The following is an 81,009-nucleotide window of genomic DNA, read 5'->3' on the forward strand; positions in this document are numbered from 1 at the left end:
CCCCAGGTAACGCCGGCCCCGCAACCCAGTCCGGATAAAGAAAAAGAACTGCAGGACACCAAGACGAGCGCGGAATACGAGATGGACGCGATCAAGGCATTGAGCCAACCGACGCCAACAAGTGAGCAGGCGGCTGGCTAGCCGCCTGGAAGAACTCGCACCCATATTGCCTGGAACGGCGTATGCTGGCCCGATCCGTGCATTCCGCACAAGATAGTCATCAAGGGGATCATCATGGCCAAGGGTCAGCTACGCGGCAATAAAGAAGCAAAGAAGCCTAAACAGCCGCCCAAGCCGGCACCTGTCCCGGCAAGCAACGCCGGCGCGGCATCGTCGAAAGGCGCCGGCAAATCGGAATCGAAGCAAAAGTAGCGTGATCGCTGCCCTGGAACGATAAATGCCCTTGCAATGGTGCGTTTGTCACTCCTGGGAGAACCATCATGCAGCGAAACGCCATCTTTTCGATATACACCGCATTCAGTTATGCCCTCGTCGTCGGCCTGGCCACGATGGCGCCTGCGGGCGCGGTGATGGCGCAGGGCGCGGCGCAATCCATCACGGAAAAGCGCGTGGACGTGGTGCAGCTGGCTACGGGCTATCGCGCGTCCAAGCTTATCGGGTCCGAGGTTCAGAACAGCGATAAGGACGAGATAGGCAAGGTGGACGACATCATCGTCAGCCCGGGCGACCAGGAGCCCTACGCCATAATCTCGGTGGGCGGCTTCCTGGGCATGGGCAACCGCCTGGTCGCCGTGCCCTTCAAACAATTGACCGTGGCCGACAAACGGCTACGCATGGAAGGCGCGAGCAAGGACAGCCTGCGCGCGCTGCCCGAATTTCGCTACGCCAAGGATTGACCAGCCGCCGCCCTGATCGCCTTTACCCTGATGTTCCGTGGCCGGCGCAGCCGGCCGCGGTCATTTCTGGCCAGAGAAAAGCACCTTCTCAAGATAATCCAGGTCTTCGCGGACCAGCCGCAGCGACTCCCTGACATCGGCCGGGCTTCTGGATCGGCGCGCTTCGTCGCGCAACAAGCCATTGACCGCGATCTCCGTCATGGTGGCCGCGACCTCTTCCCGGCTCATACGGCCATTCGGCTTGTACCACCACGCCGCCCAATTGCACATGCCGATCAGTGAAAACGCCGCCACGTGCGGATCGACCATGCGGAATTGCCCGTCGCGTATCCCGCGCTCGATCACGCTGCTGAAGTTCTCCAGCACATTGCGCCGCGCATTCTGCACCGATGCCCGCTGCTTGGGCGTCATCTCCGCCTCCGTGCGGTCGGCGACGCGGAACTCCGCGGGACGGGAAAGAATCAGCTCGGCGTGGTGGGTCACCAGCTCTTTCAGCGCGGTCACGGCATCCAGATCGTCACGCGAGACGGTTTCGCCCGTCTGGCTGCGCGCCGCGCTCAGCACCTCTTCCGTCAAGGAACGCTGTATCGCCTGCTTGTTCTTGAAATAGTAGTAGACCGCGGTACGGCTCAAGCCCAGCGTCTCGGCGATGTCCTGCATGCTGGTGCCCGCGGTGCCCTTCTCGATGAACAGCTTGGCGGCGGCGTCCAGGATCGCGTTGCGCAGCGCATCCCCCTTCGAATTGGCCTTGTTCGAGGCGTCATTCCCCATCTGCTTGCCCTTTGACTTCAGGTCGCGACCAAGCGCCTTCGGCCGGTCGACGGCGGGCCTGCATTATTTCCCTAACTGACGCAGGCGTCAAATAACTCACATCAATTGACGTTGATGTCAGATTTTTGTCTAATACGTCGAAATTGACATCGATCAAATACCGAAGGAGACAGCCGTGGCAAACAACGCTTCCCCCGGTTCGGTCAACGCCGGATTCCTGAACACCGACTGGAACCCGCGCGACCTGCCCGCCGGCGCTTCGACCCGCAACGTCGTCCTGCGCACCGCCGACGGCGCGGCGACCAGCGGCGCGCTGTACCAACCACCCGGCAAGCGGCCGGACACCGTCGTCTGCGTCATGCATCCGCGGGAATTCATGGCCTGCCACTACCTGATTCCCGACATCGTGTCGGCGGGCCTCGCGGCATGGTCGCAGGGGGCACGATCGGTCGGTAACGACCTGCGTCTGGAACATGAAATCGCCCTGCATGACGTCGCGGCGGGACTGCAGTTTTTGCGCGGGCAAGGCTTTACCAATATCGTGCTGCTCGGCAATTCCGGCGGCGCGGGACTCTATGCGCTTTACGCCCAGCAGTCCGGGCTGCCCGGCGCCGAGCGCATCGCCCGCACCCCTGGCGGGAAGCCCACAGGATTAGCGGACCTGGACATGCCCACGGTCCAAGGCATGGTGCTGGTGGGCCCCCATCCCGGGCAAGGCGCTTTGCTGCTCAATTGCATCGACCCTTCGGTCGCGGATGAAAGCGATGCGCTCTCCGTGCATCCCGAACTCGATCCGCTGGATTCCGCCAATGGATACAAACCGGGCGGCCTGGCGCGCTACTCTCCCGAGTTCATCGCCCGCTACCGCGCCGCGCAACAGGCGCGCGTCGCCCGCATCGACGAGCTGGCCCGCGGCGCGATCCGCGGCCGCTTGAAGGCGCGCGAACTCGTCAAAACAGGCGCCGACACCTCCGCCGACCGTCGCCGCGCCGCCGCGCATACACCGGTGCTCACCGTTTGGCGCACGGATGCCGACCTGCGGTGCCTGGACCTGAGCCTGGATCCCTCCGACCGCCACCCCGGGTCCCTCTGGGGCAAGGATCCGTATGCATCGAATTACGGCGCCGTCGGATTCGCCCGTTTCTGCACACCGGAAAGCTGGCTCTCCACCTGGTCCGGACTGTCCTCCAAGGCCAGCCTGGCGAAGACCGCGCCGGCCATCCACCAGCCCACCCTGGTCATCGAATACACGGGCGACCAGGCCTGCTTTCCCGAAGACGTGCGCGCCATCCACGACGCCATAGGCTCAGGGGACAAGCAGCACCTGCGCATCCGTGGCGACCACCATGGCCGCGCGCTGAAGGAAGGCGAAGAGCTCGGCCGGTATATCGCCGGCCGCGAGCTGGCCGCCTGGCTGCGGGCGCGCTTCCTGTAAACCACGACTGACGAGGTTTTGGCATGAACTCCATCCCGAACGCGCCCCCAGGCTTGAGGCTGCACGGCGTTGACCACACGGCACGCCCTACCTGGCGGCTGCGCGAGACCGTCCATTTCTATCGTGATGTGCTGGGCCTGCCCCTGGTCCATGTAATTTCAGCACGCGGATGGGGCCCCGAGACCCACCCGGACTTCCTGCATTTCTTCTTCGACAGCGGCCAGGGCAGCACCATCGCTTTCTTCTACTACCTGGATTCGGCGGAACCCGAGTCCGTCGATGGCCGGCGCAACAGGCGTCCGGTGCCGGACGATCACGTCAACGACGCCACGCACACCGCCTGGCTCGTCGACAGCGAGGACGAGCTCAAGGCATGGAAGAAAAAACTGGAAGACGCAGGACTGGACGTTTCGGTGGAAACGCGCCATGAAGTCATCGAATCCATCTATGTGCGTGATCCCAACGGCTACTTCATCGAATTCACCCGCAAGCTGCGGCCATTGGGAGACATCGACTCGAAAGACGCGGAACTGACCATACAGGCCGCGCTTGAAGTCGAAGACCGGGCGTTCGCCGCCGGCGAGCGCGTGCGGCACATCGACCAGATCTGGGCCCGCAAGGCCGCATTGGTGGAGAATTCCCTGGCTGCCGGCAAGGGCGGCCAGCGCGGCGTGCGCATCTTCGTGCCGCGCGTCGAGGAGTTCTCTTCCCTGGTCAGGGACGCGGAGCAACGGGATGACTGCGCAGTACTGCGTGGCGATCAGTATGACTGCATCCAATGCGACGGCCCGCTGGAGTTCCAACGCAAGCGCCTGGGCCTGAAGCCCGCCGTCTGGTATGGCCTGTTCACCGGCGGCGTAAGCGGCAACATAGCCGTCCTGAACCGCGACCTGGTCAGGATAGAGCCCGTGGCCGCATGACGACAAAAGAATGAGGAGACAAGCATGCGGGACATCCGCTGCCCCTTGGAGGGCGTCGTATACCACCCCGAAGACCGGGCCGGGGCCTGGTTCGCCACCGGCGCCTGGCGCCCCATCACGGCCGGCCAGGCCTTGCGCGATACCGCTGGCCGCTGTGGTGACCGGGTCGCGATCATCACCGATGAGGGCAGCCTGAGCTTTGCCGAGCTCGACTCGCGCACCGAGCGGCTCGGTGCCGCATTGTTGGACGCCGGCCTGCGCCCAGGCGATCGCGCCCTCTTCCAGATGGGCACCACGTTGGAAACCGCGGTGGCCCTGTTGGCCTGCTACAAGGCCGGCATCGTTCCGGTGTGTTCCCTGCCGCAGCATCGTGAACTGGAGATCGGCCAGTTGGCCCGGCAATCCGGCGCGCGCGCTTATTTCGTGCAGGCGGACTTCAGCGCGTATGACCTGGTCGGCTTCGCCGCGCGGATGATGCAGTCGCATCCTTCGTTGCAGCTGCTGGTGGTCGCGCGCGGCGCGGCCGGCCCGGGAAAGTCGCTGGCCGGGTTGCTCGAAAGCATGCCTTTGGCCAGAGCCAGGACCATGCTCTCGGAACAAGGCCCCGGCTGCGAGGACGTACTCGCCTTCCAGCTCTCGGGCGGCACCACGGGCGTACCCAAGATCATCCCGCGATTCCATGCGGAGTATCTCGCCCATGCCCTGGCATGCGCGAACCACTACCGGATGCGCGAAGACGACCGCATCATCTGGTCGCTGCCCTTGCTGCACAACGCCGCGCAAGTGTATGTGTTGATGCCGCTGGTACTGCTGGGTCTGTCCGCGGTGCTCATGCCGCGCGTGGAGGTACCCCGCATGCTGAAGCTGATCGAGCAGCATCGCGTCACACGTGCGATCTCCATCGGGCCGATAGCACCGCAGCTGATGGCCTACCAGGACCTGGCGCGCCACGACCTTTCATCCCTGCGCCTGTTCACCACCATGAGTTCGGCCGACAGGCTGGAAGACCACCTGGGCGTGCCCTGTTCCAATCTGTTCGGCATCACCGAAGGCTTGCTGCTGGGATCGCCACCGGACGCTCCCGCCTACGTCCGCCATAAAACCCAGGGCCGCTCGGGATCGCCCGACGACGAGATCCGCCTGCTGGTGCCCGGCACCGAACGAGACGCGGCGCCCGGCGAGATGGGCGAGCTGTGCTTCCGCGGGCCGGCCACGCTGCCGGGCTTCTTCGACGCACCGGAAGCGAATGCCGCCGCCTATACCTCCGACGGCTTCTACCGCACCGGCGACATGATGACCACGCATGTGCATGATAGGCTGATGTACTACACCTTCGAAGGCCGCTTGCGCGACAACATCAACCGCGGTGGCGAAAAGATAGGGTGCGAGGAAGTCGAAGCCCTGGTGGCGGCCCACCCCGCCGTCTCCGAAGCGCGCCTGGTCGCCATGCCCGACCCCTTCTATGGCGAAAAAGGCTGCATCTACATCATCCCGAGACCCGGCCACGATGCGCCCACGGTGCAGGACCTGCTCGCATTCCTGGTCGCCCAGGGCCTGGCGAAATACAAGTGTCCCGAGCGGGTGGAAGCGATAGAGGCCTTCCCGGTCACCAAGGTCGGCAAGCTCGACAAGGCAGCCTTGCGCAGGATGATCGCCGAGAAACTCAACGAGGAAACGGCCAGCTCGACGGGGAGCCAGCGATGACCAGCACCGAACATGTGATCAGCGACACCCCCTTCGTCATCCGCCGCCGGGTCAAATGGGGCGAGTGCGATCCCGCCGGCGTCGTCTACACGCCTACGTTCGGCGAATATGTGATTTCCGCCGCCGAGCTGTTCTACGGGCGGCTGCTGAACGGCACGCCTCAGGCGCTGAAGAACCACCATTCCTTCGGCACGCCGACACGGGCCCTGGCCTTCGACTTCATGGCCTCGCTGTGGCCTGACGAAGAATTCGACATGGCGGTCCTCGTGGAACGCATAGGCGAGCATACCTACACCCTGCTGATCCGGGGCACGGTGCGGGGCGCACCGGCCTTCGACGCGCGGTTGACGCCGATCTGCGTGGCGCGCGGCGAACGGCGGGCCATCCCGGTCCCGGCCGTCATGCGCGATGCCCTGAGCGCATACCAGGCCGCATGCGGGCATGCGGCATCCTCCAGGAGTGGCGACCAATGAAAATCGCGGTGATAGGGGCCGGACCTGCCGGCCTGTACTTCTCTCTGCTGGCGAAGAAGCACGACGCCAGTCATGAGATCCATGTCTACGAGCAGAACCCGCGCGGCGCTACCTATGGGTGGGGCGTGGTCTTCTCCGACGTCGGCCTGAAGTTCCTGCGGGAAGCCGATCCCGTTTTCTACGAAGCCTTTGTCGCCCACCACGAGCGCTGCGACTACATGGAGATCGTCCATCGCGGCACGCGCGTACAGGTGCATGGCAATCATTTCTCGCGGACGGCGCGGCTGGACATGCTGAATGTCCTGGAAGAAGCGTGCCTGCAAGCAGGCGTCCACATCACCTACGAGCGCCGCATCGAGGACATCTCGCAACTCGCCGGGCAGATCGATATGGTCGTCGCCGCCGATGGTTCGAACAGCGCCGTGCGTAAGCAGTATGCGGATCACTTCCAGCCCAGCTTCGAGCGCCGGCGCAATAAGTTCGCCTGGTACGGGACGCGGCAGCGCTTTCACCCCGTGTCGCTGATCTTTCGGCAGACGGAGCACGGTATTTTCATCGCGCACAGCTACCAGTACAGCGCCGAGCTGAGCACCTTCCTGGTCGAGGTCGAGCCCGACACCTGGCGCCGTGCCGGCCTGGACACCGCCAGCGACGAGGAAAGCCGCCGCTACTGCGGCGAGGTTTTCCGTCCGGACCTGGGCGCGCATGAACTATTGGGCAACCGCTCCCTATGGTTCGAAGCCAACATCGTCCGCAACGAAAACTGGTCTCATCGCAACATCGTCCTGCTCGGCGATGCTCTGCGTACGGTGCACTTCTCGCTGGGCTCGGGCACCCGCATGGCCATGCAGGACGCCATCGCCTTGCAAGAAGGCCTGAAACAGCATCCTCGCGATGCACGCGCGGCCTTCTCGGTCTTCGAATCCCTGCGCCGCCAGCCCTCCACCAGTTTCCAGACCGCCGCCGCCCGCAGCCTGGACTGGTACGAGAACGTCGCCGACAAGATGGACCTGGATCCCGTGTCGTTCGCCTATGACTACATGCGTCGCACGGGACAGGTCAGCCACGAGGACCTGCGGCAACGCGATCCGGCGTTCACGGCCGCATACGAAGCCCGGACCCGGTGAACGACTGCAGTACCCGCACCAATCCAGCACACATACAGAATCAATGGATGGAGGAGACATGAAAACGACCCTGGCCGCGGCGACCATCGCCATATCCTGCCTTTCAGGCGCCGCATCGAGCATGGCGCACGCGCAGAGCGGCGCCTTCCCCAATCACAGCGTACGCGCCGTCCTTCCCTATTCCGTCGGCAGCGGCCCCGACGCCGTCAGCCGCATCATCGGCGAGCAGCTCACGGCGGCCTGGAAGCAGCCCTTCATCGTCGAGAACAAGCCCGGCGCCAACGGCTGGCTGGCCATCGGCGAAATCAAACGCTCGGCGCCCGACGGCTATTCCATGCTCGTCGTCGACAACACGCCGATGACGCTGCAGCCCCATCTGTACAGCAAGCTGCCCTTCGACCCGATGGCCGATTTCACGCCTGTCGCGCCGATCTACCGGACCAATTTCTTCATCGTCGTGTCGTCCAGGTCGCCATGGAACAGCGTATCCGACCTGATCGCCGCGGCTCGCCAGCGCAAAGGGGAAGTCACTTACGGAAGCTGGGGGATAGGCAGCGTCGCCCACATCGGTACGGCGGAGTTCGAACGCAAGACCGGTACGTCCATGACGCATGTTCCGTTCAAGGAATTGCCGCAGCTATACACCGCCGTCGCCAATGGCGAGGTCGACTGGGCCTTCGGCACCGCGGCCACCGTACAGAACCTTTACCAGGCCAAACGCGTCAAGCTCCTGGCCCTGGCCGCTCCCAGCCGTCTGGGCCTCTACCCCGAAGTCCCCACCGTCGCGGAATCCGGCGGACCCGCCGAATTCGAAGTGAAGACCTGGGTCGCGGCCTTCGCACCCAAAGGCACGCCGGACCAAGTGGTCCAACGCCTGAACGGCGCGATCGCTACCGCATTGGCGGCACCGTCGGTGCAGAAGAGCCTGCAAACCTTCGGCTTCGAGCCGTGGGTGGCGGCGCCGGGGGATGTCGCAAAAGCCCAGGCCCAGGACACAGCCAGCTTCGCCACCATCGTCAAGCAATCGAAGATCTCTCTCGATTGAGGCGCATAGGAAATGCCATGACCAAGCTCTACCGAATCGGCCAGATCGTCCCCAGCTCGAACACCACCATGGAGACGGAAATCCCGGCCATGCTGCGAGCACGGGAAACCGTCCGCCCGGACGAACGGTTCACCTTCCACAGCAGCCGCATGCGCATGCACAAGGTCACCAAGGAAGAACTGGAAGCCATGAACCGCGAAGGCCTGCGCTGCGCCGCGGAACTGGCCGACGCGCGCATGGACGTCATCAGCACCGCCTGCCTGGTCGCGATCATGGCCATGGGCCCCGGCTACCACCGCCAGACAGAAAAGGAACTCACCGAAGTCGCCCGCGCCAACCATTGCGACGCCCCCATCATGACATCCGCCGGCGCCCTGATCGAAGGCCTGCGCCACCTGGGCGCCAAGAGGATCTCCCTGATGGCGCCCTACATGCGCCCACTGACCGACAAAGTCGTCCAGTACATCGAACACGAAGGCATAGAAGTCGTGGACGCCCTCAGCTTCGAAATCCCCGACAACCTTGAAGTCGGCCGCCGGGATCCCATGCAGCTGGTAGAAGACGTAAACCGCCTGGACACCCGCAACGTCGACGCCGTCGTCCTGTCCGCCTGCGTCCAAATGCCATCGCTGCCGGCGCTGCAGGTCGTGCAGGACCGCATGGATGTGCCTGTGGTGTCGACGGCGGCTTGCACTGTATGGCGAATGCTGGGCAACCTCAACTTGACCCCGGCCGTGCCGGCCGCCGGCGCCCTCTTAGGGACAGGGTGCAGAGTTCCGCGCTGAAAGCCGTCCCCCTTCCTTCTGGCTGAAATAGCGACCTGCCGCTCGCATCCCGTGTCGTAGCCGTTAGACTACACTCGCCTTGCGTCGCTGTAGCCACTAGGCTACAATAAAATTCCATAACCCTATGACGGAGGAATGCTGTATGGCATTGAGTGCTCAAGTGAAGGCCAATGAAAGAAATTCGCAGCACCAGCGACTTCGATAAATTTGAGGCGAACCTGAAAGACGTTGTCGGCCGGGCGCGCATCCAAGCACGTATTCGACGTCTCTGCGAAGGAAACGCGGGCGATCATAGAGTACTTAAACATGGGGTTTGTGAAATGCGAGTCCACGTAGGCCCAGGCTATCGGGTCTACTACGTCTTGCGAGAGGACGGGACGATTGTTGTGCTCCTAGCAGGCGGAGACAAGTCCACTCAGCAAACAGATATCGAGAGGGCTTACGAGTTAGCCGCCCAACTGTGAGCGGGATGCAGATCGATCGAAGAAAAGCGCTCATACGCCAAGTGTTTTTCCTCCGCAACGCGAAAAAACGGAGCAATAAATGGGAAAGTTAGTCACTCGGAAGTATGACATCGCGGAGCGACTCCGCACCCCGGAAGAGATGGCGGCGTACCTTGATGCGTGCATCGTAGAAAGCGGCGGCGATGCCGCTTTTATCGCCAAGGCTTTGGGTGACATCGCTCGCGCGCAGGGCATGACGAAGATAGCGCGTCAAACAGGCCTCTCTCGTGAAAGCCTTTATAAGGCGCTCTCCGGCGAGCGCTCACCAGATTTCGCTACCGTACTGAAAGTAATTAGTGCTCTAGGCATCACGCTTCATGCAGAAGCTGAGCATCCTGCTTGAGGTACCAGACATAGCGGCGAACGCCTGCGGCGTGTTTGGAGCGAGGCTGTCCGCGTCATCACACGCAATACATGTTATGCAACCAAAGCCTTGGTTCGCGCAATGGGTCACAAAAAACGTCGGCTAGAGAACTTCCTTAGAACCCATCCGGCATGTTGCTATTGTGGCGGAGAGACCAGGGCGGAGACACAGGACCATTGGCCACCTCGAGCATTCTTTGAAGGGCGCAAGTGGCCTGCAGAGTTTGTGTTCCCCGCGTGCAGAGCCTGCAACGAGAGGACCTCACGGCTAGAAGGCATGTTTGCCCTACTCTGTCGGATGGGGACACCCATACATAATGTTCAAACGCAGCAGGACCTAAGACTGTTGTTCGAAGGTCAGCGGCAACGCCATCCCGCAGTCCTGCAGAGCCTTTCACTGACGGCAAACGAGAAACGAAGCCTGCTCCGGCAGTCTGGGCGCAGTGCACCTCGGGGCGTACCGTACCGAGACATTCCCATCACCAGAATAGCTGGTGATGAGGCACTGCACATCCTCGAAACCTGCCTCCAAAAGCTCCTACTAAGCCTTCACTATCGGCACAGCGGCGCCATCCTCCCCAAGACTGGCGTTGGCTTTATGGGCTGGATCGGGAATGCGATGCCAATTCCCGATGAAACTATCATTGATCTCCCAGTAAAACTTCCTAGACTTGAACTTCCAAAATTTCAAAGACACGACATTTCGCACCAATTCTCGTACCGGTATACGATTTCAAAAGATCGCTCTGCCACGGGCTTCTACATAAACCTTGGAAACACCTTCGGAGTGTTCGGCTTTCTCTGTTCGGATCCTAGCCAACTATCAGATCCGAGTGCGCATAGCATGACGAGATTTACTGCCTTCCAAGCGGCGCCAGCGCAAGGAAGCTGAACGACCGCCAGCCATTACCCTGCAACGCTTATTCGAGCTTGATATTGGCTTCCACAACCACCGTATGCCACTTATCGATTTCGGCCAGCAGCGCGCGGTTGAAGTCCTCCGGCGAACTGCCCACCGTCTCGATCCCATCTTCCGCCAGGCGCGCCTTCAGGGCCGGATCGGCCAGCACCTTGGCGATCGACGCCTGCAGGATGCGGATGACCGGCTCCGGCGTGCCGCGCGGCGCGAGCACGCCGTGCCAGGCGGTTGCCTCGTAGCCCGGCACGCCAGCCTCGGCCACCGTCGGCACATCGGGGATCAGCGGCGACCGTTTCGCACCCGTGACGGCCAGGGCCTTGACGTTCTTTGCGTGGGCCTGCTTGGATGCCGAAGCGGCGTCGCCGAACGTCATGTCAACGGTCCCGGCGACCACATCCAGCAAGGCCGGGCCGGCGCCTTTGTACGGCACGGGATTGATCGAGATGCCCGCCTGCCGCATGAACAGCTCGATGGCCAGGTGCGAAGAGCTCCCCTGCCCGGCGGTGGATACCGTCAGCGTCCCGGGCTGCCGCTTCGCAAGGGCGATCAGCTCCTTCAGGTTGTCGACCGGAAGCTGCTTCTTGACTGCGACGACGTAGGGATAGCGCGTGAGCTGGGTGATCGGGGCGAAGTCCTTGCGAGCATCGTAGGGCAGCTTGCTGTACACCGATGGGTTGATGGCGTTCGGTCCGCTCTGCCCGAGCAACAAGGTATAGCCGTCAGGGTCCGCCTTCGCCACGGCGTCCGTGCCGATGATCCCGCCCGCGCCCCCGCGGTTGTCGATAATGAACGCCTTGCCCAGTTGCTCGCTCACGCCCTTGAACACCAGCCGCGCCACAATGTCCGCGCCGCCCCCCGCCGCGAACGGGACGATCACCCTCACAGGCCGATCGGGATAAGTGCCCTCGGCACGCACGCCGGACACCATTGCGCAGGCGAACGAGAACACCGCCAGGGCCAGCGCCCCGCGTCGACGAACCGGAATCATTTTGTCTCCTGGCCGGGCCGCCCTCGCCCGGCTTACGGTTGTTTTTTATATGGCAGAGGAGACTTTAAGCGCTTTGATCAACCACGTCTGTGTAAACGTATTCCTGAACGTTGAGTTAATTTCAACATTCAGACCCGGCGATACCGACGCCCTCTTGGCGTTATTCCCAGGGTGCTGCGGATCCGTCCAAGATCCGTGCGCTGGACGAGAGACTTGCGATCGGCTGTCACGCTAGCTCGCCAGGCAATAGCGCGCCCGGACGGTGCGAGACCGATACACGTAAATGCTCCATAGCGTGGCGAACAGGAACGAACGGAGGATGGCATAGGGGGCGCTGCTGTCCCAGACCTTGGCGAACGGCAAGTTCAAGGCGACGGAAGTCGCCGCCAGGAGGGCCACACTCATCACAGGACCGCCTATCCATAGCGCGTAATGGATGACCTTGACTGTGGAAGGGCGCCGGCGCGCGAATAGCAAGATACCGGCGACGAAGCTGAGCAGGCACGACACCGCAATGGCCACGGCAACGAACCACTTGAACACAACCATGGAAGGCCGCAGTTCCGCGATAGCATGGACGAGCCGTACGCCCTCGCTGCCTTGAAATATAAGTTGCACCAACAGCTGTATGCCGAGCAACATCAGCCAGGCATTCAAAGCGCCGGGGTCCGTCTGCTCCCGTGTCGCGTCTATCGCGGGATCCGCCATCCCAGTATCTCCTTTGTCCAGGGTCACCAGGATGTTTACGATCGTTATGCCAGCTTCTTAAGGCTTGATAACGCGGGTCATACCAGCACAAAGCGATATGACTTTGTCTCTCTCCGAAGACAATCCGCTGGAGCCAGCCCCGACCTCACGCGATGCGGCGGACCTGAGCGGCATTCATCACGTCGGACGCGGGCGCCGGCGCCTGCAGTTCACGCGCCAACTCCTCGCGATAACGAGCCACGCTCGCAAGCTTGATGTACCCATAACCGCGGATCTTCTCGGGCAAGGCCGCGATCCTGACCGCGCGATCCATGCTCTCCGGATTGAGCGTGGCCAGCATCGACTCGATGACCTCGCAATACTGCTGAATCAATCCACGCTCCATTTTGCGCTCACATGTGTGGCCGAACGGATCCAACCAGGTGCCCCGCAGCCCTTTCAAACGCGCCAACAGCTTCATTGCAGATAGCGTGCGCGGCCCCAATGTCATCTTGCGCGGCAAGCCGGTACTGGGATCCTTCCGCGCGAATATCGGCGGAGCCATATGGAAGCGCAGCTGATAGTCCTTGCCCGCAGCACCTTCGAACTGGGCTTCCAACTGCCTGGCGAAGTCCCCATTGGTGTACAGGCGAGCAACCTCGTATTCGTCCTTGTACGCCATCAGCTTGAACAGGCTGCGTGCGACCGCCAACGCCAGCCGTGGCGAACCGCGCGTGCCGGATGCGCCAGCCAATTCACGCTCTCGCACAGCGACCCGATCCACGAACTGACGGTATTTCTCGGCATAAGCCGCGTTCTGGTACAAGGTCAGATCCGCGACGCGCCGCTTCACGGCGGCGTCCAGTGTTTCAGGCACGGTCAGCGGGATCACGGACGCGCGCGGCTCCGACACCTTGCTCAATGCCTGCGGTTGATGCGCGGCCAAACGGCCGGCATCGAAAGCCGCGCGATTGGACGCCACCGCGACGCCGTTCAATTCAATGGCCCGCACCAGCGCCGCATATGTCAGCGGCACATCGCCACGCTGCCACGCATAACCCAGCATGAACACGTTCGCCAGGATGCTATCGCCAAACAGCGCGGTCGCCGCCGCATGCGCGTCGATGGCGGCCGTTTTATCCTCGCCCGCGGCATGTCGCACCTTGGCAAGCAGGCCTTCGGGCCGCATGGCCGCATCCGGATTCCTCGTGAACTCGGACACGGGCGCGACATAGGTATTTACCGTCACACGCGTGCCATCCCGCCGCAACGCGCCCAAAGCATCGGGCGCGATGGATGCCACCAGGTCGCAGAGGATAGCCGCATCGGCCTGCCGCCAATCCAGACGCACGGGACCGGCGGGCGTGTGCAGCGGCGCAAGACGGATATGGCTGATCACGGTGCCGCCTTTTTGCGCCAGGCCGGTCAAGTCCAGCACCGACGCCGACAAGCCTTGCAGATGCGCCGCCATGGACACCAGCGCGCCTATGGTGATGACGCCCGTGCCCCCTATGCCGGCGACGAGCATGCGGTAAGGTCCGGCCACAGGCTGAATGACCGGCATGGGCAACGCGTCGATCAAGGCTTGCAGCCGGTCCCGGTCTTGCGCGGGCGCTGCACTTTTGCGCAGCTTGCCGTCCATGACCGACACGAAACTTGGACAGAAGCCTTCAACGCAGGAAAAGTCCTTGTTGCAGCTCGATTGATCGATCGCCCGCTTGCGACCATAGGGCGTTTCCACCGGCACCACCGCCAGGCAGTTCGACTTCGACCCGCAATCGCCGCAGCCTTCGCAGACCGCGCTATTGATCATCAACCGGCGTGGAGGATCGGGAAACGCCGCTTTCTTGCGACGGCGGCGTTTCTCGGCCGCGCAGGTCTGATCGTGTATCAACACGGTCACTCCCTGTATGTCGCGCAGCTCGCGTTGCACGGCATCCAGTTCGCGCCGATGGTGCACGGTGGCGCCCGCCACATCGACACCCTGGTACTTCGCGGGCTCGTCGGTGGTAATGACGATGCGTTCCACGCCTTCGCCGCGCAGTTGCCGGCAGATCCCCGGCACCGACAGCCGGCCATCCACCGGCTGTCCGCCCGTCATCGCGACGGCGTCATTGAACAGGATCTTGTACGTGATGTTGGCCTTGGCGGCTATCGCCTGGCGGATGGCAAGATACCCCGAATGAAAGTAAGTGCCCTCGCCCATGTTCTGGAAAATATGCGGGGCCTTGATATAACGGGACAGCCCGATCCAGTCCGCCCCTTCGCCACCCATCTGCGTCAGGCCGGCCGTGTCGCGGTCCATCCACGCGGCCATGTAATGGCAACCGACCCCCGCCAGCGCCTGGCTGCCCTCCGGCACCTTGGTGGAAGTGTTGTGCGGACAACCCGGGCAAAAGTACGGACGCCGGCGCATGCCGTCGGCTTCGTTGGCCAGCGCCTCCGGACAGGCGAACTCGGAGGCATCGATTCCCGTGCGCAGATCCGAGGTGCGCGCAAGCCAGGCCGCCAGCAGCGGCGCCAATACCGAAGGACGCAGTTGCCCGGCGGAGGGGATCAACGGTTCGCCATCCAGGCCGGTCCTGCCGGCCACGCTGGGACGGTCGGGCTGATTGAACAGTAAATCCTTGATCTGCCCCTCGACCACGGTGTTCTTCTCTTCGACCACCACAACGTGCCTGAGGCCCTGCAGGAAGTGCTGAAGCCGGCCCGCGTCCAGCGGCCAGGTAAGGCCGGGCTTGTAGACGCGCACGGGCGAATCGGAACCGTCGAGGTCTATGCCAAGCCGCTCCAGCGCTTCCATCGTATCCAGATGGGCCTTGCCAACCGTTACGATACCGACCCTCGCCTTGGGCGCGGCGCAAACCAGCTTGTCGATGGAATGCCGCGCCACGAAGGCACGCACGGCTTTCATGCGCGTGTCCATGCGCTTCTCTATGGCCAGCGACAGAAAGTCGCGCGCCGTGTATTCCAGCTCGCTCGCCGGCAGCGCCGGGTTTTCCGGCATGGGGTAGGAAGGCGCAGGCGCCGGCAGGAAAGACTGTCCGCTCTCTACGGTTTCCGACACGGCCTTGAACGCCACCCACGTACCGGCATGACGGGACAGCGCCCACCCGTAAAGCCCGAAGCTTTCGTATTCATCGACCGATGCCGGATGCACGATGGGCATCCGCCATGCGATCAGCGAAGCCTCGCTGGAATGCGGAATCGACGACGACGCCGCGGTGTGATCGTCCCCCACCACCACCAGCACGCCGCCGTGGCGCGACGCACCCGCGGCGGTGCCATGATGAAGCGCATCGCCGGCGCGATCCACGCCCGGCCCTTTGCCGTACCACATGGAGAACACGCCATCCACGTTGCGGTCCTGGCGCACGCCGGCCTGCTGCGTACCCATGATGACCGTGGCGGCCATGTCCTCATTGATCGCGGGCAGGAAGCTGATCTGGTTGGCGTCCAGCAGCGCTTTCGCCTTCCACATCGCCATGTCCACGCCACCCAGGGGCGATCCCCGATATCCCGACGCGAAACCCGCCGTGTTCAGGCCGCCTTCCCGGTCCAGCCTGCGCTGAGTCAGCAGCATGCGTATCAGCGCCTGCGTACCGGTCAGAAAGACGCGTCCGTCCGTGCGGGTGTAGTTGTCTTCCAGCCGATAGTCCTGGTCCAGGCCTAAGTCCACGTTCGGGGTGCCGTCCATGATCGCCCTCCTCCATGGAAACATGATAGTAGCGATGAACAGCGGGTTTATTGCGTTATTGGATCGTGCTTTCCCTATAATGCGAAATGAACATTTCGTTTTGGCGGGATTTCCGTAGCCGGCATACGCGAGGGCGACCATGGACAAAACCGATATCGCGATCCTGAAGGCCCTGCAAGAAGACGGCCGGGCGTCGGCCCAGCAGCTGTCGGACCAGGTCGGCCTATCGGCCGCCCCGGTGTGGCGGCGCGTCAAGGCGCTGGAGTCGGACGGCACCATCCAGGGCTACGCGGCGCAGGTCGATCGCACCAAGGTCGGCCTGCACGGCTGCATGTTCGCCCAGATCAGTCTGGAGCGGCATTCCTCGGACACCGTGGAAAACTTCGAACGCACGGTACGCAGCGCGCCGGAAATCCTCGAGTGCTATGCCGTCACGGGCGATTCGGATTATCTGCTCAAGATACTGGTCGAAAGCCCGGAAGACTACGACCGCTTCCTGCACCGTTTCCTGTTCAATCTGCCGGGCATACGGCAGACGCGAACCATCGTGGCGCTGCGCGAAATCAAGCACGAGCAGCGGCTGCCGCTCTAGGCCTGCGTGTCCACCCACCGCCGTATCGGCGTGGTCCAGCCGCCGGAGCCGGTCCCGGCGGCTGCCGTTCCGCCCCGGGAATGAAATTGGCTATGCCCGGGAATCGCGACGAGCCCGACCTTATCCCGCTGACCTCTTACCCAGGAGACACATGGCTACCGGCAGCAAGAAAGTCATATATGTGGCACTGGCTGGCAACCTGCTCATCGCCCTGACGAAGCTGTTCGCCGCCATGTACACCGGCAGTTCCGCCATGCTGTCCGAAGCCGTCCATTCGCTGGTGGACACGGGCAACGGCGGATTCCTGCTGTATGGCATGCGGCAGGCCCGGCGACCGCCCGACAGGCGCTTTCCCTTCGGCCACGGCAAGGAGATCTATTTCTGGAGCTTCATCGTGGCGCTGCTCATCTTCTCGCTCGGCGCCGGCATCTCGATCTATGAAGGCGTCCGGCACCTGCGTGAGCCAGTCCGGATCGAAGACCCTGTCGTCAACTACATCGTGCTCGGACTGAGCATGTTGTTCGAGGGCAGTGCGTGGCTGGTAGCGCTCAAGGAATTCCGGCGGCAAAAGGGCAAGCAGGGCTACCTGGAAGCAGTCGAAGCCGGGAAGGATCCCACGGCATTCGCGGTGCTCCTGGAAGACAGCGCCGCCATGTTGGGTTTGCTGTTCGCACTGACCGGCCTCACGTTGAGCGAAGTCACCGGCAACATGATGTATGACGGCGCCGCTTCCATCGTCATCGGGCTGATCCTCGCATCCGTGGCGATATTGCTGGCCCGCGAGACCAAGGGCCTGCTGATCGGCGAGAGCGCCGCTCCGGAGGTCGTGGACGGTGTCCGGGCGCTGATGGAAGAAACCCCCGGCGTAGATCGCGTCAACGAAATCCTCACCATGCATATGGGCCCGGACTACATACTGGTCAACATCAGTCTGATGCTCTCGCCGACCCTGGACCGTGCGCAGGCGCACGAGACATTCGACTTGATCGATGCGCGCATAAAGTCGCGCTACCGCCGCGTCAAGCGCGTCTTCATCGAATCGGAAACGCGGCTTCAGCAAACGAGCAGCGACCAGCCCTGGGAGTAGACGGCCTGAACAAAAAAAGCCCGCAAGGCATTCGTGCTTGCGGGCTTTCACTCCATGCGGTTACCACACCGTTCTGGCAGTGTGGTGGCTCAGACCTGACGCGCCAATCTCATTTGTCGATGAAGCCGGCTTGCTCCAGGAGCTTGCGGGTGCGCGGAATTTCCTTGGCGATCAATTCCTTGAAGGATTCCCGGCTTCCACCGTAAGGCTCCGCCCCGGCCTCCGCGAGCTTGGTCCGCAGCTCGCCGCTTTGCAGGGCCTTGTTGATCGCGGCATTCAGTTTGTCCAATATCGGTTCCGGCGTACCGGCCGGGGCCACGATCCCGTACCACGGCGCGATGTCGTAGCCAGGGTAGCCCTGTTCCGCGATGGTGGGAATGTCCGGCGCCTGATCGGAACGCTTGGCGGTGGACATACCCAGGGCGACCAGCTTGCCGGACCGTACCTGCGGCAGCCCCGTCATGATCGTGTCGAAGTACAGGCTTACCTGCCCGCCCAGCAGCGCGGGAATGGCTTCGCCGGCCCCTTTGTAGGGCACGTGAAGGATGTCGGTGCCGGTGGCTTGTTTCAGCAGTTCGCCGGCCAGGTGGGACGTGGTGCCCGTGCCGAAGGACGCGTAGGTCAGCTTGCCCGGGTGGGCACGCGCGTAGGCCACCATCTCCGGCAGGGTCTTGAACGGCTGCCCGGGCGTGGTCAAAAGGATATTCGGCGTGTAGGCCACCATGGAGACAAGCTCGAACTTGTCAGGATCGTAGCCCAGGTTTTTTTGCGTAAACCGGTTGGTGACGACCGCCGCCGGCCCCCCCATCAACAGCGTGTAGCCATCCGGCGCGGCCCGGGCGACGATGGAGCTCCCGATGGCGGCTGCGGCGCCCGGGTGCGCCTCCACCACGAATGGCTGACCGAAGTCGCGCGAAAGCACCACCGCGACTTGCCGCGTAATCAGGTCGGTGGCGGATCCCGCCTGGAATGGAACGATTATTTTGACCGGTCGCTCCGGCCAGGACGCGGGCTGACCCCATCCGGCACTCGGCAGGACTGACGCGATAGCGAGCATGAGGCCCGAGACGGCTTTCTTCATATGTAACCCCTTGTATGTTTGATTGGCGGTCTATGAACGGCGCCGCCTATACTAAGTAAAACTGCACTACTGTATAACTGTATCCAGTTTTGCCGTTTTTAGCACGAAAACCGCCAGGGTGCGAACACATGGAAAAACTACTGCTGCCCAGAAGCGCGTTGAACGCGGAAGAGGAGGCGTATCAGCACATACAACGCCAGATCGTGCAGGGAGCCGCGCGGCCCGGCAGCCGCCTCGTCCCGGAGATCATCGCTGGCGAAATCGGTATCAGCCGCACCCCCGTGCGCGTGGCGCTGCGACGCCTGGCGTCCGAAGGTCTGGTCACGATACGCACGAATCGCAGCGCGGTGGTGCGCCGGCTGAATCGCCGCGAAATGTTGGAGGTATTTCAGATCCGATCGGTGCTGGAGGGCCTCGCATTGCGCAATGCGATGGAAAATATTGGCCCCGTCCAACTGCACCGCCTTGACGCCATGCTGGATCAGCTCGACGGCACTGTGCCCGCGGCGGTGGACCAGACCAGCACCCATCGCGAATTCCACGAATACCTGTGCGGCTTCTGTCGGCAGCCCAGGCTGCAACAGCAGATCGCGGACCTGCACGCGGTGGTGGAGCCCTATATGCGCCTGTGGGCATCAGAGCCCGGTCGGGTCGCGGTTCGCATGCGAGAGGCGCACCAGGAACTGATCGACGCCATACGCGGTGGCGATCCGGAACACTGCGAAGCGACGATGCGCAAACACGTGATGGCTACGGTGTCGGCGCTCGCACCGTTTCTGCCGGATGACGATGAGCGGGCTGAGTAGCGCATCGATATCGGCGCCGCTTGGCTTGCGGAGGGCAGCCCTTGTATCGCCGCGCATTCATGCCGCGTCTACCACGTCGCGGAGCACCGCGAACGACGAAGGGATGCGGGCCTGCGGTACGCATGCATAGCCGAGGATGAGACCCTGGCGCGCTCCGCGCCGCGTAGCGTAATAGCCGCTGAGCGCGCGCACCATGATTCCCGCCGCCGCGGCGCGCCGCGCCACGTCGCTGTCATCACGTATCCCGGGGAGTGCCAGCACGAGGTGCAGGCCGGCGTCGTCGCCCAGAACCGGAAACCGGTCCCCGTAACTATCGCGGATCGCTGCAAGCAGGGTGTCACGGCGCTGCTGATACAGCCCGCGCATGCGACGAATATGCGAGGCCAGGTGGCCTTCATCGATGAATTCGCCCAACGTCGCCTGCGCCATCATCTGGCCTTCCCGGTATAGCTCGGCAATGCCTTTGGCGAACAGCTCGGCGATGGCTTCCGGGACGACCATGTACCCCACGCGCATGCCGGGAAAAAGCACCTTGCTGAAGCTGCTGACGTAGATGACTTGTCCGTCCTGGTCCAGTCCCTGCAAGGACGCCAGAGGGCCGATGCCGTAACGGAACTCGCTATCGTAGTCGTCCTCGATGATCCAGCAGCCGTGCATGCGGGCGTACTGCAATAGTGTGCGCCGGCGCTGCAGGCTCATCACGCAACCCAGCGGATACTGGTGTGACGGTGTACAGATGATGAGCCGTGGCGGACGGCCAAGCTGGCGAGCCGAGGGGTTCATCCCCTCGGCGTCGACGGCGATCGGCACGGGCTTCAATCCCGACGACAACAATAGGGTGCGCACACCCCAGTAGCAGGGGTCTTCGACCCAGACCTCATCGCCGACGTCGCACAGCAGACGGATCGCCAGGTCCACGGATTGGTGGATTCCCGTGGTGACGATGATCTGCTCCGGCGCGCAGGTCGCCGCCCGCGATACGCGCAGATAACTGGCGATCGCCCGCCGCAAGGGCGGATATCCGCCGCCCGGCGCGTAGGTCATCAGTTCCTGTCGGCCATGGCGCCAGATCCGGTTCTGCAGCCGGCTCCATGTGCGGCTCGGGAACTCCGTGACGTCCGGCACGCCAGGCATGAAGGCGCCCCACTGGGTGCGGGCCACGCTGGCCATTTCGATGGTACGGCGGCCCCGTTCCGATAGCCGCCGCATGCCGCTGGCCGGGCGACGCAACGGAGCCCTGGCCGCCGGCAGGGATCCAGGAGGCCTGGTGTCGGCGACGTAGGTGCCGCTGCCGGTTCGCGATTCCACATAGCCCTCCACCTGCAACTGCTCGTAGACCTGGATCGCGGTATTGCGCGCGATGGACAAGTCCGCGGCCAGTACACGGGAGGCCGGCAGCCGGAGCCCTGGCGCGAGCCGGCCTTCCAGGATGGCTGACTGCAGCAGCCGGGCCAGCCGGCGATAGGCCGGTTCGCTCGAAGGCTCCGCCAACTGCGCCTTCAACCATTCGCTCAGCATGGCGTCCAATCGGTGCTCCCTGGTGTCGGTAGGATCGCGGCAGTCGCTCCCTGACGCTGAAGTGGTTCCATGCCTTTTCCAGGAATGGCTCTATCGCCGGGGGCCAATTCGGATGATACTGCATGCCGCACGGCGGCCCACATGCCGCGGCTCATCGGCGCCAGCCCTGGCGCCGGCCAATGTCGTACAGGGAACAGAGATGAAGAACGAATCGTTGCAACAGCGGCGCCTGGCGGCGTCGCCACGTGGCATCGGCGTCGCGTGTCACTTCTACGCGGACAAGGCGCTGAATGCCGAACTGTGGGATGTGGAGGGTCGCCGATACATCGACTTCGCCGCCGGTATCGCCGTCCTGAACACCGGTCATCGCCATCCGCGCGTGACGCGGGCTGTCGCCACTCAGCTGGAGCGCTTCACGCATACCGCCTACCAGGTCGTGCCCTACGAGTCCTATGTCTCCCTGGCCGAACGCATCAATGCGCTGAGTCCTGGCGCGCACGCCAAGAAGACCGCTTTCTTTACGACGGGCGCCGAGGCCGTCGAAAACGCCGTCAAGATCGCGCGCGCCGCTACCGGCCGTCCGGCGGTGATCGCTTTCGGCGGCGCCTTTCATGGCCGGACGTTGCTGACGATGGCGCTGACGGGAAAGGTCGCGCCCTACAAAGTCGGTTTCGGGCCGTTTCCCGCGGATGTTTACCACGTGCCCTTCCCCAACGCCCTGCAGGGCGTCACGCCTAATGACTCGCTGCAAGCCCTGCAGCGCCTGTTCAAATTCGATGTGGAGCCCAGCCGCGTGGCCGCAATCATCATCGAGCCGGTGCAGGGAGAGGGCGGCTTCAATCCGGTGCCCGTGGCGCTCATGCAGGCGCTGCGCGCGCTCTGCGACGAGCACGGCATCCTCCTGATCGCGGATGAAGTTCAGACCGGTTTCGCTCGAACGGGGAAACTGTTCGCCATGGAGCATTTCGGGGTAGTGCCCGACATCATGACCTTCGCCAAGAGCCTGGCCGGCGGCTTGCCGCTATCCGGCGTGTGCGGTCGCGCCGAGATCATGGACGCGCCGGCGCCGGGCGGGTTGGGCGGCACCTATGCGGGTAATCCGCTGGCCGTCGCGGCGGCGCATGCCGTGTTGGACGTCATCGCCGAAGAAGACCTGGCCGCGCGTGCCCAGGCGCTGGGCGACCGGCTCAAGACGCGCCTATCCGCCTTGCGTCCGCGGGTCCCGCAGATCGCTGAAATACGAGGTTTGGGCGGCATGGTGGCTGTCGAGTTCAGCGACGCATCCGGCGCGCCGGATGCGGAATTCACAAGTGCAGTCCAGCAACGGGCGCTGCGCAACGGACTGCTGCTACTGACCTGCGGCGTGTATGGCAACGTCATACGCTTTCTTTTCCCGCTGACGATCGAAGACGCCATATTCGAAGAAGCGCTGGACATCCTGGAGGCGAGCCTGCTGGCCTGACCGAAGGCAACTGAGGCCGAGGCGCGGAGACAACACGGAACCTCCGGAGCAACAAAAAACCCGCAGAACCTGGTGTTCATGCGGGTTTCTGGACAATCCGGGACTTTCTGGAACTGTATCTTGGTGCCGACGGCGAGACTCGAACTCGCACAGCTTTCGCCACTACCCCCTCAAGATAGCGTGTCTACCAATTTCACCACGTCGGCTTGGCTTCGCAACGCACCGTGTACGACTGTGGAGCCTGAGCCCCAAGCCGCCCATCCGGGGCGTGGAAAGACCGAGATTCTAACACGCCCGGCGTCGTGTCGCCGCCGGGCGGAAACCACCAAACTTACTTCGCGGGCGTGGCCGGTTTAACGGGCGCGGCCGGGGCGGCGGGCGCTTGCGGCACGGACGCGTCGGGTTTGGCCGGGGCGGTCTGCGCGGGCGCGGCGCCGGTCGACGGGACGTTGCTGCCAGGCACCGACGCATCACCCTGCGGAGCCGGCACGGCCGCGCCACCCGGCGCCTGCGGCACGGACTTATCGGCCGGCGCCTGATAACCCGACATCACACCCGAATCCAGCGTCGCCGGCTGCTCGACGCCCTTGTGCGTGACATAAGCCAGACCAGCGGTCGTCGCGAAGAACACCACGGCGGCCCATTTCGTCGTGCGCGACAGGAAGTTGGCCGCGCCCGAGGCGCCGAACAGGCTGCCGGCTGAGCCGGTGCCAAAGGCCGAGCCCATATCGGCGCCCTTGCCTTGCTGCAGCAGGACCAGAATGATGATGGCCAGTGCGGACAGCACCTGCACGATCATCAGCGCGGAAAGCATCAAAGACATTACTTGCTCCAGACGGAAACTTAGATTGCGGCGATGCGCAGGAATTCATCGGCCACCAGCGACGCGCCGCCCACCAGGGCGCCGTCGATATCGGGCATGGCGAACAGCTCGGCGGCATTGGCCGCCTTGACGCTGCCGCCGTACAGGATGCGGACGCCCGGCACGCCCAGGCCGCGCAGGGCGACGCGGATGGCGCCGTGGACTTCCTGCGCCTGCTCCGGCGTGGCGGTGCGGCCGGTGCCGATGGCCCAGACGGGTTCGTAGGCCAGCACGGTATGGATAAGCGCCTGGGCGCCCAGCGCCAGGACGGGTTCCAGCTGGCGTTCGATGACGCCCAGCGTGTTGCCGCCTTCGCGCTCGGCCAGCGTTTCGCCGACGCAGACGACGGGGGTCAGGCCAGCGGCCAGGGCGGTCTTGGCCTTTTCGGCGACCAGCTCGTCCGTTTCGCCGTGCATGGCGCGGCGCTCGGAGTGGCCGGCAAGCACCCAGCGGCAGCCGAAGTCCTTCAGCATAGCGGCGGAGACCTCGCCGGTGTAGGCGCCCTTCTCGTGCACGCTGATGTCCTGCGCGCCCCACGAAACGGCGCTGCCGTCGAGCAGGGCCTGCGTCTGGGCCAGGTAGGGGAACGGCACGCAGACGCCGACCTGGCAGGTGCCGGCCCCGGCGCGGGCGCGCAGGGCGTCCAGCAACGCGGCGTTCTCCGCCAGGCTGCCGTGCATTTTCCAGTTGCCCAGGACGAGGCGCGCGCGGGCGGCGCCGGCGGGCGTCTGGCTGGCGGCATCGGCCGGCGTGTCACGGCGATCGTCTGTGCTCATCGTTATGGGCGTCCGTTATGGGCGGTCCGTTATCGGCGTCGCGGCAGGGTTGGCCGCGCGGGTGGTCCGCGCGGCGGGATTCAAGGTCAGGCCACCGGAAAAATCCGGGTCAAACCCGCGATTGTATCGTGTTTGGCGGCCATCGGTATACGGGATGACCGTGGACCGGGGCACGGGCTTGTCCCACGCCCCGGCGGTTGGGCGTCAGCCCTGCACGGTCAGGATGATTTTCCCGATCTGCTCGCCCGCTTCCATCATGGCGTGCGCCTGGGCCGCCTGCTCCAGCGGGAAGGTGGCGTGAATGATGGGCTTGATCTTGCCGCTCTCCAGCAAGGGCCAGACATGCTGGCGCAGGCGTGCGGCGATTTCACCCTTGAAGTCCACGGGGCGCGGCCGCAAGGTGGAACCCGTGATGGTCAGCCGGCGGCGCATGACCTGGCCGAAGTCCACATTGCCGTGGTTGCCGCCCAGCGTGGCGATGAGGACGATGCGGCCTTCGTCGGCCAGGCACTGGATGTCGCGGGCGATGTAGTCGCCGGCGACCATGTCCAGGATGACGTTGACGCCGGCGCCGCCGGTGGCATCGAGCACTTCCTTGACGAAGTCCTGGTCGCGGTAATTGATCCCCTTGGCGGCGCCGAGTTTCTCGATCGCGCGGGCGCGGTCGTCGCTGCCGGCGGTGCCGTAGACCTTGTGGCCCATGGCGCTGGCCAGCTGGATGGCCGTGGTGCCGATGCCGCTGGCGCCGCCATGGACCAGCAGGCTTTCGCCGGCGGCCAGGTGGCCGCGGTCGAAGACGTTGCTCCAGACGGTGAAGTAGGTTTCCGGCAGGCCGGCGGCCTCGATTTCCGACAGGCCCTTCGGAATCGGCAAGCATTGCTGGACCGGTGCAAGGCAGTACTCGGCATAGCCGCCGCCCGCGACCAGGGCGCAAACCTTGTCGCCGATGGCATAGCCACCCACGGCCGCGTCGCCGCCGACGATTTCACCGGCGATCTCAAGGCCGGGCAGGTCCGATGCGCCGCGCGGCGGCGGATAGGAGCCTTTGCGCTGGAAGGTGTCCGGTCGATTGACGCCGGCCGCGGAGACCTTGATCAATACTTCTCCAGGGCCGGGCTCGGGCGTGGGCCGCTGGACGGGTACGAGCACTTCGGGTCCACCGGGGCGGGAGATTTCAACGGCGAGCATGGGCGGGCTCCTTTGTTGTCCTGGACGAAAACCTCGATTATCGCGCCTTGGATCGCTGATGGTGAATGCTGAACGCGCACTCCGCCTCATGGACGGCAGCCGCTGCGCCGCGCCGTGCACAGGGCTCGTCCACACAGCCAGGCCCGGTCGATAGCGCGCGGCTGGGCGCTCGGCAGCCGCGGTGCCGGCCTTGGTCTATCATTCCGACCACCGTATCGGCTCCTTGTTCCCATGATCCGGCTCACGCGCGCGCCTGATTTGCTGATCGCCCAGCACTGGATGAACCTGCTGGCGCAGGCCCGCATCGCCTGCGAACTGCATAACCAATATCTCCTGGGCGCGATCGGCGAGATCCCCGCCGATCAGTGCGGACCTGAGATCTGGCTGAAACACGAACGTGATCTCGAGTTGGCCATGCGCATCATCGACGCCGGCTGGCGTGAGCCGGGCCAGTCCCAGGCCAACTGGTGCTGCGCATCCTGCGAGGAATGGTCGGAGCCGCAATTTACGCTCTGCTGGCAATGCGGAGCGCCGCGGGAAGATTAATTACCAGAGTCAAGTACCAGAGTTAAGTACCAAAGCGCCGGGGCGTGCCCTGGGCGAGACTCCCCTACGCCGTCCATACCGGTATTGCCGATCAGGCGGTAGCGGCCAAGTAGGTACAAGGCTTGCTGAACCGAACCTCCGATAACGATGCGTACGCCGCCACGAGCGGCCCCGCAATCGCAACATGACGCGGACGTACGGCCGATGCAGATCCCGGGCGTTCGCTTTCCCGGAGCAAGCCATGTCAGCCACTGTCGGAGACTTCATCGTCGAACGTCTGCACGCCTGGGGCGTGCGCCGCATCTACGGCTATCCCGGAGACGGCATCAACGGCGTATTCGGCGCCCTGAGCCGCGCCCAGGGAAAGATCGAATTCATCCAGGCGCGCCACGAGGAAATGGCCGCCTTCATGGCCTCGGCCCACGCCAAATTCACCGGTGAACTGGGCGTATGCATTGCCACGTCCGGCCCGGGTGCCTCGCACCTGATCACCGGCATGTATGACGCGCGCATGGACCATATGCCGATGCTGGCCATCGTCGGCCAACAGGCACGCGCGGCGCTGGGCGGCCATTACCAGCAGGAACTGGATCTGGTCTCCATGTTCAAGGACGTGGCGGCCGGCTTCGTGCAGCAGGCCAGCGTGCCCGCGCAAGTGCGCCATCTGGTCGACCGCGCGATACGCACCGCCATCGGCCAGAAGCTCGTAACGGCGCTGGTGCTGCCCAACGACCTGCAGGACCTGCCGTACGAAGAGCCCGCCCGCAAGCACGGCACCGTCCATTCCGGCGTCGGCTATCGCGAACCGCGCACGGTGCCCTACCCCGAGGACCTGCGCCGCGCGGCGGACGTGCTGAATGCCGGAAAGAAGGTGGCCATCCTGGTCGGCGCGGGCGCCCTGCACGCCACCGACGAAGTCATCGCCGTGGCCGACAAACTCGGCGCGGGCGTCGCCAAGGCACTGCTCGGCAAGGCCGCCTTGCCGGACGATCTGCCATGGGTCACGGGCTCCATCGGCCTGCTGGGCACGGAGCCCAGCTACAAGCTGATGACCGAGTGCGACACGCTGCTGATGATAGGCTCGGGCTTCCCGTACTCTGAATTCATGCCCAAGGAAGGCCAGGCGCGCGGCGTACAGATCGATATCAAGCCGGACATGCTCAGCCTGCGCTATCCGATGGAAGTCAACCTGGTCGGTGATAGCAGGGAAACCCTGCGCGAGCTGCTGTCGCTGCTGCAACCGCGTCCCGATACCAAATGGCGCGAGACCATCGAAGGCTGGACCGCCGATTGGTGGAAGAAGCTGGAACAACGCGCATTGGCCGATGCCGAAGGCGGCGTCAATCCGCAACGCACGATATGGGAGCTGTCGCCCCGCGTCCCCGCCGACGCGATCGTGACCAGCGACTCGGGCTCCGTCGCCAACTGGTATGCGCGCGACCTGAAGGTACAGCGCGGCATGATGTGTTCGCTGTCCGGCGGACTGGCATCCATGGGCGCCGCCGTGCCTTACGCCATCGCCGCCAAGTTCGCCTATCCGCAACGCCCGGTCATCGCGCTGGTGGGCGACGGCGCCATGCAAATGAACAACATGGCCGAACTGATCACCGTCGCCAAGTACTGGAAGCAATGGGGCGACCCGCGCTGGATCTGCATGGTCCTCAACAACGGCGACCTGAACCAGGTGACGTGGGAACAGCGTGTCATGGAAGGCGATCCCAAGTTCGAGGCCTCGCAGAACATTCCTTCCGTGCCCTATCACCAGTTCGCCGAGTCCATCGGCTTGCGTGGCATCTATGTCGATCGCGCGGACGCGATGGGGGCCGCGTGGGACCAGGCATTCGCCTCGGATCGCCCCGTGGTGATCGAAGTCAAGAGCGATCCCAATGTGCCGCCTCTGCCGCCACATATCACGATGGCCCAGGCCAAGGCCTTCGCCAGCACGCTGATGAAGGGCGATCCGGACCAGGGGCACGTGCTGCTGAATACGGCCAAGCAGGTGCTGGGCAGCGTGCTGCCCGGGAACAAAGACAAATAGTGCCTTGAGGTTGCCTATGATGTTTCGCCGCAAACATCCCATCAAAACAGTAGTGATCACCGGCGCGAGCGCCGGCGTGGGCCGCGCCGCGGCGCTGGCGTTCGCGCGCCAGGGCGCGGACGTCGCCCTGCTGGCGCGCGATGCCGATGCCCTGGCCGCGGCCGCCGGGGAAGTGCGCGAGCACGGCGTGCGCGCCCTGGCCATTCCGGTCGACGTCAGCGACGCCAAAGCCATCGACCGCGCGGCCGAGCAGGTGGAGAACGAACTGGGGCCGATCGATGTCTGGGTGAACAACGCCATGCTGACGGTGTTCTCACCGTTTTCCAAACTGACCCCGGAAGAGTTCGCGCGCGTGACGGAGGTCACCTACCTGGGCCAGGTCTACGGCACGATGGCCGCCCTGCGCCATATGCGGCGCCGCGATCGCGGCACCATCGTGCAGGTGGGTTCGGCCCTGGCCTATCGCGCTATTCCGCTGCAATCCGCCTATTGCGGCGCCAAGCACGGCGTGCGCGGGTTCACCGATTCGCTGCGCAGCGAACTGATGCACGACCGCAGCCGCATCCACGTGACGATGGTGCAGATGCCAGCCTTGAACACGCCGCAGTTCGATTGGGCGAAGTCACACGTACATTATGCGCCGCAGCCCGTGCCGCCGATCTTCCAGCCGGAAGTGGCGGCGCGCGCCATCGTCTGGGCAGCGCGCCATCGCCGGCGCGAGCTTTATGTCGGCATGCCTTCGATCAAGGCGATCGTTGCCAACAAGTTTTTTCCGGGATTGTTGGACTGGTATTTGGCGCGCACCAACTATGAGGCCCAGCGGCGCAAGCCATTGGCGCCAGCCACGCGGGTGGACAATCTGTGGCGACCGGTTTCCGGGCTGCATGAAACGCATGGGTCGTTCGATGACCGAGCCCAGGCGCACAGTGCGGCATTGTGGGCATCGACGCACCGCCCGATTGTGATCGGCGCGGGTATGGCGCTGGGTGCGTTGCTTTGGGCTGCGCTCAGGAAGCACTGAAGAGCTGGCGGAAGGTGTGAGATTCGAACTCACGAGGGCCGTGAAGCCCCGCCGGTTTTCCTTACCCCTATGGCTTTCGCCACCAGGTCCGGCCTGATCTGGCCGCACTGTTTGCGGGTCTGGACTTTGCCTTCACCATGGTCCCGCGCCGACGCGGGACTTTAGGTGGGAGCCGTCAAGTCTCTACACGTTATCGATGCGTTGAATCATCGACCTTCGCTCGGCGTTACCTCGGAAGCGTCCAGGGGCTTCGCCGAATTTGACTCCTTACATCCAACGGGTTTCCCCGCGGGCGCTCGATTGAACAAGACCGGTGCATTCAACCACTCTGCCAACCTTCCACGGGCGGCATTGTATCGGATTCGCCGGGCCGCCTCTAGGCGCTTGCGTGCAGGCCGTTCTCCCGGCCGATGCAGAGCAGCGGAAGCAGCGAATAAGCGGCATTGATGCGTATCAGCTGGCGTCGATCCATACGAAAAGGCAGGGATCGCCAAACGGTGGTGTGCCGGGATTGTGCTCTGTCAAGGATATCGCTCCGCCCAATGATTTCGCACACTGCCAAAATCTATTCCCGAAGTCACCGGAGATGACTTGGACGACCATCGCATAGCCAGCGGGAGGTTGATCGGTGGGAGCCAAGAGTTCGCCACTAAACGGAACGGATGTGTCGGACGCACCGGCATACAGCAATGGAATGCCAGGCTGATAGCCGAGATAGATAGCGGGATCGCTTTGCGACCGCAAGATTCCGTCGTTCTGCCATACGAAAACGCATGCGGGATCCTGTGGCGACGCCCCGTTCGCGATCACCTGTCCCTCACCATTCGGCAGCTTCAGGTACTTACCGTTCGCCGTCGCATAAATAGCGACCTTGTGGCCATCATCGGGAAACTGCGGTTTCATCGTGCCTCTCCTCTGCTGTTGCTGGTGCCGGTACTGGCAGCCCTCCGCGCAAATCCCCGCATCCGGTCGTTCCGAGGGCTGGCTGAGACGTACAGATGCAGATCCGGTAGAGGGATCGGCCGGTTCGCGAATCAACGGGATATTGCGGCTTTCCTGCTTCTGCTGTCCGATATCGTCACCGGCCACGGCGGTGTGCGCCTTTGCTTTGGCGAAATTGCTTTTGCTTTATGAGTCGATTGTTCCCACGGCCGGAAGCGGGTGAGCCTTCAATCGAACGCCTTTGGATGGCCGCGGGCCGGGGACAGGTACAATCCCGTTCCCGGCCCGCAGCCCACGCCGCGCGCCCTGCCCGAGTGGTGAAATTGGTAGACACAGAGGACTTAAAATCCTCCGGCTTTAATCGGCCGTACCGGTTCGATTCCGGTCTCGGGCACCAAATACGCGGGTTCCCAGCGTAGTTCCCACTCTCGAAGTCCCAAACGTTCCGCAAATATTCCGCGAGACGTTCCGCAATAAACTACGCTGGGAAACTTGTCGTCGAATCAAGCGGTTGCCGCACCCGCGAGGGTGCGTCATGTATGAGGCCCTTAAGGAGGGCAACGACGGTGACGTCGGCGGCAGCCTTAAGGGCCTTGTGAACGTCCGCGACGTGCGCAGCGTCATCAGGACGGCCCCCGCCGGCGAAGCCAGTGGAGATGGCCGCTACATCCCATACCACTCGTCCAACCCAAAGCAGCGGCCGCCCAAAAGGCGCCCGCTGCTTTGGATGCTTCCCGATGCTCGTTCTACGTGGGCACAGCCCCCTGGAGACGGGAACGATCCCATGAACATATGCCACTTCCGCTCTGGCCCTGGGCGGCATGCAAGCCAGGATCCAGGTGCCCCAGTTTCATAATGCAGAATCCCTCTGCATCAAACCGGTAGGTTAACCAGCTGGACGCTCGTAGTCCTCACCGACGGGATCCATCGGCCCCTCGAATTTGAGGACCGAACCGCGAAGGATCTCTATTGGCTCGGGTTCGACCGTCGTGCAGGTTCGGATTTCGATTGCCGGTGTGCCTTGATCTGCACCCTCGGCCACCTCCGGAACACTCAACGTGCGCTGCCCGCGCGGCGCTTCGGCCTTGAACACCCGCGCCGGTTGCACCTTGGAATCGTCGCAGCGAATGGCCGTCGCTTGTTTCAAGCTGGTGAGCAACCCATTAGATAGCGTGTCGTCTTTTCTCATGATGACAGGTCCCACTTCCAGTTGGCGCCATACTTGAGTAGAGCGCCTCCCCAAATCATATGCACAAAACAACCAAAATAGTTAGTTTTTGAATATAATCTGGGAATGGCCAAGCTTGAGCAATACATGGAGAAGTCACTCTCCCAAGGCCGCGCTTACTTCCTGCGGGAAGAAGCGCTGGAGGCGCTCGGTTCGTCGCCTGAAAGTCTGAACATGGCGCTGATGCGTCAAGCCAGGAAGGGCCGTTTGGCGAGCCCCCGGCAAGGCTTCTATCTGATCCTCCGCCCGGAGGATCGGGCCTTCGGCGCGCCCGACCCGGCACGCTGGATCGATCCGCTGATGAAGTTCCTCCAGGTCGATTATCGCATCGCATTGCTGCGTGCAGCCACGTTCCACGGTGCTTCGCATCAGGCGTCGATGGTGTTTCAGGTGATCGCGCCGAAGCAGATGCGCAGTGTCGAGATTGGCCGGCACCGTCTGGAGTTCGTCTATCAAAGTCCCTCGGCCTTCGCCAAGGTCAATCAGCCGGAATGGCTGGACTCCCTGAAAAGCGATGCGGGCTTTGCGAAGGTCGCCGGTATCGAATTGACGCTGCTCGATTGCATGCGCTATTTCCACAAGGCAGGAGGCATCAACGGCGTGGCCCAGATCGTGAAGGATCTGGGCGCGCAGGCGCGATCGGACAAACTGGCCAAGCTCGCCGCGCGCTACGAAAACTCATCCGTGCGCCGGCTCGGCTACTTGCTGGAATATATGCACCATATGCGGCAAGCCAATGCTTTGCGACCTTACGCCAAAAAGGCCAAGACGGCCATTTTGCTGGACCCTTCCGTGAAACCTTTGACCGAAGGACTGTCGGGGTTGTATGAGAAGGAACCGCAATGGCGGCTGATCCTCAATGAATCTGTAGAGGTTGATTTTTGATTCCCCAATCCTATCTCCAGGCATGGAGCGCAAAGGCGCCATGGCCTGACTTCCGCCAGGTCGAACAGGATCTCATCATCTGCCGTGCGCTATGCGATTTGTTCAATGCGCCCGCGCTGCGCGGCAAGATTGCATTTCGCGGTGGCACTGCGATCCACAAGCTTTTGTTTCCAACGCCGCTTCGCTATTCCGAAGACATCGATCTGGTACAGACGCAGCCCGAGCCCATAGGTTCAACGGTCGATGCTATTCGTGAAGCACTCTCATGGCTGGGCAAGTGCACCCGAGAGCAGGCGGGGCATTCCATGCACATGGTGTTCAAGTTCACGCCGGAAGCCGACGCGCAGTCCACCCTGAAGCTAAAAGTCGAGATCAATACTCGCGAACACGAAGACCTGTTCGGTATCCGTCGCTATCCCTTCGCGGTGGAGAATGACTGGTATCAAGGCAAGACCGAAATTGCGTCCTTCGAACCTGAAGAACTATTTGGCACGAAGCTGCGGGCACTCTTGCAACGGCGTAAGAACCGCGATCTGTTCGACCTCGGAGAAGGGCTGAAAGTACTGGCTTTGGATGCTGACAAATTGGTGGCCAGCTTCGACCATTACCTTGCGCTCGAAGGCAAGCCCATCACGCGCGCGATGGCCGAACAGCGCATGTTGGAGAAGCTGACGCGCAGCCTGACGGAAGACATCGCGCCGCTGTTGCCCGCCGGCGTGCGTTTTGGCGACGAAGACGCTTTAAATGTCTTTGAAGGTGTTTGGACCGGCTTGATCGTACGACTCAAGGGCGATGCATGGAAGTCAACGGAAAAGGTGGTCGCGGAGCTCCGTGAGAGGGGGTATCCGAGATTGCTGGTCGGCCACGATCAACGCTGATTCGTCCAACACCATTTGGTCCCAACCTCCCGGGGCCGGGGACTGACCCGCACGACCTGGTCGCCGGGCACGTACCGCGTGTGCTGCTCCATTTCCTTTTGGACTGCCTCCCAAGCCGCTGCGCTTTCCATTGCGGCATCGAAGCGCCGCAGGATGCGGACGGCCCCGGGCCGCCCCGCCTACGTTCCGACGCGCAACGGGCCGTTTAGCTTGCGCAGCACCGACAACACGCTCTGCGCGGTGATCCGGCCGGTTTTGGGATTTTCCGAAGGAATGTTCTGGATCTCCATCGAAAAAGATGCGGAATCCGAATCCACCTCGACGCGATGGATATTGCGTTCCAGCTTGGGATCGGCCCAGATTTCCAGGGTCGTGCGGTCCGGCCCGATACCAGCCAGCGAGACGCTGACGGCCACGTTCAGGTTGGCCGGAAAGCCGATCGCCGCCTCGCGCGGTGATCCGCGGAATACCCGTGTCGGCTCGGTGATGCCGGAAATGTCGATGCCGTGCGTTTCCAGGTAAGGCGCCCCCAGCAGACCGCGCACGGGCTTGCGGGTAATCATGGTGACAGAATGGATCCGGCCTTCCGCCGCGGCCGTCAGGGCGTCCAACCCCAGGATGGCGCCGGACGGAACGAGTATCTGGCCCTGGCTGGCACGCGCCAGCTCGATCAGGTCCGGGTGCGACAGCAGCGCGCCCGAACTGAGGACGACGACCTTCTTGCCGGCCTGCAGCATGGGACGCACGGCTTGTTCGAACACGGCTGCCGGGGCGCATTCGACCACCACGTCGCACAGGGGTTCCAGGCCGTCCAGCGTGGTGAACAACGGCGGTTGACCCTTCCATTCGAAGGCCGCGTGGCGGCGCGGATCGCGCACCGCGATCGCGGCCAGCGAAAGTCCGGGCACCGCACCGGCGTCCAGCGACCTGGCCACCGATTTGCCGATGGCGCCGAAACCGGCGATGCCGACACGAATTCCGTTCATATGCATTCCTGGTTCAAAGTTGGAAAAAGACGCCCGCGGAACCAGACCGGCCGATTCGATCCCGCGCGGCAATATGAAAAGGGGCGCGCGTCATGGGGCGCGCTCCGGCGCATCGGCGAGGGCGCGCTCGCCGGCCCCTTGCAGGGAGGCGCGCGCTTCGGCCAGCACCCAGGCGCGGAAAGTCTGGATGGCGGGCCGCTCCAGCGACACGTCCTGCGCCAGCAGGTAGTATTCGCCCGCGCTTTTGACGGGCCGCTCGGGACGGTATGGCACGACAAGTTCGCCGCGCCCGGGGTAGCCGTCGATCAGCACGTCGGGAACCAGCGCGACCCCCTTATGCTCCTGCGCGGCGCGCAATGCAATATAGAAGTGGCCGACGTCCAGGCCCGGCCGGCGCGCCGGCAGCGACTCGCCCTGCGCGCGCAACCAGTCGCGCCAGGCGTTCGGCCGGCTGGCGGTATGGATGAGTTGGAAGGTGGTCAGGTCGGCGAGCGATTCAACGGGGCCTCCCTGTTCGTACAGCCGCCGCGACATCACGGGCACCAGCACGTCGTCGAACAGGTAGTCGGCGCAAATGCCATCCCAGCGCTGCACCAGGGTCAGGTCTATTCCGGGCAGCCCGCGCGGATAATGGCGGCCGGCCAGGGGACCGACGCGGATGGCGATATCGACGCCGTCGGCCTGCATGTCCAGCGGACGGATATCGGAAACCACGCGGACTTCGATATGGCGATGGGTGGAGGTGAAGGACGCCAGCCGCGGCATGAGCCAGAGCTGTCCGATGGTCGGAATCGTGCTTACGATCAGCACCTCGTTGCGATCGCGATCCAGCATCTGCCGGGTTGCGTTCTCCAGGTCGGACAGCACGCGGCGGCACGCCTCGAAGTACTGGATGCCGTCGGCCGTGAGCTCCACCTTGCGCGACTGTCGCACGAACAGCTTCTTGCCCAGGTAGGCTTCCAGCTTGCGCACTTGCAGGCTGACCGCGCTTTGCGTCACCGCCAGCTCATCGGCCGCGAGGGTGAAGGAACCATGACGTGCCGCGGCCTCGAACGATCGGACGGAGGACAAGGAAGGCAGATTGCGCGTAAAGGCCATCGACAACCTGCTCCACGGCGTTATGGTGACCGGCGTTATTGCATTTCAATATGGGCGTCCTTGATGACCCCCGCCCAGGTAACGTTCTCTTCCTGCACGTAGCGGGTGAACGCCTGCCGGTCCATCGTCAGCGGATCGATGCCCCCCGCGCGGAACTTGGCCTGCAGCTCGGGGGATTTCATCGCGGCGGTCAGCGCGGCACTCAATTTGGCGACGATGGGTTCCGGCGTACCGGCGGCCACGAACAGGCCGAACCAGGTGCTGGCATTGTAGTCGACCCCCAGTTCCTTCAGGGTCGGCACATCGGGCAAGGCGGCCGAGCGCACGTCCGTCGTGATGGCCAAAGGCCGCACGCGACCGGCCTTGACGTTGGCTAGCGTGGTGGGCAGGGGATCCACGAGCAGGGCGATCTGGCCGCCGATCAGGTCGACCGTGGCCGGGGCGCCGCCCTTGTACGGGATATGGCGGAAATGCGTGCCCGCGCGGATGTTCAGCAACTCGGCCTGCATGTGGTGGCTGGTGCCGAAGCCGGCGGAGCCATAGTCCAGCGACCCCGGCTTGGCCTTGTCTGCCGCCACCAGGTCGGCGAACTTCTTGTAAGGAGAATTGGCCGACACGATGACGACGCTGGGCACGGAGGCGATGCCACCGACCGGAATCAGGTCCTTGGACGTGTAACCCGCGCTCTTGTACAGGTGCGGCGCCACCGCCATCGTGCTAGCCGCGCCCAGCAACAGGGTATAGCCGTCGGGCGGGCTGTTGAGCGCCGAAACGGTGCCTATCGTGCCGCCAGCGCCCGGCTTGTTCTCGATGACGATGTTGCCTTTCAGCGTCGCCGACAACGCATTGAACAACTCACGGCCGATGATGTCGTTGATGCCGCCCGCCGGAAAAGGCACGACGGCGCGAACGGGTCGGGACGGATAATCGTCCTGCGCCCTGGCCGCGCCGGGCAGGACCAGGGCGGCAAGCGCGGCACACAATCCGACGCCAAGGCCGAGCAATCGCTGGGTGATACGCATGTTGGAACTCCGCGGTTGGGCTGGCGCCGGACGGCGGCCAGTGAGCAACGGCGAGTCTAGAAGCCTCGGCGGCGCGTGACAAACGACTAAAAGACGGCCGAGCGCGAGAAAATCTTATGCACCAGCCTGGCCGTCCGCACCATACCGGGGCCCCCGATTACCGTCGGGCTCAGCCGCCCGGACCGCTTCTCCAGGCAGCATCCGGGATCTCGGCTGGTGACGAGGTTTGCTTGCCGGCCGGCAACGCCGGAATCCATGGCCCGTGCGCCATTTGTAACGTTCGTAGCCATTCCAAATGGCGGCGTGTGTTGCAAATTTGTCTCCATGAAGAGACATTCACGTAAATTTCCCCTTCCCCATCAAATAGTTAACGTAGAATCGAAATCGCATGTCGCATGATTATTTGTAATATTTCCATGCTGGAAGCGACATATTTGTATTTTTTTGAAATATATCTGCCTAGGCTGGGAGAGGCCTACCATGGACTTCCTATCGAATATCAGAATCGGCACCCGCCTGGCGATCGGCTTCGTGCTAGTGCTCGCGCTTTCCATCGGCTCCACCGCATTCGCCCTGATCGAGGCACGCCATAACGCCGCGGAAACGCGGCTGATGATGGAGAAGCCGTTGACAAAGGAGCGCATCACGGCCGACTGGTATGTCTTCATCTATTCCGCGATCGCGCGCACGGCGTTGATCGCGAAAAGCACCGATGGCACCTTGTCCGATGTTTTCGCCGACGTCATCGCCGACAGCGTCAAACAAGGGGGCGCCTTGCTGAAGAGCCTGGAGGAGCTGATCTCCAACGACGAGGAGCGGAAGCTCTACCAAACGTCGGTGGATCGCCGCAACGCCTACCAGAAAGTGAAGAACGAGGTCATGGCCGCCAAGATGTCCGGCGACGCGGCGAAAGCGGACCGCGTGTACACGCAGTCGTTCCTCCCCACGGCCAAGGCCTATCAGGAAAGTGTGCAAGCCTTCCTTGCCTATCAGCGCAAGCAGATCAATGCGATCTCGACCGACATCGCCGCCGCCAACGAACGCAGCATGGAGTTGCTGATACTGCTCAGCGTCCTGCTGGTCGTGTTGGGCGCGGCCTGCGCCGTGGTCATCACGCGCAGCATCACGCGCCCATTGCGATCGGCGATCGCCGTGGCGAACCGCGCCGCCGAAGGAGACTTGACCGCGCGGATCGCCCCGGCTTCGAAGGACGAGATCGGCGACCTGATACGCGCCATGGAAACGATGAGCCGTGGCTTGAAACAGATCGTCCGTGACGTCAAGTCCGGTACCGAGCTGATCAACAACGCCTCGGCCGAGATCGCCAGCGGCAATCTCGATCTGTCCTCACGCACCGAGCAGCAAGCCGCGTCGCTGGAGGAAACCGCCGCCTCGATGGAAGAACTGACCGCGACCGTCAAGCAGAACGCGGAAAACGCCCGGCAGGCCAACCAGCTGGCCGTGTCGGCTTCCCAGGTCGCCGCCCGCGGCGGCGCGGTCGTCAAGAACATGATCTCGACGATGGGCGCGATCGACGGGTCGTCACGCAAGATCGTGGACATCATCGGCGTCATCGACGGCATCGCGTTCCAGACGAACATCCTGGCGCTGAACGCGGCGGTCGAAGCGGCACGCGCGGGCGAACAGGGGCGCGGCTTCGCCGTTGTCGCCAGCGAGGTGCGCAATCTGGCACAGCGTTCGGCATCGGCCGCGAAAGAGATCAAGTCCCTGATCGACGACTCCGTCAGCAATGTGGTCGCGGGCAACAAGCTGGTCGCGGAAACCGGCGGCACAATGGATGAAGTCGTCGGCAACATCCGGCAGCTGGCCGAGATGATGAACGAGATCGTGGCGGCCAGCCAGGAACAAAGTACCGGCATTGAACAGGTCAATATCGCGATCAGCCAGATGGACCAGGCCACGCAGCAGAACGCCGCATTGGTCGAACAGGCGGCGGCGGCCTCGCAATCCCTGCGCGACCAGGCGGATACGCTGGGACGCGTCGTCAGCGTATTCAGGATCGATGCAGCGGATACCGCCGACGCCTCCGCCTTGGGAACGCCAAGGCTTGCGCACACGCTGCTTCCGCGATCGGGGGATGCCTACACAGCGGCTGCCTGAGCCGCGCCGGCGGCGACACGCAAGGGCGGGGGCGGCGGCGCCACCGGCGCCACGATGCCGAACTGTTTCGGCTCCCGGGCCGAAAGCTTCCGACCAGCCTTCGATGGCGAACTTCGACACGAAGTCGTTGAGCGGACGACCTTGCGTGGACCAAGCCTAGTCGATCGCACGCATCGCCATCAGAACGAACCAGGCCGCCAGCAGGCCCCCGCATGCCCAGCGCCACTTGCCCATGCCGCCCCACGCAGCCGCCCAGAATGACGACTGCCTGGCGGCAGCGCCCGTCCGCCTGAACGCCGCGCGTGCTGCTTCGGTGGCACGTATTCCATAGAGATAGGCGCCCGTCAGCGAAAGGCCGGTCAACATCAGCCCGAAAACAAACCATAGCCAGCGCACGGGCCACCCGCCGAACGTCCCGAAATGCAGTGGGTCAGCCATCTCACCGACGCGCTGGTGCAGGCTCATGTCCGTGCCGGCATTGCGGCCAGCGATCTCGCCGGTGGAGATATCCACGGCGACCGCATTGGCACGTTCACGCAGCAGCCAGCCTTCCGCCTGGCCTTCGATCAACAGCGTTTTCCCGTCCGGCGTCAGGCGAATGTTCGTTACTTGCAGCGCGGGCCAGGCGTCCCGCGCGGCGGATACCGCACGGTCGACGTTGCCAGCGGTGAGCCTCGCGTGTTTCGCCTGTCCCTTGATCTGCGCGATTGCGGGAGGAAGCGGGGCCCGGCCACCCAACGATTCGATCAGGTACCACGCGCCCGTCGCGCCTATCACTGCCATGAAGCCCAGGCTCCAGACTCCGATCAACCGATGTACGTCTCCCCAGGTCAGGCGAGGCTTGCCCTTGCGGGGCCACACGAAAAAACCTCGCCACCATCGCTTGTAGATAAAGAGGCTGCTCACCAGCATCAGCAGCAGAGGGACCGACAGCGAGGCCACCAGCGTCAGGCCATACGAAATGGGCAGCATCAATCTGCGGTGGGTGTCGCGCAGCCAGCGCTGGGCGCTCCACCAAGTCGACTCGCCCGTCACCTGCCCCGTATAGGGGTTCACCCAGACACGCAGGAGTTCGCCATCCGGCTTGCGCATGAGCGCCTGCGCGGCGAAGCGCTCCGCGTGCGGCGCGCTCAGGCTGCGCAGGCGCAAATCAGGATGGGCCTGTTGCGCGGCGGCGATCATCTCGCCCCAGCTGGCCTGCCCTTCCCGCGGGGTCACGCGCATCGCCGGTTCGATCACCCAATCGATCTCGGCGGCGATCACAGCCAGGGTACCCGTACAGAAAATAAAGCTCAGCAGGATGCAGAGCTTGAGCCCGATCCAGCTGTGCAGCTCGAACCAAAGGCGGCGCCCAGCCGGGCGCGCCCGCGTTGCGGGCATACGCACGGCAGGCGATTCGATCGATCGTAAAGGAGAGGTCATGAGCGTGAACAGGTTCGCTTGAGCACCAGCAACGCCACTCGCGGGCCCGACGCGGCCGTCTCAAGCAAATTCCAATTTAAAACACAAATGTTAATTATTATCATTTAGAATGCCGCTGCTCTGCAATTTTCGAGTCGCCCGGCTCCTCTTTCCTACCTGCTTCCGATGCACCGCTTCTCCCTACCGCCGGTCGTGGCCGGCCTCGTCCTGTTGAACCCCTTCCCCGTCTTTGCGCAGCCCAACGATGGGGTCGCCACCGAGCTGCCCGCGGTGCGCGTCACGGGAGACGCCGAGGACGATTACGAAGCGCCGTTCAATCCGGTCAACCCGCCGCAGGTCAACAAGTCCTCGGTACCTTTGTCCAAGACCCCGCAGTCGATCACCGTCGTGCCTCGCTCGGTGCTGGATGCGCAGCAGGCGCAGACGCTGGCGGACGCGCTGCACAACGTGCCGGGCGTCGTCAGCAACACCTTCGGACGGCGCGGTTGGGACGACCTGATCATCCGCGGCCAGGTGGCATCCGATTCGCTTTTCCTGGACGGACTGCGCACCGCACAGTCCAACCGCGTCGCGGAGCAGTTGTTCGGCGTGGAGCAGGTGGAAGTACTCAAGGGCCCCGCGTCGCTGCTCTATGGGCAGGTACTCCCCGGCGGTCTGGTCAACATGGTCAGCAAGCGGCCGCAACCCGAGGCATTCGCCAATGCCGAGGTGACGACCGGCAGCCATGATTTCTACCAAGGGACGCTGGACATGGGTACGCCGCTGTCCGAAAACGGCAAGGCGGCATTTCGCATCAACGCCCTGGCGATGAACTCGCACGACGCGACCGACGATGTGTGGTTCAAGAACCGCTACATCGCGCCGTCGTTGTCGCTCGACCTGGGACCTCGCACGGATTTCACCATCCTGACCAGTTATCAGGAGCGCCGCTACATCCGCCAGCAGGGCCTGCCGCTGGCCGGCTCTGTGTTCTCGAATCCCAACGGCGGCATCCCGCGCCGCCGCTTCATCGGCGAACCGGACCAGGACCCGTACCGGGGCTTCCAGACGCGCGCCGGATATATGCTCACGCACCGCTTCGATAGCGGCTGGACCTTGAACAACAACCTGCGCTGGCAGGAGTTCACGCTGGATGGGGATTTGGTGGCAGCGGGCCAGTTCCGCAAAGACAACACGACCCTGAACCGCACGGCCACCGATCAGCACTGGGACGGCGACACGTTGACGATGGACACCAACATCCAGCGCACCTTCGCCACGGGCTTCGGGGAACATGGCATCACACTGGGCGTGGACTACATGCGCAGCCGCGAGGACAGCCTGTCGTACCGCTGCGCGGTCGGCGCGTTGAACGTGTACAGTCCGGTCTACGGCAGTCCTATCACCTGCCCCGCCAATCCACGCACCGACAGCACCAATACGGTCCGCTCCACCGGGATCTACGTACGCGATCAGATCGCCCTGGGCGAACGCTGGAACGCCGTGCTGGGGTTGCGTCACGACCGCGCGTCCACCGACACCACGGACAATCTGGGCGACACGCGCCAGGACGACAGCGACAACGCCATCACCGGACTGGCCGGCCTGATGTACGAAATCGCGCCAGGCGTGCGGCCCTACGTCAGCTACGCGACCTCGTTCTATCCCAACAGCGGCACCGACGTCAACGGCAATCCCTTCGACCCGGAGCGCGGCCGCCAGTGGGAAGTGGGCGTGAAGTTCGACCTGGACGACGGCAACACGAGCGTAACCGTTGCCGCCTTCGACCTGGAGCGCAAGAACGTGCTGGAAGCCGATCCGTCCAACGACGGCTACAGCATCGCCGTGGGCAAGCAACGCACGCGGGGCGCTGAAATCGGATTCGCGTCGGACCTGGGCAGCGGCCTGAGCCTGATGGGCGGCTACGCCTATACCGCGGCGGTCATCCTGGACGATGGCGGCCAGACGCCTTCATCGAACAACACGCCCTTGGACAACGTTCCGCGCCACAGCTTCACCTTGACGGCACGCTACAACGCGCACGGCGATTGGGCCGGATGGGAGCTGACAGGCGGCGTGCGCGGCGAAGGCCGCCGCGATACCTATGGCTATGAACTGCCGGGCTATGTCGTGGCCGATGCCGGCATCGCTTACAACGCCGCGCACTGGCGCGCCGCGCTGACCGTGAAGAACGTATTCGACAAAGACTATTATTCCGGCGGCCTGCGCGAGGCCGTCGCGCTCGGCGATGGCCGCATCACGATGCTGACCCTGGGTTACCGCTATTGACGACCAGCCGCAAACCAGCAAACCCGAGCACGCCGGCAAGCAGCGAAGCCAGCAGAATCGCCATCTTGGATGCGTTGACGATCTCGGGGTTTCCAGGAAATGCGAGATTGGCGATGAAGATCGACATCGTGAATCCGATGCCGCCGAGCACGCCGGCGCCCGCCACGTGACGCCACGCGATATCGGGCGGCAGGCGGCACAGGCCCAAGGAAACCGCCGCGAAACTGAAGAGAAAGATGCCGAGAGGCTTGCCGAGCACCAGCCCCAGGATGATTCCCAGGCTGTTCGAATTCAGCAGTTCTGAACCCCAGTCGGCGCCGATCACGATACCCGTATTCGCCAGCGCGAAGATCGGCAGAATCAGGAAGGTAACCGGCTTGTGCAAGGCATGCTCGAGGCGGTGTGAAGGGGATTCAGCATCGTCCTGCCTGGCCGAATACGGAATGGCGAAAGCCAGCAGGACCCCGGCGATGGTCGCGTGCACGCCCGACTTGAGCATCAGGAACCACATCAGCGCGCCACCGGCCAGATACGGCAGCAATGCCATTACCCGCATCAAGCGGTTCATGGCAAGCAGCCCGGCGAACACGGCAAGGGCGCCGAGCAGGTACGGCACCGATAGATTCGCCGTATAGAACACCCCTATCACAATGATGGCGCAGAGGTCGTCGATAACCGCGAGCGCGGTCAGGAAGATCTTCAGCGATGTGGGTACGCGGTTGCCAAGCAGCGCCAGCACGCCGAGCGCGAAGGCAATGTCCGTGGCCATGGGGATGCCGGCGCCGGCCTGCGTCGACGTGCCGCTGTTGAACGCCAGATGGATCAATGCCGGAACGGCGATGCCTCCAATGGCGGCCAGCATGGGCAACAACGCATTCCGAAGGTCTGACAGCTCGCCGTTATAGAGCTCGCGTTCCAGCTCGAGCCCGATGAGCAGAAAAAAGACCGCCATCAAGGCATCGTTAATCCAGTGCTCCATGCTCAGGCCCGCCAACTGGAAATGCCACATTTCCAGGTATGCGGCGCCCATGGCCGAGTTCGCGATGGCTAGCGACGTGATCGTGCACAGGATCAGCACGACGCCACCGGCCTTGCCCGATGCGATGAACTCTTTGAAAGTGTCGGAGATGCGTCGCTCGAGAGGCATTACGCGTCTCCCTGGACGGATTGATCGGAGAAAGCGGAGATACCGGTGATGGCAAGGGTGCGGTTCATCTGTGGCCGTGACTAAGCCGCGTGGCGGCCCGACCAGCGCGAATCCTGTCCTGCCGCGGCGGCAGGATCACCCTTTGCGGCATTGTAGAACAAGCCGCGCGGTTCGATGGCACTGCCCTCCCGCGCGTCGGTCGAAGGTCGCTTGCCGTCGCATGGGCGAAACGTGATCCCGAGCGACTGAGAAGCCGGATGACGCACCATAGTGCATAGGCCGGTGCATTTCGCACCGCCCGCGTGCATGCCCGGATCTGGCTCTAACGCCGCCGCAAACTGGCTCTATGGCCGCGCGGGCCTTACATGCAACTCTTCTGGTTCCCGTCATCGGAATCAGAGGAACGAAGCACCATGACCACCGCCGCCGACACCGCCATGCTGGAAGCCTTCAGCGCGGCCTGGAACCGGCACGACCTGCCGGCATTGATGTCCTTCATGCACGAGGATTGTGTCTTCGAGACCGCCGCGGGCCCGTTGGCATGCGGCGCGCGCCATCAAGGCCACGAAAGCGTGGCGCGCGCATTCGCTTCCGCATGGGAGAACGTCCCGGATGCACAGTGGGAAAATGGCCGCCACTGGGTCAGCGGAGACCGCGGCGTATCGGAGTGGACATTCACCGGTACGGCCGCCGACGGCTCCCGCATCGAAGTCGACGGCGTCGACCTCTTCACGTTCCGGGACGGCAAGATCCTGGTCAAGAACGTGTTCCGCAAAACTCGCAGCGCCCCCGTGCCCGCCTGACCGGCCCCCTCCAGGATTCGACATGGACACGCCAGTGCGACCGGCTCACGGCCAACCCTACAACCCCACCTATGACCCGCTGGTGTCCGCCGGTCCCGGCAATAACCAGGACTACGCGCCGACCTACTGGGTCGACACGGCCGGCCCCCCGCCGGACGACGACGGCCCGATCGTCGGCGACCGCGACGTCGATGTCGCGGTGATCGGCTCGGGCTTCACAGGACTTGCCACCGCGTTGTTCCTGGCGAAGGAACACGGCATCAAGGCCGCCGTACTCGAGGCCAACCGCCTGGCCTGGGGTTGCACCAGCCGCAACGGAGGCCAGGGCCAGAACGCCAGCGGACGCCTGTACCGTTCGCAATGGATCGAACGCTGGGGCAAGGACGTTGCGCGGCGCCTCGATACCGAGATCAGGGCGGGTTTCGCCACCTTCAGCGATCTGGTCGCCCGGATAGACTGCGAGCCGCAACCCGGAGGCCACCTCTACATCGCCCACAGGGCGAAGAAAATGGCGTTCCTGCGCAACGAATGCAAGGTCATGCGTGAGCAGTTCGGCTACGACACCCACATGCTCAGCCGCGAAGACGTGCATGCCCACTATGTACGCGACGAAGAAGCGCACGGCGCCCTCCATGAGCCCGACGGCATCAGCGTGCACCCTTTGAAGCTCGCCTACGGCTATATGCGCATGGCGCGCGAGCACGGCGCAACGCTGCATCCCGCCAGCGGGGTCACGGAATGGCGCACGGAGGGAGGCCGGCATCTGCTGCGCACGCCCGGCGGCGTGGTACGCGCCCGCGCCGTCGCCGTGGCGACCGGGGCCTATACCGCCGCCAGCCTGCATCCCAGCCTGGCGGGGCGCTACTACCCTGTCCTATCCAACAGCCTGGTCACGCGTCCGCTGACCGACGATGAACTGGCGCGTACCAACTTCCTGACGCACGAAGCCATCACGGACACCCGCACGCTGCGTTTCTACTACCGGCTGCTGCCGGACCGCCGCGTGCAGATCGGCAGCCGCAGTTCAGTCACGGGCGCCGACGCCCAGCACAAACGCCACGAACAATTGCTGATCAACGGCCTGGGTCGCAAATTTCCGGCACTGCGCGGCATCGACATCGACTATTCCTGGTGGGGCTGGGTCGACGTCAGCCACGACATGATGCCGCGGATTACCCAGCCGGACCCCGCCCAGAATGTGTTCTACGCGCTGGGCTACGGCGGCAACGGCGTCAGCTTCTCGGCGCACGCCGGCCGCCGCATGGCCGAGCGCATCGCCGGACGCGCGGACGCCGCTTTCACGCTCCCCATCTACGACAGCCCCCTGCCGGCGCACGCATTGGCGCCGTTTCGCCGCCTGGGACAGGCGCTGCTATACCGCTGGTATTACCTCAAGGACGAGATCCTCTGACACGCGGAACCGATATCGATATGAAGAATTCGTTGATTCCCCAAGGCGCGCGGCTATTCCGCTTCGTCGTCATCTCCGACACGCATATCAACCAGGCCGAAGACCGCGCTGCCGCCTTCTTCAAGTTGAACAGCCTGGCCAACGGCAGGGCGCGCCGCGCCTTCGCCGATGCCAGGAGATATGCGCCCGACTTCGTGCTGCATGTGGGGGATATCGTCCATCCGATGCCCTCGCATCCCGAATTCGAGCAGGCATGCGCCAATTATCGCGAGCTTGAACAGGCATTCGATTGTCCCATCTACCTGACCCCGGGGAATCACGACATCGGCGATAAGCCCTGGCCCATGGCGCCCGTCGCGCAGATCAACCCCAAATACATGGAGAAGTACGAGAAGGAGTTCGGCCGGCAATGGTATGAGTGGTCTCACGAAGAATGCCACTTCTTCGTGATCAACACGTCCTTGCTGAATGCCGGGCTTCCCGAGGAGCAGCTACAGGCCGCATGGTTCGAACAGGCCCTGCGCGATGCGCCCGGCCGCAAATTCCTGTCCTTGCACTACCCGCCCTACGTACGGGACAGGAACGAAGCGAGCCATTACGACAATATCGATGAACCCGCCCGCTCATGGCTGCTGGACCTGATCGAGCGTCACGCGATCGAAGCGGTCTTTTGCGGGCATGTGCACAATCTCTGGTACAACCAGCTGCAGAACGCGGAATTCTATCTCCTGCCCTCCACCGCGTTCGTCCGGCAGGATTACTCCGAACTCCAGCGCACCACGCCGCCGGGACCGGAAGGCGGCCGCCAGGACGTCGAGAAACTCGGGTACTTCGTGGTCGACGTCTTCGAGCACGGTCACCTCGCACGCTTCGTACGCCTGCAGAACGAGCACACGACCATGGCGCCGGCACTATCGGCCAGCCTCGCCGATCGGTCCTGGCTGCACATCAAGCGCCCCGCCCTTCCCAATCTGGCGGTCGATCCATGCTATCCGTGGGCCGAGGATATTGCCGTTCCCGCCAGCGGCGCACTGGACGCCTTCGACCACAAGATCGTACGCAACGACTACCCCTTCTTCGCGCTCTGCGATATGGGCATCGGCACGATACGTGTACCCATGTCCGACCTCATGCGCGATTCCGGCCATGAAAGGTTCAAGGAACTCGCGCGCATAGGCCTGCGTGCCCACGTCGTGCTGACGGAGTTTCCGTCGGCGCTTCAGCGCGCACGCCTCGACGGCCTGGGGCCGGCACTGAAGGCGGTGGAGCTGGTGGTCGCGCCCGAGCGGCTGGAAAACGCCGCGCGGGCAGTGGCCGACCTGGCGCGCGCCCTGCCCAAGGCCGATCTTCTGATCAGCAAGCTGCGCAGCCCTCGCGACGCCGCGATCGACGGCCTGAAGTATGGCCACCTTATTTTCCACGGCTGGATCACGGCGGAGGCGGACACCGCCGTGGCCGCGCTGGCGAAGCACGGTCCGCGGCCGCCAAATACCGCGTTGATGTTCCGCGTGCGCATGGATGAATCGCCGTTGGAAACAGCCGATAGCCTGAATGCCCTTCAGGCCCGTACGGGGTGCCGGAGCGCGATGCTCGTGCGCTTGAGCACCGACAACCCGGCGGAGCCGCAATTGGATGACGCGGCGGCCACCGCGCAGGTGCTGGAAGCAGCCATCGCGGCCTACCGCTATCCGGACCTGCAGGTCTGCATCGAGGGCCTGGTGGAGTTCGATCGCGGCTTCTTCCTGCGCCGTGGATTGATAGACCGCTCATTCAACCCGCGCCTGGCCGGCACTTCGCTGAAGCACCTGTGCGCGGTATTGAGCGCGCTGGCAATGCCGCTCACCGCCGCCCGCGCCGTGAGGAAGAACGGCGTGCACCGAATCATCATGGAGACCGCCGCGGGACACTGGGAAACCCTGACGGGGCAGCACGGGTCCACCATTTTTGAACAGTCCATCGAAAAAGCAGGGTCAGGAGACAGTACATGCTGGTCGCTACGCGACGGCGAACCGATGGGGACGGTAAATCGCGGCGGTAACGAAGGCGCCGCCGCTTTTCTTATCTCATCGCAAGCCGTCACGTCTGTGCCCAGCCCTTGAAATCTGAATGCTCGGAATGTACGAAAATGATCCTACGAAAAGCCCTGTGCGCCCTATCGATACTGGCCTGCGTACCCTACGCGGCCCAGGCCGCGGAAACCTATCCCAATAAGCCGATCAAGATCGTCGTGCCGTGGGCTGCGGGCGGCGCCGCCGATTTCCTTGCCCGGACCGTCGCCAACGAGATGACGGGCAAGATGAAAGTGCCGGTACTCGTGGAGAATCGGCCGGGCGCGGCGACGAATATCGGCACGCAGGCGGTCGCATCCGCGCCGGGGGATGGCTACACGCTGTTGATGGCGAGCACCAACAACTGCGTGAACGCAACGCTTTTCCAGAATCTCACCTTCGATTTCGCCAAGGACTTCAAGCCCGTCACCAATGTCGGGTTGGCGCCGAATGTCCTGGTCGTGAATCCGGCCGTGCCCGCCAAAACCGTTCGAGAGCTGATCGACCTGGCGAAGAAGGAACCAGGCAAGCTGGCCTACGGTTCGTCAGGCAACGGCAGCGCGGCGCACCTTGCCGCGGAGATGTTCAAGCAGAGCGCCGGCCTGGATCTCATGGGGATTCCCTACAAGGGCGCCGCACCCGCCGTGGCCGACCTGATGGGAGGCCAGGTCCAGATGATGTTCACCGTGATTCCGCCGACGCTGGGCGCCATACGCGGCGGCAAGTTGAACCTGTTGGCCGTTGCGTCGGAAAAGCGGCTGCCGTTGTTTCCGGACGTTCCCACGGTGTCCGAGAGCGGCTTGCCCGGTTTCGTGTCCAGCATCTGGTATGGCCTGGTCGCGCCAGCCAGCACGCCCGACGACATCGTCGCGACACTGCAGAAGACCGTGTCGGCCATCCTGAAGGACCCGGCCATCGCCGATAAGCTCAACCAACAGGGCACGATCCCGGTGGGAGATACATCGGCACACTTCGCGCAGACCATCGCCGCCGACACCACGGCCTATGCCAAGGTCATCGCGGCCGCCGACATCAAGCCGCAGTAACACGGGCGGCGGTGGGCGGAAACCCCGCCTTACCCCGCCTGGTCTTGCCTAATCCCGCCTGATCGCGAAATTGCTCCAGGCCTGCGTGACCGGCATGATCTCCAGATTGTTGATATTGATGTGCGCCGGGCGGCTCAACACCCAGAACACCGTTTCCGCGATATCCTCCGGCTGCAGCGGATGGGCGTCGCGGTAGACCGCGTCGTACTTGGACTGGTCTCCGCCAAAGCGCACCAGCGAAAATTCGCTTTCGCTAAGGCCCGGCTCGATGTTCGTGACCCGCACGCCGGTGCCCAGCAGGTCGCAGCGCAGGTTCAGGGAGAACTGCTTGACGAAGGCCTTGCTCGCCCCGTAGACATGGCTGCCGGGATAAGGCCAATTTCCCGCGACCGAGCCCAGGTTCACGATGCCCGCGCCAGCGCCGTATTCGATCAGCCTGGGCAGCAACAGCCGCGTCGCGTAGAGCATTCCCTGGATGTTCGTCTCGACCATGACGTCCCAGTCGTCCAACGAACATTCCTGGGCGGGTGTGGTGCCCAATGCCAGCCCGGCGTTATTGACCAGCGCGCGCACGCGCCCCATCTCCGCCGGGAGCGAATCGATGGCAAGGCGTACGCTCTCGCGGTCGCGCACGTCCATTTCCACGGTATGCACTTGCGGGCCGAGTTCATCGCGCAGCGCCCGCAGACGGTCCGCGCGGCGGCCGGTGGCGATCACGTTCCAACCGCGGCCGGCGAAGCAGCGCGCCATGGCGGCGCCGAATCCGGACGTCGCGCCCGTGATGAAGACGGTATCTGACTTGCCGTTCGTTTGCATGAATGCTCCTCACGCTGCCAGGACGCTGTACAACCCGATCGTGGCCAGCGCCAGCAACAACCATTGGACGAATATCACTACCCTATCGGCGGCAACGCGGGCGAACAGGATCTCGCCCAACCATAAGCCGGCGTAGGTACAAGGCAGCAGCCACAGCACCCGCGGCGGCGTTTCCGCGCCAAGGTTGCCGGTAGCCACCAGCGCCCCGACGCTGACCAGGTCGATGGCACCGAAAAAAACTACCAGCGTGGCTCGCATGCGGTCGGCGCGTGTGCCCGCATGCGCCATCCAGGCGGCCACCAGCGGCCCGCCCACGGAGAAAGCGGCAAGCAGCGCGCCCGTGGCGCCGCCGACCACCCATGCGCCGGTAGCCCCGCCTCCCACGGGCAGGCGCAGGCGCGCCAGGCCGAGTACCGCCAGCACGCCGATCAGCACATAGACCGCGATCGTCATCGCATGGCTATCGAAACGCGTCAGGCCGAAGAGGCCCGCCGGCACACCGCACACCGCCGCCATCAGAAGCGGGCGCGACAGCCGCCAGTCCACATGCCGCCAGCACTTCGGCAGCAACGCGAGGCTGGCGCAGACTTCCAGGCACAACACGACCGGCACGGCCTCGCGCACGGGCAATAGAAAAGCCAGCCCGACGACAGACAGGGCGGCGAAGCCGAAACCCGTCAGGCCCCGCACGACGCCTGCGACGAAAACAATCGCGCTGGCGCTGGTGAGCAACTCCGTTGCGCTCATATGCCTACCGCGGCCTTCCAGGCCTCGGCCAGCAACTGAACGCCGGGAACGATATCGTCATGGGCGATGGCGCCGTAGCCCAGCCGGAAGTAGCGGGTCGGCGCGGGTTGAGCAAGGAAATGTATTTGTCCGGGTTCGATCAGCACGCCACGGCGGGCCGCCGCGCGTTGCAGCGTCCAGGCATCGAAACCCTCGGGACCCCGCAGCCATAGCGCCGAGCCGCCCGATGTGCCGCTTGGGACGAAGTCAGGCAAAAAGTCGGCAACCGCCTGGCTAATCAGCCGCCACTTGCGCGTCAATGACGACCTGAGCCGGCGCGCGTGCGCATCGAAATAGCCTCGCCCGAGGAACAAAGCCAGTACACGCTGATTGTTGGCTGGCGGATGGCGATAAAGATAACGCCGCAGCGCACGCAGCTCGCGTATCAGCTCCGGATCCGCCACCACGAAGCCCAGCCGCACGCCCGGCATCAGGCTTTTGGTCAGGCTGCCCAGATAAATAACCCGTCCCGAATCGTCCAGGCTCTTGAGCGCGGGATGATTGCGGCCGAGGATGTTCTGCTCGCTCTCGTAATCGTCCTCGATGATGACGAAATCATGCCGTCGTGCCCGCTCCAGCAATTCCATGCGGCGATACATAGGCATGGTTACACCGGTAGGGGACTGATGACTGGGCGTGCAGAACAGCATCGAGCAACCCGCCATCCGGTCGCCGACCACCAGTCCCTGACCGTCCACATCCAGCGGCCGTATCGCGCAGCCCGCCAGCGCGAAAATATTGCGTGCATCCACATAGCCCGGTTCCTCCAGGCCGACGGCCATACCGGGGCGCGTAAGAAGCTGTGTCAGCATGAAGAGCGAATTCTGGGTGCCTATGGTGATCAGCAGCTGGTCCGGGGCGACATGGATGCCCCGCCGCGGCAGGATGCGCTGGGTTATCTGCTCCACCAGCAAGGTGTCGTCCTGCGCCACCTGATCGTCCACCCATGTACGCGCGTGGGCGCCGGACGCCGCCAGCAGCGTGCACTCACGCCACCGGGCCGCCGTCGTCTCGTCGTATTCCACTTGCCCATACACGAAGGGATAGCGGTAGTCCCGCCAGTTGCGCGGCTTGACGATGGCGCGCATCCTGGACGGATGCTGCGTCAGGCGGACTTCCCAGTCCGGCGCGTCGCAGGCCCGCGCGAACAGTTGTCGCGGATCGGTATGCACAGCAGCCTGCCGGCGTTCGCCCAAGGCCTGCGGACTGACGTAGTAACCACGCCGGCTCGAAGGAACCAGGTAGCCTTCCTGCGTCAGCTTTTCGTACACCAGCACGACGGTGTTGCGCGACAAGCCCAGCTCCACGCTCAGTCGGCGGCTGGACGGCATGGGTTCGTGTGCCCGCAGGGAGCCGTCGAACATCGCGTCCAGCAACTTCTCTCGTAGTTGCTCCTGCAGGCCGCGCGCCGGATCGAAGGGCGAGAAACGGATCCCGTCCGCCGTCATATTGACCAAGTCCATCGTCGTCACGCAGTACCCGCGGTGTCGCGCTCCAGGAAGCGACGCACACGATCCGTCGACGGTCGTGTGAAGAATGTGTCGGGGTCGGCTTTCTCGATCAATTTGCCTTGATCCAGAAAAACCACCTGGTCGGAGACCGCGCGGGCGAAGTCCATCTCGTGCGTGACCACCATCATGGTGTAGCCCTCCGTCGAGAGGTCGCGCATGACCGCCAGCACCTCGCCTACGCGTTCCGGATCCAGCGCCGAGGTGGGCTCATCGAACAGCAGCACTTCCGGCTCGATAGCCAGCACGCGGGCGATAGCCACGCGCTGTTTCTGGCCGCCGGACAAAGTATGCGGGTATTGCCCGGCCTTTTCGGCCATGCCCACTTTTTCCAACAGCGCCATGGCGCGCTGGCGCACCTGCGCCTTGGGCAAACCCTGCACGTGCACCGGAACTTCCGTGACGTTTTGCAGCACCGTCAGGTGCGGCCACAGGTTGAAACTCTGGAAGACCATGCCGGTGCGTGCGCGCAGCGCCGCCAGTTCGCGTGACCGCAGCGGCCGCCCCGTGCCGGCGTCCACGCCCATGCGCACGCCGGCGATATGAATCTCTCCACGATCCGGTTGCTCAAGCCAGTTCACGCAGCGGAGCAGCGTGGATTTGCCCGACCCCGATGCGCCCAGGATGCTGACGACCTCACCCTTTTGCACGGTCAGGTCGATATCGCGCAAGACTTCGTAGCCATCGAAGCTCTTGGAAAGATTGCGTATGGAAACCGCTGGAATTTCACCCATGTTCAAATCCTCGCCGCGCGCCCAGCCGCCGTACCGCCCTCACCAGCGCCTCTATGCCTATCGCCAGCAGCCAGTAAAGGGCGACGGCGACAATGAAAGCTTCGACCGGAATGAAGTACCGCGCCTGCACGGCGTTCGCCGCCGACGTCAGCTCGGGTACCGTGATGATGCTCAGGAAGGCGGTGTCCTTGAGGCACAGGATCAACTGGTTGCCCAGGACGCCGCGCGTGCTCAACGTAAGCTGCGGCAGCATGATGCGCAGGAAGGCCTTGCCGCGACGGTATCCATGCGCATAGGCGGCCTCCAGCGAGCCCGGCGGCATCACCAGGCGAGCGCCCCGCAGGATCTCGGCAAAGTACGCTCCGTGGTAAATCGCCAGGCCGGCAAGTCCCGCGTCCCAGGCGCGCAGGCGCAAGCCGAGTGTGGGTAAGCCGTAATACAGCAGATACACGAAGATCAGGAAGGGCATCATGCGCAGCCCGTTGATCCCTGAACGCAGCAGGCGCCGCCACGCGTTATCGCGGCCTTCCAGCAGGAAAAGCATCGCGCAACCCACAATGAAGGCGATCGCGCATGCGGTGACCGCCAGCATCACGGTATTGGCGAAGCCGGCGGCAAAAACGCCGCGCGCCTCCCAGATGATCCGCCAATGAGTCTGCCCGTCGTTCATTACGCTCTTTCCTCTACATCGCCAGACGGCGTGCGCGGCGCTCGGCGAACGCCTGCAGGCGGACCAGCAAGGCAATCAACAGCATGTAAAGGACGGCGGCGGCCAGGATCGGCGGCAAAGGCTCGTAGGTCACCGCCGCGATGCGGTTGGTGACGCGGGTCAGGTCCACCAATCCGATAATGGCGACCGCGGGCGTGCTCTTTACCAGCGAAGACATCTCGTTGACCAGGCCGGGCATACTACTCACCACCATCTGAGGCAGCATGATGCGCCGGAACATCAGCGCGGGCGTCATGCCGCAGGCCAGGGCCGCCTCCTTCTGTTCGCGCGAGAAACCGGCGAAGGCCGACCGCCAGATTTCGGCATTGAAGGCCGACGTATTGATGGTCAAGGTCAGGATAGCCGCCGTTTCACGGCTCACGCCCAGATTGACCGCCGCCAGGCCGATGAACACGAACAGCGCCAGCGTCACCATCGGCGTGGCGCGGGCCAGGCTGATCCAGGTGGCAAGCAGCTGGTCCAGCACGGGTATGCGCGCCAGGCGCAACAATGCCAGTCCCAGTCCCAGGACCACCCCGATGGAGATGGAGACGGCGGAGATCCACGCCGTCACCCAGGCTCCCTCGAACAGCATGCGCCAGGCTTGCGCGTCCACGCCTGCCCCGCCTATTCCATGCCTGCCAGCTTGTGGAACTGATCCACGCTGGTGATCGGCACGGTGGGCAGATCGGGAAAGCTTTCACCGAACCATTTCTTCTGCAGCTCGGCAAGGCGGCCGCTCTGGCGGATCTGATCCATGAACCCGGTCATGAATTTCAGCAGTTGGGGATTGCCCTTGGGTATCGGCCATGCGGCGAACCCGTTCCCCGACACCGCGACGCCCTTCGCAAACACCTTGGGACGCGACCTCACCAGGTCGTTCACGGAGATGACGGCATTGACCACGTAGTCCAGCCGCCCATTGGCCAGGTCGGCGTAGGCCTCGGGATAGGATTGGTACTGCACGACTTCGCCCAGCTTGCCGTTGGTCTTCGCCAGCATCTTCTCCAGCTCGGGCAAACGCGCCAGCAAGGCGCTCCCTGCCTGCACGCCCACGGTCTTGCCGCTCAGGCTGGCGACATCGCCGAGCCGGTTGTCGCCCGCGCGTTTCACGTAGTAGTGCTGGGCCGACGCGAAGGGCGGCGTGAAATCGAACGTCTTCAAGCGGTCGTCCGTGACCAGCGCGCCGGTGAAAGCCAGGTCGTACTGCCCCGCCGATACAGCGGCCAGCAGGCCGGTCCACGGCAGAATGTCCTGCTGGACCTTGAACTTGGTCGCGTATTTGCGCAGGTCCTCGAGCAGCTCGGCGTGAAACCCCGCCGCCTTGCCGTCGACGATGAAGTTGAAGGGCGCGTAATCGTCTTCCGTCGCGACTTTCATGGTGCCCCGCTTCTCGATGTCCGCCAGATCCGCGCGAGCATTCAGGGACACTGCAAACAGGCAGGCGGCCAGCGCACAAGCCGCGCGGCCCAAGGCACGCCGGCGCGCGCCGTCCCCGGCCGCGGCCGAGGCCACTTCACAAGTGTTACGCATGGAATTCCCCTTTTTCGTCGTTGGACTCCGTGTCTGGCCACAGGCGCGCGATTGCGGAACAGCCTTGGACCGACGCAACCATCTTATGGGCAGCTACCGGGTGCCCGATAGGACAGTTGCGCGCAAGGCATTGGCCAGATACATCGCATCGGCGATTGGCATGGTCGTTGCTTTAGTTCACCCGTGGGCTGCGTTGAAGCCTGCCGACCGACGAGGTGCCATTTCGGAGGCTTCAATGATCGATCATTACTTCCATCTCGATCTGCAGCACACCCGCGGCCTGCAGGAGCAGCTGCGTGAAGCGCTGGTGGACGCCATCCTCAAGGGCACCTTCCCCCCGGACGAGGCCCTCCCCTCGTGCCGCGACCTGGGCCGGCAGATAGGCGTGTCGCGCAACACCGTCGCGATCGTTTACGAAAGCCTGGTCGAGAAGGGTTTCCTGCAAAGCCGTCCGCGCAGCGGCTACTATCTGCACGACGATTATCGCGATGGGGGCAAGGCGGGAGAGCCGCCCGCGATCCGCCATGGCGCATCCGTTCCCGGCATTGGCGCACACCATGCACCGTCCTGGAGCAACCGGCTACGCCTGTCGTCCCAGATGCGCCAGGGCGTGCTGCGTCCCAGCAACTGGCGCGACTATGACTATCCCTTCGCCTATGGGCAGGCAGATACGCACCGTTTCCCCATGGCGGCGTGGCGCCGCGCCAGCCGGGCCATCCTGGAGCCCGGGCACAGCGCCGCCTGGCTCAACGACGCGGTCGACCAGGACGACCCGGAGCTGATCGCGCAGTTGCGTACGCGCGTGCTGCCCAAGCGCGGCATCCAGGCTTCGGCCGACGAGATCCTGGTCACCCTGGGATCGCAGAACGCCCTCTACCTGCTGGCGGCGCTCCTGATGGGGCCCGGCGTGCGTGTCGGTATCGAAAATCCAGGCTTCCGCGACGCATGGAACGTGTTCGAGCTGCAGAACGCGGACGTATCGCTGCACGCCGTCGACAATGAAGGCATCGTGCTCGACGAACGCCTGGCGCAATGCGGCTACATTTACGTGACCCCGAGCCACCAGGTGCCCACCGGGGTGACCATGAGCCCAGCCCGGCGCCAGGCGCTGTGGCGGCAGGCCCACCGGTACGACCAGATTCTCATCGAGGACGACTACGAAGCCGACCTCGACCTGTCCAGTCATCCGCCACCGGCCCTGAAGGCCGCCGACGGCCAAGGCCGGGTGATCTATCTCAGCAGTTTTTCCAAATGCCTGGCGCCGGGGCTGCGCTTGGGCTATCTGGTCGCCGACGAAGAACTCATACGCGAATTGCGCGCCCTGCGCCGGCTGATCTGCCGCCACGCGCCGCTGAACAACCAACGGCTGCTCGCGCGTTTCCTTGCCCAGGGTGACTATGACGCTCACTTGCGCCGCTACCGGGTCGAACACGCGCGCAAGCACGAAAAGTTATGCCAGGCGATCGAGCGTCACCTGCCTGACTGCAATTATGCGCAGGCCAACGGGGCTGGCGCCATCTGGCTTGACACCCCGCCGTCGACCAGCACCCAGAAACTCGCCTGGGCGGCCTCGCGCCGCAGCGTGCTCATCGAACCGGGTTTCCCCAATTTTTTCGACGCCGAACCGTCCGATCGCCATTTCCGCCTGGGATTCACGGCGATCGGCATGGACCGCATAGAACCCGGCATCGCCCTGCTCGCCGATACGCTCGCTCGTATCTGACAGCGCTCGGCGCTGGTACCCGGATCGGTTGGAAAGTTTCGCCGGCCCGCGCTATCGCTGGCGCCGGCTGGCTACTTATTCGACCTGCCAGCTCATGACCATATCGATGGTCTTTTGAACATGCGAGAGGGCCAGGCGCTCAGCGGAAGCAGCGTCGCCGGCCGCGATCGCCTGCATGATCTCCGTATGCTCGTGTAAGGCATCGGACGCCCGTTCATACTTGGCTCCAGGCCGAAAAACCTGCGACGTCATATAGATGGTGGGGATCTGGCGAATCACGTACTCGTTCTTGCTGAGCTCAAAGATGCGTGCGTGGAAGTCGACATTGGAGGCGGTGTATTCGCCAATATCCCAAGGCTCCAACGTTTGGCGCTGACGCTGCAGGATAGGTTGCAGCTCGGCGAGCGCGCGGTCAGCGGAACACTGCGCTGCCAGTCGCGCCGCCAGGCCATCCAAAACCTGGCGTACCTGGTAAGCGTGCAGGATCTGTAGCGGCCCGGCATTGATGACGTTCACACCGCGAACCGTGTCCGCCGTAACGAGACCTTCCTGCTCCAGTATGCGCAGCGCTTCACGCAGCGGCGTGCGGCTGATGCGCAGGGTCTCGGCCAGTTCGACCTGGCGCAGAGGGCGCCCCGGCGGATACTGGCCGCTGTAGATCCGGCCGCGAATCACGCGCGCGACCTCTTCGACCAGGCGTGGCCGCTCGCGCCAATCAAAATTCTCTTCCATCCGGTCCATGGGGTATGTCCCAATGTAGATACATATGCGACCCGCTTAGTATCCCAAAAAAACTGGACTCTGGATCCAGAATCCACAAATCCTAGGGGAAACACCGTGAGCCTCCCAACCATGCCGACAGCACGTCATATCAAGTTCGTAGCGGCCGCCGCCGTATTGGGCATATCGTCCGCGATATCGGTGCGCGTCGCGACCGCCGCGGATGCGACCGCCGCGAACGCGGTCGCCGTGAACGCGGTCGCGGACCTGCCGCAAGGGCTGATCAAGATTGTGGTGGGCTTCGCGCCGGGCGGCGCCGCGGATCTCACCGCACGGACGTTCGCCGAGCAGTTATCCAAGGAGGGCGTGAAGGAAGTCATCGTCGACAACCGGCCAGGGGCCTCCACCCGTATCGCCAATAGCTACGTGCAACGGGCCGCCCCGGATGGCTTGACACTGCTATTGGCGACCTCGCCGGCCTTCACCATCTATCCCTATACCTACAAGAACCTGGGCTACGACGGCGAAAAGGACTTTCGCCCGATTGCGCTCCTGGTGAATATTCCCACGGCCATCGTGACCGGGTCGGAGCAGCCCTACAGCAACATGAAGGAGTTCGTCGCATGGGCCAAGGCCAACCCGGCCAAAGCCACGATAGGGTTGGCGGCGCAAGGTAGTTCAGGCCAGTTGGGCTCGATAGCGTTGGGCAAGGACATCGGCGTCGATTTCGCGCCTGTTGTCTATAAGGGAGCTTCGCCCATGCTCGTGGATGTGGTCAGCTCGCGGGTTTCCATGGGCTGGGACGCGGCGGCAAGCATGATGCCCTTGTACCAGGCAGGCAAGATCAAATTCCTCGGGCTGAGCGGTTCCGAGCGTCTGGCGTCCTTGCCCAACGTGCCGACAGTGAAGGAGCAGGGATTCCCGCAGTTCGAAGCGGCGACGAGTTTCTATGCCATCTTCGCGCCGGCCGGCTTGCCCGACAAGACGGCGGCAGCCCTGGAGAAAGTATTCCTGAAGGCCGCCAAGGATCCCGGCCTGGTGAAGCGGCTGGAGGAGAACGGCCTGGTCGTAAAACCGATGGACCATGCGCAACTGGCACAACGGGTACGAACGGAACGGTCGTTCTGGGAACCGGTCGTCAGGCAATCCGGCATTCAGTTCGAATGAATCGGCTCCATTCGTAATTGGCTTCAACAACGCAGCACTTCAGGTAAGCAACCATGGATCTGATGGATCTCAGCGCCCGTGACCTGGCCAGCCGTATCCGGCGCAAAGAGGTCACGCCCGTGGAAGCCGTGCAATCCGCGCTGGCGCGCATGGAGGCCCGCCGGGACTTGAATGCCTTCATCACCGAAACGGCCGACCTTGCGTTAGCCACGGCGCGCGCCGCCGAGGACAAGGTGATGCGGGGCGACGTGCTGCCGCCGCTGCACGGCGTGCCTTACTCGGTCAAGGACCTGACGGCGACGGCCGGGGTGCGAACGACCATGGGCTCGTTCATCCATGAAAACCATGTGCCCGACTATGACGCCGTGGCGGTGGCGCGGGCAAAGGCCGCGGGCGCCATCCTCATTGGCAAGACCACTACCCCGGAGTATGGGCACAAGCCCTACGCCACGGCGCCGATCTTCGGACGCACCTACAACCCCGTCAACCGCGATTACACGCCCGGCGCTTCGAGCAGCGGAGCGGCCGTGGCCGTTGCCGCCGGCATGGGGCCATTGGCTTTGGGCACCGATGGCGGGGGTTCCATCCGTATCCCCGCATCCTGCTGCGGCATAGTCGGAATGAAGCCGACACTGGGCGCGATACCGCATTTGCAGGCGCCGGATCTTTACTCGCCGAATTCCTACGTCGGCCCCATGGCAAGGGATGTCGCGGATACGGCGCTGTTTTTCGACGTCCTGGAAGGTCTCGATCGGGGCGATCCCTACGGGCAAGCCGGAAAGCCCACCCAGCGGCCGGCGCCCCTGTCCCTGAAGGGGCTGCGGGTCGCCTGGTTGCCCACCGCGGGTAACCCGGTCGACCCGGAAGTGGCGGCCATCACCGAACGAGCCGTCCGCGAGCTGGAGCGGGCGGGTGCCATCGTGGAGACGGTGTTCATCGATTTCGTCGCCCTGGAAAAGCACTTCCTCGTAATCCATCGGGCCAGCGCGGCTGGCCGTATCGGCACCAATCTGGAAAAATTCCGCGACAGGATCGATCCGACCTTGGTCGAGGCCGTGCTCCAGGGCCGCGAACTGGGCGCCGTGGCGGTGATGGAAGCAGGGTATGCGCGGACAGAGTATTTTCGGAAGCTCGAACGGATCCTCGCGACGGCCGACGTATTGATCTCGCCGACGCTTTCCGCACCTCCCATGCATATCGACACCAATCTCGATGGCGAAGTGGAAATCGCCGGGCAAGCCGCCGGTACGGTTCGGGCGGCCTGGTATCCCTACACCTATCCGATGAATCTGACGGGTCATCCAGCCCTTTCCATGCCTTGCGGACATAATTCCAAAGGCCTGCCGATCGGGCTGCAGCTCTGCGGCCGGTGGCACGATGACCGCTACCTGCTAGGCGTCGCGCATCTGGTCGAACAAACCCTGGCCGGATAAGAGCGGGGGCAATCAGAGCGCCGCCGCCGGCGCTTCCTTGATGACCTGCCGCAAGGCGGTGGCGAAACGGCGCGCGGTCGTGGACAGCGGACTGTTTGCCGCATGCAGCAACTGAATCTTGTGCGGCAGCACGGGATCCGTGGGGCGCAAAACGAAGTCCCGCTGGAAGTCGGGGTGATACCCGAAGGACTCGATCAACGCTACGCCCACACCTTGCCGGACCAATGCCAGGGCCTCGGGCGTGGCGCGGATTTCGATGTCGGGTTGCAAAGGGGTCTCGCCCGAATTCATGAAACGCGCGGCCAGGCGGCCGAAGGGCGTCTCGGCTTCGTACCCGATCAATAAATGCCCGCGCAGGTCCTCCGCTCGGATGCGTGCGCGGGACGCCAGCGGATGCCCATGCGGGATCGCGCAGCCCAGCCAGCCCGCGCCTATCTCTTCGGCGGCGACGTTGGCATTGCCGGGCGGCGACATGGACGCAATGCCGAAGTCCGCATGGCCCAGGAGGATATGCGGCAACAGCATGTCGAAGGCCAGGGGCCGATAGCGTATCGTCGTGCCGGGATACTTCTCCCGGAACCGCTGGATGGTGCGGGGAATCAGCCACTCGCTGAAGCTGGGACTGCTGACCAGGCTCAGCGTACCCGTCGCACCCGCCCCCAGGCCCGTGGCTAGGGCGTTGAAACGCCCGACGTGATCGAAGATGCGTTCGCACTCCACGAACAGGCGGCGCGCCTCCGGCGTCGGCTGCAAGCGCCCCTTCACCCGCACAAACAAGGGATACCGCAAGCGATTTTCCGCCGACGCCAGGATGCGGCTGACGGCGGGCTGGGTGACGAACAGCATGCGTCCCGCCTCGCTCAGCGAGCCGGTGAGCATCACCGCGTGAAAGACCTCGATCTGCCGCAGGCTCAGCGCGGCGCCCTGGCGAGCTTGTCCAGCCATAGGGAAACGGAAGCGGATAACGGTCCAGGATTGTAGAGCCCGCACGCAGCGTCGTGGCCAGGCGGGGCGATTCCCGCGCGTGCGCGTCACGTGGGTGGCCACCACGCCCGGTCGATGCCGCACGGGTGTGGTTGTTCATCACGCACGCGCATGCGGATTTATTCAGTGCCTATAACAAAAAGCACACCCGGGTTTTCCCTGGCACGAAAAAGAACCGATGAAATCACTAAATTTATCAATGGCTTATAAACCATTGAGCGCGCGATTGCTGCGCCGCACCAGGGCTAACCCTTGCATTTACATGGACCCGGCGACGCTCCATCCTCCATGGCGATAAAGCGATAAACGCTCACCAGGAACCCCTTCATGTCCCGCACCGTTACCGTCGCCGCCGCCCAACTGGGCCCCATCCAGAAGTCGGAAGGCCGCGATGTCGCCGTAGGCCGCATGTTGCGCCTGCTCGAGCGCGCCCATCAGCGTGGCGCCGAGGTCGTCGTGTTCCCCGAACTGGCGCTGACCACTTTCTTCCCGCGCTGGTACACGGAGAACCTGGACGAAGCCGACCACTGGTACGAACAGACCCTGCCTTCCCCGGCAACCCAGCCGCTGTTCGACGCTATCCGTCGCTATGGGCTGACGATCTACCTGGGCTACGCGGAAATCGCGCACGAGCCGGATGAACAGGGCGTGCTGCGCAAGCGCCGCTTCAACACCGCCGTCATCATCGCGCCCAACGGCGAGGTCATCCTGAAGTACCGCAAGGTCCATCTGCCCGGCCATGCCGAATTCGCCACGCACCGCAAGGTGCAGCATCTGGAGAAGCGCTATTTCGAGGTGGGCAACCTGGGCTTTCCCGTCGTGCGCGCCCCGGTCGGCAAGGCCGGCCTGGAAGTGAACCTGGGCATGCTGATCTGCAATGACCGTCGCTGGCCGGAAGCGTGGCGCGTGCTGGGCCTGCAGCAGGTCGAACTGGTTCTGCTGGGCTACAACACGCCAGCCGTGAACCAGGACAATCGCGGCTTCGAGGCGCACCACCTGCGCGTGCTGCATTCGCAGCTCGCCATCCAGTCCGGCTGCTACCAGAACGCCTGCTTCGGCGTGGCGGTGGCCAAGGCCGGCAAGGAAGACGGCTTCGAACTCTTCGGTCATTCCATCATCGTCAATCCGCAAGGCGAGATCATCGCCATGGCCACGACGTGGGACGACGAGCTGATCGTCGCGGACTGCAATCTGGATATGTGCGAGCTGGGGCGGACCACCGTCTTCAACTTCGAGAAACATCGCCGGCCCGAGGCCTACGGCCGCATCGTGGAACAGGTAGGCAGCAGTGCGCCGCCCGTATGGAAACCTACCAAGGGCTGAGGGGACGAAATCCCCGCACGTGCCGTCGCGCATCGAGACCAAGCCCAGGCAGCGAACGAAAAATCAAACGCTACACCGAACATGAATCTGACTGCTCTTCCCGCCACCATCGAACACGAAATGCTCGGCACCCTGCGCGTGCCCGGCTACGAGGACGTGCTGGCCGCCGCTGACCGCATCGGGCCTTACATCCGCCACACCCCGCTGCTGCGCTCGCCCAAGCTGGACGAGCTGGCCGGCGCGCCGGTCTGGCTGAAGCTGGAGAGCCTGCAGGTCACGGGCTCCTTCAAGGCCCGCGGCGCCTTCAACGCCCTGCTCAATCTTGACCCGGCCCAGCGCGCCCGCGGCGTCGTCGCCTATTCGACCGGCAACCATGGCCAGGCCGTCGCGTGGGCCGCGCGCACGCTCGGCATTCCAGCCACTATCGTGATGCCGGTGGATGCGCCCGCGAACAAGGTCGAAAAGGCTCGACGCCACGGCGCCCAGGTCGTGCAGTACGACCGCGAGCGCGAGAGCCGCGAAACCATAGGCATGCGCCTGCTGGGAGAAACCGGCGCCACGCTGGTGCCGCCGGGCGATCATCCGGACGTGCTGGCCGCGCAAGGGACTTTGGCGCTGGAAGCCCTGCGCGATCTGCCGCCGCAAGCGCTGGAGAACCTCGGCCTGTTCGCCACGCCCTGCGGCGGCGGCGGTATGGCCGCGGGCTGTGCGCTGGCCCTGCAGGCCCTGGCGCCGCAAGCCCGCCTGGTGGCCGCCGAGCCCGCCGGCTACGACGACACCGTGCGCTCGCTGGCCAGCGGCAAGCGCGAGGCCAACGCGCCGGGCGCGAAGACGCTGTGCGATGCGCTGATGGCCGCCATTCCGGCCGAACTGCCCTACGCCATCAATGGCCGCCGCCTGGACGCTGCCGTGGCGGTGACCGACGAACAAGTCGCCGCCGCCATCCGGTTCGCACTGGACGAACTGCGCCTGGTGGTCGAGCCCGGCGGCGCCGTCGCACTGGCCGCCTTGCTGGCCGGCCTCATATCGACCCAAGGCAAGGACACGCTCATCGTCCTGTCGGGCGGCAACATCGACCTGCCGCTGTTGACGCGCATCGCGCGGGAGGACATCTGAAACCCTGTTCCCGGATTTGCCGTTAAGTCCGTCTCTTTGGTTTTTCGCAGCACATTGTGTTTTACCGGCGCGCCATTCGTTGGGGGCGCGCCACCCAGAACTTCTATAACAGTCCAAGGAAGGAATTCACCATGCCGTTCTCGTACATGCGCCGCATCGCGCGCGTCCTCACCGCCGGCTGCATTGCCGCCGCCCTGCCCATCGCCGCGCACGCCGCCTACCCGGAGCGCCCGGTCACCATCATCGTGCCGTTCAACACGGGCACCACGCCGGACATCCTGACCCGCCTGCTGGCCTCGGTCCTCAGCAAGGACACCGGCGGCAGTTTCGTGGTGCAGAACAAAGTGGGCGCCTCGGGCATCATCGGCACCCAGTACCTGACCAACCAGCCGGCCGACGGCTATACCCTGGCCTACGCCAACGTGGCGACGCTGGCCATCAACCAGTCCCTGTATGCCAAGCTGCCTTACGATGCCGACAAGCAGCTCGCGCCCGTGGCCCTGACCGGCTCGGTGCAAAACGTACTGGCCGTGCGCCCCAGCCTGGGCGTGAAGAGCGTCAGCGAGCTGATCGCACTGGGCAAGAAAGAACCGGGCAAGCTGGTCTACTCCTCGGGCGGCAACGGCACCACGGGCCACCTGAGCGCCGCAATGTTCGGCACGATGGCGGGCGTGCAGATGATGCACGTGCCCTACAAGGGCGGGGTCGAGGCCGACCTGGCCGTGTTGCGCGGTGAAGCCGACCTGGTGTTCGATAACATCTCGTCGATCGCGACGTTCATCGACCAAGGCAAGGTCATTCCGCTGGCCGTGACCGGCGCGACGCGCGATCCGCTGCTGCCCAACCTGCCCACGCTGGACGAATTGGGCCTGAAAGGCTACCGTGCCGTGGCATGGACAGGCTATGTGGCGCCGGCGGGTGTCGATCCGAAGATCCTGGACTGGCTGAACGCGGCCATCAACAAGGCCTTGGCTGAACCGGAAGTGCAGGCAAAGCTGAAGACCCTGGCCTATGTACCGACCATCAAGCCGCGCCAGGCGCTGTTCGATCTCGCCCATGAGGAACGCCCGGTGTGGGCCAAGGTGATCAAGGACGCGAACGTCCACGTCGATTGATCCAACCGTCGAAACCCTTCAATGGTCGACGCCGGAATCCCGGCGTCGCCTTTCTCCGGATAAAGCCATGACCCGTGCCGCCCAGCCTCATTACGACATCCTGATCCGCGGCGGCACGATCATCGATGGTTCCGGTGCGCCACGCTATACCGCCGACGTGGCCGTCGCGGGCAAGCGCATCGTCGCCATCGGCGACCTCGCCGCCGCCTCGGCCGACGAGGTCGTCGATGCCGCCGGCAAAATCGTCGCCCCGGGCTTTATCGACTCCCACACGCACGACGATCGCTACCTGATCATCGACCCGGGAATGCCGGCCAAGCTGAGCCAGGGCGTGACCACGGTCGTCACCGGCAATTGCGGCCTGAGCCAGGCGCCCTGGCTGCCGGGCAAGCGCAGGGAAGTACCCGCGCCCATCAACCTGCTAAGCACGGACACGGCCGATTTTCCCTACGCCACCTTCCGGGCCTACCTCGAACGGCTGGACAACAGTCCCGCCGCCGTCAACGCCGCATGCCTGGTCGGCCACACGTCGCTGCGCGCCGCCGCCATGGAAGACCTGGACCGCCCCGCCAATGCGGCCGAAATCGCCCACATGCAGGCGCTGCTGCGCGAAGCGATGGAGGCCGGCGCCATCGGCCTGTCCACGGGCACGGCCTACCCCACCGCCATGCCGGCCACCACGGAAGAACTGATGGCCGTGGCGAAAGTGCTGCGGGATTACGGCGGCATTTACACCAGCCACATCCGCGACGAAGCCGACCAGATCTTCGCCGCGCTGGACGAGGCCTTCGCCGTGGGCGCGGCGGGCCAAGCGCCCGTGCTGGTCTCCCACCACAAGCTGATCGGACCCAGGAACCACGGCCGTTCCGTGCAGACCCTGGCCCATATCGCCCAGGCCGCGGCACGCCAGCCCGTGCGGCTGGATGCCTACCCCTACGTCGCCGGCTCGACCATCCTGCGCAAGGACCGCTTGGCCGTATCCAGCCGCATCATCGTCACCAAGTCCGAACCGCTGCCGCAATACGCGGGCTGGGACCTGGACAAGATCGCGGAAGACATGGGCGTGACGCAGGAGGCGGCGGTGGACGCCCTGCAGCCGGCGGGGGCCATCTACTTCATCATGGACGAGGCGGACGTCGAACGCATTCTTGCCTATCCCGGCACGATGATAGGGTCGGACGGCCTTCCGCACGATCCCGCGCCGCACCCCCGCCTGTGGGGAACATTCCCGCGCGTGCTGGGCTACTACTGCCGCGAGATGCAGCTCTTTACGCTGGAAGAGGCCGTGCACAAGATGACCGGGATGACGGCGGGCTACTTCCGCCTGCCCGAGCGCGGCCTGCTGAAGACCGGGCACTATGCCGACATCGTTATCTTCGATGCCGAGACCATCGCCGACACCGCCACCTGGTCATCGCCGACGCGGCAGGCCAAGGGCATAGCCTGCGTGTTCGTCAACGGTGCGCCGGCCTGGCGCGATGGCAAGAGCACGGGATCACGCACCGGCGCCGTCGTGCGGCCCGTGGGTAAGGCGGCTTGAGACGGTAATGACGCGTGCCAGGACCGGCACATGCGCTGTGTGCCGGCGTACGGCAGCCGCCTAGCCGCCGCTCGACGCCTCGAACGCCAGCGCGATCTCCGCGGCGTATTCGCGCAAGACCGGCACCTTGTCGACCATTGTCTCGTAGTCCATGCGAGCCGTCGGCGCCGACACGCACAACCCGATGAATGCATTGCTACGCAGCGGGAGGCGCACCCCCACGCCGACGACGCCCGCATTCCATTCTTCGTTGCAGGATGCCCAACCTTGGGCGCGGATCTCATTGAAATGGGCCCGCAGGCGCGTTTCGCTGGTCAACGTCCTGTTCGTGAACTTGCGGCGGGTCGACGACCGGAACCACTGTGCCAAGGCGTCTTCCGGCATATGCGCCAGATGCAGCTTGCCTATGGACGTGCAATGTAGCGGCCCCCGATTGCCCTGCTCCAGATGCAGGCCGCCCGGCCGCCGAACCGCCGCGGCGTCCACGCAGACCAGCTCGCCATCCACGACCATGCTGATTTGCGCGAATTCCCCCAGCGAAATCGTCAGGGCCTTCAAGAGCGCGTGCGGCTGGTCCGCGTTCAGCGATGTCTGGACGGCGTCGATGCCAAGACGCGTCAGCCGCGCTCCAGGCATGACGCGCTTGGACGAAAGATGCCGCGCCAGCACGTTGCGGTCGATCAGTTGGACGACCAGGCGATGCGTGGTCGGCATGGCCAGGCCCGTCAGCTCCGCGATTTCGGTGACCGAAAGGGGGCGTCGGGAGGCGGCCACGGCCTCCATGATCATCAGTGTCTTGTCTATCGGGGCGTCATCCACGGCGGCGATCCGGCTTCCCAAATTTGAGAAGAGAAATTCCGGATTCCGGGAAATCCGGCTTGTTGCGGTCAGGGGCCGAGCATAGCATCCACCCCGGCGTCGAGAGAGATCGGCGCGGCAAATAATCTTAAGGGGTTCCCATCATGGATTACAACGGCAGCAGTTCCCCGGGCGGCAACGCCATCTCGCCCCACGACAAGGCGCTTATCGCGAAAGCGGCGCGGCGGCTCATTCCGCTGATCATGATCCTGTATGTGGTGGCCTACCTGGACCGGGTCAATATTTCCTTCGCGGCCCTGCAGATGAACGCCGACCTGGGACTGTCCAATGCGGTCTACGGCTTTGGCGCCAGCATGTTCTTCATCAGCTACTTCCTGTTCGAGGTGCCCAGCAACCTGATCCTGGACAAGGTCGGTCCGCGCCGCTGGATCGCACGCATCATGATCACCTGGGGCATCGTGTCCGCATGCATGGCCTTCGTTCAGGGCGAGAAGAGTTTCTACGTGCTGCGTTTCTTGCTGGGCGTGGCGGAGGCAGGCTTCTTCCCGGGCATCGTCATGTACATCAGCTACTGGTTTCCCAAGTCCTACCGGGCGCGCTTCACCAGCATTTTCATGATGTCGATCCCCGTGTCGGGCCTGATCGGCAGCCCGATATCCGGCTACATCCTGGACGGCATGCACGGCGTCGGCGGCCTGGCGGGCTGGAAATGGATGTTCATCATCGAGGCGCTGCCCGCCGTTGTGCTGGGCATCGCCTGCCTTTGGCTCTTGACCGACCGGCCTGCCAAGGCGGCCTGGCTGACGCCGCCCGAACGCGAGCGCCTGGAGGCGATCCTGGCCGAAGAGCGCCGCAACCTGGAGGCCGTACGGAAATACAAGCTGTCCGAGGCATTCACCTCGCCCGGCGTTCTTCTGCTCGCCGGCATCCTGTTCTGCATCGTGTTCGGCGTAACCGGTATTGCCTTTTTCCTGCCGCAGATCATCAAGAGCTTCGGCTTCTCCAACACGGCGGTCGGATTTCTTAGCGTGCTGCCGTTTCTGGCCGGGGTGTGCGCCATGTATCTGTGGGCCCGCCATTCCGACATGAAAAGCGAGAAGATACGCCACCTGGGCGCCGCCCTGGTGCTGGCCGGCGCGGGCTTCATCTTCACCACCTTCGTCCTGGGCAACCACACCGCGGCATTGATCGGGTTGATCGTGTCCGCGGCCGGGGTCTACGCGGCCAACACCATGCTGTGGACGCTGCCCACTTCATTGCTGACCGGCACGGCCGCCGCTGCCGCGGTAGCGCTGATCAATTCCCTGGCGAACCTGAGCGGTGTCCTCGCGCCGCCGCTGCTGGGTTGGAGCCGCGACGTCACGGGAGGCTTCGCCGCCACGGGCGCCATCTTCGCCGGGTTCGTAATACTGGGCGCGCTGCTGACCTGGGCCTTCTCGCGTAGCGAACTGGCCAAGGGCGAGAGCATCGACAAGGAGAAACCTCATGCCATTGCAGCACATCGCCGTTCGGCCTGACGGAGACGTCCGCCTGGCCCCTTACGGCGTGATCTTTCCGGTCACGCCGGGCGACGAACGTATCTCGATACCTTTGGAGCACACGGGAGCTACAGGGCGCGGCGTATTCACGGCCACGGTGATATGCGCACGCTCCAGCCGCGCAGCCGGCCCAATCAGCGGCATGGAGCGACACCCCCATTCCGTGCAGGCCTTCGTCCCGCTGGGCGCATACCGGCTCGTCGCCGTAGCCGCGTCCGGCGGCGAGCCACCCACCGAGCCAGGACAACTGGCCGCCCTTTATATCCCGGCGGGATGGGGGTTCGCCTGGCACCCGGGCGTGTGGCATACCGGCATGATGGGTGACGGCATGGATGCCGCGCTCGTCTCGATGGTCCGCCGCATTCCGGACGGTAGCGATACCGAAACCATCACTCTGCCCTTTTCCTTCAACCCTGCGGAGCCGCACGCTCATGGCAAATAACAATCGTCCGCTGCGCGATCTGGCCGGATACGGAAAATCGCCACCCAGCCCGAAGTGGCCCGCGCAAGCGCGGGTGGCCGTCAATATCGTGATCAACGTCGAGGAAGGCTCCGAACCCTCGGTACTCGACGGCGATGCCGACAGCGAGGTCGGGCTCATCGAGACCGGTGGACGCGCCTTCCCCGGCCGCGACCTCGGCGCCGAGTCAATGTTCGAGTACGGTAGCCGTGCAGGCTTCTGGCGCCTGTGGAAGATCCTGCAACGCTACCGCGCGCCCGCCACATTCTTCGCCTGTTCCTTGGCGCTGGAACGCAACCCCGCCATTGCCGCCGCCATTCGCGACGGCGTCGCGACCGGCGACTACGATGTATGCGGCCATGGCTTGCGCTGGGAGCGCCACCAGACGCTGAGCCAGGAAACCGAAGCCCGCGCCATCCATACAGCCTACGACCAGATCGCCGCCCTGACCGGGGCGCCTCCGGCCGGCTGGTATTGCCGCTATGCGCCCACGGTGCATACGCGGGAAATCGTCGCTGCCCATGGGGGCTTCCTGTACGACAGCGATGCCTATAACGACGACCTGCCCTATTGGGTAACGGTCAAAGACCGACCGCACCTGGTGGTGCCGTATACGCAGGTGATGAACGATGCCAAGTTCCTGCGTGGCGGTTTGAATACCGGCTCCGACTTTTTCGAGGTGCTGCGCGAGCAATTCGATGCGCTATGGGAAGAAGGCGCGACGGAGCCGAAGATGATGTCCATTGGCCTGCACTGCCGCGTCGCCGGGCACCCTTTCCGCGCCACGGCCCTGTCCCGTTTCCTCGCTCATATCACCGCGCGTCCCGATGTGTGGCTGTGCCGGCGTGTGGACATCGCGCGCCACTGGATGGAGCACCATCCCTATCTGCCGACCTGATCTGGCCTGGGGCTTGCCCGACCTTCCCGTCGGAGTGTCCGTACGCACGCCGAGCGCGACTGAGCGGGCAGCGCGACGATTGCCATTCGCATGGCCTGTATCGCCTGTTCATGTGCGTGGACCAGCTGGATGGCTGCCGCCGGCGGCAGCGAAACCAGGAAAAAGAGTATCGAGCACGGCGTGTGGATCAGCCGGTCCTGCGGCGATCGGCTCGCGGTCGTCAGGGACCTGATCGTCGAGGGCGGGCATCGTGAAAGACCTGCGCATCACGGCGCAATGACTCGCCCGCTGGCGACCCGGGACGCCAGGGTTCACGTACCGCCCGTCCGGTCAATTACGAATATCCTGGATGAACCACTCCAGTGGCAGTTCATGCCCGAGCCCTTGCTCTCTGGCCTTGCGGTACACCACGCCGCCGACGGAGGAGAACTGCACGCCCCAGTTGCCCACCGTGTAGTAGAAGGTGATCTGGTCATCCCGCGTGCGGCCGGCGGCCTTGCCGGAGATCACGTCGGTATAGACCGGCCAATCCTGGGTCGGCAGCCGCGATTTCTTCGGCTTGGGTAGACGCTGTTGTTCTTCCTCGGTTCCGGCCACATAGGCGCCCGGACTGCCGGAAATCCCTTTACGGAAGCGCTCGGTCTCCGGCATGGGCAGTTCTTCCTTGCCCTGCTGCACGGCCACGTCGAAACGCTGCACGATAGATGCATCGATCTCGCGCGGCGTGAGCACGACGACGTGCATGCCAGGCTCCAGCCAGTCCGCTTCCAGCACCGGCGTCATGCTGTCCGTGCACGTCGCGACGATGTCCGCGCCGCGCACGGCATCGCGCGGCGTGTCGACGGGGATGATCTCCACGCCGAAACGCGCCGCGCACTCGTGGGCGAAACGTTCGCGGTTATCGCGATTCCGGCTGTAGACACGCACGCGCTGAATGCCTCGTACAGCGAGTATGGCTTCCAGGAAGGTACGCGCCATGCCACCCGAGCCGATGATGCCCAATTCACGCGAATCTTCACGCGACAGCAGCCGCGTGCCTATCCCGGCCGCGCCGCCAACACGCATATGCTGCAGATGGCCGTCATTCATCAAGGCCAGCGGCTCACCGTTGCCGGTGCTGAACAAAAATACCAGCCCGCACCAGGTGCCCGGCGCGATGCAGTACTTCTGCTCGCTGCCGCCGGCGCCCTCGTTGCGCGGCCATACCAGGATGTCCGACTTCAGCCGCACTGCCAGGATGCCGTCACTGGCGCCGTCCACCGTGCCCCAGCGGTAGTAGCCGTCGTCACGGTCGCAGGGCACGTACATATCGATGCGCGGCCGGCCGATCGCCGCGCCGGTCAGCAAGCCGGCGAACGCGCGTTCCTGCGCTTCTATGCATTCGCGCATGGTCAGCACTTTCTCGACGACTTCGTTGTTGATCAGAAGCATGTTTTCTCCAGGAGGCCGCCGCGGTCCGCTATTGCGGCTGGATGCCGGACTTACGGATAACCTCGCCCCAGCGCTGGCTTTCGGCGCGGATGAAGTCCCTGAACTGTTCCGGCGTGGATCCTTTCGGCTCCGCGCCCTCGTCGACCAGCATCTTATGGACGGCCGGCGCGTGCACGAACTTGACGATTTCGTGGTTGAGTTTATCGATGATCGCCCTGGGCGTTCCCTTGGGCGCGAGTACCCCGTACCAGACGCTGGCGGCGTAGCCAGGTACGGTCTCCGCCACGGTAGGCACATCGGGCAGGGCCGGATTGCGCTGTGGCGTGGTCACCGCCACCGCGCGCAGCTGATGGTTCTTGACGAAGGCCAGCCCCGCCGTCATATCGGCGAAGGTCATGGTGACCTCTCCCGTCATGACGGCCTGGATGGCGGGCGCCGTGCCCTTGTACGGCACATGCAGCATGTCGGCGCCGGACAGCACCTTCAACAATTGCGCGGACAGGTGGGCCGTGCCGCCCAGGCCGGATGAAGAAAACGTCAGCTTCCCGGGCTCCTTGCGCGCCAGGTCCAGCAGGTCCTTGACGGTATGGATAGGCGAGTCGTTCTTCACCAGCAGAACCGCCGGTACGTCGGCGATCAGGCTGATGGGCTCCAGGTCCTTCTGCGGGTCGTAATTCAGCTTCTTCATCAGATACGGCGCGACGACCAGCGGCGAAGGCGAATCCAGGATCAAGGTATAGCCGTCCGGAGGCGCGGTCGTCAGGGACTGCGTACCCACCACGCCACCGGCGCCCGGCCGGTTTTCCACCACCACGGATACGCCCAGCTCCCTGGTCAGGTTCTGCGCCACCATGCGCGCCATGATGTCCACGCCACCGCCCGGCTCATAAGGGGAAATCATCCGTATGGGTCGATTGGGATAGGCGCCACCGGAAGCGCCTTCGGCCTGGGCGGCACAACCAGGCCCTATGACCATGCTGACGTTCAGGACGGCGTACAGGGCCAGGCGGCAAGGCAGCTTCATATCGTTGTCTCCGATCACCTTGGGGCAGGCCGATGTCCGCCGACCCGGCCATGTTGTGCTTATTAGTATGCTACGGTATACCATCTTTGGCGCAGCAGCAATGCGGGTTTACTGCGCACGACAGCAGACCTGATGCCCCTGGAAAAGAAAAAGCCCGGCGGTTTCCTGCCGGGCTTCTCTGGGCGGTTGGACGGCTTCCTCACGGGTACCGGCGTTTCTCCGGCGGCGGCGGGAAATACTGATACAGCCACGTCTCGCTAAGCACCTGCTTGTCGCTGATGCGGCGGATAAAGCCTCGCATTTCCACGGGCTCCGTGCTGTCGCTGGTGGGATACCAGTCGAACATGGCGCGGAAGCCCTCCACTTCCGGATGCAGCGCAAAAATCTGGAAGTCCTGGGCACGGCCATGCGACACCGTGATCACGGACTCCAGGCGTTCGTTCCGGTCCATGCCCTGCAAGGGCCCGCCGATGAAATCGATGGCGAAGCGCCGGGCCCAGACCTTGGGATAGTGTTCCCCCGGCGCCCAGCCTTCCGTGAATCCACCCATGCCGGTACGCGTGGCCAGCACGTGTGCCAGCGTCGGCTGCACCGGCGCCAGCGCGGCCCAATGCAGCTTGTAGCCGTAATGCAGCGACTGCCCGGCCTTGACCGGCTCCTTGGGATTCCAGAACGCCACGATGTTGTCCAGCGTCTCGCCCGTGGTGGGCAGTTCCATCAGGTTGATGGCGCCCTCGCCCCAGGCGGTGGTGGGCTCCACCCACAAACTGGGACGGCGGCTGTACCAATCCACGGTGTCCTGATAGGACTTGAAATCATGGTCCGTTTGCAGCAGCCCGAAGCCGCGCGGATTATTGTCCAGATACACGTTGAACTGGATATGCTCGGGATTGTTCAGCGGCCGGCAGATCCACTCGCCATTGCCGCGCCACATCGACAGCCGATCCGAGTCGTGGATCTTGGGATGAATGGTGTCGCACATGCGGCGCTCGTTGGTGCCGCAGCTGAACATGCTCGTCATGGGCGCGATGCCCAGTTGCTTGATGTCCTGGCGCGCGTTCAGATGCGCGTCGATGTCCATGATGACGCGATCGGGCAGGCAATTAATATCGAAGCGGTAGGCGCCGGTGACGCTGGGCGCGTCCATCAACGCGTACAGCACAAAGCGCGTGGCGTCCTGGGCCGGCGTCTCGAACCAGAATTCGACGAAGTCGGGGAATTCTTCGACCGTCCCCACGTAGGTATTCACCGCGACGCCGCGGGCCGACAAGCCATACTGGCCGGTGTTGTCCACCGCGCGGAAGTAGCTGGCGCCCAGGAAGGACACGATGTCGTATTTGTCGATGTTCGGCTGCTTGAACACCTTCAGGCCGGAAAAACCCAGGTCGCCCTTGAGCTGGCTGACATCCACCCCGCTGCTCTGGTAGTTGAACAGCTCGGGGCGGAAATGGACTTCCTTGGCGACGCGGGTCTCGGGGTCGATGCTGTGCATGCGGACCGGCGTCCGGAACCCCATGCCGACGTGGAAGAACTGTACGTCCAGCTGGCCCTTGCGGCCCCACAAAGAATGCGCGGCGTCGTACTGGATGGCATTGAACTGCTGCGGGGTCATGTCCGCCAGCGTGGGCGGCAGGACTTCCCGGGTGTCCACATAAGGCGTGGCCGCCAGCCTTTTGGCGCGATCCTGCAGTCCGTCGAAACTGAAGGGTTTGGCTTCGCCGTCGGCGATGTCCGCGACGGCGCGCGAGGCAAGCAGGAAAGAGGCCGGCAAACCCGTGCAGGCCGCCAAGGCCGTGGAGGCTTTGAGCAGTGATCGTCGGTGCATGGATACCTATGGAAAACGGAGCCAAAGAAAAAGCGTGGCCGGAACCGCGCCACGCCCGTGCACTCACATTGAACCATAGCTGAACGAATATTCCGACAGCCGCGCGCGCCGGAGAAAACTTGCGTGCCGAGAAGTCACGAACCGACACGCTCGGAAAAAAAACCGGCGGTCCGAAGCGCCGCTATCGGGTATCCGACAGGGAGCGTCTCGCGATCGCCGGTGCGGACGAAGGGCGCCGATGGTCCCTTCGATTTCATGCAGGGACGAAAGATCAGGCCATCAGGAAATAGGCGGCACGCGTGGAAAGCTCGAGGGAGGCCGATTTCGGACTGCCGTAGATTTCGATACGCACACCTTTTTCCTTGGCGATGCCGGAATCCTTATTGCCATAGCCGGGACCCCTGAGCGTGACGTCGATCAGATTGCTGTCCACGCCTTTCATGATCAGGTATGCCTTCACGGCGTTGCCGCGCGATCGTGCGGGCTCCTTGAGTATCGGGTTATAGGCCTTGATCTCGATCTCGGTAACGTTCATGTTCTTGACGGCCGCGACCACCCTGTCCAGTTCGCCTCGCAGGCGATCGCTTCCGATGATCTCCTCCACCGAACCGGCCATTCTCCCGATGACGAAGTCGATCGTGTCACGCTTGCCCCGGATATGCGGTTCCGTCGATGCCGCGGAGGCTTCATAGGCGGACAGCGCCTGGGTTGCTTCGCTGGCGGCCGTGGCTTTGGTCGGCGCAGCGTTGTCGGCGAAAGGCGCAAAGGTCGGGACGTTGTGGGATGCGCCTACGGATTGGCTGTACATGGTCATATCTCCTTCAGAGTGACGGGAAATGCGGGCGATATGTTTCTCGCTTCAGGAGGCCGGTTCCGCGGCGCGCGACGGATCTGCTGTGTACCGATGGCTTATCGGACGCATTGACCAGCCCAGATATCAGGCTGGCGGAAGCACCGCGCGCGTGGTCGCCAGCGCTGCCGCGTCCACCTGCGCACTTGCCTTGGGGGTACCCGCCACCTGGATGCGGGCGGCGACGCTCTGACTCAAATGGCCGTCCCTGTGGCTGGGTCCCGGCCCTCTCGGGCTCAAGGTAATCAGGCGCTCGTCCGCGCCATGAAGGACCAGGTACTTCTTGACGGCCTCGATGCGCGGCATGGAGAGCTCCGCGAACCAAGGGTAGTAACCCTTGATGTCGATCTCCGTGACGTTCATGCGGTGGACGGCGGCGACCACCTTGTCCAGCTGTCGACGAACCCGATCGTCGCCAACCAGATCATCCAGGGAATTGCCGACGCGGGTGATGGTAAACACGACCGGCGCGGCATCGCGCCGGAACCGGTCGAGCGTCATGGCCCGCGGGCCGGACGATGGTCCGATAGCCGCAAACGCGTGGACTGCCTGGCTCGCGGAAGCGGGTGCGGACAAGGACGGGGACGCGGATACAGGCGCCGAGACGCGCGGCGAGCCCACCGGGGCCGCCGGAGCCGGAGTGGAGCAGGCAGCGTTCAAACTTGCCGAATATGCCATTGCAAACCTCCATGAAAGTACCAGCAAAAGGGGCCGATACGTTCCGCGGCCATCGCGCCGGTTCCGGGGGTGCCGGCCGCCAGGCCGGCCCATGGCGACCATATCGGACCCCTATGACGGACGCGGCCGATTGCGGCTACGATATCGTCCGACCGCGACGGAGCGCGAGCCCCGCCGCGGCCATGCCTGGCTCGCCGACCGGCGCCCTCCTCAGCTGCATTCTTCCGCCTACGTGCTCCACTTGCCACCCGTCGCCACCGCAAGCACCACGAATCCGCCGACCTTCGTCGTGCTCGATGCCTGCGTCCTGATGTCGTCCATCCTGCGCGGCCTGTTATTGCGCCTGGCGCGCGACGACGTGTTCGCACCCATCTGGAGCGCGCGCATCGGCGAAGAATGGATCCGCAATGCGGCGCGCCTGTGGAAGGTACCGCCGGAGGAAGTGACCAGGCTATGGGATGACATGCAGCGCGAGTTCCCCGACGCCGACGCGGGCAATGTCCAGCCTTACGAAACCGGACTGCGCTACAGCGACCCCAAGGATCTCCACGTCATCGCCGCCGGCCTGGCGAAACGCGCGCGCAGCGCGCTGCAGCGGCCGCCGGCCGTGCTGGTGATGACCTGGAACCTGAAGGATTTCAACCGCTCGGAAATGCGGCGCCTGGGCCTGAATGTTTTTGATCCGGACCGCCTGCTATCGCAGTGGTGGGCGGCGTCGCCGCGTGCCTTGCGGCTGGCGCTGCAAGGCACGGCCGCCGACGTGGCCACCGTCGGCAGGGAACCGGAGCCGCTGTCGGCCACGCTGCACCGCGAGCGCCTTTACCGGCTGCGCGCGCTGGTGGAACGCGACGGTGGCGTCAATGATCGTGATTGCTCGCCGCGAACCCGATCGCATTCAGACGTTCGATGACTTCGGCGATGTGCTCCGGACCGCGCGTCTGCAGCACGAAGTCCACTTCTACATTGCGTACCGGCAAGGCGGTGAACGCGCGCTGGTGATGGACTTCGGTAATGTTGGCGTGGGCATCGGCGATGACCGCGGTCGCGTGCGCCAGGGCGCCCGGCAAGTCGCGCAGGTCCACGCGGATGCGGGCCAGCCGGCCGGCGCGCACCATGCCCCGCTCGATCAGCTCACCCAGCATCAGCGGATCGATATTGCCGCCCGTCAGCACCAGGCCGACGCGCTTGCCGCTGAAACGTTCGTCGTCCTGCGCCCGGTCGCGCAACATGGCGGCCAGCCCGGCGGCGCCGGCGCCTTCCACCACGGTCTTCTCGATTTCCAGCAGCACCACGATGGCATGCTCAATATCGCCTTCGCTGACGAGCTCGATGCGAGACACATGGCGGGCGACGATTTCCTGGGTCAGCTCCCCGGGTGAACGCACGGCGATGCCTTCGGCTATCGTGTATTGGCCGTAAGGCAGGGTCAGGCCGCGCGTCGCCTCGTACATGGAGGGAAAGCGTTCGGTCTGCACGCCGACGATCTCGATATCCGGCTTGATGGCCTTGGCGGCTACCGCGATGCCGGATATCAGGCCGCCCCCGCCTATGGGTACGACCAGCGTGTCCAGGTCCGGACGGGCTTGCAGCATTTCCAGCGCAATCGTCCCCTGCCCCGCGATGACGTCAGGGTCGTCGTAGGGATGGATCATGGTCAGCCCGCGTTCCCGCGCCAGCACATAGCCGTGCGCCTTGGCATCGTCGAAGGTATCGCCCGCCAGGACGACCTCGGCGCCAAAGCGGCGGGTATTGGCCACCTTGACCGTGGGCGTGAAACGCGGCATGACGATGACCGCCGGGATGCCCATGCGCTGCGCGTGGTAGGCCACCCCCTGGGCATGATTGCCCGCCGACACGGCGATAACGCCGCGCGCGCGCTCCGTGGCATCCAGGTTAAGCATCCGGTTCAGCGCGCCGCGCTCCTTGAAGGATGCGGTGAACTGCAGGTTTTCGAACTTCAGCCAGACTTCCGCGCCAAGCATGTCGGACAGCGTGCGGGAGTGCGAAAACGGCGTATTCAGCACCTGCCCTTGCAGACGCTGGTGGGCGGATTGGATGGCGGACAGGTCGATCACGTTATGCTCCAGAGGGATCGGCCGCGCCGGCGCGGCACCGGCCGATGCCCTAGCGCACCGGCAAAAAATTGAAGAACAGCAGGCCTTGGGCGTAATTGATGCCGACGCGCCGGCTGTTTTCCCCCAGCAGGTTGGCGATCAGATCCAGCCTGCCGATGATCGCCCCGAACTCCCGCTCGAAGCTGAGGTTGGTCGCGGTCGCGCTGATTTCATTCGCCAGCAATAAAGGCTGTCCGGCGCCGTCGCGCCGGCTGGCCAGCAGCCAGGCGGCGGCCTCGACGTTACGAGCGGCATTGTAGACGCGCTGGCCGTCCAGCACATCAGAGACATAGAAGCGCGTTTTACCGTTGTGCGAAGCAATGATGGTGTCGGCCAGGCCATAGATGAAGGCGGTGACCCGGTCGCCCTGGAAGCCCGGATCCAGCGAGACCGCGAGCACCTGGATATCGCGCAGGCCGGACAGCGGCGCCGGCGGCGTGCGGTTGTCTATCAGGCCGTGCAGCCGCGTCATCGCCGCGGCCTGGTCGGCCATGCCGCCCTTGCGCCATTCGCGCGGATTGCGGCGGTACAGCTTGTCGGCCAGGGCGTACAGGCTGTTGAGGTTGTCGCGCATTTCCAGGGTGACGGTACGGTTGAAGTCCGTCTGCATGAACTGGTCGGCGGACATGGATTCCCCGTCCGGCCGGCGTCCGTCGCGCGAGGGCGCCCGCGGCGACACACAGGCCGCGAGCATCATGCTCGCCGCCAGTATCGCCAAGGCCGTGCGCCCGCGCCGTCTCATGCCATATATGCCCGTTTGCTCGATGTCGCGTGATGTCGCTCAATGCCGCTTCATGCCGGTCCCCGCCGTCGGCGGGGCGTCGTGCCGGCACTTTACCGTACCTTGAAAAGGAAACGGCACCTTGCGGTGCCGTTTCCTGGGCAAAAACATCCGGAACCGGCGCCAGTCCCCTGCGGAACCAGCGCCTGTTGCCGCCGCTTACTGCTGCGGCTCGGATTGCGCGGCGCCTTCGGTGGCCTCGCCTTGCTGGCCCTGCTGCGCTTCGATACCGCCGATCGCCTTGATGGACAGGCGCAGGCGGCCCTTGTCGTCGGCCTCGATGACCTTGACGCGGACGTTCTGGCCGACCTTCAGCACATCGTTGATGTTGGCGATGCGGTAGTTGGCGATTTCCGAGATGTGCAACAGACCATCGCGGCCCGGCAGCACCTGGACGATGGCGCCGAAATCCAGCAGGCGCAGCACGGTGCCTTCGTAGACCTGGCCGACTTCGACGTCGGCGGTCAGTTCGACGATGCGGCGCTGGGCTTCCTTGGCCTGGGCCTCGTCCACGCTGGCGATCACGATGGTGCCGTCATCCGAGATATCGATCTGCGTGCCGGTTTCTTCGGTCAGCGCGCGGATGGTGGCGCCGCCCTTGCCGATGACGTCGCGGATCTTCTCGGGGTTGATCTTGATCGTCAGCATGCGCGGCGCGAAGGCCGACAGTTCGCCACGCGAAGCGCTCAGCGCGTCACGCATATTGGCCAGGATGTGCAGACGGCCTTCGCGGGCCTGGGCCAGCGCCACCTGCATGATTTCCTTGGTGATGCCCTGGATCTTGATGTCCATCTGCAGCGCGGTCACGCCCTGCTGGGTACCGGCCACCTTGAAGTCCATGTCGCCCAGGTGATCTTCATCGCCCAGGATGTCGGTCAGCACGGCGAACTTGCCTTCTTCCAGGATCAGGCCCATGGCCACGCCGGCCACGTGATCCTTGACCGGCACGCCGGCATCCATCATGGCCAGCGAACCGCCGCACACCGACGCCATGGAAGACGAACCGTTGGATTCCGTGATTTCGGAAACCAGGCGGATGGTGTACTGGAAGTCTTCCGGCGCGGGCAGCAGCTTCAGCAAGGCGCGCTTGGCCAGACGGCCGTGGCCGATCTCGCGGCGCTTGGGCACGCCGATGCGGCCGGTTTCGCCGGTGGCGAAGGGCGGCATGTTGTAGTGCAGCATGAAGCGGTCGCGATATTCGCCCATCAGGGCGTCGATGATCTGCTCGTCCTGCTTGGTGCCCAGCGTGGCGACGACCAGAGCCTGCGTTTCACCGCGGGTGAACAGCGCGCTGCCGTGGGCGCGCGGCAGCACGCCCAGGCGGATGCTGATCGGACGGACGGTACGGGTATCGCGGCCGTCGATACGCGGCTCCCCGTTCAGGATCTGGCCGCGGACGATGCGCGCTTCCAGGTCGAACAGGATGTTGTCCACCGCGACCGGGTCGGGTTGGCCTTCGCCGGTTTCAGCGGCGCGCGAGGCCACCTGGGCCTGCACATCGGCATAGACTTCACGCAGCTTGGTGGTGCGCAGCTGCTTTTCGCGGATCTGGTAGGCCGCGGTCAGGCCGTCCTTGGCGGCGGCGGTGACGGCGGAGATCAGCGCTTCGTTCTTGGGCTCGGGCTTCCAGTCCCATTCCGGCTTGCCGGCGTCGCGCACCAGTTCATGGATGGCGTTGATGACGGCCTGCATCTGCTCGTGGCCGTACACCACCGAGCCCAGCATCACTTCTTCGGACAGCTGGTCGGCTTCGGATTCGACCATCAGCACCGCGGTTTCGGTACCGGCCACGACCAGGTCCAGCTTGGATTGCTTGAGCTGCGACGCGGTGGGGTTCAGCACGTACTGGCCGTCGACATAGCCGACGCGGGCCGCGCCGATCGGGCCGTTGAACGGGATGCCCGAGATGGCCAAGGCGGCCGAGGCGCCGATCATGGCCGCGATGTCGGGATCGATTTCAGGATTGACCGACAGGGTGTGCAGGACCACCTGCACTTCGTTGTAGAAGCCTTCGGGGAACAGCGGACGCAGCGGACGATCGATCAGGCGCGAGGTCAGCGTTTCCTTTTCCGAGGGCTTGCCTTCACGCTTGAAAAACCCGCCCGGGATACGGCCGGCGGCGTAGGCTTTTTCGATGTAGTCGACGGTCAGGGGGAAGAAGTCCTGGCCGGGCTTTGCCTTCTTGGCGGCCACGACGGTCGCCAGCACCACCGTGTCCTCGATGGACACCACAACGGCGCCGGACGCCTGGCGGGCGATCTCTCCGGTTTCCAGTACGACCGTGTGCTGGCCGTATTGGAACGTTTTTGTCACTTTATTGAACATGACGGTTATTCCTTACAAATGAAAAACCGTGGCCGCTGCGACGATGTCGCACCGGCCACGGTTGCGTCATGGGGAACCGGCCCCGTCGATCACTTGCGCAGACCGAGTTTTTCGATCAGAGCGCGATAAGCATCGGGGTTGCGACCCTTCAGGTAGTCGAGCAGTTTGCGGCGGCGGCTGACCATGCGCAGCAGGCCGCGGCGCGAATGGTGGTCCTTGCTATGTTCCTTGAAGTGACCAGTCAGCTCGTTGATACGGGCGGTAAGCAGCGCCACTTGGACTTCGGGGGAGCCGGTATCGCCTTGAGCGCGCTGGAATTGCGCGACGATATCGGACTTCTTGATGTCAGCTACGGACATTTTTATTGACCTCTTCGGACATGCGCCAGGGCCGAGGCGCCGTGGCGTGGGTTGAACAACGGTTGGAAAACACTAGGGTTTGACAGCAAAAACCGGAGGATTATAGCTTATCGGCAGGAATTGTCAGGGAACCCTCCCCAGGCC

72 protein-coding genes and 2 tRNA genes are annotated in these 81,009 nt (G+C 64.1%); 38 read left to right on the forward strand and 36 right to left on the reverse strand.

Annotated elements, in window-relative coordinates:
• The first annotated feature begins 234 nt into the window (after positions 1-234).
• A complete protein-coding gene (locus ACNA0R_RS25375) occupies positions 235-372 on the forward strand; it encodes a hypothetical protein (RefSeq protein ID WP_415828848.1) in 138 nt (45 codons plus the stop codon).
• Positions 373-440: 68 nt separating this feature from the next.
• Positions 441-857 (forward strand): PRC-barrel domain-containing protein, encoded by a 417-nt coding sequence (locus tag ACNA0R_RS25380; RefSeq protein ID WP_415828849.1) that lies wholly within the window; start codon positions 441-443, stop codon positions 855-857.
• A 60-nt stretch (positions 858-917) separates the two neighbouring features.
• Here the strand turns inward: ACNA0R_RS25380 and ACNA0R_RS25385 are convergent, their stop codons facing one another.
• A complete protein-coding gene (locus ACNA0R_RS25385; RefSeq protein WP_415828850.1) occupies positions 918-1,628 on the reverse strand; it encodes a TetR/AcrR family transcriptional regulator in 711 nt (236 codons plus the stop codon).
• 175 nt (positions 1,629-1,803) lie between these two features.
• Here ACNA0R_RS25385 and ACNA0R_RS25390 point away from each other — a divergent pair, with 175 nt between their 5' ends.
• The 9 genes from ACNA0R_RS25390 (at position 1,804) to ACNA0R_RS25430 (ending at position 9,963) form a co-directional block, all read left to right on the forward strand.
• Positions 1,804-3,063, forward strand: a complete 1,260-nt coding sequence (locus ACNA0R_RS25390) for an alpha/beta fold hydrolase (RefSeq protein ID WP_415828851.1) — start codon at positions 1,804-1,806, stop codon at positions 3,061-3,063.
• A gap of 23 nt (positions 3,064-3,086) precedes the next feature.
• Complete coding sequence (locus ACNA0R_RS25395) at positions 3,087-3,983, forward strand: VOC family protein (protein WP_415828852.1); 897 nt, start codon at positions 3,087-3,089, stop codon at positions 3,981-3,983.
• A gap of 24 nt (positions 3,984-4,007) precedes the next feature.
• A complete protein-coding gene (locus tag ACNA0R_RS25400) occupies positions 4,008-5,687 on the forward strand; it encodes an AMP-binding protein (protein WP_415828853.1) in 1,680 nt (559 codons plus the stop codon).
• Entirely contained in the window at positions 5,684-6,160 is a 477-nt protein-coding gene (locus tag ACNA0R_RS25405; RefSeq protein ID WP_415828854.1) for an acyl-CoA thioesterase, read from the forward strand. The genes ACNA0R_RS25400 and ACNA0R_RS25405 overlap by 4 nt, the downstream gene beginning before the upstream one ends.
• The gene (locus ACNA0R_RS25410) at positions 6,157-7,287 is read left to right on the forward strand and encodes an FAD-dependent monooxygenase (RefSeq protein WP_415828855.1); all 1,131 of its coding nucleotides are present in this window, start codon (positions 6,157-6,159) and stop codon (positions 7,285-7,287) included. Before ACNA0R_RS25405 ends, ACNA0R_RS25410 begins: the two co-directional genes overlap by 4 nt.
• Before the next feature lie 58 nt (positions 7,288-7,345).
• Complete coding sequence (locus tag ACNA0R_RS25415; RefSeq protein ID WP_415828856.1) at positions 7,346-8,332, forward strand: Bug family tripartite tricarboxylate transporter substrate binding protein; 987 nt, start codon at positions 7,346-7,348, stop codon at positions 8,330-8,332.
• Between the two features lie 17 nt (positions 8,333-8,349).
• Positions 8,350-9,117 carry a maleate cis-trans isomerase family protein gene (locus ACNA0R_RS25420; RefSeq protein ID WP_415828857.1) on the forward strand — a complete coding sequence of 256 codons (768 nt, stop codon included), beginning with the start codon at positions 8,350-8,352 and terminating at the stop codon, positions 9,115-9,117.
• Between the two features lie 170 nt (positions 9,118-9,287).
• Entirely contained in the window at positions 9,288-9,581 is a 294-nt protein-coding gene (locus ACNA0R_RS25425; RefSeq protein WP_415828858.1) for a type II toxin-antitoxin system RelE/ParE family toxin, read from the forward strand.
• A gap of 79 nt (positions 9,582-9,660) precedes the next feature.
• Positions 9,661-9,963, forward strand: coding sequence for an addiction module antidote protein (locus ACNA0R_RS25430; protein ID WP_415828859.1), 303 nt, complete (start codon positions 9,661-9,663; stop codon positions 9,961-9,963).
• 940 nt (positions 9,964-10,903) lie between these two features.
• Here ACNA0R_RS25430 and ACNA0R_RS25435 read toward each other — a convergent pair.
• From ACNA0R_RS25435 to ACNA0R_RS25445, 3 genes are all read right to left on the reverse strand, one after another.
• Complete coding sequence (locus tag ACNA0R_RS25435) at positions 10,904-11,890, reverse strand: Bug family tripartite tricarboxylate transporter substrate binding protein (protein WP_415828860.1); 987 nt, start codon at positions 11,888-11,890, stop codon at positions 10,904-10,906.
• A 231-nt stretch (positions 11,891-12,121) separates the two neighbouring features.
• Positions 12,122-12,598, reverse strand: a complete 477-nt coding sequence (locus ACNA0R_RS25440) for a hypothetical protein (RefSeq protein WP_415828861.1) — start codon at positions 12,596-12,598, stop codon at positions 12,122-12,124.
• A 145-nt stretch (positions 12,599-12,743) separates the two neighbouring features.
• Positions 12,744-16,274, reverse strand: coding sequence for an indolepyruvate ferredoxin oxidoreductase family protein (locus tag ACNA0R_RS25445; RefSeq protein WP_415828862.1), 3,531 nt, complete (start codon positions 16,272-16,274; stop codon positions 12,744-12,746).
• Positions 16,275-16,413: 139 nt separating this feature from the next.
• On the opposite strand from ACNA0R_RS25445, the gene ACNA0R_RS25450 reads away from it, so the two are divergent.
• The gene (locus tag ACNA0R_RS25450; RefSeq protein WP_415828863.1) at positions 16,414-16,866 is read left to right on the forward strand and encodes an Lrp/AsnC family transcriptional regulator; all 453 of its coding nucleotides are present in this window, start codon (positions 16,414-16,416) and stop codon (positions 16,864-16,866) included.
• Positions 16,867-17,017: 151 nt separating this feature from the next.
• A complete protein-coding gene (locus tag ACNA0R_RS25455; RefSeq protein WP_415828864.1) occupies positions 17,018-17,953 on the forward strand; it encodes a cation diffusion facilitator family transporter in 936 nt (311 codons plus the stop codon).
• A gap of 109 nt (positions 17,954-18,062) precedes the next feature.
• Here the strand turns inward: ACNA0R_RS25455 and ACNA0R_RS25460 are convergent, their stop codons facing one another.
• A complete protein-coding gene (locus ACNA0R_RS25460) occupies positions 18,063-19,010 on the reverse strand; it encodes a Bug family tripartite tricarboxylate transporter substrate binding protein (RefSeq protein ID WP_415828916.1) in 948 nt (315 codons plus the stop codon).
• Between the two features lie 152 nt (positions 19,011-19,162).
• Here ACNA0R_RS25460 and ACNA0R_RS25465 point away from each other — a divergent pair, with 152 nt between their 5' ends.
• Positions 19,163-19,840: a GntR family transcriptional regulator gene (locus tag ACNA0R_RS25465; protein WP_415828865.1), complete on the forward strand. Its 678-nt coding sequence runs from the start codon at positions 19,163-19,165 to the stop codon at positions 19,838-19,840.
• A gap of 57 nt (positions 19,841-19,897) precedes the next feature.
• Here the strand turns inward: ACNA0R_RS25465 and pdxR (ACNA0R_RS25470) are convergent, their stop codons facing one another.
• The gene (gene pdxR / locus ACNA0R_RS25470; protein ID WP_415828866.1) at positions 19,898-21,367 is read right to left on the reverse strand and encodes a MocR-like pyridoxine biosynthesis transcription factor PdxR; all 1,470 of its coding nucleotides are present in this window, start codon (positions 21,365-21,367) and stop codon (positions 19,898-19,900) included.
• 190 nt (positions 21,368-21,557) lie between these two features.
• Between pdxR (ACNA0R_RS25470) and gabT the strand changes: the two genes are divergently transcribed.
• Positions 21,558-22,820 (forward strand): 4-aminobutyrate--2-oxoglutarate transaminase, encoded by a 1,263-nt coding sequence (gene gabT, locus ACNA0R_RS25475; protein WP_415828867.1) that lies wholly within the window; start codon positions 21,558-21,560, stop codon positions 22,818-22,820.
• 121 nt (positions 22,821-22,941) lie between these two features.
• Here gabT and ACNA0R_RS25480 read toward each other — a convergent pair.
• The 4 genes from ACNA0R_RS25480 to ACNA0R_RS25495 all read right to left on the reverse strand — a co-directional run bounded on the left by ACNA0R_RS25480 (position 22,942) and on the right by ACNA0R_RS25495 (position 25,646).
• Positions 22,942-23,026 (reverse strand) — tRNA-Leu (locus ACNA0R_RS25480).
• 125 nt (positions 23,027-23,151) lie between these two features.
• Positions 23,152-23,643, reverse strand: coding sequence for a preprotein translocase subunit SecG (gene secG, locus ACNA0R_RS25485; protein ID WP_415828868.1), 492 nt, complete (start codon positions 23,641-23,643; stop codon positions 23,152-23,154).
• Between the two features lie 20 nt (positions 23,644-23,663).
• Positions 23,664-24,458 (reverse strand): triose-phosphate isomerase, encoded by a 795-nt coding sequence (gene tpiA, locus ACNA0R_RS25490; RefSeq protein ID WP_415828869.1) that lies wholly within the window; start codon positions 24,456-24,458, stop codon positions 23,664-23,666.
• Positions 24,459-24,662: 204 nt separating this feature from the next.
• Positions 24,663-25,646 carry an NAD(P)H-quinone oxidoreductase gene (locus ACNA0R_RS25495; protein ID WP_415828870.1) on the reverse strand — a complete coding sequence of 328 codons (984 nt, stop codon included), beginning with the start codon at positions 25,644-25,646 and terminating at the stop codon, positions 24,663-24,665.
• 231 nt (positions 25,647-25,877) lie between these two features.
• Between ACNA0R_RS25495 and ACNA0R_RS25500 the strand changes: the two genes are divergently transcribed.
• The 3 genes from ACNA0R_RS25500 (at position 25,878) to ACNA0R_RS25510 (ending at position 29,251) form a co-directional block, all read left to right on the forward strand.
• Positions 25,878-26,192: a putative signal transducing protein gene (locus tag ACNA0R_RS25500; protein ID WP_415828871.1), complete on the forward strand. Its 315-nt coding sequence runs from the start codon at positions 25,878-25,880 to the stop codon at positions 26,190-26,192.
• A gap of 241 nt (positions 26,193-26,433) precedes the next feature.
• Complete coding sequence (locus ACNA0R_RS25505) at positions 26,434-28,230, forward strand: thiamine pyrophosphate-requiring protein (RefSeq protein ID WP_415828872.1); 1,797 nt, start codon at positions 26,434-26,436, stop codon at positions 28,228-28,230.
• A 16-nt stretch (positions 28,231-28,246) separates the two neighbouring features.
• Positions 28,247-29,251 carry an SDR family oxidoreductase gene (locus ACNA0R_RS25510; RefSeq protein ID WP_415828873.1) on the forward strand — a complete coding sequence of 335 codons (1,005 nt, stop codon included), beginning with the start codon at positions 28,247-28,249 and terminating at the stop codon, positions 29,249-29,251.
• Between the two features lie 453 nt (positions 29,252-29,704).
• On the opposite strand, the gene ACNA0R_RS25515 is transcribed toward ACNA0R_RS25510, so the two are convergent.
• Complete coding sequence (locus tag ACNA0R_RS25515; protein ID WP_415828874.1) at positions 29,705-30,154, reverse strand: hypothetical protein; 450 nt, start codon at positions 30,152-30,154, stop codon at positions 29,705-29,707.
• Positions 30,155-30,501: 347 nt separating this feature from the next.
• Here ACNA0R_RS25515 and ACNA0R_RS25520 point away from each other — a divergent pair.
• A tRNA-Leu gene (locus ACNA0R_RS25520) sits at positions 30,502-30,590 on the forward strand.
• 489 nt (positions 30,591-31,079) lie between these two features.
• On the opposite strand, the gene ACNA0R_RS25525 is transcribed toward ACNA0R_RS25520, so the two are convergent.
• Complete coding sequence (locus tag ACNA0R_RS25525; RefSeq protein ID WP_415828875.1) at positions 31,080-31,382, reverse strand: hypothetical protein; 303 nt, start codon at positions 31,380-31,382, stop codon at positions 31,080-31,082.
• Between the two features lie 105 nt (positions 31,383-31,487).
• On the opposite strand from ACNA0R_RS25525, the gene ACNA0R_RS25530 reads away from it, so the two are divergent.
• Together ACNA0R_RS25530 and ACNA0R_RS25535 are read left to right on the forward strand one after the other, a co-directional pair.
• Positions 31,488-32,306 (forward strand): type IV toxin-antitoxin system AbiEi family antitoxin domain-containing protein, encoded by an 819-nt coding sequence (locus ACNA0R_RS25530; protein WP_415828876.1) that lies wholly within the window; start codon positions 31,488-31,490, stop codon positions 32,304-32,306.
• Positions 32,303-33,184, forward strand: coding sequence for a nucleotidyl transferase AbiEii/AbiGii toxin family protein (locus tag ACNA0R_RS25535; protein WP_415828877.1), 882 nt, complete (start codon positions 32,303-32,305; stop codon positions 33,182-33,184). Before ACNA0R_RS25530 ends, ACNA0R_RS25535 begins: the two co-directional genes overlap by 4 nt.
• A 179-nt stretch (positions 33,185-33,363) precedes the next feature.
• Here the strand turns inward: ACNA0R_RS25535 and ACNA0R_RS25540 are convergent, their stop codons facing one another.
• The 3 genes from ACNA0R_RS25540 to ACNA0R_RS25550 all read right to left on the reverse strand — a co-directional run bounded on the left by ACNA0R_RS25540 (position 33,364) and on the right by ACNA0R_RS25550 (position 36,290).
• Positions 33,364-34,170 (reverse strand): aspartate dehydrogenase, encoded by an 807-nt coding sequence (locus ACNA0R_RS25540; RefSeq protein ID WP_415828878.1) that lies wholly within the window; start codon positions 34,168-34,170, stop codon positions 33,364-33,366.
• A gap of 90 nt (positions 34,171-34,260) precedes the next feature.
• Entirely contained in the window at positions 34,261-35,268 is a 1,008-nt protein-coding gene (locus ACNA0R_RS25545) for a LysR substrate-binding domain-containing protein (protein ID WP_415828879.1), read from the reverse strand.
• A 35-nt stretch (positions 35,269-35,303) separates the two neighbouring features.
• Positions 35,304-36,290: a Bug family tripartite tricarboxylate transporter substrate binding protein gene (locus ACNA0R_RS25550; RefSeq protein ID WP_415828880.1), complete on the reverse strand. Its 987-nt coding sequence runs from the start codon at positions 36,288-36,290 to the stop codon at positions 35,304-35,306.
• 480 nt (positions 36,291-36,770) lie between these two features.
• On the opposite strand from ACNA0R_RS25550, the gene ACNA0R_RS25555 reads away from it, so the two are divergent.
• Positions 36,771-38,411, forward strand: coding sequence for a methyl-accepting chemotaxis protein (locus tag ACNA0R_RS25555; protein WP_415828881.1), 1,641 nt, complete (start codon positions 36,771-36,773; stop codon positions 38,409-38,411).
• Between the two features lie 156 nt (positions 38,412-38,567).
• On the opposite strand, the gene ACNA0R_RS25560 is transcribed toward ACNA0R_RS25555, so the two are convergent.
• Positions 38,568-39,791 (reverse strand): PepSY-associated TM helix domain-containing protein, encoded by a 1,224-nt coding sequence (locus ACNA0R_RS25560; RefSeq protein ID WP_415828882.1) that lies wholly within the window; start codon positions 39,789-39,791, stop codon positions 38,568-38,570.
• 207 nt (positions 39,792-39,998) lie between these two features.
• Here ACNA0R_RS25560 and ACNA0R_RS25565 point away from each other — a divergent pair, with 207 nt between their 5' ends.
• Positions 39,999-42,101 (forward strand): TonB-dependent siderophore receptor, encoded by a 2,103-nt coding sequence (locus ACNA0R_RS25565; protein ID WP_415828883.1) that lies wholly within the window; start codon positions 39,999-40,001, stop codon positions 42,099-42,101.
• Here the strand turns inward: ACNA0R_RS25565 and nhaA are convergent.
• On the reverse strand, positions 42,070-43,248 hold the full coding sequence (gene nhaA / locus ACNA0R_RS25570; protein WP_415828884.1) for a Na+/H+ antiporter NhaA: 1,179 nt from the start codon (positions 43,246-43,248) through the stop codon (positions 42,070-42,072). The genes ACNA0R_RS25565 and nhaA overlap by 32 nt on opposite strands.
• A 413-nt stretch (positions 43,249-43,661) precedes the next feature.
• Here nhaA and ACNA0R_RS25575 point away from each other — a divergent pair, with 413 nt between their 5' ends.
• The 4 genes from ACNA0R_RS25575 to ACNA0R_RS25590 are packed head-to-tail and all read left to right on the forward strand — an operon-like array spanning position 43,662 to position 48,556.
• Positions 43,662-44,051, forward strand: coding sequence for a nuclear transport factor 2 family protein (locus tag ACNA0R_RS25575; protein ID WP_415828885.1), 390 nt, complete (start codon positions 43,662-43,664; stop codon positions 44,049-44,051).
• Between the two features lie 22 nt (positions 44,052-44,073).
• A complete protein-coding gene (locus ACNA0R_RS25580) occupies positions 44,074-45,462 on the forward strand; it encodes an NAD(P)/FAD-dependent oxidoreductase (protein WP_415828886.1) in 1,389 nt (462 codons plus the stop codon).
• Between the two features lie 20 nt (positions 45,463-45,482).
• Complete coding sequence (locus tag ACNA0R_RS25585; RefSeq protein WP_415828887.1) at positions 45,483-47,561, forward strand: metallophosphoesterase family protein; 2,079 nt, start codon at positions 45,483-45,485, stop codon at positions 47,559-47,561.
• A gap of 26 nt (positions 47,562-47,587) precedes the next feature.
• Complete coding sequence (locus ACNA0R_RS25590) at positions 47,588-48,556, forward strand: tripartite tricarboxylate transporter substrate binding protein (protein ID WP_415828888.1); 969 nt, start codon at positions 47,588-47,590, stop codon at positions 48,554-48,556.
• Between the two features lie 48 nt (positions 48,557-48,604).
• On the opposite strand, the gene ACNA0R_RS25595 is transcribed toward ACNA0R_RS25590, so the two are convergent.
• Genes ACNA0R_RS25595 through ACNA0R_RS25625 form a run of 7 tightly spaced genes read right to left on the reverse strand, consistent with a single transcriptional unit; the run spans position 48,605 to position 54,642 of the window.
• Positions 48,605-49,372 (reverse strand): SDR family NAD(P)-dependent oxidoreductase, encoded by a 768-nt coding sequence (locus ACNA0R_RS25595; RefSeq protein ID WP_415828889.1) that lies wholly within the window; start codon positions 49,370-49,372, stop codon positions 48,605-48,607.
• Positions 49,373-49,381: 9 nt separating this feature from the next.
• Positions 49,382-50,119 carry a sulfite exporter TauE/SafE family protein gene (locus ACNA0R_RS25600; protein WP_415828890.1) on the reverse strand — a complete coding sequence of 246 codons (738 nt, stop codon included), beginning with the start codon at positions 50,117-50,119 and terminating at the stop codon, positions 49,382-49,384.
• Positions 50,116-51,621, reverse strand: a complete 1,506-nt coding sequence (gene pdxR / locus ACNA0R_RS25605; protein WP_415828917.1) for a MocR-like pyridoxine biosynthesis transcription factor PdxR — start codon at positions 51,619-51,621, stop codon at positions 50,116-50,118. Before pdxR (ACNA0R_RS25605) ends, ACNA0R_RS25600 begins: the two co-directional genes overlap by 4 nt.
• Before the next feature lie 5 nt (positions 51,622-51,626).
• Positions 51,627-52,400 (reverse strand): amino acid ABC transporter ATP-binding protein, encoded by a 774-nt coding sequence (locus tag ACNA0R_RS25610; RefSeq protein ID WP_415828891.1) that lies wholly within the window; start codon positions 52,398-52,400, stop codon positions 51,627-51,629.
• Positions 52,393-53,070 (reverse strand): amino acid ABC transporter permease, encoded by a 678-nt coding sequence (locus ACNA0R_RS25615; RefSeq protein WP_415828892.1) that lies wholly within the window; start codon positions 53,068-53,070, stop codon positions 52,393-52,395. The genes ACNA0R_RS25610 and ACNA0R_RS25615 overlap by 8 nt, the downstream gene beginning before the upstream one ends.
• A gap of 13 nt (positions 53,071-53,083) precedes the next feature.
• The gene (locus ACNA0R_RS25620; RefSeq protein WP_415828893.1) at positions 53,084-53,725 is read right to left on the reverse strand and encodes an amino acid ABC transporter permease; all 642 of its coding nucleotides are present in this window, start codon (positions 53,723-53,725) and stop codon (positions 53,084-53,086) included.
• 11 nt (positions 53,726-53,736) lie between these two features.
• Positions 53,737-54,642, reverse strand: a complete 906-nt coding sequence (locus ACNA0R_RS25625; protein ID WP_415828894.1) for a transporter substrate-binding domain-containing protein — start codon at positions 54,640-54,642, stop codon at positions 53,737-53,739.
• Between the two features lie 235 nt (positions 54,643-54,877).
• On the opposite strand from ACNA0R_RS25625, the gene pdxR (ACNA0R_RS25630) reads away from it, so the two are divergent.
• Complete coding sequence (pdxR, locus tag ACNA0R_RS25630) at positions 54,878-56,365, forward strand: MocR-like pyridoxine biosynthesis transcription factor PdxR (protein ID WP_415828895.1); 1,488 nt, start codon at positions 54,878-54,880, stop codon at positions 56,363-56,365.
• Between the two features lie 75 nt (positions 56,366-56,440).
• Here pdxR (ACNA0R_RS25630) and ACNA0R_RS25635 read toward each other — a convergent pair whose 3' ends face one another.
• Entirely contained in the window at positions 56,441-57,106 is a 666-nt protein-coding gene (locus ACNA0R_RS25635; protein WP_415828896.1) for a GntR family transcriptional regulator, read from the reverse strand.
• A 111-nt stretch (positions 57,107-57,217) separates the two neighbouring features.
• Here ACNA0R_RS25635 and ACNA0R_RS25640 point away from each other — a divergent pair, with 111 nt between their 5' ends.
• Together ACNA0R_RS25640 and ACNA0R_RS25645 are read left to right on the forward strand one after the other, a co-directional pair.
• Positions 57,218-58,252, forward strand: a complete 1,035-nt coding sequence (locus ACNA0R_RS25640; protein ID WP_415828897.1) for a Bug family tripartite tricarboxylate transporter substrate binding protein — start codon at positions 57,218-57,220, stop codon at positions 58,250-58,252.
• 53 nt (positions 58,253-58,305) lie between these two features.
• Entirely contained in the window at positions 58,306-59,685 is a 1,380-nt protein-coding gene (locus ACNA0R_RS25645) for an amidase (protein ID WP_415828898.1), read from the forward strand.
• 12 nt (positions 59,686-59,697) lie between these two features.
• On the opposite strand, the gene ACNA0R_RS25650 is transcribed toward ACNA0R_RS25645, so the two are convergent.
• On the reverse strand, positions 59,698-60,630 hold the full coding sequence (locus ACNA0R_RS25650; RefSeq protein ID WP_415828899.1) for a LysR family transcriptional regulator: 933 nt from the start codon (positions 60,628-60,630) through the stop codon (positions 59,698-59,700).
• Positions 60,631-60,996: 366 nt separating this feature from the next.
• Here ACNA0R_RS25650 and ACNA0R_RS25655 point away from each other — a divergent pair, with 366 nt between their 5' ends.
• The 4 genes from ACNA0R_RS25655 (at position 60,997) to ACNA0R_RS25670 (ending at position 65,763) form a co-directional block, all read left to right on the forward strand.
• Positions 60,997-61,992: an N-carbamoyl-D-amino-acid hydrolase gene (locus ACNA0R_RS25655; RefSeq protein WP_415828900.1), complete on the forward strand. Its 996-nt coding sequence runs from the start codon at positions 60,997-60,999 to the stop codon at positions 61,990-61,992.
• Between the two features lie 81 nt (positions 61,993-62,073).
• Positions 62,074-63,108, forward strand: a complete 1,035-nt coding sequence (locus tag ACNA0R_RS25660) for a threonine ammonia-lyase (RefSeq protein WP_415828901.1) — start codon at positions 62,074-62,076, stop codon at positions 63,106-63,108.
• Between the two features lie 131 nt (positions 63,109-63,239).
• On the forward strand, positions 63,240-64,223 hold the full coding sequence (locus tag ACNA0R_RS25665; protein ID WP_415828902.1) for a Bug family tripartite tricarboxylate transporter substrate binding protein: 984 nt from the start codon (positions 63,240-63,242) through the stop codon (positions 64,221-64,223).
• Between the two features lie 67 nt (positions 64,224-64,290).
• Positions 64,291-65,763: an N-acyl-D-amino-acid deacylase family protein gene (locus tag ACNA0R_RS25670; protein ID WP_415828903.1), complete on the forward strand. Its 1,473-nt coding sequence runs from the start codon at positions 64,291-64,293 to the stop codon at positions 65,761-65,763.
• A 60-nt stretch (positions 65,764-65,823) separates the two neighbouring features.
• On the opposite strand, the gene ACNA0R_RS25675 is transcribed toward ACNA0R_RS25670, so the two are convergent.
• A complete protein-coding gene (locus tag ACNA0R_RS25675) occupies positions 65,824-66,582 on the reverse strand; it encodes an IclR family transcriptional regulator (protein ID WP_415828904.1) in 759 nt (252 codons plus the stop codon).
• A 143-nt stretch (positions 66,583-66,725) separates the two neighbouring features.
• Between ACNA0R_RS25675 and ACNA0R_RS25680 the strand changes: the two genes are divergently transcribed.
• Genes ACNA0R_RS25680 through ACNA0R_RS25690 form a run of 3 tightly spaced genes read left to right on the forward strand, consistent with a single transcriptional unit; the run spans position 66,726 to position 69,478 of the window.
• Entirely contained in the window at positions 66,726-68,099 is a 1,374-nt protein-coding gene (locus ACNA0R_RS25680) for an MFS transporter (protein ID WP_415828905.1), read from the forward strand.
• Entirely contained in the window at positions 68,068-68,562 is a 495-nt protein-coding gene (locus tag ACNA0R_RS25685; RefSeq protein WP_415828906.1) for an ureidoglycolate lyase, read from the forward strand. The genes ACNA0R_RS25680 and ACNA0R_RS25685 overlap by 32 nt, the downstream gene beginning before the upstream one ends.
• Positions 68,552-69,478: a polysaccharide deacetylase family protein gene (locus ACNA0R_RS25690; RefSeq protein WP_415828907.1), complete on the forward strand. Its 927-nt coding sequence runs from the start codon at positions 68,552-68,554 to the stop codon at positions 69,476-69,478. The genes ACNA0R_RS25685 and ACNA0R_RS25690 overlap by 11 nt, the downstream gene beginning before the upstream one ends.
• A 330-nt stretch (positions 69,479-69,808) precedes the next feature.
• Here the strand turns inward: ACNA0R_RS25690 and ACNA0R_RS25695 are convergent, their stop codons facing one another.
• From ACNA0R_RS25695 to ACNA0R_RS25715, 5 genes are all read right to left on the reverse strand, one after another.
• Positions 69,809-70,909, reverse strand: a complete 1,101-nt coding sequence (locus ACNA0R_RS25695) for an ornithine cyclodeaminase family protein (RefSeq protein ID WP_415828908.1) — start codon at positions 70,907-70,909, stop codon at positions 69,809-69,811.
• Positions 70,910-70,937: 28 nt separating this feature from the next.
• Entirely contained in the window at positions 70,938-71,933 is a 996-nt protein-coding gene (locus ACNA0R_RS25700) for a Bug family tripartite tricarboxylate transporter substrate binding protein (RefSeq protein WP_415828909.1), read from the reverse strand.
• Positions 71,934-72,132: 199 nt separating this feature from the next.
• Complete coding sequence (locus tag ACNA0R_RS25705; protein ID WP_415828910.1) at positions 72,133-73,758, reverse strand: OpgD/OpgG family glucan biosynthesis protein; 1,626 nt, start codon at positions 73,756-73,758, stop codon at positions 72,133-72,135.
• 271 nt (positions 73,759-74,029) lie between these two features.
• The gene (locus tag ACNA0R_RS25710) at positions 74,030-74,566 is read right to left on the reverse strand and encodes an OmpA family protein (RefSeq protein ID WP_415828911.1); all 537 of its coding nucleotides are present in this window, start codon (positions 74,564-74,566) and stop codon (positions 74,030-74,032) included.
• 129 nt (positions 74,567-74,695) lie between these two features.
• Complete coding sequence (locus ACNA0R_RS25715; RefSeq protein WP_415828912.1) at positions 74,696-75,109, reverse strand: hypothetical protein; 414 nt, start codon at positions 75,107-75,109, stop codon at positions 74,696-74,698.
• A 487-nt stretch (positions 75,110-75,596) separates the two neighbouring features.
• On the opposite strand from ACNA0R_RS25715, the gene ACNA0R_RS25720 reads away from it, so the two are divergent.
• Positions 75,597-76,196: a PIN domain-containing protein gene (locus ACNA0R_RS25720; RefSeq protein ID WP_415828918.1), complete on the forward strand. Its 600-nt coding sequence runs from the start codon at positions 75,597-75,599 to the stop codon at positions 76,194-76,196.
• Here ACNA0R_RS25720 and ACNA0R_RS25725 read toward each other — a convergent pair.
• The 4 genes from ACNA0R_RS25725 to rpsO form a co-directional block, all read right to left on the reverse strand.
• A complete protein-coding gene (locus ACNA0R_RS25725; protein ID WP_415828913.1) occupies positions 76,144-77,361 on the reverse strand; it encodes a threonine ammonia-lyase in 1,218 nt (405 codons plus the stop codon). The genes ACNA0R_RS25720 and ACNA0R_RS25725 overlap by 53 nt on opposite strands.
• 49 nt (positions 77,362-77,410) lie before the next feature.
• Positions 77,411-78,142 (reverse strand): hypothetical protein, encoded by a 732-nt coding sequence (locus ACNA0R_RS25730; protein WP_415828914.1) that lies wholly within the window; start codon positions 78,140-78,142, stop codon positions 77,411-77,413.
• Between the two features lie 198 nt (positions 78,143-78,340).
• Positions 78,341-80,506, reverse strand: coding sequence for a polyribonucleotide nucleotidyltransferase (gene pnp / locus ACNA0R_RS25735; RefSeq protein WP_415828915.1), 2,166 nt, complete (start codon positions 80,504-80,506; stop codon positions 78,341-78,343).
• Between the two features lie 89 nt (positions 80,507-80,595).
• The gene (gene rpsO / locus ACNA0R_RS25740; RefSeq protein ID WP_086066376.1) at positions 80,596-80,865 is read right to left on the reverse strand and encodes a 30S ribosomal protein S15; all 270 of its coding nucleotides are present in this window, start codon (positions 80,863-80,865) and stop codon (positions 80,596-80,598) included.
• Between the last annotated feature and the right edge of the window lie 144 nt (positions 80,866-81,009).

Source organism: Bordetella sputigena (genome assembly GCF_965137885.1).
Classification (GTDB): Bacteria; Pseudomonadota; Gammaproteobacteria; order Burkholderiales; family Burkholderiaceae_B; genus Bordetella_C; species Bordetella_C sputigena.

Coding starts and splice junctions, on each gene's coding strand:
- ACNA0R_RS25500 (WP_415828871.1), top strand. CDS start 25,878: ATGATCCGGCTCACGCGCGCGCCTGATTTGCTGATCGCCCAGCACTGG.
- ACNA0R_RS25525 (WP_415828875.1), bottom strand. CDS start 31,382: ATGAGAAAAGACGACACGCTATCTAATGGGTTGCTCACCAGCTTGAAA.
- ACNA0R_RS25455 (WP_415828864.1), top strand. CDS start 17,018: ATGGCTACCGGCAGCAAGAAAGTCATATATGTGGCACTGGCTGGCAAC.
- ACNA0R_RS25560 (WP_415828882.1), bottom strand. CDS start 39,791: ATGCCCGCAACGCGGGCGCGCCCGGCTGGGCGCCGCCTTTGGTTCGAG.
- ACNA0R_RS25515 (WP_415828874.1), bottom strand. CDS start 30,154: ATGAAACCGCAGTTTCCCGATGATGGCCACAAGGTCGCTATTTATGCG.
- ACNA0R_RS25585 (WP_415828887.1), top strand. CDS start 45,483: ATGAAGAATTCGTTGATTCCCCAAGGCGCGCGGCTATTCCGCTTCGTC.
- ACNA0R_RS25710 (WP_415828911.1), bottom strand. CDS start 74,566: ATGTACAGCCAATCCGTAGGCGCATCCCACAACGTCCCGACCTTTGCG.
- ACNA0R_RS25375 (WP_415828848.1), top strand. CDS start 235: ATGGCCAAGGGTCAGCTACGCGGCAATAAAGAAGCAAAGAAGCCTAAA.
- ACNA0R_RS25715 (WP_415828912.1), bottom strand. CDS start 75,109: ATGACGCTCGACCGGTTCCGGCGCGATGCCGCGCCGGTCGTGTTTACC.
- rpsO (WP_086066376.1), bottom strand. CDS start 80,865: ATGTCCGTAGCTGACATCAAGAAGTCCGATATCGTCGCGCAATTCCAG.
- ACNA0R_RS25565 (WP_415828883.1), top strand. CDS start 39,999: ATGCACCGCTTCTCCCTACCGCCGGTCGTGGCCGGCCTCGTCCTGTTG.
- ACNA0R_RS25510 (WP_415828873.1), top strand. CDS start 28,247: ATGATGTTTCGCCGCAAACATCCCATCAAAACAGTAGTGATCACCGGC.
- ACNA0R_RS25505 (WP_415828872.1), top strand. CDS start 26,434: ATGTCAGCCACTGTCGGAGACTTCATCGTCGAACGTCTGCACGCCTGG.
- ACNA0R_RS25730 (WP_415828914.1), bottom strand. CDS start 78,142: ATGAGACGGCGCGGGCGCACGGCCTTGGCGATACTGGCGGCGAGCATG.
- secG (WP_415828868.1), bottom strand. CDS start 23,643: ATGTCTTTGATGCTTTCCGCGCTGATGATCGTGCAGGTGCTGTCCGCA.
- ACNA0R_RS25690 (WP_415828907.1), top strand. CDS start 68,552: ATGGCAAATAACAATCGTCCGCTGCGCGATCTGGCCGGATACGGAAAA.
- ACNA0R_RS25385 (WP_415828850.1), bottom strand. CDS start 1,628: ATGGGGAATGACGCCTCGAACAAGGCCAATTCGAAGGGGGATGCGCTG.
- ACNA0R_RS25720 (WP_415828918.1), top strand. CDS start 75,597: ATGTCGTCCATCCTGCGCGGCCTGTTATTGCGCCTGGCGCGCGACGAC.
- ACNA0R_RS25615 (WP_415828892.1), bottom strand. CDS start 53,070: ATGAACGACGGGCAGACTCATTGGCGGATCATCTGGGAGGCGCGCGGC.
- ACNA0R_RS25545 (WP_415828879.1), bottom strand. CDS start 35,268: ATGGCCTTTACGCGCAATCTGCCTTCCTTGTCCTCCGTCCGATCGTTC.
- ACNA0R_RS25445 (WP_415828862.1), bottom strand. CDS start 16,274: ATGGACGGCACCCCGAACGTGGACTTAGGCCTGGACCAGGACTATCGG.
- ACNA0R_RS25540 (WP_415828878.1), bottom strand. CDS start 34,170: ATGAACGGAATTCGTGTCGGCATCGCCGGTTTCGGCGCCATCGGCAAA.
- ACNA0R_RS25635 (WP_415828896.1), bottom strand. CDS start 57,106: ATGGACCGGATGGAAGAGAATTTTGATTGGCGCGAGCGGCCACGCCTG.
- ACNA0R_RS25440 (WP_415828861.1), bottom strand. CDS start 12,598: ATGGCGGATCCCGCGATAGACGCGACACGGGAGCAGACGGACCCCGGC.
- ACNA0R_RS25420 (WP_415828857.1), top strand. CDS start 8,350: ATGACCAAGCTCTACCGAATCGGCCAGATCGTCCCCAGCTCGAACACC.
- ACNA0R_RS25645 (WP_415828898.1), top strand. CDS start 58,306: ATGGATCTGATGGATCTCAGCGCCCGTGACCTGGCCAGCCGTATCCGG.
- ACNA0R_RS25665 (WP_415828902.1), top strand. CDS start 63,240: ATGCCGTTCTCGTACATGCGCCGCATCGCGCGCGTCCTCACCGCCGGC.
- ACNA0R_RS25405 (WP_415828854.1), top strand. CDS start 5,684: ATGACCAGCACCGAACATGTGATCAGCGACACCCCCTTCGTCATCCGC.
- ACNA0R_RS25590 (WP_415828888.1), top strand. CDS start 47,588: ATGATCCTACGAAAAGCCCTGTGCGCCCTATCGATACTGGCCTGCGTA.
- ACNA0R_RS25650 (WP_415828899.1), bottom strand. CDS start 60,630: ATGGCTGGACAAGCTCGCCAGGGCGCCGCGCTGAGCCTGCGGCAGATC.
- ACNA0R_RS25640 (WP_415828897.1), top strand. CDS start 57,218: ATGCCGACAGCACGTCATATCAAGTTCGTAGCGGCCGCCGCCGTATTG.
- ACNA0R_RS25695 (WP_415828908.1), bottom strand. CDS start 70,909: ATGCTTCTGATCAACAACGAAGTCGTCGAGAAAGTGCTGACCATGCGC.
- ACNA0R_RS25395 (WP_415828852.1), top strand. CDS start 3,087: ATGAACTCCATCCCGAACGCGCCCCCAGGCTTGAGGCTGCACGGCGTT.
- ACNA0R_RS25450 (WP_415828863.1), top strand. CDS start 16,414: ATGGACAAAACCGATATCGCGATCCTGAAGGCCCTGCAAGAAGACGGC.
- ACNA0R_RS25705 (WP_415828910.1), bottom strand. CDS start 73,758: ATGCACCGACGATCACTGCTCAAAGCCTCCACGGCCTTGGCGGCCTGC.
- pnp (WP_415828915.1), bottom strand. CDS start 80,506: ATGTTCAATAAAGTGACAAAAACGTTCCAATACGGCCAGCACACGGTC.
- ACNA0R_RS25400 (WP_415828853.1), top strand. CDS start 4,008: ATGCGGGACATCCGCTGCCCCTTGGAGGGCGTCGTATACCACCCCGAA.
- ACNA0R_RS25700 (WP_415828909.1), bottom strand. CDS start 71,933: ATGAAGCTGCCTTGCCGCCTGGCCCTGTACGCCGTCCTGAACGTCAGC.
- ACNA0R_RS25435 (WP_415828860.1), bottom strand. CDS start 11,890: ATGATTCCGGTTCGTCGACGCGGGGCGCTGGCCCTGGCGGTGTTCTCG.
- ACNA0R_RS25555 (WP_415828881.1), top strand. CDS start 36,771: ATGGACTTCCTATCGAATATCAGAATCGGCACCCGCCTGGCGATCGGC.
- ACNA0R_RS25530 (WP_415828876.1), top strand. CDS start 31,488: ATGGCCAAGCTTGAGCAATACATGGAGAAGTCACTCTCCCAAGGCCGC.
- tpiA (WP_415828869.1), bottom strand. CDS start 24,458: ATGAGCACAGACGATCGCCGTGACACGCCGGCCGATGCCGCCAGCCAG.
- ACNA0R_RS25600 (WP_415828890.1), bottom strand. CDS start 50,119: ATGAGCGCAACGGAGTTGCTCACCAGCGCCAGCGCGATTGTTTTCGTC.
- ACNA0R_RS25410 (WP_415828855.1), top strand. CDS start 6,157: ATGAAAATCGCGGTGATAGGGGCCGGACCTGCCGGCCTGTACTTCTCT.
- pdxR (WP_415828917.1), bottom strand. CDS start 51,621: ATGGACTTGGTCAATATGACGGCGGACGGGATCCGTTTCTCGCCCTTC.
- ACNA0R_RS25380 (WP_415828849.1), top strand. CDS start 441: ATGCAGCGAAACGCCATCTTTTCGATATACACCGCATTCAGTTATGCC.
- ACNA0R_RS25610 (WP_415828891.1), bottom strand. CDS start 52,400: ATGGGTGAAATTCCAGCGGTTTCCATACGCAATCTTTCCAAGAGCTTC.
- ACNA0R_RS25430 (WP_415828859.1), top strand. CDS start 9,661: ATGGGAAAGTTAGTCACTCGGAAGTATGACATCGCGGAGCGACTCCGC.
- ACNA0R_RS25660 (WP_415828901.1), top strand. CDS start 62,074: ATGAATCTGACTGCTCTTCCCGCCACCATCGAACACGAAATGCTCGGC.
- ACNA0R_RS25685 (WP_415828906.1), top strand. CDS start 68,068: ATGCCATTGCAGCACATCGCCGTTCGGCCTGACGGAGACGTCCGCCTG.
- ACNA0R_RS25625 (WP_415828894.1), bottom strand. CDS start 54,642: ATGCGTAACACTTGTGAAGTGGCCTCGGCCGCGGCCGGGGACGGCGCG.
- ACNA0R_RS25415 (WP_415828856.1), top strand. CDS start 7,346: ATGAAAACGACCCTGGCCGCGGCGACCATCGCCATATCCTGCCTTTCA.
- ACNA0R_RS25655 (WP_415828900.1), top strand. CDS start 60,997: ATGTCCCGCACCGTTACCGTCGCCGCCGCCCAACTGGGCCCCATCCAG.
- pdxR (WP_415828895.1), top strand. CDS start 54,878: ATGATCGATCATTACTTCCATCTCGATCTGCAGCACACCCGCGGCCTG.
- ACNA0R_RS25465 (WP_415828865.1), top strand. CDS start 19,163: ATGGAAAAACTACTGCTGCCCAGAAGCGCGTTGAACGCGGAAGAGGAG.
- ACNA0R_RS25575 (WP_415828885.1), top strand. CDS start 43,662: ATGACCACCGCCGCCGACACCGCCATGCTGGAAGCCTTCAGCGCGGCC.
- ACNA0R_RS25680 (WP_415828905.1), top strand. CDS start 66,726: ATGGATTACAACGGCAGCAGTTCCCCGGGCGGCAACGCCATCTCGCCC.
- ACNA0R_RS25595 (WP_415828889.1), bottom strand. CDS start 49,372: ATGCAAACGAACGGCAAGTCAGATACCGTCTTCATCACGGGCGCGACG.
- ACNA0R_RS25580 (WP_415828886.1), top strand. CDS start 44,074: ATGGACACGCCAGTGCGACCGGCTCACGGCCAACCCTACAACCCCACC.
- ACNA0R_RS25670 (WP_415828903.1), top strand. CDS start 64,291: ATGACCCGTGCCGCCCAGCCTCATTACGACATCCTGATCCGCGGCGGC.
- ACNA0R_RS25460 (WP_415828916.1), bottom strand. CDS start 19,010: ATGCTCGCTATCGCGTCAGTCCTGCCGAGTGCCGGATGGGGTCAGCCC.
- ACNA0R_RS25550 (WP_415828880.1), bottom strand. CDS start 36,290: ATGCGTATCACCCAGCGATTGCTCGGCCTTGGCGTCGGATTGTGTGCC.
- ACNA0R_RS25425 (WP_415828858.1), top strand. CDS start 9,288: ATGAAAGAAATTCGCAGCACCAGCGACTTCGATAAATTTGAGGCGAAC.
- ACNA0R_RS25495 (WP_415828870.1), bottom strand. CDS start 25,646: ATGCTCGCCGTTGAAATCTCCCGCCCCGGTGGACCCGAAGTGCTCGTA.
- gabT (WP_415828867.1), top strand. CDS start 21,558: ATGAAGAACGAATCGTTGCAACAGCGGCGCCTGGCGGCGTCGCCACGT.
- nhaA (WP_415828884.1), bottom strand. CDS start 43,248: ATGCCTCTCGAGCGACGCATCTCCGACACTTTCAAAGAGTTCATCGCA.